This window comes from Hydrogenophaga sp. (genome assembly GCF_011772445.1).
In the GTDB taxonomy this organism is placed as follows: Bacteria; Pseudomonadota; Gammaproteobacteria; order Burkholderiales; family Burkholderiaceae_C; genus Hydrogenophaga.
The window spans coordinates 1-109,915 of record NZ_WVZN01000045.1; the positions used below are offsets into that span (position 1 = coordinate 1).

General features: G+C 67.9%; 112 protein-coding genes and 1 tRNA gene. 70 read left to right on the forward strand and 43 right to left on the reverse strand.

Annotation, left to right across the window (positions count from 1 at the left end; genetic code table 11):
• Positions 1–109 precede the first annotated feature (109 nt).
• From GTO19_RS18160 to GTO19_RS18175, 4 genes are all read left to right on the forward strand, one after another.
• Positions 110–1,897, forward strand: coding sequence for an acyl-CoA dehydrogenase (locus GTO19_RS18160; protein WP_291023291.1), 1,788 nt, complete (start codon positions 110–112; stop codon positions 1,895–1,897).
• A 19-nt stretch (positions 1,898–1,916) separates the two neighbouring features.
• Positions 1,917–2,897: a nitronate monooxygenase family protein gene (locus GTO19_RS18165; RefSeq protein WP_291023294.1), complete on the forward strand. Its 981-nt coding sequence runs from the start codon at positions 1,917–1,919 to the stop codon at positions 2,895–2,897.
• A 121-nt stretch (positions 2,898–3,018) separates the two neighbouring features.
• Positions 3,019–3,372 (forward strand): helix-turn-helix transcriptional regulator, encoded by a 354-nt coding sequence (locus GTO19_RS18170; protein ID WP_291023296.1) that lies wholly within the window; start codon positions 3,019–3,021, stop codon positions 3,370–3,372.
• Complete coding sequence (locus tag GTO19_RS18175; protein ID WP_291023298.1) at positions 3,369–3,902, forward strand: SRPBCC family protein; 534 nt, start codon at positions 3,369–3,371, stop codon at positions 3,900–3,902. The genes GTO19_RS18170 and GTO19_RS18175 overlap by 4 nt, the downstream gene beginning before the upstream one ends.
• A gap of 9 nt (positions 3,903–3,911) precedes the next feature.
• Here GTO19_RS18175 and GTO19_RS18180 read toward each other — a convergent pair whose 3' ends face one another.
• Complete coding sequence (locus GTO19_RS18180; protein ID WP_291023300.1) at positions 3,912–6,257, reverse strand: penicillin-binding protein 1A; 2,346 nt, start codon at positions 6,255–6,257, stop codon at positions 3,912–3,914.
• Positions 6,258–6,345: 88 nt separating this feature from the next.
• Positions 6,346–7,383 carry a LacI family DNA-binding transcriptional regulator gene (locus tag GTO19_RS18185; RefSeq protein WP_291023302.1) on the reverse strand — a complete coding sequence of 346 codons (1,038 nt, stop codon included), beginning with the start codon at positions 7,381–7,383 and terminating at the stop codon, positions 6,346–6,348.
• A gap of 182 nt (positions 7,384–7,565) precedes the next feature.
• Here GTO19_RS18185 and GTO19_RS18190 point away from each other — a divergent pair, with 182 nt between their 5' ends.
• The 11 genes from GTO19_RS18190 (at position 7,566) to GTO19_RS18240 (ending at position 15,756) form a co-directional block, all read left to right on the forward strand.
• Complete coding sequence (locus tag GTO19_RS18190; RefSeq protein WP_291023305.1) at positions 7,566–8,102, forward strand: gluconokinase; 537 nt, start codon at positions 7,566–7,568, stop codon at positions 8,100–8,102.
• On the forward strand, positions 8,099–8,572 hold the full coding sequence (locus GTO19_RS18195; RefSeq protein ID WP_291023307.1) for a TRAP transporter small permease: 474 nt from the start codon (positions 8,099–8,101) through the stop codon (positions 8,570–8,572). Before GTO19_RS18190 ends, GTO19_RS18195 begins: the two co-directional genes overlap by 4 nt.
• Positions 8,569–9,846, forward strand: coding sequence for a TRAP transporter large permease (locus GTO19_RS18200; protein ID WP_291023309.1), 1,278 nt, complete (start codon positions 8,569–8,571; stop codon positions 9,844–9,846). The genes GTO19_RS18195 and GTO19_RS18200 overlap by 4 nt, the downstream gene beginning before the upstream one ends.
• 67 nt (positions 9,847–9,913) lie before the next feature.
• Entirely contained in the window at positions 9,914–10,930 is a 1,017-nt protein-coding gene (locus GTO19_RS18205; RefSeq protein ID WP_291023312.1) for a TRAP transporter substrate-binding protein, read from the forward strand.
• Between the two features lie 109 nt (positions 10,931–11,039).
• Positions 11,040–11,627 (forward strand): nucleotidyltransferase domain-containing protein, encoded by a 588-nt coding sequence (locus GTO19_RS18210; RefSeq protein WP_291023314.1) that lies wholly within the window; start codon positions 11,040–11,042, stop codon positions 11,625–11,627.
• Positions 11,614–12,042 (forward strand): hypothetical protein, encoded by a 429-nt coding sequence (locus tag GTO19_RS18215; RefSeq protein WP_291023316.1) that lies wholly within the window; start codon positions 11,614–11,616, stop codon positions 12,040–12,042. The genes GTO19_RS18210 and GTO19_RS18215 overlap by 14 nt, the downstream gene beginning before the upstream one ends.
• 64 nt (positions 12,043–12,106) lie before the next feature.
• On the forward strand, positions 12,107–12,604 hold the full coding sequence (locus GTO19_RS18220; RefSeq protein ID WP_291023318.1) for a VOC family protein: 498 nt from the start codon (positions 12,107–12,109) through the stop codon (positions 12,602–12,604).
• Between the two features lie 36 nt (positions 12,605–12,640).
• Positions 12,641–13,507, forward strand: a complete 867-nt coding sequence (locus GTO19_RS18225; RefSeq protein WP_291023321.1) for an AraC family transcriptional regulator — start codon at positions 12,641–12,643, stop codon at positions 13,505–13,507.
• A gap of 37 nt (positions 13,508–13,544) precedes the next feature.
• Entirely contained in the window at positions 13,545–14,432 is an 888-nt protein-coding gene (locus GTO19_RS18230) for an SDR family oxidoreductase (protein ID WP_291023322.1), read from the forward strand.
• Positions 14,433–14,503: 71 nt separating this feature from the next.
• Complete coding sequence (locus tag GTO19_RS18235; RefSeq protein ID WP_291023323.1) at positions 14,504–15,082, forward strand: DUF4142 domain-containing protein; 579 nt, start codon at positions 14,504–14,506, stop codon at positions 15,080–15,082.
• Positions 15,083–15,159: 77 nt separating this feature from the next.
• Positions 15,160–15,756 (forward strand): DUF1294 domain-containing protein, encoded by a 597-nt coding sequence (locus GTO19_RS18240; protein ID WP_291023325.1) that lies wholly within the window; start codon positions 15,160–15,162, stop codon positions 15,754–15,756.
• A 165-nt stretch (positions 15,757–15,921) separates the two neighbouring features.
• Here the strand turns inward: GTO19_RS18240 and GTO19_RS18245 are convergent, their stop codons facing one another.
• Both GTO19_RS18245 and GTO19_RS18250 read right to left on the reverse strand, forming a co-directional pair.
• Positions 15,922–19,764: a hypothetical protein gene (locus GTO19_RS18245; RefSeq protein WP_291023327.1), complete on the reverse strand. Its 3,843-nt coding sequence runs from the start codon at positions 19,762–19,764 to the stop codon at positions 15,922–15,924.
• 226 nt (positions 19,765–19,990) lie between these two features.
• On the reverse strand, positions 19,991–20,536 hold the full coding sequence (locus GTO19_RS18250) for a helix-turn-helix domain-containing protein (RefSeq protein WP_291023329.1): 546 nt from the start codon (positions 20,534–20,536) through the stop codon (positions 19,991–19,993).
• Here GTO19_RS18250 and GTO19_RS18255 point away from each other — a divergent pair.
• Positions 20,529–20,978 (forward strand): hypothetical protein, encoded by a 450-nt coding sequence (locus tag GTO19_RS18255; RefSeq protein ID WP_291023332.1) that lies wholly within the window; start codon positions 20,529–20,531, stop codon positions 20,976–20,978. The genes GTO19_RS18250 and GTO19_RS18255 overlap by 8 nt on opposite strands.
• A 780-nt stretch (positions 20,979–21,758) precedes the next feature.
• Here the strand turns inward: GTO19_RS18255 and GTO19_RS18260 are convergent.
• The 7 genes from GTO19_RS18260 to GTO19_RS18290 form a co-directional block, all read right to left on the reverse strand.
• Complete coding sequence (locus tag GTO19_RS18260) at positions 21,759–22,238, reverse strand: hemerythrin domain-containing protein (protein WP_291023335.1); 480 nt, start codon at positions 22,236–22,238, stop codon at positions 21,759–21,761.
• Between the two features lie 84 nt (positions 22,239–22,322).
• A complete protein-coding gene (locus GTO19_RS18265) occupies positions 22,323–22,913 on the reverse strand; it encodes a cysteine hydrolase family protein (protein WP_291023337.1) in 591 nt (196 codons plus the stop codon).
• 43 nt (positions 22,914–22,956) lie between these two features.
• Positions 22,957–23,841, reverse strand: coding sequence for a 2-hydroxy-3-oxopropionate reductase (gene glxR, locus GTO19_RS18270; RefSeq protein WP_291023339.1), 885 nt, complete (start codon positions 23,839–23,841; stop codon positions 22,957–22,959).
• A 105-nt stretch (positions 23,842–23,946) separates the two neighbouring features.
• On the reverse strand, positions 23,947–24,717 hold the full coding sequence (locus GTO19_RS18275) for an aldolase/citrate lyase family protein (protein WP_291023341.1): 771 nt from the start codon (positions 24,715–24,717) through the stop codon (positions 23,947–23,949).
• Positions 24,718–24,770: 53 nt separating this feature from the next.
• Complete coding sequence (gene gudD / locus GTO19_RS18280) at positions 24,771–26,126, reverse strand: glucarate dehydratase (protein ID WP_291023344.1); 1,356 nt, start codon at positions 26,124–26,126, stop codon at positions 24,771–24,773.
• 7 nt (positions 26,127–26,133) lie between these two features.
• Entirely contained in the window at positions 26,134–27,084 is a 951-nt protein-coding gene (locus tag GTO19_RS18285; protein ID WP_291023347.1) for a tripartite tricarboxylate transporter substrate binding protein, read from the reverse strand.
• A 435-nt stretch (positions 27,085–27,519) separates the two neighbouring features.
• Positions 27,520–28,548 carry a LacI family DNA-binding transcriptional regulator gene (locus GTO19_RS18290; protein ID WP_291023350.1) on the reverse strand — a complete coding sequence of 343 codons (1,029 nt, stop codon included), beginning with the start codon at positions 28,546–28,548 and terminating at the stop codon, positions 27,520–27,522.
• Between the two features lie 97 nt (positions 28,549–28,645).
• Between GTO19_RS18290 and garD the strand changes: the two genes are divergently transcribed.
• A complete protein-coding gene (garD, locus tag GTO19_RS18295; protein WP_291023353.1) occupies positions 28,646–30,244 on the forward strand; it encodes a galactarate dehydratase in 1,599 nt (532 codons plus the stop codon).
• Between the two features lie 30 nt (positions 30,245–30,274).
• Here garD and GTO19_RS18300 read toward each other — a convergent pair whose 3' ends face one another.
• The 8 genes from GTO19_RS18300 to purE form a co-directional block, all read right to left on the reverse strand.
• Positions 30,275–30,877: a hypothetical protein gene (locus GTO19_RS18300; protein WP_291023356.1), complete on the reverse strand. Its 603-nt coding sequence runs from the start codon at positions 30,875–30,877 to the stop codon at positions 30,275–30,277.
• A gap of 226 nt (positions 30,878–31,103) precedes the next feature.
• The gene (pgi, locus tag GTO19_RS18305) at positions 31,104–32,672 is read right to left on the reverse strand and encodes a glucose-6-phosphate isomerase (RefSeq protein WP_291023358.1); all 1,569 of its coding nucleotides are present in this window, start codon (positions 32,670–32,672) and stop codon (positions 31,104–31,106) included.
• Between the two features lie 34 nt (positions 32,673–32,706).
• Positions 32,707–33,339 carry a bifunctional 4-hydroxy-2-oxoglutarate aldolase/2-dehydro-3-deoxy-phosphogluconate aldolase gene (gene eda, locus GTO19_RS18310; protein ID WP_291023361.1) on the reverse strand — a complete coding sequence of 211 codons (633 nt, stop codon included), beginning with the start codon at positions 33,337–33,339 and terminating at the stop codon, positions 32,707–32,709.
• Positions 33,340–33,357: 18 nt separating this feature from the next.
• The gene (edd, locus tag GTO19_RS18315; protein WP_291023363.1) at positions 33,358–35,187 is read right to left on the reverse strand and encodes a phosphogluconate dehydratase; all 1,830 of its coding nucleotides are present in this window, start codon (positions 35,185–35,187) and stop codon (positions 33,358–33,360) included.
• Positions 35,188–35,200: 13 nt separating this feature from the next.
• Positions 35,201–35,899, reverse strand: a complete 699-nt coding sequence (gene pgl, locus GTO19_RS18320; protein WP_291023366.1) for a 6-phosphogluconolactonase — start codon at positions 35,897–35,899, stop codon at positions 35,201–35,203.
• A 4-nt stretch (positions 35,900–35,903) separates the two neighbouring features.
• Positions 35,904–37,370: a glucose-6-phosphate dehydrogenase gene (gene zwf, locus GTO19_RS18325; RefSeq protein WP_291023368.1), complete on the reverse strand. Its 1,467-nt coding sequence runs from the start codon at positions 37,368–37,370 to the stop codon at positions 35,904–35,906.
• Between the two features lie 121 nt (positions 37,371–37,491).
• Positions 37,492–38,154 carry an ABC transporter ATP-binding protein gene (locus tag GTO19_RS18330; protein ID WP_291023370.1) on the reverse strand — a complete coding sequence of 221 codons (663 nt, stop codon included), beginning with the start codon at positions 38,152–38,154 and terminating at the stop codon, positions 37,492–37,494.
• An 82-nt stretch (positions 38,155–38,236) separates the two neighbouring features.
• Positions 38,237–38,731, reverse strand: coding sequence for a 5-(carboxyamino)imidazole ribonucleotide mutase (purE, locus tag GTO19_RS18335; protein WP_291023372.1), 495 nt, complete (start codon positions 38,729–38,731; stop codon positions 38,237–38,239).
• 78 nt (positions 38,732–38,809) lie between these two features.
• Between purE and trxA the strand changes: the two genes are divergently transcribed.
• A complete protein-coding gene (trxA, locus tag GTO19_RS18340; protein WP_291023374.1) occupies positions 38,810–39,718 on the forward strand; it encodes a thioredoxin in 909 nt (302 codons plus the stop codon).
• 9 nt (positions 39,719–39,727) lie between these two features.
• Here trxA and GTO19_RS18345 read toward each other — a convergent pair whose 3' ends face one another.
• The 3 genes from GTO19_RS18345 to GTO19_RS18355 all read right to left on the reverse strand — a co-directional run bounded on the left by GTO19_RS18345 (position 39,728) and on the right by GTO19_RS18355 (position 43,527).
• Entirely contained in the window at positions 39,728–40,636 is a 909-nt protein-coding gene (locus tag GTO19_RS18345; protein ID WP_291023377.1) for a phosphoribosylaminoimidazolesuccinocarboxamide synthase, read from the reverse strand.
• Positions 40,637–40,755: 119 nt separating this feature from the next.
• On the reverse strand, positions 40,756–41,754 hold the full coding sequence (locus GTO19_RS18350) for a tripartite tricarboxylate transporter substrate binding protein (protein ID WP_291023379.1): 999 nt from the start codon (positions 41,752–41,754) through the stop codon (positions 40,756–40,758).
• A 69-nt stretch (positions 41,755–41,823) separates the two neighbouring features.
• Entirely contained in the window at positions 41,824–43,527 is a 1,704-nt protein-coding gene (locus GTO19_RS18355) for a long-chain fatty acid--CoA ligase (RefSeq protein ID WP_291023381.1), read from the reverse strand.
• Positions 43,528–43,693: 166 nt separating this feature from the next.
• On the opposite strand from GTO19_RS18355, the gene GTO19_RS18360 reads away from it, so the two are divergent.
• Entirely contained in the window at positions 43,694–44,521 is an 828-nt protein-coding gene (locus GTO19_RS18360) for an IclR family transcriptional regulator (protein WP_291023384.1), read from the forward strand.
• A 64-nt stretch (positions 44,522–44,585) separates the two neighbouring features.
• Here GTO19_RS18360 and fba read toward each other — a convergent pair whose 3' ends face one another.
• A complete protein-coding gene (gene fba, locus GTO19_RS18365; RefSeq protein WP_291023386.1) occupies positions 44,586–45,650 on the reverse strand; it encodes a class II fructose-bisphosphate aldolase in 1,065 nt (354 codons plus the stop codon).
• Between the two features lie 202 nt (positions 45,651–45,852).
• Between fba and GTO19_RS18370 the strand changes: the two genes are divergently transcribed.
• Entirely contained in the window at positions 45,853–46,620 is a 768-nt protein-coding gene (locus GTO19_RS18370) for a DUF481 domain-containing protein (RefSeq protein WP_291023389.1), read from the forward strand.
• A 3-nt stretch (positions 46,621–46,623) separates the two neighbouring features.
• On the opposite strand, the gene pyk is transcribed toward GTO19_RS18370, so the two are convergent.
• Entirely contained in the window at positions 46,624–48,051 is a 1,428-nt protein-coding gene (gene pyk / locus GTO19_RS18375; protein ID WP_291023391.1) for a pyruvate kinase, read from the reverse strand.
• 237 nt (positions 48,052–48,288) lie between these two features.
• Here pyk and GTO19_RS18380 point away from each other — a divergent pair, with 237 nt between their 5' ends.
• The gene (locus GTO19_RS18380) at positions 48,289–48,459 is read left to right on the forward strand and encodes a hypothetical protein (protein WP_291023393.1); all 171 of its coding nucleotides are present in this window, start codon (positions 48,289–48,291) and stop codon (positions 48,457–48,459) included.
• Positions 48,460–48,468: 9 nt separating this feature from the next.
• Here GTO19_RS18380 and GTO19_RS18385 read toward each other — a convergent pair whose 3' ends face one another.
• From GTO19_RS18385 to GTO19_RS18410, 6 genes are all read right to left on the reverse strand, one after another.
• Positions 48,469–49,857 carry an ATP-binding protein gene (locus tag GTO19_RS18385; RefSeq protein WP_291023396.1) on the reverse strand — a complete coding sequence of 463 codons (1,389 nt, stop codon included), beginning with the start codon at positions 49,855–49,857 and terminating at the stop codon, positions 48,469–48,471.
• Positions 49,854–51,257 carry a CHASE3 domain-containing protein gene (locus tag GTO19_RS18390; RefSeq protein WP_291023398.1) on the reverse strand — a complete coding sequence of 468 codons (1,404 nt, stop codon included), beginning with the start codon at positions 51,255–51,257 and terminating at the stop codon, positions 49,854–49,856. Before GTO19_RS18390 ends, GTO19_RS18385 begins: the two co-directional genes overlap by 4 nt.
• 12 nt (positions 51,258–51,269) lie before the next feature.
• Positions 51,270–51,683, reverse strand: coding sequence for a response regulator (locus GTO19_RS18395; protein ID WP_291023400.1), 414 nt, complete (start codon positions 51,681–51,683; stop codon positions 51,270–51,272).
• Positions 51,684–51,833: 150 nt separating this feature from the next.
• Positions 51,834–52,103, reverse strand: a complete 270-nt coding sequence (locus GTO19_RS18400; protein WP_291023652.1) for a BON domain-containing protein — start codon at positions 52,101–52,103, stop codon at positions 51,834–51,836.
• Positions 52,104–52,185: 82 nt separating this feature from the next.
• Positions 52,186–52,659, reverse strand: coding sequence for a BON domain-containing protein (locus GTO19_RS18405; RefSeq protein WP_291023402.1), 474 nt, complete (start codon positions 52,657–52,659; stop codon positions 52,186–52,188).
• A gap of 65 nt (positions 52,660–52,724) precedes the next feature.
• On the reverse strand, positions 52,725–52,967 hold the full coding sequence (locus GTO19_RS18410) for a CsbD family protein (protein ID WP_291023404.1): 243 nt from the start codon (positions 52,965–52,967) through the stop codon (positions 52,725–52,727).
• 243 nt (positions 52,968–53,210) lie between these two features.
• Here GTO19_RS18410 and GTO19_RS18415 point away from each other — a divergent pair, with 243 nt between their 5' ends.
• Complete coding sequence (locus GTO19_RS18415; protein WP_291023407.1) at positions 53,211–53,843, forward strand: response regulator transcription factor; 633 nt, start codon at positions 53,211–53,213, stop codon at positions 53,841–53,843.
• Between the two features lie 9 nt (positions 53,844–53,852).
• On the opposite strand, the gene GTO19_RS18420 is transcribed toward GTO19_RS18415, so the two are convergent.
• Entirely contained in the window at positions 53,853–55,289 is a 1,437-nt protein-coding gene (locus GTO19_RS18420; RefSeq protein ID WP_291023409.1) for a phosphatidylserine/phosphatidylglycerophosphate/cardiolipin synthase family protein, read from the reverse strand.
• A 251-nt stretch (positions 55,290–55,540) separates the two neighbouring features.
• Here GTO19_RS18420 and GTO19_RS18425 point away from each other — a divergent pair, with 251 nt between their 5' ends.
• The 7 genes from GTO19_RS18425 (at position 55,541) to GTO19_RS18455 (ending at position 62,683) form a co-directional block, all read left to right on the forward strand.
• Entirely contained in the window at positions 55,541–55,705 is a 165-nt protein-coding gene (locus GTO19_RS18425) for a DUF1328 domain-containing protein (RefSeq protein ID WP_009515886.1), read from the forward strand.
• Positions 55,706–55,825: 120 nt separating this feature from the next.
• Positions 55,826–56,344 (forward strand): YiaA/YiaB family inner membrane protein, encoded by a 519-nt coding sequence (locus tag GTO19_RS18430; protein WP_291023414.1) that lies wholly within the window; start codon positions 55,826–55,828, stop codon positions 56,342–56,344.
• Positions 56,345–56,439: 95 nt separating this feature from the next.
• Positions 56,440–56,841: a hypothetical protein gene (locus GTO19_RS18435; protein ID WP_291023654.1), complete on the forward strand. Its 402-nt coding sequence runs from the start codon at positions 56,440–56,442 to the stop codon at positions 56,839–56,841.
• A 10-nt stretch (positions 56,842–56,851) separates the two neighbouring features.
• The gene (locus tag GTO19_RS18440; protein WP_291023417.1) at positions 56,852–57,643 is read left to right on the forward strand and encodes a DUF2145 domain-containing protein; all 792 of its coding nucleotides are present in this window, start codon (positions 56,852–56,854) and stop codon (positions 57,641–57,643) included.
• A 321-nt stretch (positions 57,644–57,964) separates the two neighbouring features.
• Entirely contained in the window at positions 57,965–59,737 is a 1,773-nt protein-coding gene (locus GTO19_RS18445; protein ID WP_291023419.1) for an N-acetylglutaminylglutamine amidotransferase, read from the forward strand.
• A 22-nt stretch (positions 59,738–59,759) separates the two neighbouring features.
• On the forward strand, positions 59,760–61,490 hold the full coding sequence (ngg, locus tag GTO19_RS18450; RefSeq protein ID WP_291023421.1) for an N-acetylglutaminylglutamine synthetase: 1,731 nt from the start codon (positions 59,760–59,762) through the stop codon (positions 61,488–61,490).
• On the forward strand, positions 61,487–62,683 hold the full coding sequence (locus GTO19_RS18455; protein WP_291023424.1) for an osmoprotectant NAGGN system M42 family peptidase: 1,197 nt from the start codon (positions 61,487–61,489) through the stop codon (positions 62,681–62,683). The genes ngg and GTO19_RS18455 overlap by 4 nt, the downstream gene beginning before the upstream one ends.
• On the opposite strand, the gene GTO19_RS18460 is transcribed toward GTO19_RS18455, so the two are convergent.
• On the reverse strand, positions 62,684–63,865 hold the full coding sequence (locus GTO19_RS18460) for a nitrate/nitrite transporter (protein ID WP_291023426.1): 1,182 nt from the start codon (positions 63,863–63,865) through the stop codon (positions 62,684–62,686).
• A 195-nt stretch (positions 63,866–64,060) separates the two neighbouring features.
• On the opposite strand from GTO19_RS18460, the gene GTO19_RS18465 reads away from it, so the two are divergent.
• The 4 genes from GTO19_RS18465 to GTO19_RS18480 all read left to right on the forward strand — a co-directional run bounded on the left by GTO19_RS18465 (position 64,061) and on the right by GTO19_RS18480 (position 70,240).
• On the forward strand, positions 64,061–64,645 hold the full coding sequence (locus GTO19_RS18465) for a hypothetical protein (protein WP_291023429.1): 585 nt from the start codon (positions 64,061–64,063) through the stop codon (positions 64,643–64,645).
• Between the two features lie 39 nt (positions 64,646–64,684).
• On the forward strand, positions 64,685–65,152 hold the full coding sequence (locus GTO19_RS18470) for a hypothetical protein (protein ID WP_291023432.1): 468 nt from the start codon (positions 64,685–64,687) through the stop codon (positions 65,150–65,152).
• A gap of 204 nt (positions 65,153–65,356) precedes the next feature.
• Positions 65,357–65,758, forward strand: a complete 402-nt coding sequence (locus GTO19_RS18475; protein WP_291023434.1) for a hypothetical protein — start codon at positions 65,357–65,359, stop codon at positions 65,756–65,758.
• 57 nt (positions 65,759–65,815) lie between these two features.
• Positions 65,816–70,240 carry a calcium-binding protein gene (locus tag GTO19_RS18480; protein WP_291025879.1) on the forward strand — a complete coding sequence of 1,475 codons (4,425 nt, stop codon included), beginning with the start codon at positions 65,816–65,818 and terminating at the stop codon, positions 70,238–70,240.
• Positions 70,241–70,243: 3 nt separating this feature from the next.
• On the opposite strand, the gene tgt is transcribed toward GTO19_RS18480, so the two are convergent.
• Both tgt and GTO19_RS18490 read right to left on the reverse strand, forming a co-directional pair.
• On the reverse strand, positions 70,244–71,416 hold the full coding sequence (gene tgt, locus GTO19_RS18485; protein WP_291023438.1) for a tRNA guanosine(34) transglycosylase Tgt: 1,173 nt from the start codon (positions 71,414–71,416) through the stop codon (positions 70,244–70,246).
• Between the two features lie 30 nt (positions 71,417–71,446).
• Positions 71,447–72,364 carry a LysR family transcriptional regulator gene (locus tag GTO19_RS18490; protein WP_291023440.1) on the reverse strand — a complete coding sequence of 306 codons (918 nt, stop codon included), beginning with the start codon at positions 72,362–72,364 and terminating at the stop codon, positions 71,447–71,449.
• Positions 72,365–72,469: 105 nt separating this feature from the next.
• Between GTO19_RS18490 and GTO19_RS18495 the strand changes: the two genes are divergently transcribed.
• The 3 genes from GTO19_RS18495 to GTO19_RS18505 are packed head-to-tail and all read left to right on the forward strand — an operon-like array spanning position 72,470 to position 74,570.
• Entirely contained in the window at positions 72,470–73,765 is a 1,296-nt protein-coding gene (locus GTO19_RS18495; protein WP_291023442.1) for an aromatic ring-hydroxylating dioxygenase subunit alpha, read from the forward strand.
• Positions 73,762–74,256, forward strand: coding sequence for an aromatic-ring-hydroxylating dioxygenase subunit beta (locus GTO19_RS18500; protein ID WP_291023444.1), 495 nt, complete (start codon positions 73,762–73,764; stop codon positions 74,254–74,256). Before GTO19_RS18495 ends, GTO19_RS18500 begins: the two co-directional genes overlap by 4 nt.
• Positions 74,253–74,570: a non-heme iron oxygenase ferredoxin subunit gene (locus tag GTO19_RS18505; protein WP_291023446.1), complete on the forward strand. Its 318-nt coding sequence runs from the start codon at positions 74,253–74,255 to the stop codon at positions 74,568–74,570. Before GTO19_RS18500 ends, GTO19_RS18505 begins: the two co-directional genes overlap by 4 nt.
• Here GTO19_RS18505 and queA read toward each other — a convergent pair.
• Complete coding sequence (queA, locus tag GTO19_RS18510) at positions 74,557–75,600, reverse strand: tRNA preQ1(34) S-adenosylmethionine ribosyltransferase-isomerase QueA (protein ID WP_291023449.1); 1,044 nt, start codon at positions 75,598–75,600, stop codon at positions 74,557–74,559. The two genes, GTO19_RS18505 and queA, sit on opposite strands and share 14 nt — an antisense overlap.
• A 72-nt stretch (positions 75,601–75,672) precedes the next feature.
• Between queA and recG the strand changes: the two genes are divergently transcribed.
• Positions 75,673–77,763, forward strand: a complete 2,091-nt coding sequence (gene recG / locus GTO19_RS18515) for an ATP-dependent DNA helicase RecG (RefSeq protein ID WP_291023451.1) — start codon at positions 75,673–75,675, stop codon at positions 77,761–77,763.
• A 23-nt stretch (positions 77,764–77,786) separates the two neighbouring features.
• Here the strand turns inward: recG and GTO19_RS18520 are convergent, their stop codons facing one another.
• Positions 77,787–78,476, reverse strand: a complete 690-nt coding sequence (locus tag GTO19_RS18520; protein ID WP_291023453.1) for a hypothetical protein — start codon at positions 78,474–78,476, stop codon at positions 77,787–77,789.
• 128 nt (positions 78,477–78,604) lie between these two features.
• Here GTO19_RS18520 and GTO19_RS18525 point away from each other — a divergent pair, with 128 nt between their 5' ends.
• Positions 78,605–79,564 (forward strand): hydrogen peroxide-inducible genes activator, encoded by a 960-nt coding sequence (locus GTO19_RS18525; RefSeq protein ID WP_291023455.1) that lies wholly within the window; start codon positions 78,605–78,607, stop codon positions 79,562–79,564.
• Between the two features lie 5 nt (positions 79,565–79,569).
• Positions 79,570–80,439, forward strand: coding sequence for a 4-hydroxybenzoate octaprenyltransferase (gene ubiA / locus GTO19_RS18530; RefSeq protein WP_291023656.1), 870 nt, complete (start codon positions 79,570–79,572; stop codon positions 80,437–80,439).
• Positions 80,440–80,499: 60 nt separating this feature from the next.
• On the opposite strand, the gene proC is transcribed toward ubiA, so the two are convergent.
• The 3 genes from proC to GTO19_RS18545 are packed head-to-tail and all read right to left on the reverse strand — an operon-like array spanning position 80,500 to position 83,645.
• The gene (gene proC, locus GTO19_RS18535) at positions 80,500–81,327 is read right to left on the reverse strand and encodes a pyrroline-5-carboxylate reductase (RefSeq protein WP_291023457.1); all 828 of its coding nucleotides are present in this window, start codon (positions 81,325–81,327) and stop codon (positions 80,500–80,502) included.
• A gap of 20 nt (positions 81,328–81,347) precedes the next feature.
• Positions 81,348–82,847, reverse strand: a complete 1,500-nt coding sequence (glpK, locus tag GTO19_RS18540) for a glycerol kinase GlpK (RefSeq protein WP_291023460.1) — start codon at positions 82,845–82,847, stop codon at positions 81,348–81,350.
• Positions 82,848–82,859: 12 nt separating this feature from the next.
• Positions 82,860–83,645, reverse strand: a complete 786-nt coding sequence (locus GTO19_RS18545; RefSeq protein WP_291023463.1) for a DeoR/GlpR family DNA-binding transcription regulator — start codon at positions 83,643–83,645, stop codon at positions 82,860–82,862.
• A 158-nt stretch (positions 83,646–83,803) separates the two neighbouring features.
• Between GTO19_RS18545 and GTO19_RS18550 the strand changes: the two genes are divergently transcribed.
• From GTO19_RS18550 to GTO19_RS18675, 26 genes are all read left to right on the forward strand, one after another.
• The gene (locus tag GTO19_RS18550; RefSeq protein WP_291023465.1) at positions 83,804–84,874 is read left to right on the forward strand and encodes an ABC transporter ATP-binding protein; all 1,071 of its coding nucleotides are present in this window, start codon (positions 83,804–83,806) and stop codon (positions 84,872–84,874) included.
• Positions 84,874–85,959 carry an ABC transporter ATP-binding protein gene (locus GTO19_RS18555; protein ID WP_291023467.1) on the forward strand — a complete coding sequence of 362 codons (1,086 nt, stop codon included), beginning with the start codon at positions 84,874–84,876 and terminating at the stop codon, positions 85,957–85,959. Before GTO19_RS18550 ends, GTO19_RS18555 begins: the two co-directional genes overlap by 1 nt.
• Positions 85,956–86,846 (forward strand): carbohydrate ABC transporter permease, encoded by an 891-nt coding sequence (locus GTO19_RS18560; RefSeq protein ID WP_291023470.1) that lies wholly within the window; start codon positions 85,956–85,958, stop codon positions 86,844–86,846. The genes GTO19_RS18555 and GTO19_RS18560 overlap by 4 nt, the downstream gene beginning before the upstream one ends.
• On the forward strand, positions 86,839–87,651 hold the full coding sequence (locus GTO19_RS18565; RefSeq protein WP_291023472.1) for a carbohydrate ABC transporter permease: 813 nt from the start codon (positions 86,839–86,841) through the stop codon (positions 87,649–87,651). Before GTO19_RS18560 ends, GTO19_RS18565 begins: the two co-directional genes overlap by 8 nt.
• Positions 87,651–87,959: a DUF2160 domain-containing protein gene (locus tag GTO19_RS18570; protein ID WP_009514942.1), complete on the forward strand. Its 309-nt coding sequence runs from the start codon at positions 87,651–87,653 to the stop codon at positions 87,957–87,959. The genes GTO19_RS18565 and GTO19_RS18570 overlap by 1 nt, the downstream gene beginning before the upstream one ends.
• A gap of 89 nt (positions 87,960–88,048) precedes the next feature.
• Positions 88,049–89,779, forward strand: a complete 1,731-nt coding sequence (locus tag GTO19_RS18575) for an ABC transporter substrate-binding protein (protein WP_291023476.1) — start codon at positions 88,049–88,051, stop codon at positions 89,777–89,779.
• Between the two features lie 63 nt (positions 89,780–89,842).
• On the forward strand, positions 89,843–91,384 hold the full coding sequence (locus GTO19_RS18580) for a glycerol-3-phosphate dehydrogenase/oxidase (RefSeq protein WP_291023478.1): 1,542 nt from the start codon (positions 89,843–89,845) through the stop codon (positions 91,382–91,384).
• A 199-nt stretch (positions 91,385–91,583) separates the two neighbouring features.
• Positions 91,584–91,952 carry a 50S ribosomal protein L14 gene (gene rplN, locus GTO19_RS18585; RefSeq protein WP_009514936.1) on the forward strand — a complete coding sequence of 123 codons (369 nt, stop codon included), beginning with the start codon at positions 91,584–91,586 and terminating at the stop codon, positions 91,950–91,952.
• A 10-nt stretch (positions 91,953–91,962) separates the two neighbouring features.
• Entirely contained in the window at positions 91,963–92,280 is a 318-nt protein-coding gene (gene rplX, locus GTO19_RS18590; RefSeq protein WP_291023481.1) for a 50S ribosomal protein L24, read from the forward strand.
• Between the two features lie 2 nt (positions 92,281–92,282).
• Positions 92,283–92,822 carry a 50S ribosomal protein L5 gene (rplE, locus tag GTO19_RS18595; protein ID WP_009514933.1) on the forward strand — a complete coding sequence of 180 codons (540 nt, stop codon included), beginning with the start codon at positions 92,283–92,285 and terminating at the stop codon, positions 92,820–92,822.
• An 8-nt stretch (positions 92,823–92,830) separates the two neighbouring features.
• A complete protein-coding gene (rpsN, locus tag GTO19_RS18600; RefSeq protein ID WP_009514932.1) occupies positions 92,831–93,136 on the forward strand; it encodes a 30S ribosomal protein S14 in 306 nt (101 codons plus the stop codon).
• An 18-nt stretch (positions 93,137–93,154) separates the two neighbouring features.
• Complete coding sequence (gene rpsH / locus GTO19_RS18605; RefSeq protein WP_291023484.1) at positions 93,155–93,550, forward strand: 30S ribosomal protein S8; 396 nt, start codon at positions 93,155–93,157, stop codon at positions 93,548–93,550.
• Between the two features lie 23 nt (positions 93,551–93,573).
• Positions 93,574–94,107 carry a 50S ribosomal protein L6 gene (rplF, locus tag GTO19_RS18610; protein ID WP_291023487.1) on the forward strand — a complete coding sequence of 178 codons (534 nt, stop codon included), beginning with the start codon at positions 93,574–93,576 and terminating at the stop codon, positions 94,105–94,107.
• Between the two features lie 11 nt (positions 94,108–94,118).
• Positions 94,119–94,484, forward strand: a complete 366-nt coding sequence (gene rplR / locus GTO19_RS18615) for a 50S ribosomal protein L18 (RefSeq protein WP_291023489.1) — start codon at positions 94,119–94,121, stop codon at positions 94,482–94,484.
• Between the two features lie 18 nt (positions 94,485–94,502).
• A complete protein-coding gene (gene rpsE, locus GTO19_RS18620) occupies positions 94,503–95,021 on the forward strand; it encodes a 30S ribosomal protein S5 (protein WP_070399521.1) in 519 nt (172 codons plus the stop codon).
• A gap of 11 nt (positions 95,022–95,032) precedes the next feature.
• A complete protein-coding gene (gene rpmD, locus GTO19_RS18625) occupies positions 95,033–95,215 on the forward strand; it encodes a 50S ribosomal protein L30 (RefSeq protein WP_009514924.1) in 183 nt (60 codons plus the stop codon).
• Positions 95,216–95,229: 14 nt separating this feature from the next.
• Positions 95,230–95,667, forward strand: a complete 438-nt coding sequence (gene rplO / locus GTO19_RS18630) for a 50S ribosomal protein L15 (protein WP_291023492.1) — start codon at positions 95,230–95,232, stop codon at positions 95,665–95,667.
• Positions 95,668–95,690: 23 nt separating this feature from the next.
• Positions 95,691–97,010 carry a preprotein translocase subunit SecY gene (secY, locus tag GTO19_RS18635; protein WP_291023494.1) on the forward strand — a complete coding sequence of 440 codons (1,320 nt, stop codon included), beginning with the start codon at positions 95,691–95,693 and terminating at the stop codon, positions 97,008–97,010.
• A 3-nt stretch (positions 97,011–97,013) separates the two neighbouring features.
• Positions 97,014–97,232 (forward strand): translation initiation factor IF-1, encoded by a 219-nt coding sequence (infA, locus tag GTO19_RS18640; protein WP_009514918.1) that lies wholly within the window; start codon positions 97,014–97,016, stop codon positions 97,230–97,232.
• A gap of 42 nt (positions 97,233–97,274) precedes the next feature.
• Positions 97,275–97,388 (forward strand): 50S ribosomal protein L36, encoded by a 114-nt coding sequence (gene rpmJ, locus GTO19_RS18645; protein ID WP_009514917.1) that lies wholly within the window; start codon positions 97,275–97,277, stop codon positions 97,386–97,388.
• Positions 97,389–97,410: 22 nt separating this feature from the next.
• Positions 97,411–97,776 (forward strand): 30S ribosomal protein S13, encoded by a 366-nt coding sequence (gene rpsM, locus GTO19_RS18650; protein WP_291023500.1) that lies wholly within the window; start codon positions 97,411–97,413, stop codon positions 97,774–97,776.
• Between the two features lie 18 nt (positions 97,777–97,794).
• Positions 97,795–98,199 carry a 30S ribosomal protein S11 gene (rpsK, locus tag GTO19_RS18655; protein ID WP_009514913.1) on the forward strand — a complete coding sequence of 135 codons (405 nt, stop codon included), beginning with the start codon at positions 97,795–97,797 and terminating at the stop codon, positions 98,197–98,199.
• 169 nt (positions 98,200–98,368) lie between these two features.
• Entirely contained in the window at positions 98,369–98,992 is a 624-nt protein-coding gene (gene rpsD / locus GTO19_RS18660; protein WP_291023503.1) for a 30S ribosomal protein S4, read from the forward strand.
• Positions 98,993–99,095: 103 nt separating this feature from the next.
• A complete protein-coding gene (gene rpoA, locus GTO19_RS18665; protein WP_291023505.1) occupies positions 99,096–100,079 on the forward strand; it encodes a DNA-directed RNA polymerase subunit alpha in 984 nt (327 codons plus the stop codon).
• Positions 100,080–100,169: 90 nt separating this feature from the next.
• Positions 100,170–100,565 carry a 50S ribosomal protein L17 gene (gene rplQ / locus GTO19_RS18670; RefSeq protein ID WP_070399527.1) on the forward strand — a complete coding sequence of 132 codons (396 nt, stop codon included), beginning with the start codon at positions 100,170–100,172 and terminating at the stop codon, positions 100,563–100,565.
• A 17-nt stretch (positions 100,566–100,582) separates the two neighbouring features.
• Positions 100,583–100,659: transfer RNA gene (locus GTO19_RS18675), tRNA-Met, on the forward strand.
• Between the two features lie 114 nt (positions 100,660–100,773).
• On the opposite strand, the gene GTO19_RS18680 is transcribed toward GTO19_RS18675, so the two are convergent.
• Complete coding sequence (locus GTO19_RS18680) at positions 100,774–102,372, reverse strand: MFS transporter (protein WP_291026349.1); 1,599 nt, start codon at positions 102,370–102,372, stop codon at positions 100,774–100,776.
• 369 nt (positions 102,373–102,741) lie between these two features.
• Here GTO19_RS18680 and GTO19_RS18685 point away from each other — a divergent pair, with 369 nt between their 5' ends.
• Genes GTO19_RS18685 through GTO19_RS18700 form a run of 4 tightly spaced genes read left to right on the forward strand, consistent with a single transcriptional unit; the run spans position 102,742 to position 105,726 of the window.
• A complete protein-coding gene (locus GTO19_RS18685) occupies positions 102,742–103,143 on the forward strand; it encodes a GreA/GreB family elongation factor (protein WP_291023510.1) in 402 nt (133 codons plus the stop codon).
• A 44-nt stretch (positions 103,144–103,187) separates the two neighbouring features.
• The gene (locus GTO19_RS18690) at positions 103,188–104,147 is read left to right on the forward strand and encodes a hypothetical protein (RefSeq protein ID WP_291023513.1); all 960 of its coding nucleotides are present in this window, start codon (positions 103,188–103,190) and stop codon (positions 104,145–104,147) included.
• A 5-nt stretch (positions 104,148–104,152) separates the two neighbouring features.
• Entirely contained in the window at positions 104,153–105,022 is an 870-nt protein-coding gene (locus GTO19_RS18695) for a hypothetical protein (protein ID WP_291023515.1), read from the forward strand.
• 59 nt (positions 105,023–105,081) lie between these two features.
• The gene (locus GTO19_RS18700) at positions 105,082–105,726 is read left to right on the forward strand and encodes an N-acetyltransferase (protein ID WP_291023518.1); all 645 of its coding nucleotides are present in this window, start codon (positions 105,082–105,084) and stop codon (positions 105,724–105,726) included.
• On the opposite strand, the gene GTO19_RS18705 is transcribed toward GTO19_RS18700, so the two are convergent.
• Together GTO19_RS18705 and GTO19_RS18710 are read right to left on the reverse strand one after the other, a co-directional pair.
• Positions 105,657–106,934 (reverse strand): cytochrome c, encoded by a 1,278-nt coding sequence (locus GTO19_RS18705; protein WP_291023520.1) that lies wholly within the window; start codon positions 106,932–106,934, stop codon positions 105,657–105,659. The genes GTO19_RS18700 and GTO19_RS18705 overlap by 70 nt on opposite strands.
• Entirely contained in the window at positions 106,931–107,653 is a 723-nt protein-coding gene (locus GTO19_RS18710; protein WP_291023659.1) for a c-type cytochrome, read from the reverse strand. Before GTO19_RS18710 ends, GTO19_RS18705 begins: the two co-directional genes overlap by 4 nt.
• Before the next feature lie 87 nt (positions 107,654–107,740).
• On the opposite strand from GTO19_RS18710, the gene GTO19_RS18715 reads away from it, so the two are divergent.
• A complete protein-coding gene (locus GTO19_RS18715) occupies positions 107,741–109,144 on the forward strand; it encodes a PLP-dependent aminotransferase family protein (RefSeq protein WP_291023523.1) in 1,404 nt (467 codons plus the stop codon).
• Between the two features lie 303 nt (positions 109,145–109,447).
• Here the strand turns inward: GTO19_RS18715 and GTO19_RS18720 are convergent, their stop codons facing one another.
• On the reverse strand, positions 109,448–109,783 hold the full coding sequence (locus GTO19_RS18720) for a hypothetical protein (protein WP_291023525.1): 336 nt from the start codon (positions 109,781–109,783) through the stop codon (positions 109,448–109,450).
• Positions 109,784–109,915 lie beyond the last annotated feature (132 nt).

The window sequence follows — 109,915 nt, forward strand, 5'->3', positions numbered from 1 at the left end:
GAGGCCGTGCCCGAGCTGGTCAAGGCGCTCTGAACCGAAGAGCACCCCCAAGGGCATCGCGCGCGATGCCCTTTTTTCTGCATTCGCGCACCCCAGGAGACACCCCACCATGAGCTACACCGCCCCCCTCAAGGACATGCTGTTCAACATCGAGCACCTGGCGCGCATCGACCAGGTGGCCCAACTGCCCGGTTTCGAGGACGCGGGCCTGGAAACCGCGCAGGCCGTGCTCGAGGAGTGCGCCAAGCTCAACGAAGGCGTGGTGGCACCGCTCAACCGCGAGGGCGACCTCAAGCCCTCGTCCATCAAGGACGGTGTCGTCACCACCACGCCGGGCTTCAAGGACGCCTACCGCCAGTACACCGAAGGCGGCTGGCAAGGCCTGCAGCACCCGGTGGATTTCGGCGGCCAGGGCCTGCCCAAGACCATCGGCTCGGCCTGCGGCGAAATGCTCAACAGCGCCAACCTCAGCTTCGCGCTGTGCCCGCTGCTCACCGACGGCGCCATCGAAGCCCTGCTCACCGCCGGCAGCGACGAGCAGAAGGCCACCTACCTGCCCAAGCTCATCAGCGGCGAGTGGACCGGCACCATGAACCTGACCGAGCCGCAGGCCGGCTCGGACCTGGCCGCCGTGCGCTCGCGCGCCGAGCCGCAGCCCGACGGCACGTACAAGATCTTCGGCACCAAGATCTTCATCACCTACGGCGAGCACGACATGGCCGAGAACATCGTGCACCTGGTGCTGGCGCGCGTGACTGGCGCGCCAGAAGGCGTCAAGGGCATCAGCCTGTTCACCGTGCCCAAGTTCCTGGTCAACCAGGATGGCTCGCTCGGCCAGCGCAACGACGTGCACTGCGTGAGCATCGAACACAAGCTGGGCATCAAGGCCAGCCCGACCGCGGTGCTTCAGTACGGCGACCACGGTGGCGCGATCGGTCAGCTCGTGGGTGAAGAGAACCGCGGCCTCGAGTACATGTTCATCATGATGAACGCCGCGCGCTACGCGGTGGGCGTGCAGGGCATCGCCATCAGCGAACGCGCCTACCAGCAGGCCGTGCAGTACGCGCGCGATCGCGTGCAGAGCCGCCCGGTGGACGGCAGCATGAACAGCGCCGCGCCCATCATCCACCACCCCGACGTGAAGCGCATGCTGATGACCATGCGCGCCGCCACCGAAGGTTGCCGCGCCATGGCCAGCGTGGCCGCCGCCGCCTACGACGCCGCGCACCACCACACCGATGCCGACGTGCGCAAGCAGAACCAGGCCTTCTACGAATTCCTGGTGCCGCTGGTGAAGGGCTACAGCACCGAGATGAGCCTGGAAGTGACCAGCCTGGGCGTGCAGGTGCACGGCGGCATGGGCTTCATCGAAGAGACCGGCGCGGCCCAGCACTACCGCGACGCCAAGATCCTCACCATCTACGAAGGCACCACCGCCATCCAGGCCAACGACCTCGTCGGGCGCAAGACCGCGCGCGACGGCGGCACGGTGGCCAAGGCCATCGCCGCGCAGATCCGCCAGACCGAGGCCGAACTGGCCAAGGGCAGCACGAATGCGAAGGCGGTGGCGAAGCGCCTCACGGCCGCGCGCGAGGCTTTCGAACAGGCGGTGGACTTCATCGCCGCCAACACCAAGGGCAACCCCAACGCCGCCTTCGCGGGCAGCGTGCCTTACCTCATGCTGGCGGGCAACCTGATGGCGGGCTGGCAGCTCGCGCGCGCCCTGCTGGTGGCCGAAGACCTGTCGGCCAAGGGACAGGACAAGGCCTTCATGGACGCGAAGATCACCACCGCGCGCTTCTACGCCGATCACATCCTGAGCCGCGCGCCCGGCGTGGCGGCCTCCATCGTCGACGGCGCCGAAGGCGTGACGGCGATGGCCCTCGAAGCGTTCTGATCCACCACACGGAGACAACATGCCCGCACCCGAGCGCACCCTGCCCCCGGTCCTCAAGAACCTCAAGTTCCCGGTGATCGGCTCGCCGCTGTTCATCATCAGCAACCCCAAGCTCGTGCTGGCGCAGTGCAAGGCCGGCGTGGTGGGCTCCATGCCCGCGCTCAACGCGCGCCCGGCCTCGCAGCTCGACGAGTGGCTGGCCGAGATCACCGAAGGCCTGGCCGCTCACAACAAGGCCAACCCCGACAACCCGGCCGCGCCCTTCGCCATCAACCAGATCGTGCACAAGAGCAACGACCGGCTCGAACACGACATGCAGCTGTGCGCCAAGTACCAGGTGCCCATCGTCATCACCAGCCTCGGCGCGCGCGAGGACGTGAACCAGGCCGTGCACGCCTGGGGCGGCATCGTGATGCACGACGTCATCAACAACGTCTTCGCGCACAAGGCGATCGAGAAGGGCGCCGACGGCCTGATTCCGGTGGCCGCGGGCGCGGGCGGCCACGCCAGCGTCAAGAGTCCCTTCGCCATGATCCAGGAGATCCGCGAGTGGTTCGGCGGCCCGGTCGCGCTGTCGGGCGCCATCTCCTCGGGCGGCGCCATCCTGGCCGCGCAGGCCATGGGCGCGGACCTGGCCTACATCGGCTCGGCCTTCATCGCCACGCACGAGGCGCGCGCCGTCGATGGGTACAAGCAGATGATCGTCGAGAGCAACTCCGATGACATCGTCTACAGCAATTTCTACACCGGCATCCACGGCAACTACCTCAAGGGCTCCATCCGCAACGCCGGCATGGACCCGGAGAACCTGCCCCAGAGCGACCCGAGCAAGATGAACTTCGCCACGGGCGAGGGCAGCAACGCGGCCAAGGCCTGGCGCGACATCTGGGGCTGCGGCCAGGGCATCGGCGCGATCCGCGAGGTGATGGGCGCGGGCGACCTGGTGGCGCGCTTCAAGCGCGAGTACGCGGAAGCGAAGGCGCGGCTCTGCGCGGCCTGAGCGCGCGGCGCCTGATGACGAAGCCGGCCTTGTGCCGGCTTTTTTCATGGCCGCGACCGTCCGTCAGAAAGCTAAACCATGTAGTTGAATATCTGGCGGGTGCCTGGATATATTCAACTTCATGGTTGAGCAACATTCCCCCGATCTCGACGCCGTCTTCAAGGCCCTCGCCGACCCCACGCGCCGCGACATGCTGCAGCGCCTGGCCCGCGAGGAACTGTCGGTGAGCGAGCTGGCCGCGCCGCTGGACATGTCGCTGGCGGCGGCCTCCAAGCACATCCAGGTGCTGGAGCGCGCCGGCCTGGTGCGGCGCACGGTGCAGGGCCGCACGCACACCTGCAGCCTGGACGCCCAGCCGCTGCACGCGGGCATGGAGTGGTTGCGCCATTACGAGCGGTTCTGGACCGAGCGCGTCGATGCCCTCGAACGCCTGGTGCGCGCCGCGCATTCCCCAACCAAGCGGAGAAAACCATGACGACGAACCACCCCTACGGCGAGCGTGTGTCGAACGACACCGTGCGCATCGAACGCCAACTGCCGGGCACGCTGCAGGACATCTGGGCCTGGATCACCGAGAACGACAAGCGCGAGCAATGGATGGCGCGCGGCACGCTGGAGCAGCGCGTGGGCGGCCAGGTGCGCCTGGAATTCCGCCACAAGGAACTGACCTACGCCGACGACCCCGCGCCGCCGAAGTACGCGGACATGGCCGAGAGCGCCCAGCTGCAGGGCGTGGTGACGGCCTGCGAGCCACCGCGCCTCCTGGCCCACACCTGGGGCGGGCAGGGCGAGGTGCGCTACGAGCTGAGCGAGTCACACGGCGGCGTGCTCCTGGTCATCACCCACCAGCGCCTGGCCGGCATGGAGGACATGCTCAGCGTCTCGGCCGGCTGGCACGCGCACCTGGACCTGCTGGTCACGCGGGTGAGGGGAGAGGCCCGCCCCCGCTACTGGGAGCACCACACGCGACTGGAAGCGGAGTACGCGCGGCGGCTGGCGGGTTGAGCCGCCGGCTCAATCCGTCGGCGGCGTCGGCTGGCTGGCGGGCGTGCCGCTGCGCAACCAGTTGCCGATGGAATCGAACAGCTTGCCGATTTCGTTGCCGAGGGTGGTCTTGTATTGCACGCCCGCGGTGTCCGAGATCTGCGAGACCCAGCCGCCGTCGCGCCACTCGGCGTAGAGCCAGTCCTCGCCCTCGCGCACCAGGCCATCGGGCGGTGCGGCCGGCGGCACCACCGGCTGGCCCTTGAGCGCCGCGGCCATGTAGTCGATCCAGATCGGCAGCGCGACGCGCCCGCCCGATTCGCTGCCGCCCAGGCTGCGCGGCTGGTCGTAGCCCACCCACACCGTGGCGGCCAGCGTGGGCTGGTAGCCGGCGAACCAGGCGTCGACCGCGTCGTTGGTGGTGCCCGTCTTGCCATACACGTCGCTGCGCTTGAGCACGGCCTGGGCGCGTGCGGCGGTGCCGCTGCGCGTCACCTCGTTGAGCAGGCTGCCCATCACGTAGGCGTTGCGCGCGGGAATGGCGCGCGTGTCCTCGCTCAGCTCGGCCGGTGGCGGCGCCTCGAACAGCACCTTGCCCTGTGCATCGGTGATCTTCTCGATCACCACCGGCGACACGCGCCAGCCGCCGTTGGCCAGGGTGGCATAGGCCTGCGCCATCTGCAGCGGTGTGGCGCTGCCGGTGCCCAGGGCCAGCGTCAGGTCGTCGGGCTGGCGCGCCGGGTCCAGGCCGAATCGGCCGAGCCACTCGCGCGCGTTCGCGGTGCCGGTGTGCTGCAGCACGCGCACGCTGGCCAGGTTGCTGGATCGCGCCAGCGCCTCGCGCACGCTGATCGGGCCCTGCGTCTGGCCGTTGCTGTTGGTCGGGCTCCAGCCGTTGGCCGCCGTGAAGGGCAGGTCGTCCACCACGGTGGCCGGCATCACGCGCGACTCCAGCGCGGCCGAATACAGCAGCGGCTTGATCGCCGAGCCCGGCTGGCGCCAGCCCTGTGTCACGTGGTTGAACGGCTGGCGCGTGAAGTCGAAGCCGCCCACCAGCGCGCGGATGCGGCCGGTGCGCGGGTCCATGGCCACCAGCGCGGCCTCGGCCTCCGGCCATTGCGAGATGGCCCAGATGTCGCTCTTCCTGTCCTTGGTCTTGCCCGTGCTCACCACGCGCACGATGGCGCCACGCTCGATCTTCAGCGGCGCCTTGGCCTTGGGGCTCAGCGCGCGCTGCGCCCAGCGCAGGCCCTCGCCCTGAACGGTGATGCGATCGCCGCTGGCGAGCTGCACCTGCAGGGCCTTGGGACTGGCCTCCAGCACGATGCCCACGCGCAGGGTCTCGTCGTCGCGGTGGTCCTTCAGCGCCTCGGCGGCGGCGCGCTCCAGTTCGGCGCCGTTGCCCGCGGGCAGTGATTCGGTGTCCTCCGGCCCGCGCCAGGCGCCGCGCCGGTCGAAGGCCAGCACGCCGCGCTGCACGGCCGCGTGCGCCGCGCGCTGATCGGCCGCCAGTAGCGAGGTGGTCACGCGCAGGCCCTTGGAATAGGCCTGTTCCCCGAAGCGCTCGACCACCGCCTGGCGCGCCATCTCGGCCACGTGCGCGGCGTGCACGCTGCGCTGGCCCGGTGTGCGCAGCCTGAGCTTCTCGGCCTTGGCCTGCGCGAGCTGCTCTTCGGTGATCGCCTCGGTGGCGCGCATGCGCTCCAGCACCACGCGCTGGCGTTGCGTGGCGCGCTGGAAGTTGGCCACCGGGTTGGCGTAGTACGGGTTCTGCGGCAGCCCGGCCAGCATGGCGTTCTCGGCCAGCGTGAGCTTGTCCAGCGGCTTGCCGAAGTAGGTCTGCGCGGCGGCGGCGAAGCCGTAGGCGCGCTGGCCCAGGAAGATCTCGTTCATGTAGATCTCCAGGATGCGGTCCTTGGAAATCTCGTTCTCCAGCTTGAGCGCGAGCCAGATCTCCTTGGCCTTGCGCTCGGCCGAGAACTGGCGCGTCAGCAGCATGGTGCGCACCAGTTGCTGCGTGATGGTGGAAGCCCCCTGCTTGCGCCCGCCGGTGATGGCGGCCACCAGCGCGCGCGCCATGCCCTTGGGGTCAACCCCCGAGTGCTCGCGAAAGCGCGCGTCCTCCACCGCCAGCACGGCCTGCTGCAGCTGCAGCGGGATCTGCTTGAGCGGCACGTACTCGCGCCGCTCGGCGCCGAACTGCGCGATCTCCTCGCCATCGGCGGTGAGCACCTGCAGCGGCAGCTTGGGCTGGTAGTGGACGATGGGGTCGAGCGAGGGGAGCTCGAAGGCGGAGGCGGTGGCGGGCAGCGCGGCGGCGACGACCACGGCACAGGCCAGGGCGAGCGTCGCCCGGCGGGGGAGGAGCGAAAGCATGGGCGGGGATTGTCCAATGTCCGCGTGAAGCCCGCGTAAGCCGGCTGGCGGCACTGGTAGCGAGCTGTAACAACGCCGGCTCGGCGCCTCAGCTGCTGCCGCGCACCACCAGCTCGAACCCCAGGTCGTCGCAGCGCGAGGCCGGCGTCTCCCCCCGCAGCAGCGACAGCAGCATGCGCGCCCCCGCCTCGCCGATCGCGCGGCGTGGCGTGCGCACCGTGGTCAGTGGCGGCAGCATCTGTTCGCTGCCCGACAGGTCGTTGAAGCCCGCCACCGCCAGCCGGTCGGGCACGGCCACGCCCAGGCGCAGGGCCGTGAGCAGGCCGCCCTGTGCCAGGTCGTCGTTGCAGAAGAACACCGCGTCCACCTCGGGCCGGCTGCGCAGCAGGTCCTCCAGCAGCTCGCCGCCCAGGCGCATGGACGAGGGCTGGGGGCTCAACAGCTCCAGCCGCGCGTCGTACAGGCCGGCCGCGCGCAGGCAGCGGCGGTAGCCCTCGGCGCGCTGCAGCACGCGCGGGTCCAGCTGCGCGGCCACGAAGGCGATGCGCCGTCGCCCCCTGTCCAGCAGGTGCTGCGTGATCGCGTGGCCCGCGTCCTGCTGCGAGAAGCCCACGCAGTGCACGCCCGGTGCGTCGGTCAGCTCCATCAGGTACACGCAGGGCATGCCGCTGGCCGCCACCATCTGGCGCGCGGCCTCGGTGCGGTCGAAGCCGGTGAGCAACACGCCCGCCGGGCGCTGCGCCAGGTAGGCGCGCAGCAGTTGTTCTTCTTCCATCGGGTCGTAGTGCGTCACCCCGATGAGCGGCTGGTAGCCGTGCGGCAGCAGCACCCGGTGCACGGCCTCGATCACGTCCACGAACAGCGCGTTCGACAACAGCGGCACCAGCACCGGCACCTGCGTCCCGCGGGCCGAGGCCAGGGCGCGCGCGGCCGGGTCGGGCACGTAGCCCAGGCGCTCGGCGGCGGTCTTCACGCGCGCCACCAGCTCGGCGGCCACGCCGCGTTCGCCGCGCAGCGCGCGCGAGGCGGTGATGGGGCTCACCTCGGCCTCGCGGGCCACGTCCTGCAGGGTGATGCGCCCGCTGGGGCGGCGGCGTCGTTCGGGGCTGACGGGCGTGGAGGGCAAGGGTTTTCCCTGTCGATGGGTGGTGCGGATCGGCAATAGGATAGCGCTACCATAGCGGACTTCGCATCCGGATTCGCCCTGATCATCACACACTCGGGCGTCGATCCGCAGCAAAAGCGAAGCCTGCAAACGGTCCTGACCCCAGGGCCGTTTCTTTCGGATTCATTGGACAGCGCTACCAAATGACCTTGACCCCCGTTCCCACCCGCCTCGTCGTCATGGGCGTGGCCGGTTGCGGCAAATCCAGCCTCGGCCAGCAGAGCGCGGCCGCCCTGGGCCTGCCGCTGCTGGAGGGTGACGACTTCCACCCGGCCGCCAACGTGGCCAAGATGCGCGGCGGCATGGCGCTCAGCGACGAGGACCGCGCCGCCTGGCTCGACACCCTGGCCGCGCAACTGGCCACGCGCACCGATGGCGTGGTGCTCACCTGCTCCTCGCTCAAGCGCCGCTATCGCGACCGCCTGCGCGCCGCCGCGCCGGGCCTGCGCTTCGTCTTCCTGCAACTCAGCCGCGAGCAGGCGCGCGAGCGCGTGGCCGCGCGCCCCGGCCACCTGTTCCCGGTGAGCCTGGTGGACAGCCAGTTCGAGGCGCTCGAAGACCCGAGCACCGAAGCCGGCGTGCTGGCGCTGGACGCCACACGCCCCCTGCCTGAACTCGTGGACGCCGTGGCGCAGTGGGTGCGCGCCGTGCCCGCGCCGGGCGAGGAGGCGCGCGCATGAAGGCCCTGAACGCGATCAAGCACCTGGCCGAGGGCCTGCTGGCCCTGTGCCTGCTGGGCATGGTGGTGGCGGTGTTCGGCAACGTGGTGCTGCGCTACGTGTGGGGCACGGGCTGGGTGGTGTCGGAAGAACTCTCGCGCCTGCTGTTCGTGTGGCTGGTCTCCATCGCCGCCACGCTCACCTTCGCCGAAGGCAAGCACCTCGGCTTCGACCTGGTCACCGCGCGCCTGAGCGGCAAGCCCGCGGCGGCCCTGCGCTGGCTCACGCGCGCCCTCATCGGCCTGGCGCTGTACTACCTCATCTCCGGCGCCTGGACGCAAGTGCTGGTGGGCATGAACAGCCACAGCCCGGTGATGAACTACCCGCTGTCGCTGGCGGCGGGTGCCATCTTCGTCATGGGCATCTGCATGGCGCTGCTGCTGGTGCTGCAGGCCGTGGCCGAACTGCGCGGTGCGGAGGTGCAGCCATGACCATCGCGCTCTTCCTGCTGGTGCTCTTTGCCGCCATGACGGTGGGCGTGCCCATCGCCTTCGCGCTCATGCTGACCGCGCTGGCGCTGATGGTGCAGCTCGACTTCTTCGACGCCCAACTGCTCGCGCAGAACGTGCAGGCCGGCTTCGACAGCTTCCCCCTGCTGGCGGTGCCCTTCTTCATCCTGGCCGGCGAGCTGATGAACGCCGGCGGCCTCAGCCGCCGCATCATCGACCTGGCGCGCGCCTTCGTGGGCCACATCCCCGGCGGTCTGGGCTACGTGGCCATCGCGGCCTCGGTCATGCTCGCGTCCATGAGCGGCTCGGCCATCGCCGACACCGCCGCGCTGGCCACGCTGCTGCTGCCCATGATGCGCCAGCAGCGCTACCCCGAAGGCACCAGCGCCGGCCTCATCGCCTCCGGCGGCATCATCGCGCCCATCATCCCGCCGTCCATGCCCATGGTCATCTACGGCGTCACCACCAACACGTCCATCAGCAAGCTGTTCCTCGCGGGCATCGTGCCCGGGCTCCTGATGGCCGTGAGCCTGGTGCTGGTGTGGCGCCGCATCGCGGGCAAGGAGCAACTGCCCGTGGCCGAGAAGACCAGCTGGCCGCAGCGCCGCGCGGTGCTGGCCTCCAGCATCTGGGCGCTGTTCATGCCCGTCATCATCATCGGCGGCCTGCGGCTGGGCATCTTCACGCCCACCGAGGCCGCCGTGGTGGCGGCGGTGTACGCCCTGGTCGTGGCCATGTTCGTCTACCGCGAACTCACCGTGGCCGGCCTGTACCGCGTCTTCGTGGACGCGGGCCGCACCACCGGCGTGGTGATGTTCCTGTGCGGCGCGGCCACCGCGGCCAGCTACATGATCACCCTGGCCGACCTGCCCAACGAACTGGCCGGCGTGATGGGCCCGCTGCTGCAGAACCCCATGCTGTTCATGGCCGTGGTGGCGGTGTTCCTGCTGGCCGTGGGCATGGTCATGGACCTCACGCCCACCATCCTCATCCTGGCGCCGGTGCTCGCGCCGCTGGCCGCCAAGGCCGGCATCGACCCGGTGTACTTCGGCTTCGTCTTCATCTTCGTCGGCTGCCTGGGCCTGCTCACGCCGCCCGTGGGCACCGTGCTGAACGTGGTGGCCGGCGTGGGCGGGCTGCGCATGGAGTCGGTGATCCGCGGCGTCACGCCCTTCCTGCTGGTCTACCTCGCCATGCTGGTCCTGCTGATCCTGTTCCCCGCGATCGTGCTGCAGCCGCTCAAGTGGATGTTCTGAGACCCCTTCCGATTTCACCCGGCGGCCACACTTTCCGGATCGGCCGCCAACAACCCAGGAGATGACCATGAAACTCAAGCAACTCGCCATCACGCTGTCGGTGGCCCTGGCCACCGTGGCCGCCGGCCTCGCGCACGCGCAGGACATCAAGCCGCGCCTCATCCGCTTCGGCTACGGCCTCAACGAAGAGTCCAACCAGGGCCGCGCGGTCAAGCTGTTCGCGCAAGAGGTGGAGAAGGCCTCCGGCGGCAAGATGAAGGTGCGCGCCATCGGCGCCGCCGCGCTCGGCTCCGACGTGCAGATGCAGCAGGCCCTCATCGGCGGCGCGCAGGAAATGATGGTGGGCTCCACCGCCACCCTCGTCGGCATCACCAAAGAGATGGCCATCTGGGACACGCCCTTCCTCTTCAACAACGCGCAGGAAGCCGACGTGGTGCTCGACGGCCCCGTGGGCCAGAAGGTGATGGACAAGCTGCAGGACAAGGGCCTGGTCGGTCTCGTCTATTGGGAGAACGGCTTTCGCAACCTCACCAACAACAAGCGCGCCGTGGCCAAGCTCGAAGACCTGGACGGCATCAAGCTGCGCGTGATGCAGAACAACGTCTTCATCGACAGCTTCAAGACCCTGGGCGCCAACGCCGTGCCGCTGCCGTTCTCCGAGCTGTTCACCGCGCTCGAGACCAAGACCGTCGACGGCCAGGAGAACCCCTACAACACCATCCTCTCCAGCAAGTTCTACGAGGTGCAGAAATACCTGACGGTGACCAACCACGTCTACAGCCCGTGGATCGTCACCGTGAGCAAGAAGTGGTGGGACCAGCTCAGCAAGGACGAGCAGAAGGTGCTGATGGACGCCGCCGTGAAGAGCCGCGACTTCGAGCGCAAGGACACCCGCGCCGAAGCCGACAAGGCGCTGGCCGACCTCAAGGGCAAGGGCATGCAGATCAACCAGCTGAGCCCCGCCGAAGCCAACCGCATGCGTGAGAAGCTCACCAGCGTGAACGCCGGCATCGCCGCCAACGTGGGCGAAGACCTGTGGAAGGAAACGCAGGCCGCGGTGGCCAAGGCGCGCGGCGGGAAATAAGCGCGCCGTCGTGCGCAAGAACGGGGACAGGCCGGCGGCCTGTCCCCGTTGTCTATTGCACATCATTTGATGTTGTTAATACATCAAATGATGTGTAATATACATCGCGATGAACACGGTGCTCATGAGCGAACTTCTGGGCGGTGCGTCGCGCTACCAGGCGCTGCGTCGCTTGTACGAGAACCCCGAGCGGCGCTTTCGTGTGCGCGAGCTGGCGAGCGAAGCGGGGGTGGACCCTGGCAACGCATCCCGTTGGTTGCGTCGCTGGGCCGAGGTTGGCTTGCTCGACGCAAGCACCGAGCGCGGGCAAACCATCTACAGCGCCTCCAGCGACCCGGCGCTCCAATCGCTGCGCACCCTGTTGCAGCAGGACAGCGAAACGGCGCGCCTCGTGCGCGAAGCCCTGGAGCGATTCGAGGATCCCGTTGCCGCTGCCGCGATCTTCGGGTCGACCGCGCGTGGCGAAGCGAGTGCCTCGAGCGATGTTGATCTTTTGATGATCGCTGATGGCACGTCCCGATTGAAAGCTCAGGCGCACTTCAAGAATGTCGGTCGCCAGCTGGCGCGACCGGTCAACGTTCTGCTCTACACCCCGAACGAATGGCGAAAAGCGCGCGAGGCAGGCGACACACTGGTTCGCGACATCCTGTCGCAAGACCTGATCGCTCTGAAGGGAGACATTCATGCCCTTGCGTAAGCCCGAGGCCTTCTTGCGGGCTGGCAGCAAAGTGTTCGTCAAGGCACCCACCAACCGTGAATCCATTGCGGGCTGGTGCAACATTGCTCAAGGAAAGATCGCCGACGCGCAGCGCGAAGCGAACTCCCGCAGCACGCGCTTGGGTGCCGCCTATGACGCCGTGCTGAATCTGAGCTTTGCCGTGCTCCTGCACAAGGGGTGGCGCTGTACCTCGGCGAATGGGCATCACGCGGAGGCCCTGGAGGCGGCTGCCGCCTACGTGGGTGTCACCGAATCCGTCTTCGATCGGGTGGACGCCATCCGAGACCTGCGCAACAACCAGTACCAGGGCGTCGAACCGTCGAAGGCCGACGTCGTTGCGGCGCTGGCAGCCATGGAACGTATGGTGCCGGAACTGCTGATGCACCTGAAATGAGCGCGCCGGAACGCCGATTGCCCGGACAATGGTCTGGTCCATCGACCCACCCAGGAGAGCCCCCATGGTCAGCAAGAACACCATCTGCCTCTGGTACGACAACGACGCGCTCGACGCCGCGCGCTTCTACGCCCAGACCTTCCCCGACAGCGCCGTGGGCCGCGTGATGCACGCGCCCGGCGACTACCCTGCGGGCAAGGAAGGCAACGTCCTCACCGTCGAATTCACCGTCCTGGGCATTCCCTGCCTCGGCCTCAATGGCGGCACCGCCTTCAAGCAGTCCGAGGCCTTCTCCTTCCAGGTGGCGACCGACGACCAGGCCGAGACCGACCGCCTGTGGAACGCCATCGTCAACAACGGCGGCCAGGAAAGCGAATGCGGCTGGTGCAAGGACAAGTGGGGCGTGTCGTGGCAGATCACGCCGCGCGTGCTGACCGAGGCCGTCAACGACCCCGACCGCGCCGCCGCCAAGCGCGCCTTCGACGCGATGATGACCATGCGCAAGATCGACGTGGCCACCATCGAGAAGGCCTGGCGCGGCGACAGCCGCCCGGCGCGCTGAGGCCCGGCGCTTGCCGTTCGCCCGTCCCATCCCCGGATGCCCGAACGCCTTTTCATCCGACTGCCGGAAGACCCGTCGTGCGCGCCCGAGACCACCGTTCCGGCCAACACCCTGACGGCGTTCGCCGTGCCGGCCCGCCTGCGATCGGCCGTCGCCCACGTGATGGCCTACGAGGAGCGCTTTGCGCCGGGCCATGAAGCCGTCGAGCGTGTGCTGCCCGACGGGGCGTCTCGCCTCCTCATCGCGCTGCACCGCGACTCGGCGACCGTTCACGTCGCCGGCGCCAGGGCCGACGCCGTCCTGCTCGCCATGGGTGGGCATGTGCACGGGCTCTCCGTCACGCTGAAACCCGGGGCGCTGCCGGCGCTCTTCGGCGTGCCGGCCAAGGAACTGGCGGGCCTCACCGTGCCTTGGGAAGACCTCGTGCCCAGCGCGCATCGCCACCTGGGCGAGCAACTGGCCGCCTCGGACGACGACGCGGCGCGCGTGCAGCACCTGTTGGCGTCGCTGCAGGCCTTGCAGCGCCCCGCGGATCCCTCGCGCCATCTGGTGGAGCACGCGGCGAGACGACTGAGCGACACGATGGGCGGCCTCTCCGTGCGCGAACTGGCGGCCGAGTTGCACATCGGTGAACGGCGGGTGCAGCAGTTGTTCGCCGCCAACATCGGCCTGGCACCCGGTGTCTGGCGCCGCCTGCAACGCCTGCACGGCACGCTGCGCCTGTTGCGAACGACCCGAACGGCCGAGACGCCCCGCTGGGCCGAGATGGCGCTGGACGCCGGGTACTGCGACCAGTCGCACCTGATCAACGAATTCCGCTCCTTCTGCGGCCTGACGCCGCAGCAGCTTCTGCAGCGCGCCGTTTCGGGTTCTTCCAATACGGGCGCCGGTCGCTTCACCTAAGGTCGTGGGCCATCAGCACCCACTCCCCCTGCACACCATGAAGCCACTTGCCCATTGCATCGCCGTCGTCACTGGCGCCAGCCGAGGCGCTGGCCGCGGATGCGCCACAGAACTGGGCGCGGCCGGCGCCACCGTCTACGTCACCGGGCGCAGCCGGCGCGACCAAGCCGCACCGGGCTACGAGCAGATCACCGCCTTGTCGAACCTCGACCGCGTGCCGGGCAGCATCGACGAAACGGCCGACGAAGTGACGCGCGCCGGCGGGCGCGGCATCGCCGTCGCCTGCGACCACGCCGATGAAGCGCAGGTCAAGGCCCTCTTCGAGCGCGTGCAGCGCGAACAGGGCCGCCTGGACCTGCTCGTCAACAACGCCTGGGGCGGGCACGAGGCCTTCGATGGCGTGTTTCAGGCGCCGTTCTGGGAACGCCCGATGGTGCAATGGGACGCGATGTTCGATCGCGGCGTTCGCCACCACGTCCTCTCCAGCCGGCTGGCCGCGCCGATGCTGGTGCGCCAGGGCCGCGGGCTGATCGTGACCACAACCTTCTGGGACCGCGACCGCTACATGCACGGCAACCTGTTCTACGACCTGGCCAAGGCATCCATGACGCGCCTGGCCTTCGGCATGGCGCAAGAGCTGAAGCCCCATGGGGTCGCCTCGCTGGCCGTGTCGCCGGGCTGGATGCGCACCGAGTTCGTGCTGGCCGGCCACCAGACCGACGAGGCGCACTGGCGCGAGCGCCCGGCCCTGGCCCGCACGGAGTCGCCCCGCTACCTGGGGCGCGCCGTGGTGGCCCTGGCCAGCGACCCTCAGGTGCTGGAACGCAGCGGACAGGTGCTGCGCGTGGGCGACCTGGCGCGGACCTATGGTTTCACCGACATCGATGGCCGCGTGGTGCCGCCCTTCGAGATGGAGGCGCCCTGAGCACCCGCCGCGCGTTGCCAAGGCATGCCACTTGCCCCCGGGGCGTTCCTTCTTTTCCATTGGAGAACGCCATGAGATTTCTGAACATCCGATCCGCCCCCTTCGTCCTCGCTGTCTGCATGGCCGCGGGCGCCGCGTGGGCGCAGTCCACCGCCGGCGGCATGGCCAAGCCCGCCAGTGCCGACGTGGCCTTCATGAAGCAGGCGGCCGAGAACGGGCACGCCGAAGTGGAAAGCAGCCGCATGGCGCTGCAGAAAAGCCCCGACCCCCAGGTGAAGCGCTTCGCGCAGACCATGGTGGACGACCACCAGAAGGCCGGCGCCGAGCTCAAGCAGCTCGCCTCCTCGAAAGGCGTGGAGGTGCCCGCCGAGCCCTCCCTCATTCAGCGCGCCAAGCTCAAGCTGCTGTCCGCCTCCGACGGCGCGGAGTTCTCGCGCAATTACATGGAAAGCATGGGCGTGGAGGCGCACAAGGAAACCATCGAGCTCTTCCAGAAGGCCGCCACGGGCGCCCAGGACGCCGACGTGAAGGCCTTTGCCACCAAGACCTTGCCCACGCTCAAGAAGCACCTGTCCATGGCGCAGGAACTGCACGGCTCCCTGCAGGGCACGGCAGGCAGCGGGCAAAAAGCCCCGTCCACCACGCGCTGACCGCGGCCACCCGCTGCGCCGCGCCGGTACAGTCGCAGCGCCGGCCCCATCCGGGGCCTTTTTTGCGTTTGAACCGCATGCGCTTCGACGGCACCCTCGTCACCTGGAACGACGACCGCGGCTTCGGCTACATCGAACCCACGCAGGGCGGTGAGCGCGTGTTCGTGCACGTATCCGCCTGGCCCAAGGGGGCAGGGCGGCCGCAGGTGAACCAGACCCTGAGCTTTGCGGTGGAACAGGGCCCCAAGGGCAAGCGCGCCACCCAGGTGCAGTTGCGGCCCCTGCGCGCGGTGCGCCAGGCGCCCCGGCGACGTGAGCGGCCCGGCTCAGCGACCTGGGGCCTGGCCACGCGGCTGGCCATTCCCGTTTTTCTGCTGGTGTGCGCCACCGTGGCCTGGCTGTGGCGGCCGCCGCTGTGGGTGGCGGGCTGGTACGTGGCGGCCAGCGCGGTGGCCTTCATGGCCTATGCGATGGACAAATCGGCTGCGGTGGGCGGCGGCTGGCGCATCCGTGAGAGCCGCCTGCATCTGCTGGCGCTGGTGGGTGGATGGCCGGGGGCGCTGCTGGCGCAACAGGTGCTGCGGCACAAGACCAGCAAGGCGGAGTTTCGGGGGGTGTTCTGGGGGACGGTGGTGGGGAATGTGGTGGGGTTGGTGGTGTGGGCTTCGCCTTAGGGGGAGGGGGTGATTGGGGGGCGAAGTTCTATGGCCTTCAGTCAGGTGCTTCAGTCTGGGAGCGCGGTCTATCTTGCCAAGAGGTTGCAGTCGCTCCACAGATGATCTTGGAAATCAGGCAATACCTCTACAACCCACTGCGGTGCACTCGGGCCCAAAGGGACGTCACTCGAATCGGTCACGTTCTTCATTAACCTCTTCTCGTTGAATTTCCCTGTCGATTCCTTCTATCTCAAGTTCAATCCATTGAGCTACCTCGGAGGTGAATCCAGCGGTGAGCCACCGTCGCAGAGTGTCTCGCTTGCGCTTTAGGTATTGACTCGCGGGGCCAGTCCATGACCCTGTACGGAACGAAGCACTGATTCCTGAACGAACGCCTTCGATGTACCCATATCGTGTCAACAACTGCCGCGTCAGGCCTCCGCCGCGATCGTCGTCGAGCGTGGGTGGCGTGGCATGAGCGATAAGCGCAGCTCGTTTGCCCGGATCCGACTCGATCCATTCCAATATTCTCTCCTCCGGCAGCTCCGCGATAGGGCCTCGCTGTGTTCCCCCGCCAAACGAGAGAAGTCCTCCCTTAAGCCAGCCGTACAAGTCACTTCTCCATTTCGGTAAAGTGGTCTCAAATTGCCTTGCGACGACCTGCCAAGCGTTTTCGGGATCGACGCAGATCAAGCTCATGCTCACCTCCCCGATGTTGTGGTCATAGCTCAGTTCGTATGCCTCGCCCATCGCAGTCAGGATCGCGTCGAGCAGGGGGGCGGCGAGAGCCATATCTGACTTCACCAGTCTTGAGCAAACTCGCTTCCAATGGAATGCGGAGCATTGCCACGACTGTTGGGATTTGGGAATCGTCCTTGTCACGACAGCGAACACAAAGTCGGTACCACAAGGGAATGGCTGATCAGGATCAGAAGAATCGAACAGGCTGATTAGCAGCCCCATCGCCTCCGGTGTTGCTCGCTCATGAATCAGTCGTAGTAGCCGCTCTACTTGTACCGTCGGGGCGGAAGCCAACCCCTTGCCATACTGCAACATCCTAAACAAAGTAGGTTTAACCCATCCCGCCTCAAGGGCGTCGAGACATCGGTTGAAAGTTTCTTCGCAAAAGGGGAATCGAAGGGCCATGTCTACCCCGAGGCTTGCCGTCTCCTTGCTCGCCAATATATCCATCATCCACGAATTGAATTGCTCCAAGGATCTTGCTCTAACTCCTGCCAAATAGCCACACAGACAGGAGCCGTTTAGAGACTTCAGCGTGATGCTGGTAAGCAAAGGGAGCAGGGCGTTCTCCACGTCGCTTTCTGCCAATTTCTCACCAAAATGCCAAATCGCTGGCGTATCACCATCGAGAGCCAACAGATGCGAAATCTCGTCGAGGCCCGCAGGGTTCGAAGCTATACGCTTTGCGAGTGCTGTGACCAACGCCTTCGCATGGGAAGGCGGCTTGTTGTGTCGATCACGATACTCTTCCTCCCATTCAAAATAATCAACATCAAGTACGTATCTCTGAAATCGACTAGCAAGGTTGCGACACGCATATTGCCGAGCAATACGTTTGAGGCGGACCGTCAAATCACGGTGCTGCTCAACCTCGTGGTAGTTCCGAAAGTGCCCAAAAAATGCGTTCAGCTTACTGGGAGCCATAGGACTGTCGAAGGTCAGCTGTTCTAGCACCTGGAATGCATACTCAGTGCACGGCGGTGTGCAGATTTGATTTTTGACAGCATCGAGCAATGCTAAGCAGACGTCGGAGCGAAGTCCCAAGTGCCACGACTCGGTTTCTTTAATCAGCGTTCTGAAATACAAGAAGAGCGCCTGCCACCAGTCGCCGTAAGTTGCAGGAATCCACAGCTTCGCTCGCTCCTGTAGTCCTTGGTATTCCGGTCCCACAGTACGAAATCCAACACCGTTGCTGTCTAGTGCAAAGGCCAGCGCTTTCAGTCCCAGCAAGCGTTCTGCATCGGTGGTGCCTCTCAATAGCCGTGTTAATGCGGGCAGCCTTTGCTCTGGACTCGCCTCGGTCGCAGCGGCTTCGGGGCCGATGCGAAACAAGCTAACCAGCGTGCCCGTCGAATTGTTAGAAAAGTCGGCATTCTCATTGACGGCTAGTCGAGCTAGGACGTTCAAGGCCCGCACGAAGAGCGGTGGCCAGACGGCAATCTTCTCGAGTGCCCACACGATGTTCTGACGGTTACTCTTGAACTCCAATAGTTCGCTGTCTGACCATGTGCCGATCGTGCTCTCGAGAAGGCGCAAGACCGCGGCTGGATTTGCCTCAGCAAGGGTCGACAGAAATTGCGATCCGGTGGCCGAGGTCAGCATTTGGCGGCTTGAAAAGACGCCATTGGGTTTCAGAATATCTTCGACTACAAATGCCGTGTCCGTCCCGCTACCAAATCTGAACTTGTTCAAGAACCAAGCATGGAGAGATTGCGGCATGGTTTCGAAGGTCGAAACGAAGTCGAAGCCGCGTCCATATCGTGCCCAGAACTGTTTCCAGAGGTAGATGTGGAGGGCCTTGGGGACAAAGAAAAGAGTTCGGCTTCCCTGTAGAACGCGTCGAGCTCGGAGGCTCTGAACAATCTCTTGGAAGCGAGCCCAGCCAATCGTTGGATCAACCTTTTCGATCAACCGCGAGATGTAGCTGGCTTCGTGGGACACTGGATCTTCATATCCAAAACGGCTGAACAAGGCGAGGTGGTGAGCCACGCAGTCGACTTGGCGAGATACTGTGTCCTGCTGCGCGCCGTATCCATGCAAGAACCGAGTCCATAGCGGCACAGTCGCCGGCGGTCGTAGCAAATCAGCTGGATTTGCGTGAAGATTTTCGGCAACTGCGTGTGCGACTCGAGGCGAGCCCTCACAGATCCGGACCCAGCGATCGAGCTCCCGTGACTCCCCTACCTTGCACGCCAAGATGCTCTTGATGGTCTCATCGGGAAGGTGGGGAGCCCTGAGACGGAGAATATCGTCATCGTGACCTTCGTCATGACCGTGATCGAGGGTGACCAGCTTCATGGCCCCACAGCGCGTCTTCAAATGTCTCCAGACATCGGACATTTCCGGTTCTGCAAGGTCGTCAAGTACTAGGACGAGTGGCTTTGTCCAGCCTATCCGCAGTAGTTGCCTGAACAGTGCTGTCTCACCGAACTTGGAGCCGTGACAGAGGTAGAGGACGGAGGGAGCGATATGCGGCGCTCTTAGGGCCTCAAGGACCATACGTGTCTTACCTAGACCTGGTTCTCCGAGCACACGAATGTGCTTAGTGTCTCCTTCGATGCCCGCCCTAATCTGCGAGATGAGTTCGGCTTGTTCTGACGCTGGAACGAACGAATTCGACATGTGAGCATCGCGATCCCACTCCTCGAACACCCAAGCCTCGTGGATAGTTTCAAACGTTAGCAGTGCTGCAATACCGGGATAGCGCTCCGCATACATTGAGAGCTGGCTTGCACCCAGCACATCGACCAGACTGCTGTAGTCCGGTACGCCTGCGGATGCAAATACTCTGACAATGTGCTCGCAGGCATCATTTCGTTGCTGAGGGGTCAGGTCATGCCCAGTGCATACGACAACGTAGCGACCTCTTTTTTCGGTCAGTCGGGCCACCTCTGGAAACAGTTTCCCTGTGCTGCCGATCAGTTCGTCACGAATTGAGCTTGCGGTCCAGGGTTTGAAGGAAGAGCCAGATTTCAACTGAAATCCAGTCAGGCCTGGAGTGAGGAAGCAGTCTGCTGGGACGAGCGCGTCCAGCGGCGCGTCGACTTCGGCGTCAATGCCCCCATCCGCTACGGTCATGCGCGTAGAAATCGTCACTACTGCCGGACTGAGTTTGGCGTAGGCTGACTCAGCCATCAAGATGCGCCTCACGATCTCTACCGCTCTTTCAGGCGTTAGTTCGACTACAGATGAAATCGGGACACTGATTAAAGGGCTCATGTTGTTACGGGCGATGTGGCCAACTTTGGATTTCGCAAGCAGCTTGATAGCAATGGCTTGTTCCAACTTGGAAGATTAGGATCGCCTTATTCCTTTGGCTCCTGATGTGACGGGGTGTGACTTGCAAGCAATAGGCTGTGTCTTGCTCGTAGCAGAGTTCATGGCGGAGTATCGCGCTTAAGCGTCGGTCCAAGACTCTGATTTTTTTGAACTGTGCGCGCAGAGAGTCCGCTACCGCTGGAAATGAGACGTCCGGAACGGATCGGTAGCAGCAGGTCCGAGCCAGCCAAACCTACTGGCTCAACAGCGCTTCAATTGACAAGTCGAGCGCATCCGCAAGCCTCGCCAACGTCTGCAGCGACGGGTTGCGCGCTTGCCGCTCGATATGCGCGATGACGAACATGCTGACGCCCGACCGCTGACCCAGCGTGTCCTGGGTCAGCTTCAGCCCTTTCCTCGCCGAGACGAGGTTCCGCGCCAGAACCTCTTCGATCGGCGCGTCACCGTCTTGTCGGGCCACCGGCTTCGAGCCGACCAGCGAGCCCGTGGTGACGCCGAGTGCTCGGGCCAGCTTGTCCACCGTGTTCAAGGAGACGTTGACCTGCCCCTGTTCCACCAGCCGAATCATTCGGGGGTTCACACGCGCCTGTTCCGCCAGCGCCGCAATGCTCCAGTTCCCTTTCGCTCGCAGAGCAATCAGGTTCGCAGCCAGTGGAGCAAGGAAGGGGGGTGTATCAGGGGCAAGTGCAGACACCAAAAAAGTGTTGGCTTCGAAAGCTTTGGTGCAAATACTTTGAGGCAGAATGGCGACTCCCTTTGGGAGCCCATCCGTGTTCATCACCGCCCCCGGCCTCGTCCAGCACCTCCACCCCTCGCAGATCGCCCCGCACCAGACCCACTGGCCCGCCATCACGCTCGCGCTGGAGCGGCCCTGGTACCTGCTCGTCTACGAGGTCTCGTACAACGGGCAGAAGCAGTCGCAGACCTCGCTGGTGGCCTGGGACCACACGCTGCTGGACCTGCTGGCCCGCATTCCCGTGGCGGACCTCAGCGGCATCGCGCGCCTGGACCGGCGCTGCGAGGCAGGCCCGAGTTGGGCGCTGGCGTGGATCGGCGCGCTGTGGGCGCCAGCGCCGGGCGAGCCCGCCGCCCTGGGCCCCTTGCTGTTCAAGTTGGGCCAAGACCCGCAGATGCGCGACACCGACCTGCTGCCCGTGGGCGAGGCCCCAGGCCGGCGGCTGCTGTATGAGGCGCCTTCGGGAAGGCTTGGCGGAAGCTGAGCCGGCTGCGGCACTGAGCCTGCATCGAGCCATGCGGGCACACGGTTTGCCCGAAGCGGGATGGAAGGAGTGCCCATGACTCGCGATCACATCAAACACCTCAGAGGCGTGTACGCAAGCCCTCGACAACCGCAAGGCCACTTCGGTCGGGGCAAGGACTACGCTCAACCCGGCAGCAGTGACGACGTGAACCGACAGCTCAATGAGCGCGGTGCCTACCGTGACGCCGAGTCCCCGCAAGACCCCGCCACGGTTCCGAGACCTCGAACACCAGGCCGCCCTGCAACGACGGGCACCGAAGGGATTCCTCCGTCTGGCACCAAGGCAAAGCCTGGTGAAGCGGAACCGGCGCAGCGAGAGCAAGGACGCGCTGGGCAAGGCTCATGACGACCATGGCCGGTAGGAGGGCCGCTCCGCTAGCGCGGCTCCCTTCCGGATCGGCAAGCGTGTGACGCGCTCTACGCATCCCCCTCGCGTACCTTGCGGTCTACGTCAGCGATAGGCCTTTCCCCTGGCTTGGCATCTGCGGGGCGGGTTTGAGGTGCACGATCAGCTTGGGTGGGATTGGTACCAGATGATCGGCTGTCACCCGGCGGTGGCTGATGTACAGGCTTGCCGGGCGTTTGTCCAGGTTGGTTCGACATCATGTTTGTGCTCCTGTGCGTGTAAGACCCGCGATTCAGCAACACCGACCTGTTGCCCGTGGGTCAGGCCCCAGGCCGGCGTCTGCTCTATTAGGCGTCGTCTAGACGGCCTGGCGGTGCGGGCTGAACCGGCGGCTCAGACCTCCACGCCCATCAGCTCTTCCTTGCGGGCCAGCAACTCTTCGCGCATGGCCACCAGGTCGAGCCCGCGGACGGCCCGCGCCTTGGGGAAGATCTGGTTCCGCTCTTCCTTCACGTGGTGGTCGATGTACTCGCCCAGGACCTTGACCTTGGCGTCGAACATTTCGTCGGGCTCGTCCATGGCCTCGATCTGGGCGATGAGGTCCTTGGCCCCCGCGTGCTCGACCTCGGCTTCGGCGAGCGCCTCGGTCTCCTTCAGGGCTTCGCGCAGCGCGGGGTAGAAGATCTCTTCTTCGATGGTGGCGTGGACGGTGAGCTCGTGGCAGATCTCCCGGGCCAGTTGCAGTTTTTTCTGGCGGGCGTCGCGCGCGGTGGAGTGCGCGAGATCGTCGTAGGCCTTGAACAGTTTCTTCACCGCCTTGTGGTCGGTGTCCAGTAGCGTGCAGGCATCGGCTTCGTTGCGGCTGGAGGGCATGGAAATCTCCTGAATCGTGGGATTGAACGGTTGACAGTGCGAACCCCCTCGCCGGGGCGCAGGGGGCGCGTCATGCTGGGCAAGTCACGTGCCCGGCGTGCCCCGGTCGCGGTGCCAGCGCAGGCTTCTCCAGGGGCGCGTGTCGCACTTGAGGATGTCGCGCATGTAGGCCAGCGCGATCGCCTTCTTCTGCGGCGACTCGGCGGCCGTGCAGTCTTCGGGCACGTGCACCTTCAGGCCGCGCAGAAAGGCGTCGGCCGCGGTCAGCTGGATGCAGATGTCCGTGGCCAGGCCCGCCAGCACCACCGAGCGCGCGCCGGTCTGGTCGAGGATGATGTCCAGCGGGGTGCCGAAGAAGGCGGAGTGCATGGGCTTGAGCACGGTCAGGTCGCCGCGCCGGGGCCGCAGCAGCCGCACGATGGACGCGCTCACGTCGCGCCCCTGGCCCAGCCGCTTCACCATGGTCGGGAAGTCGGACTGCCAGCGGCCGAAGTTGTCGTTGGCGTAGATCACCGGAATGCCGCACGAGCGCGCGGCCTGGGCCAGGTGCCGGCTCGCCCGGGCGGCGGCCAGCGCGGGCTCGGCGAGCGCGCCCGCTTCCGGAAAGTCCAGCGGATTGATGAAGTCGATCAGCAGCAGCGCGCGTCGACTTTTGACCAGATCGGCTTCGCCCATCGGTGCCCCTTTCCTGGGGACCGATGGCAAAGCCCGTGCCCGCTCAGCCCTTGGCGACGAGGTGCTCGGCCATGATCTCCAGCGCCTGCACCAGCGCGGAGTGGTCCAGCTCGCCCAGGCCGTGCGCGGCGCAGGCCTGCATCAGTTGCGCGGCGTTGGCCGTTTGCGGCAGGGCCACGCCGAGCTCGCGCGCGCCCTGCAGCGCCAAGCCCAGGTCCTTCTGGTGCAGCTTGATGCGGAACCCGGGGTTGAAGGTGCGCTTGATCATGCGTTCGCCATGCACCTCGAGGATGCGGCTGGCCGCGAAGCCGCCCATGAGGGCCTCGCGCACCTTGGCCGGGTCGGCGCCGGCCTTGGTGGCGAAGACCAGGGCCTCGCTCACGGCCTCGATGTTGAGCGCCACGATGATCTGGTTGGCCACCTTGGTGGTCTGGCCGTCGCCGTTGCCGCCGACCAGGGTGATGTTCTTGCCCATGCATTCCAGCAGGGGCTTCACGCGCTCGAACACGGCCGGATCGCCGCCGCACATGATGGTGAGCGAGCCGGCCTTGGCACCGACCTCGCCGCCCGAAACCGGCGCGTCGATGTAGTCGGCGCCGAGTTCGTTGATGCGCTTGGCGAAGGCCTTGGTGGCCATGGGCGAGATGGAGCTCATGTCGACCACGACCTTGCCCTTGCCGATACCTTCGGCCACACCGTTCTTGCCGAACAGCACGGCCTCCACGTCGGGCGTGTCGGGCACCATGGTGAAGATGACCTCGGCCTCGCGCGCCACGGCAGCGGCGCTGTCCACGCGCACCCCACCGGCGGCGGTGACGGCCTCGGGCACCTGGCTGCGTGTGTGCACGAACAGCTGGTGGCCCTTGTTGACGAGGTGCAGGGCCATGGGCGTGCCCATGATGCCCAGGCCGATGAATCCAACCTTCATTGAGAATCCTTGAAACACCCCCGCCGCGCTGCGCGCGACCCCCTCAAGGGGGCGACACCCACGGCCCGGCAAAGCCGGTTCCGTGGTGTCCCTGGGGTTGGGTTGTCACGCGCGAACGCCCGCGCGCATGGCCTGCACCACCTGCTGCGCACCCGCGGCCATGAGGCGCGCGTCGGAGCTGACGGTGACGAACTGGAAGCCCATGGCGATGCGCTTGAGCGCGGCCTCGGGCGAACCGTTGTGGATGCCGGCCACCACCTTGTGCGCCTTGGCGCGCGCCAGGATGTGCTGCACCGCGTCGGCGGCCTTGGGGTCGAGCTCGTCGAAGGTGGGCTTGCAGCCCAGCGCGAGCGACAGGTCCGAGGGGCCGATGTAGACCGCGTCCAGGCCTGGGGTGGAGAGGATGTCGTCGAGGTTCTCCAGCGCCTGCGCGGTCTCGATCATGGCGAAGGCGACGATGGTGTCGTTGGCGTGCGTGGGGTAGTCGGCACCGCCGTAGAGCAGGGCGCGCACGGGGCCGAAGCTGCGCGTGCCGCGCGGCGCGTAGTGGGTGTAGGCCACCAGCTTCTCGGCGTCGGCGCGGGTGTTCACCATGGGGCAGATGACGCCGTAGGCGCCGGCGTCCAGCGCCTTCATCAGGATGCCGGGCTCCAGCCAGGGCACGCGCACCACGGGCACGGTGGGCGTGGTGCTCACGGCCTGCAGCATGGGAACCAGGTGGCTGTAGTCGATGACGCCGTGCTGCAGGTCGATGGTGAGCGAGTCCCAGCCCTGGTGGGCCATGGTCTCGGCGGAGAAGCTGTTGGGGATGGCGAGCCAGCCGTTGACGGCGGCGCCGCCTTGGGCCCAGATCTCGCGCAGTCGGTTCGGTCGCATGCGGTGGCCTTGTTGTTGTCGGTCGGAAGGGCGATCCTATGCCGGGATCGGCCTCAACGGTCCATGCAGGGGCGCTTGGGGTCGAAGCGCCAGTTGGGGATGAGGTACTGCATGGCGGTGGCGTCGTCGCGCGCGCCCAGGCCGTGCTGGCGGTAGAGCTGGTGGGCCTTCTCCACCTCGGCCATGTCCAGCTCCACGCCCAGGCCGGGCTTCTGGGGCACCGCCACGTGGCCGTTCACGATCTTCAGCGGCTCCTTGGTGAGGCGCTGGCCGTCCTGCCAGATCCAGTGCGTGTCGATGGCCGTGACCTTGCCCGGCGCGGCCGCGCCCACGTGCGTGAACATGGCCAGGGACACGTCGAAGTGGTTGTTGGAGTGCGAGCCCCAGGTGAGGCCCCAGTCGCGGCAGGTCTGGGCCACGCGCACGCTGCCGGCCATGGTCCAGAAGTGCGGGTCGGCGAGCGGGATGTCCACGCTCTGCAGCGAGAGCGCGTGCGTGAGCTGGCGCCAGTCGGTGGCGACCATGTTGGTGGCCGTGGGCAGGCCGGTGGCGCGGCGGAACTCGGCCATCACCTCGCGACCGGAGAAGCCGTCCTCGGCGCCGCAGGGGTCCTCGGCGTAGGCCACCACGCCGCGCATGCGCTGGCCCAGGCGGATGGCGTCCTTGAGCAGCCAGCCGCCGTTGGGGTCGAGCGTGACGCGCGCGTCGGGGAAGCGCTCGTGCAGGGCGGTGACGGCGTCCACCTCTTCGTCGCCGCGCAGCACGCCGCCCTTGAGCTTGAAGTCGTTGAAGCCATAGCGTTCGCGCGCGGCCTCGGCCAGGCGCACCACCGCTTCGGGCGTCATGGCCTTCTCGTGGCGCAGGCGGCACCAGGCGTCGGCGTGGTCGGGCTCGCTGGCCGGATCGACATAGGGAAGGTCGGTCTTCGTGCGGTCGCCCACGAAGAACAGGTAACCCAGCATCTCCACCGACTCGCGCTGCTGGCCTTCGCCGAGCAGCGCGGCCACGGGCACCTCCAGGTGCTGGCCCAGCAGGTCGAGCAGGGCGGATTCAACGGCCGTCACCGCGTGGATGGCGGTGCGCAGGTCGAAGGTCTGCAGGCCGCGTCCGCCGCTGTCGCGGTCGGCGAAGCGCTGCTGCATGTCGCGCAGCACGCGCTGGTGGTCGCCGATGGAGCGGCCCACCACCAGCTCGCGCGCGTCCTCCAGGGTCTGGCGGATCTTCTCGCCCCCGGGCACCTCGCCCACGCCGGTGCGGCCCGCGCTGTCGCGCAGGATCAGCAGGTTGCGCGTGAAGAAGGGCGCGTGCGCCCCGCTGAGGTTGAGCAGCATGCCGTCGCGGCCCGCGACGGGAATGGCGATGAGCTCGGTGATGCGCGGTGTGGTGCCGACGGGGACGGGGTTCAACATGAAACGATCAATCGGCTTTGATGTTGCGCGCGGTGATGAGCTTTTGCCAGCGCGCGAACTCGGCGGCCTGGAACTTGGTGAACTCCTCGGGGGAGTTGGCCACGATCTCGAAGCCCAGGTCCAGCAGCTTGGGTTTGATGGACGGGTCGTTGAGCGCGTCCTTGATGGCGGCCTGCAGCTTGTTCTTCAGATCGGCCGGGATGCCCTTGGGCGCGGCCACGGCCTGCCAGGAGTAGACGTTGGCGTCCTTGATGCCGAGTTCGTCGAGCGTGGGCACGTCGGGCAGCAGGGCGGAGCGCTGCGCGCTGGTGATGGACAGCGCGCGCAGCTTGCCGGCCTTGATCTGCGGCATGGCGGTGTTGATGTTCATGAAGGAGGAATCGACCTGGTTGCCCAGCAGGTCGGTCATCACGGGGCCGCCGCCTTTGTAGGGCACGTGCACGCCGCTGGTGCCGGTCTGCTGCCAGTAGAGCTCGGCGGTGAGGTGGTCGCTGCTGCCGTTGCCGGAGGAGGCGAAGGTCATCTTGCCGGGGTTGGCCTTCTGGAAGGCCATCACGTCGGCCATGCTCTTGTGCGGCGAGGCGGCGGGCACGACGAGCACGTTGGGCGCCTGCACGGCGACGGTGATGTAGTCGAAGTCCTTGGTGGCGTCGTACGTCACCTTGGTGAGGTGGGGCGCGATGACGTAGGGGCCGAGGGAGGAGACGAAGAGGGTGTGGCCGTCGGGCGCGGCGCGGGTGACGAGGGTGGCGCCGATGGTGCCGGTGGCGCCGGGCTTGTTGTCGATGACGAAGGTGCCGCCGAATTTTTCCTGCAGCTTGGGCTGCAGGGTGCGGGCGATCATGTCGGTGGAGCCGCCGGGCGGGAAGGGGACCACGATGGTGACGGTCTTGTCGGGCCAGGCCATGGCCGTGGTGAGGGTCATGGTCGCGCCCAGCGCGAACAGCATCTTTTTCATGTGGCTTGTCTCCTGTGGGGTGGGAATGGGGTCTTCATCTGGTACCGGTACCAAGTGAATCCGGTGGGCATGGTACCGGTACCAAATTTCTTCGTCAATGCTGCTTGTCTGGGTCGTCATGCCTGCACCTCTTCGAGGCTCGCGGCCACTGAGTGCCCTGCTCCGCGAATGTCCCCCGCCAAGGGCTGCGCCCTTGGCTCCTCCTTTATTTCGCTACGCAGGGCACCCAGCGTCCGCGAGCCGAAGGCATGGTTCGAGTGCCAACCGACCGAGTGCCAACGAGGTCGTCGGTGATTGGGTGTCCGGCGTAGCGAAATAAAGGAGGAGGAGCGGAGCGCGCCAGCGATCCGTTCCGGGGGACATTCGCGGAGCCGGACACCCAAGCGCCGATGACCGGGTCAGCCGGAGAAAGTGAAGCCGCCGGAGAAGAAGGCCTCAGGAAGTCTCCCGCTCCACGATAGAGAACCCGAGGTCGAACACAGAAGGCGACACCTCCCGCCCCTCCGCCCGATCGATCAGGCAGCGCGCCGCCAGCCGCCCCATCTCGGCGCCGTTGATGCGCACCGTGCTCAAGGCCGGCGCCATGTCCGCCGCGAAGGACACGTCGCCGAAGCCCACCAGCGCCAGATCGTCGGGGACGTTGATGCCGCGCACCCGCGCCTCCGTCGCCACCCCCAGCGCCAACAGGTCGGAACTGCAGAAGATCGCGTCAGCGTCCGGCGCCTGCTCCAGCAGACGGCCCAGCGCCTCGCGTCCACTGCGCAGTGAACGCGAAGCGCCCACGTTCACCGTCGCCACCTCGCCCAGCCCGGCGCGCCGCACCACCTCTGCGAAGGCGATCGCGCGCCGCTCGGCGCGCTCGTCCGCCGCCCGGATCAGCGCCAGCTTGCGCCGCCCCTTGCCGATCAGAAAACGCGCCACCTCGGCCCCGATGTCCGCGTGCGAAAACCCCACCAGCATGTCGATCGGCGTGGGCGTGAGGTCCCAGGTCTCCACCACCGGAATGCCCGAGGCCAGCAGCCGCGTGCGGCCCTGGCTGGGACGCAGGATGCCGGTGAGGAAGATGCCGTCGGGCCGCCGGCCCACGATGGCCTCGAGCAGCGCCTCCTCGCGCTCGGCCGAGTAGTCGGACTGGCCCAGCATCAACTGGTAGCCGGCGTCGAACAGGGTTTCGTTCAGCGCCTCGATGGTGGGCATGAACACCGACATCACCGTGCTCGGCACCACCGCCGCCACCAGCCGGCTGCGCGAGGACGCCAGCCCGCCGGCCATGCGGTTGGGCACGTAGCCCGTCTTCTGGATCACCTCCAGCACCTTCTGCCGCACGTCGGGCGAGACCTGCGCGGGCGTGTTCAGCACGCGCGAGACGGTGATGGGCGCGACGCCCGCCAGGCGGGCCACGTCGCGCACGGTGATGGCCCCGCTGCCGCGTCGGGATCGCCGGGAGTTGTCGGATTCTTTCATGTGCGGCGTAGAATGGTACCGGTACCAAGCGCTGCGCGCCAAGCCTCCGGCACCGGGTCCGGATCGTCGCGAGCGCGTCGAATCATAGGAGACGCCCATGCCTGAGACCCTGGCGACGCAGGTGGCCGTGGCGCCGCCGGCCGCCCCGCTGACCATTCGCATGCACGCCGAGGACAACGTGGCCATCGTGGCCAACGACGGCGGCCTGCCCGCGGGCACTTCCGTGCCAGGCGGCCCGGTGCTGCGCGAGAAGGTGCCGCAGGGCCACAAGCTGGCGCTGGTGGACCTGCCCGAAGGCGCGGCCGTGCTGCGCTATGGGGTGCCCATCGGCTACGCGCTCCATCCCATCCCCGCCGGCAGCTGGGTGCACGAGCGCCTGCTGAAGATGCCCGAGGCGCGCGGCCTGGACGACCTGCCCATGGCCACGCGCGGCGCGGCCCCTCTGCCGCCGCTGGAGGGCTTCACCTTCGAGGGCTACCGCAACCCCGATGGCTCGGTCGGCACGCGCAACATCCTGGCCATCACGCAGACCGTGCAGTGCGTGGCCGGCGTCACCGACTTCGCGGTGCAGCGCATCAAGAGCGAGCTGCTGCCCAAGTACCCGAACGTGGACGACGTGGTGGCGCTGGAGCACGGCTACGGCTGCGGCGTGGCCATCGACGCGCCCGACGCGGTGATCCCCATCCGCACGCTGCGCCACATCAGCCAGAACCCCAACTTCGGGGGCGAGGTGATGGTGGTGAGCCTGGGCTGCGAGAAGCTGCAGCCGGAGCGGCTGCTGCCGCCAGGCAGCATCCCGATCAGCGACGCGCGCGGTGCCGATGAAGAAGAAGGCCTGGACGTGGTCTGTCTTCAGGATGAGGCCCACATCGGCTTCATGTCGATGGTCGATTCCATCCTGCGCCAAGCCGACGCCCACCTGCAGCGCCTGAACGCACGCCGTCGCGAGACCGTGCCGGCGAGTGAACTGGTGGTGGGCGTGCAGTGCGGCGGCAGCGACGCGTTCAGCGGCGTCACCGCCAACCCGGCCGTGGGCTTCTGCACCGACCTGCTGGTGCGCGCCGGCGCGAGCGTGATGTTCTCCGAGACCACGGAGGTGCGCGACGGCATCGCGCAACTGACGGCGCGCGCCACCACGCCCGAGGTGGCGCAGGCCATGGTGCGCGAGATGGCTTGGTACGACGAGTACCTGAAGCGCGGCAGCGTGGACCGCAGCGCCAACACCACGCCGGGCAACAAGAAGGGCGGGCTGTCCAACATCGTCGAAAAGGCCATGGGCTCGATCGTGAAGTCGGGCAGTGCGCCGATCGCCAACGTGCTGTCACCGGGCGAGAAGCTGCGCGCCAAAGGCCTGACCTACGCGGCCACGCCCGCGAGCGATTTCATCTGCGGCACGCTGCAACTGGCCGCGGGCATGAACCTGCACGTGTTCACCACCGGGCGTGGCACGCCCTATGGCCTGGCGGCCGTGCCGGTGATCAAGGTGGCCACGCGCAGCGAGCTGGCGCGGCGCTGGTACGACCTGATGGACATCAACGCCGGCACCATCGCCGACGGGCAGGCCTCGATCGAGGACGTGGGCTGGGAGCTGTTCCGCTTCATGCTCGACGTGGCCAGCGGCCGCCAGAAGACCTGGGCCGAGCGCTGGAAGCTGCACAACCAGCTGGTGCTGTTCAATCCCGCGCCGGTGACCTGAGGCGTTCGCCGACGCGGGGCGCCAGGGCACTCAACCGGCCGGCCGCATCGGCGCCGTGGGTGGCTGCACCGGGGTCGGGGACGGCATGGGGCTTGGCGGCGTGGTGATGGGCGGCACCGGCGTGGGGGGCGGCACCGGCGTGGGCTGCATGGTGGGCGGCGGCGCCATGGGGGGCGGCGAGCTCACGGGCGGCGGCGCGCTCACGGGCGGCACCGTGGCCGGTGGCGCCGGGGGCGGCGCCGGCGGAAACACGGTGGTTTCGATCGAGCGGATCTGGCCGCCGCCGCGGACCGAGCCCGAGACCTCGCCCTCGCCGCGCACCATGCGTTCACAGATGGCGCGGTCCTCGGCGATGGTGTGCACCTGGCAGCGTTGCAGGGCGTTGCGTTGCAGTTCGGCTGGCGAGACCGGCTCGCGCGGGTTGCGCCGGGCCTGCTGGCGTGCGGCGGCGATGTCGCGCAGGCAGTTGGTGCGCGCGGCCGGGTCGCTCATGGCTGCGCAGGCGGCGCGTTCCTGCTGGTAGCGGCTGTCGGTCGACGTCTTGCCCGTGCCCTGCGCCCACGCGGGCAGCGTCAGGGCGATGGCCGCGGCGGCGAGGCAGTGGCGCGTGAAGGATGTGGTGGAAAGGCTCATGGGTGGTTCTCCTGTGCGCAGCCGGGCCAGGCCCGGGTGCGTTCACCCATGCTAGGAAGGCCTCGGCCCGGTGTTTGTAGGAGGGGTCCGACCCGTGCGCCGGACAAGGCCCGTCACCGATCGTGAGGGGCGGGTCGGTGGGACGATCCGCCGCCGGGCCGCCCCAAGGCGGATCAGCCCCCTCGGGGGGCAGCGACCCGCGCAGCGGCGGAGCGTGGGGGTTCGATCACCCGCCTGCGCGTTCCAGTGCCTTCGCCATCGTCTTGCCCAGCTCCACGCCCCATTGGTCGAAGGCGTTGATGCCCCAGATGGCGCCCTGGCAGAACACCTTGTGCTCGTACAGCGCGATCAGCGCGCCCAGGCGCTCGGGGTCGAGCCGGTCGAGCCAGAGGATGTGGCTGGGGATGTCGCCGGGGAACTGGCGGTGCGGCGCCAGGGCGTGCGCGGTCTCGGCGTCGGCGCCGTCCTGCAGCAACTGCGCCTCGGTTTCCTGCAGGGTGCGGCCCAGGGCCATGGCCTGGGCCTGGGCGCGCAGGTTCAGGTTCACCACGGCGTGGTGCGCGCCGGCCAGCGGCAGGGGCGTGTCCTCGCTCTGCACGCCGATGAAATCGACCGGCAGCGCATGGCGCCCCTGGTGCACGAGCTGGAAGTAGGCGTGCTGGCCGTCGATGCCCAGGCCGCCCCAGACGATGGGGCCGGTGTCCACCGACGCGTCGGTGCCGTCCAGGTGCGTGCGCTTGCCGTTGGACTCCATGTCCATCTGCTGCACGAAGGGCACGAAGCGCACCAGGCGCGAGGCGTAGCTCACGATGAGCTGCGTGGGCATGCGCAGGAAGTTGCGGTTCCACACGCCGTGCAGCGCCAGGCGCACGGGCAGGTTGTCATGCAGTGGCGTGTGCAGAAAGTGCTCGTCCATGGCGCGGCCACCCGCGAGCAGTCGCCGGAAGGCCGCCGCGCCGATGCCGATGGCCAGCGGCAGGCCGAGCGAGGACCACAGCGAGTAGCGCCCGCCCACCCAATCCCAGAACAGGAAGGTGCGCTCAGGGTCGTAGCCGAGCTCGGCCGACTTGGCCGGCGTGGCGGTGATGGCCACCAGGTGCCTGGCGATGGCGTCGGCCGGCACGCCGTTGTCGGCCAGCCAGTGGCGCGCGCTGGCGGCGTTGGTGAGCGTCTCCTGCGTGGTGAAGGTCTTGCTGGAGACGATGAACAGGGTGCGCTTGGCGTCGAGTCCGCGCAGCACGCTCCACAGGGCCCAGGCGTCGGGGTTGGAGACGTAGTGCACGCGCACCGCGTCGCTGGCCAGGTGGGCGAGCGCGTCGGCCGCCATGCGCGGGCCCAGGTCGGAGCCGCCGATGCCGATGTTCACCACGTCGGTGAAGGCGTCGTTGGCGTGGCCGCGCACGCTGCCGGCGCGCACCTCCTCGGCGAAGCGGCAGACGCGGTCGAGCTCGCGCTGCACCTGGGCGTGGATCGCGTTGCCCCAGGGGCCACCCGCCTCGCCGCCGCGCAGCGCCACGTGCAGCACGGGGCGGTCTTCGGTGGTGTTGATGGCGTCGCCGCGGAACATGGCTTCCCGGCGCTCGGCGATGCCGCTTTGCGCGGCGAGTTCAAGCAGGGCTTGTTCGATGGCGGGGGTCAGGCGCTGGCGGCTCGCGTCCAGCGTGAGGCCCGCCACGGACCAGCTCATGCGTTCGGCGCGGCCGGGCTCGGCGAGCAGGTCGCGCAGGTGAGGCTGGGCTTGGGTGGCGAGTCGCTCGAGGCTGTGCCAGGCGGGCAGGTTGGTGGGCTGGGTCATGGCGTTGGGCGCTTCTCCGTTGGCTGAACCGGCTTCATTGCGCGAGCGTGGTCGCCTCGCGTGCCAGCTTCGTGACACGCGCCCAGTCGCCGTCGCGCAGCGCGTCGGCCGGGGTGAGCCAGGAGCCGCCGGCCATGGCGACGTTGGGCAGGGCGAGGAAGTCGCGCAGGTTCTCCGGGCTCACACCGCCGGTGGGGCAGAAGCGCACGTCGGGAATGGGCGCACCCAGGGCCTTGAGCATGCCGATGCCGCCGGCCTGCTGCGCGGGGAACAGCTTCATCAGCGTGAAGCCCTGGTCGCGCGCGCGCATCACCTCGCCCGGCGTCATCACGCCCGGGATGAAGGGCAGGCCGGTGGCGCGCATGGCGTCCACCAGGGCGTCGGTGCAGCCGGGCGAGAGCGCGAAGCGCGCGCCCGCGTCGATCACGCGCGGCACGTCGCTGGCGCGGGTGACGGTGCCGGCGCCCAGGTGCATCTGCGGCACGGCCTTGGCCACGGCCTCGATGGCGTCGAGCGCGACGTCCGAGCGCAGGGTGATCTCCATGACGTCGATGCCGCCTTCGAGCAGGGCGTGCGCGAGCGGCACGGCCTGCTTCGCGTCCGACAGCACGATGACGGGCACGACGCGCGAGGTGAAGCTGGGGTGGGTGAGGTGTTGGTCCGGCATGGCGTCGATGTGAAAGGGTCAGGCAAACAGCGGTGAGGCGCCCTGCTCGGCGCCGCTGACGTTGGCGCGGAACAGGCCGAAGAGTTCGCGCCCCGTGCCGTGGGTGTTGTGGGACAGGTCGGGCTCGGGCAGGGCGCGCGCGGCCAGTGTGGCCTCGTCCACGTCCACCTTGAGCAGGCCGCGCTCGGCGTCGAGCGTGATCATGTCGCCGTCGCGCACGCGAGCAATCGGGCCGCCGGCGAGGGCCTCGGGCGTGAGGTGGATGGCCGCGGGCACCTTGCCCGAGGCGCCGGACATGCGGCCGTCGGTGACGAGCGCGACCTTGAAGCCCTTGTCCTGCAGCACGGCCAGCGGCGGCGTGAGCTTGTGCAGCTCGGGCATGCCGTTGGCCTGCGGGCCCTGGTAGCGCACCACGGCGACGAAGTCCTTCTCCAGCTCGCCGGCCTTGAACTTGGCGAGCAGCTCCTGCTGGTCGTGCACCACCACGGCGGGGGCGCGCACCACGCGGTGTTCCGGCTTCACGGCCGACACCTTGATCACGCTGCGGCCCAGGTTGCCGGTGAGCAGGCGCAGGCCGCCATCGGCGCTGAAGGGCTCGCTGGCGGGGCGCAGCACGTTGAGGTCGGCGCTGCGCTCGGGCACGGGGCGCCAGGCCAGGCGCTCGCCGTCGAGCCAGGGCTCCAGGCCGTAGGCGTCCAGGCCCGGGCCCATCACGGTGTGCACGTCTTCGTGCAGCAGGCCGGCGCCGCGCAGCTCGCGCATGAGCACACCCAGGCCGCCAGCGGCGTGGAAGTGGTTCACGTCGGCGCTGCCATTGGGGTACACGCGCGCGAGCAGCGGCACCACGGCCGAGAGTTCGGCGAAGTCGTCCCAGTCGATGAGGATGCCGGCCGCGCGCGCCATGGCCACCAGGTGCAGGGTGTGGTTGGTGGAGCCGCCGGTGGCCAGCAGGCCCACCACGCCGTTGACGATGGCCTTCTCGTCCACGATCTGCCACAGCGGCAGGTAGGGCTGGCCGGTGCGTCCGCTGTTGGCCACGGCGCGTTCCACGGCGGCCTTGGTGAGCGCCTCGCGCAGCGGCGTGCCCGGGTTGACGAAGGAGCTGCCCGGCAGGTGCAGGCCCATGATCTCCATCAGCATCTGGTTGCTGTTGGCGGTGCCGTAGAAGGTGCAGGTGCCAGGGCTGTGGTACGCGCGTGCTTCCGATTCGAGCAGGGCCTCACGCCCCACCAGGCCCTGCGCGTACTGCTGGCGCACCTTGGCCTTCTCCTCGTTCGACAGGCCGGATGTCATGGGACCGGCCGGCACGAACACGGTGGCCAGGTGGCCGAACTGCAGCGCGCCCATGAACAGGCCGGGCACGATCTTGTCGCACACGCCCAGCATGAGCGCGGCGTCGAACACGTTGTGCGAGAGCGCCACGGCGGTGGCCAGCGCGATGGTGTCGCGCGAGAACAGCGAGAGCTCCATGCCCGCTTCGCCCTGGGTGATGCCGTCGCACATGGCGGGCACGCCGCCGGCCACCTGGGCCGTGGCGCCCACCTGCTGCGCGTGCCAGCGAATGAGGCTGGGGTAGGCCTCGAAGGGCTGGTGCGCGGACAGCATGTCGTTGTAGGACGTGACGATGCCGACGTGCGGCGCGCGCTCGGCGTGGATGCGCAGCTTGTCTTCGGCGGGCAGCGCGGCCGTGGTGTGGGCCATGTTGGCGCAGCCCAGGCCGGCGCGCTGCGTGCCGCGCGTGCGCTGCGCGGCCATGTGTTCCAGGTAGGCGGTGCGCGTGGGCGCGCTGCGTTCGGTGATGCGGCGCGTGACGCGAGCGAGGATGGGGTTCGGTGGGGTCTTGTTCATGGTCGTGGGGCGATCAGGCCAGCCACACCTGCACCGGTGTCTGGTGCTGGTGCAGGACGAGCGAGATCGGCAGCGTGTCGTCTTCGGACAGCCGGGCCTGCTGGTACACGCGCAGCTTGGCCGGGCCGATGAGGGGCAAGACCAGTTCCCGCGTGGCGAGCAGCGCGGGCAGGGTCAGGGTGAGGCGCGCATGCGGCGCGTTCAATGGTCGCGTCCAGGCCACGGGTCCGCTGGCGTGCAGGGCCTGTTGGAGACCGGGCGCATGAGGAAAGAGCGAGGCGGTGTGGCCGTCCTCGCCCATGCCGAGGATGGCGAGGTCCCATGGCCAGGGCTCGCGGGCCAGGCGGTGGCTGGCGCCGTCGGCCAAGGTCTTGAGGGCCTTGTCATCCAGCGTGTCGGGCAACCCGTCGAACCAGGGCACGAAGCTGGCCGCCGCCGCGTTCTGTTGCAGCAGGTGCGCGCGCACCAGGGCGGTGTTGCTGTCGGCGTGGTCGTGCGGCACGCAGCGCTCGTCCACCAGGGTGATGCTCACGCGCGACCACTCCAGCGGCTGCGTGCGCAAGGCCTCGAACAGCGGCACCGGCGACTTGCCGCCCGAGACCGCCAGCACCGCATGGCCTCGCTGCTCGATCGCCTGGTGCAGGCGCAGGCCGATCCACGCGGCCAGGCGCTGCGCCAGTTCGGCGGGCGTGTTGCACGGGTGCTGGTTCATGCGATCAGTTCTCTTCCGACCAGGACGAGCCCTCGCGCGCCATCAGCGCCGAGGACGCGGCGGGCCCCCAGCTGCCGGCCGCGTAGGCGCGCGGCTTCTCGCCCAGGGACTTCCAGCCGTCGATGATGGGCTCGACCCAGGTCCAGGCGGCCTCCAGCTCGTCGCGCCGCATGAAGTGCGTGAGCCGGCCCTTGATGACGTCGATGAGCAGGCGCTCGTAGGCCTCGGCGCGGCGGCCCGCCAGGGCGGACTGCAGGTCCAGGTCGAGCGCGACGGGGCGCAGCTTCATGCCGCTGCCGGGCTGCTTGGCCATCATCTGCAACTGCACGTGTTCTTCGGGCTGCAGGCGGATCAGCAGGCGGTTGACCGGCTGGCGCGGCGCGTCGGGGAACAGCGAGTAGGGCAGGGGCGCGAACTCGACGACGATTTCGCTGCGCCGCTCGGCCAGGCGTTTGCCGGTGCGCAGGAAGATGGGCACGTTGGCCCAGCGCCAGTTGTTGATGTGCGCGCGCAGCGCGACGAAGGTTTCGGTTTCGCTGCCGGCGGGCACGTTGTCTTCCTGCAGGTAGCCGATGGCGCGTTCGCCGCCGACGTTGCCGCTGGTGTACTGGCCGCGCACGGTGTCGCGCGCCACGTCGGCCACCGTCATGGGCCGCAGCGAGCGCAGCACCTTGAGTTTCTCGTCCCGAACGGCATCGGGGTCGAGCGAGACGGGCGGCTCCATGGCCACGAGGCACAGCAGCTGCAGCAGGTGGTTCTGCACCATGTCGCGCAGCGCGCCGGTGCCGTCGTAGAAACCCGCGCGGCTGCCCACGCCCACCGATTCGGCCACCGTGATCTGCACGCTCTTGATGCTGGGGCTGCGCCACAGCGGCTCGAAGATGGCGTTGGCGAAGCGCAGCACCATGAGGTTCTGCACCGTCTCCTTGCCCAGGTAGTGGTCGATGCGGAAGATCTGCGATTCGGCGAAGTACTTCGCCACCTCGTCGTTGATGGCGCGCGCGGAGGCCAGGTCGTGGCCCAGGGGTTTTTCCAGCACCACGCGTGAGCGCGCATCGACCAGCCCGGCGCCGTGCAGGTGGGCGCAGATGGTGGTGAACAGCGTGGGCGCGGTGGCGAGGTAGTAGACGCGGTCCACGCCAGGGCGCAGGGCCTGGCCCAGGGCCGCGAAGTCCTCGGTGCGCGTGGCGTCGAGCGAGACATAGACCAGGCGCTGCACGAAGCCCTGCCAGGACAGCGCGTCGAGCGCGTCGCTGGCGATGAAGCCGCGCACCTTGTCGTCGATGAAGGCCGTGAAGGCCGCGCGGTCCCAGGCGTGGCGGCCGAGCGCGACGATGCGCGTGTCGTCGGGCAGGGTCTTGTGCAGGTGCGCCATGTACAGCGCGGGCAGCAGCTTGCGCAGGGAGAGATCGCCCGCGCCGCCGAAGATGACGAGGTCCAGGGGCGCGTCGGGTGGGGTGCTGGTCTCCATCGTTCTTTCTCGGGGCTTCATGAGTTACGAAGTGGTCCGATGATAGTGAAATAAAGTTACCAACGGGTTACCTTCGGTTCGCGGCTCAAGGGTGCGACCGTGTCGCACCGCGCGGGTTCCGTCAAGTCGGGGCGGGATCGGCCCGCAGGCCATCGGCCGTGAGCCGCAGCACGCGGTCGGCCCGGCGCGCGGCGGCCTCGGCGTGCGTCACCAGCACCAGCGAGGCGCCGTGCTCGCGCGTCTGCGCGAGCAAGAGGTCCATCACGCGCGTGGCGGTGGTGGGGTCGAGATTGCCGGTGGGCTCGTCGGCCAGCACGATGGCGGGCCGGTGCACCAGGGCGCGCGCGATGGCCACGCGCTGCAGCTGCCCGCCCGAGAGCTGCGCGGGCAGGCGCGCGCCCAGGCCTTGCAGGCCCACGGCGTCCATCAGGGCCTGCACGCGCGCGGGCTCGGGGCGCTTGAGCAGCAGCAGGGGCAGGCCGATGTTCTGCGCCACGTCGAGGTGCGGCAGCACGTGGAAGGCCTGGAACACGAAGCCCAGGTTCGCGCGGCGCCAGTGGGCGCGCTGCGCTTCGTCGAGGGTGGCCAGGTCGGTGCCGTTGTGCAGCACGCGGCCTTCGCTCCAGTCGTCCAGCGCGGCCAGGCAGTTGAGCAGGGTGGACTTGCCGACACCGGACTCGCCGACGATGGCGATGAACTCGCCGGGCTCGACGCGCAGGTCGACGTGGCGGAACACGGGCGTGTCGCCGTAGAGCTTGCCGAGCTTTTCGGTGACGAGGCTCATGCGCGATCCGGCGCCGGGCCGCCCCAAGCCGGATCAGCCCCCTCGGGGGGCAGCGACCCGCGCAGCGGTGGAGCGTGGGGGCTCATGTATTCGGAGGAAGCGTCATTGACCGCGCCGCCTCGGTCTGCTCGGCGCGGAAGGCCTGCAGCTTCGCGCGCAGCGCCTCGTCGTGGCTGGCCAGCATTGCCACCGCGAACAGCGCCGCGTTGGCCGCGCCGGCCGGGCCGATGGCGAAGGTGGCCACGGGCACGCCCTTGGGCATCTGCACGATGCTGTGCAGCGAATCCACGCCGCTGAGGTGCTTGCTGGCCACTGGCACGCCCAACACCGGCACCACCGTCTTGGCGGCCAGCATGCCGGGCAGGTGCGCGGCGCCCCCCGCGCCCGCGATGATGGCCTTGAGCCCGCGCGCGGCGGCGGCTTCGGCGTAGGCGAACATGTCGTCGGGCATGCGGTGGGCCGAGACCACGCGCGCCTCGTGCGCGACGCCGAATTGCTGGAGGATCTGCACGGCGTGCTGCATGGTGTCCCAGTCGCTGCTGGAACCCATGACCACGCCCACGGGGATGGGGTTCATGGAATCGGCTTTCGGCCCGCGGGGCCTCCGGTAAAGTGGCGATTTTACGTTTCGACCCCACCTACCCCGAGCGCAGCCATGATCGACGTCACCATCGCCAACTTCGAAGCCGAGGTCATCGAAGCCTCGATGCAGACCCCCGTGCTGGTGGACTTCTGGGCCCCCTGGTGCGGCCCCTGCAAGGTCATCGGCCCCCTCCTGGAAAAGCTCGAGATCGACTACGCGGGCCGCTTCAAGCTCGTGAAGATCGACTCCGACCAGGAGCAGCAGCTGGCCGCCGCCTTCGGCGTGCGCAGCATCCCCACCTGCGTGCTGCTGATGAATGGCCAGCCGGTGGACGGTTTCATGGGCGCCTTGCCCGAGGGCCAGTTGCGCGCCTTCCTCGACAAGCACCTGCCCGGCGAGGGCGAGCTGGTGGCCGAGGCCGAAGGCGCCGCCGCGCAGGAGGCCCTGGCCGATGGCGACACCGAGACCGCCCTGGAGCGCCTGCGCCAGGCGGTGCAGGCCGACCCCGACAACGACGACGCGCGATTCGACCTGGTGAAGCTGCTGCTGGAGCTGGGCGAGGACGATGAGGCCAAGGTGGCCTTCGCGCCTGTCATCGCCAAGGCCGATGCGGTGCGCCGGCTGGATTCGCTCAAGCGCTGGATGGCCGCGCGCGACGCCCAGGCCGACGTGGCCGAGCCCGAGGCCCGCATGACGGCGCTGGACACGGCGATCGCCGCCAACAAGCGCGACTTCGACGCGCGCTTCGCCCGCGCGCAGTTGCTGATGGCCTACGGCCAGTGGACGGCCGCGATGGACGAGCTGCTGGAGATCCTGATGCGCGACAAGGCCTGGAACGAGGACCTTGCGCGCAAGACCTACATCGCCATCCTCGACGTCATCGAGCCGCCCAAGCCCAAGGTGGCGGAAGGCCAGGTGCCGCCGGAGGACCCGACGGTGGCGACATACCGGCGTCGGCTGTCGTCCGTCGTTCTGAGCTGAGGGCCTCCCTCAGCCCACCAGGCGCGTGAGCGCCTCGCGGTACTTCTCCGCCGTCTTCTCGATCACCTCGCGCGGCAGACGCGGCGCGGGCGGGGTCTTGTCCCAGGGCTTGCCCTTCACCTTCGCGCCTTCGAGCCAGTCGCGCAGGTACTGCTTGTCGTAGCTGGGCGGGTTGCTGCCCACAGCGTAGCTCTCGGCCGGCCAGTAGCGCGAGCTGTCGGGCGTGAGCACCTCGTCCATCAGCACCACGCGGCCCGCGGCGTCCAGGCCGAACTCGAACTTGGTGTCCGCGATGATGATGCCCTTGTCCAGCGCGATGGCCGCTGCGGCCTGGTACAGCTTGATCGCGATGTCGCGGATCTGCGCGGCCACATCGGCGCCCACCATCTCCACCGTGCGCTCGAAGGTGATGTTCTCGTCGTGCTCGCCCATCGCGGCCTTGGCGGCCGGCGTGTAGATGGGCTCGGGCAGCTTGGAGGCGTTCTGCAGGCCCTCGGGCAACGGCACGCCGCAGACCGAGCGGCTTTCCTGGTACTCCTTCCAGCCGCTGCCGGCCAGGTAGCCGCGCACCACGGCTTCCACGGGGATGGGTTTGAGGCGCTGCACCAGCATGGAGCGGCCCGCCACCTGCGCGCGCTCGGCGGGCGCGACCACGCCCGCGGGGTCCTCGCCCGTCAGATGGATGGGGCAGACGTTCAAGCCATTGGGGCCCAGGCGGTCGAACCAGAACAGCGAGAGTTTCGTCAGCAGTTCGCCCTTGCCGGGGATGGGCTCGCCCATGATCACGTCGAAGGCGCTGATGCGGTCGGACGCGACCATGAGGATGCGGTCGTCGCCAACGGCGTAGTTGTCGCGCACCTTGCCGCGCGCGAGCAGCGGCAGCGACGTGAGATTGGAGGTGTGCAGGGCGGAGGTCATGGCGCGGGTGGGATCGTAGGGGCAAGAAAAAGGCCCGTTGAACGCTCAACGGGCCTTGCGCAGTTCGGCGGGATTATCGCAAGTTGGCGCGCCGGCCGGGGCAATGCCCGACCGGGCCCTCACTTGGCCGCCAGTCCCAGGCGCTCGATCAGGGCCTTGTCCTTGGCGAAGGTCTCGCTCGCCCACTTCTTGTAGTCCTCGCCGTTGCGGTACCACACGGCCTGGTTGAGCTGGCCGAGCACCTCCATGTGCTTGGGGTCGTCCATGGCCTTCTTGAAGGCGTCGTGCAGGGTCTTCACCACGGCCGGGTCCATGCCCTTGGGGCCCGCCAGGCCGTAAGGCGAGGTGGAGACCACGCCGTAGCCCAGCTCCTGCGCGGTGGGCACTTCGGGCCAGCGCTGGGTGCGCTGTTCCCCGAAGGTGACGAGCAGGCGCATCTGGCCCGCGTCGACGTACTTGTCCCAGCCGCTGGCGTCGCTCTGGGCCATCACGTGGCCGCCCAGCAGCGCGGCCTGCAAGTCGGCGTTGCCCTTGAAGGGCACGTGCACGAGCTTGACCTTGGCGTTGCCGGCCAGCTCTTCCATCAGCAGGTGCGGGCTGCTGCCGGTGCCGGTGGAGCCGTAGTTGATCTCGCCGGGCTTCTGGCGCGCGGCCTCGATGTAGTCCTTGAAGGTCTTGTAGGGCGAGTCGGACTTGACGGTAAGGCCGAAGGTGTAGCCCGAGACGCCGATGATGTAGGTGAAGTCGTTCAGCGGGTCCCAGTTGGTTTTCTGCATGTGCGGCATGCGCAGCAGCCCCAAGGGGAACTGGGCGATGGTGTAGCCGTCGGGCTTGGCGGTCTGCGCCATGGTGCTGGGGCCCAGGGTGCCGCCCGCGCCGGGGCGGTTCTCCACGGTGATGGGCTGTCCCATGTGCTTGCTGGCGAGCTCGGCCAGGGTGCGCAGGTGGCGGTCGGTGGAGCCGCCGGCGGGCCAGGGCACGATCAGGGTGATGGGGCGGCTGGGGTAGGCCTGGGCCTGGGCCGACACCCAGGGGGCGGCGCCGGCGCTTGCGGCCACGCCGGCCAGCAGCAGGCTGCGGCGGCGGATCCTCGGTGCATGTTCGGTCGGGCGGGTCATCGTCTTGTCTCCTTGCGGGGGGTGGTGCCGGGTGGCGATGGGTGCCGCGCAGCGCACGGCGCGGGGGAATCAGGAAGGCGAAGGGTGGGTGGCGGCGTCGCGCGCGGCCTGCTGCGCCTGCAACTCGCGCCACATCACCTTGCCGCTGCCCGAGCGGGGCAGCGAGGCCACGAACTCCACGATGCGCGGGCTCTTGTAGGCGGCCATCTGGCCGTGCGCCCAGTCGATGAGGTCCTGCTCGCTCACCTGGCCGCGCTGCTCGGGCCGCAGCACCACCAGGGCCTTCACCGTCTCACCGCGTCGCGCATCGCGCGCGCCGATGACGCAGGCCTCCTGGATGGCGGGGTGGCGGTACATCAGCGCCTCCACCTCGGCGGGCCAGACCTTGTAGCCGCTGGCGTTGATCATCCGCTTGAGGCGGTCGGTCATGAAGAAGTAGCCCTCGCCGTCGACGTGGCCGAGGTCGCCGGTGCGCAGGAAACGCTGGCCGTCGAGTTCGATGAAGGCCTCCGCCGTGGCCTGCGGGTTGCGCCAGTAGCCCTGCATCACCTGCGGGCCGTGCACCACGATCTCGCCGGTCTCGCCCACGGGCCGCTCGGCCAGGGTGTCGGGGTCGATCACGCGCGCGTCGACCTCGAACACCGGCAGGCCCAGGCACTGGCGCTTGGGCCGGTGCAGCGGGTTGATGTGGGTGGCGGCCATGGTCTCGGTCATGCCATAGCCCTCGATGTAGTCGCGGCCGGTGAGGGCCTTCAGGCGCGCGGCCAGGGCGTCGGGCATGGCCGCGCCGCCGCCGCGCACGCAGCGCAGGCGCGAGAGGTCGTAGCGGTCGAGGTCCGGCAAGGCGAGGAAGTCGATCACCATGGTGGAGATGGCCTGCCACACCGTGACGCCGTAGCGTTCCATGCAGATCGCGGCGGCCTCGCGGTCCCAGCGCGACAGCACGACGAGGGTGGCGCCGGCGTACAGCGGCCCGTTCAGGCTGCCCGACAGGCCGGTGACGTGGAAGAAGGGCAGCACCGAGAGGCAGACCGCGTCCTGCGTGGTGCCGAACCAGCGCACGCCGCCCACCAGCGTGGCCATCACGCTGCGGTGGGTGTGCATGCAGCCCTTGGGCAGGCCGGTGGTGCCCGAGGTGTAGGGCATGGCGCACAGGTCGTCGGGGCCGGCGGTGAGCGGGCCGGGAGAGAGGTCGGCCGCCAGCGCGTCCGCCCAGGCGGTGAGGGCGGGGTGGTCGGTTGTCTCGCGCGGCGCGCGCACGAAGTCCGGCACGCGCAGCCCCGTGGGTTCACGCAGGTGGTCGCTGTAGGTGGCGACGATCGCGTGCTTCAGGCCCGTGCCGTTGTCGTCGCCCGCGGCCAGCAGTGGCCGCACGAAGGGCAGCAGGTCCTGCGCGACGACGGCCACGCGCGCGCCACTGTCGTCGATGCAGTGGCGCAGCTCCTCCTCGCGGTTCATGGGGTTCACCGGCACCACCACCGCGTTGGCGCGCAGGATGCCGTAGAAGGCCAGCGCCCACTGCGGGCTGTTCTGCAGGCACAGCAGCACCCGGTCGCCCGCCTGCACGCCGCAGCGCTGCTGCAGAAAGGCGGCGATGCGCTCGGCCTCGCGCAGGGCCTGTGCGTAGCTCAGCGGGGTGTCGTAGTAGACGGTGAAAGGCTTGTCCGGGTGGCGCGCGGCCGACGCGGCGAGGTTGTGGAACACGTTCACCGGCGGCAGCGCGAGCGCGCGGGGCAGACCGGGTGGCCAGTGGGCTGAGGGGATCGGTGTCATGTGCTGGCCGCCAAATATTCCGCTCATCGGAAAATCACCTGGCGTGCGTTCAATATGCGACGCAGCGTCTGGCATCGTCAATGCCGCTCAGGGAAATCGAGCATGGCCCGTAGGCACCTTGGCGACTTAAATTCCGTTCAGCGGAATATCTGAACACCCCGGTTCCATGGGACGTCAACGCCAGCTTGCTTCACCCACCCCCGACGAGGCCGACCCGGCGCAGGACCGCCGCTTCGTGACCGCGCTCGCGCGCGGCCTGGCGCTGCTGCGCTGCTTCGGCCCCACCGACCGCTGGCTCGCGCACCAGGAGCTCGCGCGCCGCAGCGGCCTGCCGCAGGCCACGGTGTCGCGGCTCACGTTCACGCTCACCAGCCTGGGCTACCTGCGCCACCGCGCCGGCACGGGCGAGTACGCGCTGAGCCCGGCGGTGCTCTCGCTGGGCTTCAGCGTGCTGTCCAATTTCGAGGTCGGGCGCCTGGCGCGGCCTTTCATGGAGACCCTGGCCGAGCACACGCAGGCCGCCATCTCGCTGGGCGTGCGGCACGGCACGTCGATGGTCTACGTGGCGCACTGCCGCAGCACGGCGCGCCTCATCCTGGGGCTGGACGTGGGCACGCGCCTGCCCTTCGCCGAAACGGCGATGGGGCGCGCGATGTGGTGTGCCTCGACGCCGGGCATGCGCGCGTTGATCGCGCGCCGGCTGCAGGCCGAGGACCCGACCCGCTGGCCCGAGCGCGAGGCCGGGCTGCGGCGCGCAGAAGCGGACCACGCGGCGCAGGGCTACGTCGTGTCGGCCTCGGAATGGGAGCAGGACATCGCCGCCATCGGCGTCGGTCTGGACCTGGGCGATGGCCGCGAGCCGCTCTCGCTCACCGTGGGCGGGCCGGCGGCGCGGCTCAAGGGTGCCTTGCTGCACGAGGACTTCGCGCCCGCGCTGGTGCGCACGGGCCGTCAGATCGTGGCGGCGATACAGGCCGGGGGCTGGGAGGACTGAGGCCGCAAAAAAGGACGCCACCGCCGGCGGACCGGTGCGGTGGCGTCGTGTGGGGCGCGAAGGCTCAGTTCACCACTTGCGCCAGCTCGCCCTTGGCGTACTTGCCGGCGACGACCTGCAGGCTCTCGCCCTTGATCTTGCCGGCCTGGCCTTCGCAGCCGAACTCGATGTAACGCTGCTTGCAGATCTGCTTGGCGGCCTCGCGCGCGGGCTTGAGCCACTCGCGGGCGTCGAACTTGTCGGGGTTCTCGGCCAGGAACTTGCGCACCGCGCCCGTCATGGCCAGGCGGATGTCGGTGTCGATGTTGATCTTGCGCACGCCGTACTTGATGGCCTTCTGGATCTCCTCGACGGGCACGCCGTAGGTCTCCTTCATCTTGCCGCCGTACTGGTTGATCTGCGCCAGCAGCTCCTGCGGCACGCTGGACGAGCCGTGCATGACGAGGTGCGTGTTGGGCAGGCGGCGGTGGATCTCGGCGATGCGCTCGATGGCCAGGATGTCGCCCGTGGGCTTGCGGGTGAACTTGTAGGCGCCGTGGCTGGTGCCGATGGCGATGGCCAGCGCGTCGAGTTGCGTCTTCTTGACGAAGTCGGCGGCCTGCTCGGGGTCGGTCAGAAGTTGCTCGCGCGTCATGGTGGCGTCGGTGCCGTGGCCGTCTTCCTTGTCGCCCTTCATGGTCTCCAGACTGCCCAGGCAGCCCAGTTCGCCCTCGACGGTGACGCCCAGTTTGTGCGCCATGTCGACGACCTGTTTCGTCACGTCCACGTTGTAGTCGTAGCTGGCAATGGTCTTGCCGTCGGCCTCCAGGCTGCCGTCCATCATCACGGAGGAGAAGCCCAGGTTGATCGCGCCCTTGCACACGTCGGGGCTCTGGCCGTGGTCCTGGTGCATGACCAGGGGGATGTGCGGGTACATCTCGATGGCGGCCTGGATCAGGTGCTTGATGAAGGGCTCGCCCGCGTATTTGCGCGCGCCGGCGCTGGCCTGCAGGATGACGGGGGCTCCCACCTCATCGGCCGCGGCCATGACGGCCTGCACCTGTTCGAGGTTGTTCACGTTGAACGCCGGGATGCCGTAGGTATTGGCGGCGGCGTGGTCGAGCAGTTCGCGCATGGAGACGAGTGCCATGGGATTCCTCTTTGAGTCGTTGGTAACCGTGGTGTAACCCGGGATTTTAACTTTCGACCTGCGCGCGCCGTCTCCCATGCCCCCCTGGCCTTACGTGTGCTTTCACACCCCGGTCATGTCACCAATCGTCACAACCCCACGGGGAACTGTGGAGCCGCAAAGGCACACGGTCAGGCTTTGGCACAAGAAGAAAGGACACGCCATGGCCCGCCTCCCCCTGAAGACGCTGACCCTGGGCGCCGCCGCCCTGCTGCTGCCGGCGCTGTCCTCGGCCCAGGTCACGCTCAAACCCGATGGGCAATGGAGGTACCTGCTGACAGCGGGCGCCAACTTTTCCTCTGGCAACAACGACGCCGCCACGCTGAACCTCTCGGCCGAGGGCGCGCGCCAGACCGCCATCGACAAGTGGACCTGGGGCGCCAAGGCCGACCGCGCCCGCAGCAATGACGTGGACACGGTGGAGCGCTACGGCCTTCGCACCCAGTACAACCGCGACTTCTCGATCGACTGGTTCGGTTTCGGTTCGGGTGAATGGCAGCGGGACCGGCTGGCCAATATCGCGGCGCGTTACTCGGTCGCCACCGGTGTGGGCCGCCACATCTGGAGCGACGACAGCGGCTTCTTCGACGTGTCCGGCGGTATCGGCTACACGCATGACCGCTACATCACCCCCACCGACATCGCGGGCGAAACGCGCGAGCGTTATGGCCGCATGGAACTGGTGCTGTCGGAGGAGTCCAGCCACAAGCTCACCGACTCCACCAGCCTGCGCCAGAAGTTCTCGCTGTTTCCCGACCTGCGCGAGTCGGGCAAGTACCGCGCGGTGCTGGACGTGGGCCTGACGGTGGCGATGACGCAGACCGTGAACCTGACGGCGGGCCTGAACTACCGCTACGACAGCGACCCGGGCACCAACCTCAAGAAGACCGATGCGATGTTCGTGACCGGTGTATCGATGCGATTCGACTGACGTTCAGGCCGCGCGGCAGATCTTGAGGGTGTTCGTGCCGCCGGGCTGCCCCATAGGCTCGCCCACGGTGATGGCATAGACATCGCCGGCCTGCACGATGCCGCGCTTCTTGAGGTGCGACTCGGCGTCCACCAGGGCGTTGTCGCGGTCGGCGTTGTTGTCCATCAGCAGCGGGCGCACGTTGCGGTAGAGCGTCATGCGACGCTGCGTGGCCAGGTTGGGCGTCATCGCGTAGATGGGAATGCGCACGATGTGCCGGCTCATCCACAGCGCGGTCGAGCCCGAGTCGGTGAGCGCGACGATGGCCTTGGCGCCCAGGTGGTGCGCGGTGAACAGCGCGCCCATGGCGATGCTGTGGTCGATGCGGGTGAAGGTCTTGCCCTGGAAGTCCGCGCCCAGCTCGTGCCGGTCGGCCTTCTCGGCCTCCAGGCAGATCGCGGCCATTTCCTTCACGGTTTCCAGCGGGTACTTGCCGGCGGCGGTCTCGGCGGAGAGCATCACCGCGTCGGTGCCGTCGAGCACGGCGTTGGCCACGTCGCTCACCTCGGCGCGGGTGGGCACGGGGTTGACGATCATGCTCTCCATCATCTGCGTGGCGGTGATGACGACCTTGTCCATCTCGCGCGCGAGCCGGATCATGTGCTTCTGCAGCGCCGGCACGGCCGCGTTGCCCACCTCCACCGCCAGGTCGCCGCGCGCGACCATGATGCCGTCGGAGGCCTTGAGGATGTTGGCGAGTTCGGGGATCGCTTCGGCGCGTTCGATCTTGGCGATCAGGCCCGGCTTGTGGCCGCCGCCGGCCACGGCGCAGAGCTGGCGGGCCAGCTCCATGTCGGTGGCGTTCTTGGGAAAACTCACCGCCACGTAGTCGGCCTTCAGGCCCATGGCGGTCTTGATGTCGTCCATGTCCTTGGCGGTGAGCGCGGGCGCCGTGAGGCCGCCGCCCTGCTTGTTGATGCCCTTGTTGTTGGACAGTTCGCCGCCGAGCTTGACGGTGGTGTGCACGGCCGGGCCCTGCACGAAGTCCACGGTGAGCACGATCAGGCCGTCGTTGAGCAGCAGGGTGTCGCCGGGCTTCACGTCGCGCGGCAGCTCCTTGTAGTCCAGGCCCACGCCGTCCTGGTCGCCGGGCTCGGCGCGCGCGGCGTCGAGCACGAACTTCTCGCCGGGCACCAGCTGGATCTTGCCCTGCGCGAATTTGCCGACGCGGATCTTGGGGCCCTGCAGGTCGGCCATGATGCCGACCTCGCGGCCGGCGCGCTGCGCGGCCTCGCGCACGAGGCGGGCGCGGTCGATGTGGTCCTGCGCGGTGCCGTGCGAGAAGTTCAGCCGCACCACGTTGACGCCCGCGCGGATCATGGCTTCGAGCAGGTCCGGCTCGCTGGAGGCGGGACCGAGGGTGGCGACGATCTTGGTGGCGCGCGTGAGCATGGACGCAGTCTCCTGAGGGGCCGGAATGCCGGCGGGCATGTAATTTGGTTTCAATTATCCATGAAGCGATTTCGGGGTGGTTACACGTGCGGAACGGCGCCGCCGGCGCGTCTGTAGGACGGGTCCGACCCGGCGAGGCGCGCTTGTCCGGCCCGGGTGGGCAAGGGCCCTGCCTACAGTGGCTTGCTGCCGGGCACGCCGCGTGCCCCGCACCCGGCCCGCTCACGGAGGACTCCCATGCACAGCGCCCTGTTCAGCGCCCTTACCGCCATCGTGGCCTATCTGGCGACCTTGTTGATCGCGGTGGTGGCGGCGGTGTCGCACCCGGGCGCCGAGCCCGAGCGCCACTTTCTGCAGGCCGTGGCCGAATTGAGCGCAACGGCCTCGGACCTGTTGCCCTGGCCCTGAAGGGCTCGCTCAGGCGCCGTCCGACGGGCCGTCGGCCGGTTCGGCGGGGCGCGCAGGCAATTCGGCTTCCACATGCGTGCCCTGGCCCGGCGCGCTGGTGATGTTCAGGCGCCCCGCGTGCGCTTCCACGCGCACCCGCATGCCCAGCAGCCCGTGGTGGCCAGCGCCCACCCCGTCCACATCGAAGCCCCGGCCGTCGTCGCGCACCGAGATGCGCACCGTGTCACCGGCCTGTTCCAGCGTCACCCGGACCTCGCGCGCCTGGGCGTACTTGCTCACGTTGGTCAGCGATTCCTGCACCAGCCGGTAGACCGTCAGTTCGGCGTCCTTGCAGAGCGAGGCCGGTGAGAGCTGCGTGTGCACCGGGATGCCCAGCCGCCCGGCCGCTTCCTGGCACAGCATGTCCAGCGCCGGAATCAGGCCGAGCTGGTCGAGCGACGACGGGCGCAGGTGCTCGATGATGCGGCGCTTCACCGCGATGCCTTCGTTGACGCGCTGGTCGAGCCCGGCCAGCCGTTCCAGGGCGGCGGGGGGCAAGTCCGGCACGCGGCGCAGGCGCGCCAGCTCCAGCTTCATCGCGGTGAGCAGGCCCCCCATTTCGTCGTGCAGTTCGCGCGCCACGCGGCCGCGTTCGTCCTCGCGCGCGTTCACGTGGTGGCCCGCCAGGTTGCGCAGCGCGGTGGTGCGCAGGGCCACCTGCTGGGCCAGGCGCTCGTTCTCCTCGGCCTTGCGCGCGGCGTCCTGCGCCTTGCGTTCGTCGGACTCGCGGATCTGGCGCATGAACAGGCCCAGCGCGAGCAGCGAGATCAGCACCAGGCCATGCAAGGCCACGCGGTTGATGAGGATGGCGTCGCGCAGCGAGGTGCGGGCCTTGCTCTGGATGGCGCTGGCGCGCTCCAGCACGCCGTCGAATTCCTGGCGCAGGTCGGCGTAGAGCTGGCGCCCATGTTCGCCGCTGGCGAGCACCTGGGCCTGCGTGTTCTGGCCCTTCTCTGTCATCTCCACCCACAGCGCCAGCATGGCGTTGCGCTCCACCACGCGCTGGCGCACGGTGTCGATGGAGGCCTTGCGCTGCGGGTCGAGCGCCACCAGCCACTCGAAGGCGCCGGGGCGCACGATGGCCATGTCGCGCACGGCCGCGCGGTAGTTGGCCAGGTCGCCCGGGTTGCCGCTGGCGATGAAGGCGCGCGCCGCCGTCTCGGCGTCGGTCAGGGCCTGCAGCGTGCGCGCGGCCTGGATGCGCGCATCGGTGAGTGCGATGCCTTGCTTGAGCGAGGTGTTCGAGTGCCGGTAGCTGCTCTCGTTGATGGCCATGACCACGATCGCCAGGGCCACGATCAGGGGCATCACCCAGCGGGTGCGGGCGGCGCGTTCCAGCGACGACTTGATCAGGCTCATGCGCGCGGGTCCTTCGTCGGTGCCGCTGCGGCGGCGTGGGCGTGGCGTTCGGGCAGGCGCACCTCGATGCGGGTGCCAGCGTCTGGCGCGCTGATCACGGTGAAGGTGCCGCCCAGCGATTCGATGCGGTGGCGCAGGAGCTTGAGGCCCTGCGCCGGGTTCGAGACGCCGGCGTCGACAAAGCCGCGGCCATTGTCGGCCACCGCCAGCGTCACGGTGCCGTTCTCGCCGCTCAGCCGAAGCGATACGCGGCTGGCGCCGGCGTGGCGCTCCACGTTGGACAGCGCGCCCTGGGCAACGGCGAAGAGCGCCTGCCGCGTCGAGGCGTCGAGTTCGAGCGGCTGAAGGTCGAGCTCGACCGCCACGCCGATGCGCTCATGCAGTTCATCGGCACGCTGCTCCAGCGCCGCCTGCAGGCCCAGGTTCTGCAGGGTGGAGGGCATCAGGCCTTCCATCAACCGGCGCTTGGTGGCAATGCCCTGGTCCAGCGTGGCGTTCAGGTGCTGCAGGCGTGCGCTCACGTCGGCGCTGGGGGCGGGCAGGGCGTGGCGCAGCCGCGTGAGGTCGAGCTTGGCGGTGGTGAGCAGGGCGCCCAGGTCGTCGTGCAGGGCGCGCGCCAGGCCGCCGCGTTCGCCCTCTCGCATTTCCTGCAGGCCCAGATTGAGCAGGTTCAGCTCCTCGGTGCGCTGGCGCACCTGCTGCTCCAGGTTGTCGCGCTCCGCGCGCAACTGCCGCGCGTGCGCCGCCTGGCTGGCCTGCAGTTCGGCGTTGCTGCGCAGGAAGAACACGTAGGCCAGCAGGCTCAGCAGCGCCAGGCCGTGCACGCCCAGGCGGCCCACCTCCAGCGTGCGGTAGATGGCGGCGCGCTCGCGCGCGATGCGGCGCTCCTCGTTGCCCAGCAGCACGTCGGCCATGCGGCGCACCGCCTCCATCTTCTCGCGCCCGATGTCGGTCAGCATCAGGCCGCGCCAGGCATCGTGCGAACCGGCGTCGTAGAGGGAGATGGTCTCGGCGGCTTCCGACACCTTCTGCAAGGCCTTCTCCTCCAGCGACTCCACCAGACGCTTGAGTTCGGGGTCGTCGCGGTAGTGCTCGTGCAGGCGGCCGATGGCGTTGATGAGATCGCCCCGCGCGGCCTGGTAGGGCGCCAGGTACTGCACCCGGCCGGTGAGCAGGTAGCCGCGCTGCGCGGTCTCGATGTCGAGCAGGCGGCGCATGACGGTGTGCAGCGCGTTGCGAGCGGTGTCGCGCCCGCCCAGGTTCACCAGCGATTCCAGCGCGCGCTGGTAGGTCCACTCGGCGCCGATGAACACGCCCATGGCCAGCAGCGCCGCCAGGCCCACGGCCAATGGCGTGCGCCAGAGGGCCTGGCGCCAGGGGCTGTGGGCGGGCGTCGGCATGGCTGCCGCGCCTTACTGCAGGTCGCCAGGGGCGGTGGCCGAACCGTCGGAGATGCGTTCGCAGTAGCTGATCAGGTCCTCGAGTTCGCAGGACTTGTCGAACACGCGGTCGGCGCCGAGCTGGGCGCAGCGCTTGCGGATGTCGGGGGTGGCGTAATTGGTCAGCACCACCCGGCGCCCTGGCAGGTGGGCGTCCTGTGCGGCCTTGAGCACGCCCAGCCCCGAACCGGTGAGAAGGAAGATGTCCACGATCATGAGGTCGAATCGGGCCTCGTCGGCGTCGACCTTGCTGAGCCAGTTCACCGCTTCCGTCTCGTTGCGGGCGTGGCCGACGACTTCGACATTGGCCAGCTCCTGGAGCGTGGACACCAGGTTGTCGTAGATGACCTTGTTGTCCTCGACGATGAAAGTGCGGAGCGGAGACACGGAGACGATCGGGGCGTTGGCGGGCAAGGGTCCGGCGGGTAAAGCGCGAACACGGCCATCATGCCGTGTTCGCGTGCCCGCCGGGGCCTCCTGTCCGCTGATTGTGTTGTAGGACGCGTCCTACTGGAACGGGGAAGCCCCGGGGCGGGGTCAGCGAACGACGATGTCGTTCTTCACCGACTTCACGCCCGGGGTGTTCGACGCCAGGCGACCGGCGGCGTTGCGTTCGGCTTCCGACTTGGCGAAGCCCGACAGTTGCACCGTGCCGTTGAGCGTCTCGACGTTGAGCGACAGGGCGCTCACCGCCGGGTCTTCGGCGAAGCGGGCTTTCACCCGGGTGGTGATGGTCGCGTCGTCGATGTAGGCGCCCACGGACTGCTGATCGCGTGCGACGGCGCAGCCGGTGACCTGGACCACCATCAGCGCGGCCGAGGCGGCCAGGACGGCGTGAGTCAGTTTGCTGGAAATCATGGACATCTCCTGTTGTTGCCCGGGGGCAGGGTTAGCTCGAACTCTCGACGGTGAGGCGGTTGTCGACCTTCACCACGCCTTCGACGGCGGAGGCGAGGGTGGTGGCGCGGTCCTTGGCGGCGGCGGTCGGGGCGGTGCCCTTGAGTTCGACCTGGCCGTTGGAGGTGTCCACGTCGATGGCCAGCGCGCTCAGTTGCGTGTCGGCGGCCAGTGCGGCGTTGACTTTGGCGGTGATGGACGCGTCGGCCGCGTCGCGGGCGATGGTGTCGGCCGCGTCCTTGCCCGCGGCCTGCATGTCCTGGCCCGCCTGGCGGGCGTCTTCGCGCATCTCGTTGCCGGCCTGTCGGGCGTCTTCACGCATCTCGTTGCTGGCCTGCTGGGCCTCTTGAACGGCGCCGTCCAGGCGTTCGCCCACAGTGGCGTCTTCGCGCTCACCACAGGCCACGACGAGCGTGGACGCAAGGATGGCGGCGGCAAGGGTGGTGTATCGGGTGCTCGGTTTCATGGTGGGTTCCTCTCATGGGGACCGGCGCACTGGCCGGTCCGAAAGTGATGGGGGGTGGGCGGCGCTCAGAGCGGGCGGCGCGGGCTGCCCGGGGGGTCGAACCAGTCGTCGCTCACGGTGCGTTCCCACGCGGCGACCTGCTTCTCGGCCTCGTCCTTGGCGATGCCGTAGCGCTCCTGGATCTTTCCGGCGAGCTGATCGCGGCGGCCGGCCACGACGTCGAGGTCGTCGTCCGTGAGCTTGCCCCACTGCTCGGTCATCTTGCCTTTGACCTGCTTCCAGTTGCCTTCGATGCGATCCCAGTTCATGTGTTGGCTCCTTCAAGTTTGGCGGTTGGCGTTACGCCGATCCGGTGGATGGCGTCGGCTGTCGCGCTGTGCGTCGAGCCGTGAAGCCACTGTAGGAATTCGGGGGCGCGCAGGATGTCGGGCGGCTCGCCGAGCGTGTGTAGGACTGCGCCGATGCCCGGGCGCTGGCTGTAGGAGCTGTCCGACCCCCACGGCGCGAGAGGCCTGCCACAATGCTCCGCGTCGCTTCATCCATGAGACACCATGATCAAAGTAGGCATCGTCGACGACCACGCCATCGTTCGTTCCGGTCTGCGCCAGTTCCTCAGCGAGCACGTGGACCTGAAGGTGACCGGCGAGGCGAACAACGGCCGCGAGGCACTTGAACTGGTGCGCGGCGGCGAGGTGGACGTGTTGCTGATGGACATCTCCATGCCCGACCACAGCGGCGTGGACGCGCTGCAGGCCATCAAGGCGCGCTTCCCCGACCTGCCCGTGCTCATCCTCAGCGGTTTCCCCGAGGCGCAGTACGCGACCACGCTGCTGCGCTATGGCGCCAGTGGCTACCTGAACAAGGAATGCGAGCCCGAGGAGATCGTCAACGCCATCCGCCTGGTGGCGCGTGGCCGGCGCTACATCAGCCCGTCGGTGGCCGAGCTGCTGGCCGACAACGCCGTGGGCGACGCCGAGCGGCCCCCGCATGAGCAACTGTCCGAGCGCGAGCTGCAGGTGTTCCTGCGCCTGGCCAAGGGCGAAACCGTGGGCGCCATGGCCGAGGCCATGTTCCTGAGCGTGAAGACGGTGAGCACGTACCGCACGCGCGTGCTGGAAAAGCTCAAGCTCACCAGCAACAGCGAACTGACGTACTACGCGCTGAAGAACGGCCTCATTCAGTGAGGCGCAGGGCTAGAGCCAACGCTCCAGCATGCGCCCCACGCCCTCCATCAGCCGCCCGCCCAGGCCTCGCCGCTCCCACGCCTCCAGCGTCACCGCGCGCGAGTCCTTGCGGTCGCGCTCGAAGAGCGCGTTCATCTCCCCGCCGAATTCCTCGCCGAGCACGATCACGTTGAGTTCGTTGTTGGCGACGAAGCTGATCCAGTCCAGGTTGCTCGAACCCACGGTGGAGAACACGCCGTCGATCACCGCCGTCTTGGCGTGCATCACGGCCAGGTCCATTTCGTGGATCTTCACGCCCGCCTGCAGCAGCTGCGTGTAGTACGAACGCCCCGCGTGCAGCACCAGCGAGGAATCGCTGCGCCCCGGCAGCACCAGTTCCACCGAGACCCCGCGGCGCGCCGCGTCGCACAGCGCCTGCACGAACACCTGGCCCGGCGCGAAGTAGGCCATCGAGATGTGCACCTCCACCTGCGCCGCGTCGATCGCCGCGATCAGCGCGGTGTAGATGCGGTTGGTCTCGTCGCGCGGATCGCTCGCCAGGATCTTCACCACGCGATCGCCCGGTTCGGCCGCGAGCGGCTTGTCGGGGGTGGCGCCCAGCCCGCCCTTGCAACCCTGCTCGCGCCAGGTGGCTTCGAACACCTGCGCCAGCGCGGGGACCACCGGCCCGCGCATCTCGATCTGCGTGTCGCGCCAGCCGTCGTCGATCGGCGCGCCGCCCGAGGTTCGTGCCGATCGGCGCCACGACGCGGAGCCCGAACCGTAGACGCGGCTGATGTTGATGCCGCCCGTGAACGCCACCTGCTGGTCCACCACCAGCAGCTTGCGGTGGTCGCGGTGGGTAATGCCCCAGTAGCCAGGCCGCCGCACCGGGTTGATGGGGTTGAACTCGCACACCGCGACGCCGCCGTCCGTGAGGCGCTTGAAAAACTCGGCCGGCGTGGTGATGGAGCCCACCGCGTCGTAGATGACGGCCACGGCCACGCCTTCGGCCGCGCGGCTCAGCAGCAGCTCGGCGATCTCGGCGGCCACGCCCTGGTCCTCGAAGATGTAGCTCTCCAGCAGGATGCGCGAGCGCGCCTTCGCGATGGCCGCCTTCATGGCGGCGAAGGTGGCCGGTCCGTCCACCAGCAGCTTCGTGCGGTTGCCGCGGTAGAGGTCGGCGTCGCCGGTCTGCGTGAGGGTGCGCAGGTGGTGGCGCAGCAGTTCGTGCCGGCCCTCGTTGCCCAGCTGCTGCAGGGTCTGGCGCTTCTGTGCGCCGGCCACCACGCCGTCGGCACCGCGCACCGTCACCAGGCCCGGCGCGGCGCTGTCCTGCGGCTCGCGCGGTGGCAGGCTGCTGCAGCCCACCAGCGCCAGCAGCGTCAGCGCGCTCAACCAGGCCAGAGCGAACCACCAGCGGGCGGGGGGCAATGGCTGCGGGCGATCGGGGGCATCGGGGCGCATGGGTGGTGGTGGGGAGTGGGGTCGCCAGCAGTGTGCGGCGGCGGGCCTCGCGGCGCCTGTCGGCGCGCGAGCCAGGCCCGCGTCGGACGGCGCCGACACGGTGCCCGTTCGTCGGTGCGGTCCTACAGGGTGATGCGGTGCGCGCTTGCAGCATGGCGCCGCCGGGCTTCCTACAGTGAAGCCATCACAACGGTGGTCGTTGTGAACGCAACGCGGAGGTCGCCGCCAACGGCCTCGCAGAGGAGTCCGACATGCTGCATTACGCCGTGGTTTTCTTCGTCATCGCCCTGATCGCTGCCGTGCTGGGCTTTGGCGGCATCGCCGCCAGCGCGGCCGGCATCGCCAAGATCCTCTTCGTCATCTTTCTGGTGCTGGCGCTCGGCTCGATGCTGCTGGGCCTGTTCCGAGGGCGATAGAAGAGTAGCGATTTTCGATACCGATTGTCTCCATCCATTGAACCGGTTCAAGAAGCCGGTTCTTTTTTGCCTGACCCGCTCCGACCATGGGGGCCTGTTCAACCACCCCACAGGTGATTCATGGTCGCGTCAGATCTTGCTTCCTCCGCCAACGACACCCGCACCGGGCCCGCGCCGCACGCGCCGTCCGCGCCCCTTGCACCGCGCCCCGTGCGGGTGCTGCGCGACACCCGCGCCTGGCAACTGCAGGTCTGGGTGTCCTTCGCGATCGCGGTGGGCTTGTGCGCCGTGGGCCTGGCCTGGCTGCCCGGCCTGGCGCTGGACCGGGCGTTCATGGTGATGGGCTACGTGTTCTGCCTCAGCAGCGTGTTCGTGCTGGCCAAGGCCATCCGCGACGGCGAGCAGGCCAAGCGCGAACGCCGTCCCGAGACGCCGTTCTGGCGCCTGGTGGTGTGGGGCGGCTTCGGCGTGGCCATGGGGCTCACCGCCTGGGGCCTGCTGCGCATGGACATCAACCCCACCTACCGCGCCTACCTGGGCGTGAGCTGGCTGTACCTCGTCACCACCGCGTTCACGCTGGCCAAGACCCTGCGCGACCGTTTCGAGGCGGACCTGGCCGAACGCGGCCCGAGCCATTGAGCCCACGCCACGTCATGCCCAGGAGAACCGACATGAACCCCTTTGTCTTTCTGCGTCGTGGTGCCCTGTTGGCGGGCGTGTCCCTCACGCTGCTGATGGCCGCGCCGGCGCGCGCCCAGAGTGAGGCTTCCGCCGCGCTGTCTCTCTTGCCCGTGGCCTCGGTGGTCGCCTCCGGCGTGGCCGCCTCGGGCGCGGCCGCCGCGGTGAGCGCGCTGCCCGTCGCCTTGTCGGCGGGTGGCGCCGTGCTCACCGTCAAGGCCGTGGAGGCCAGCGCCACCGGCACGGTCTACCTGCTCGAGCGAGCCTCCGACGGTGCCCGCGTGAGCGTGGAGGTCTCGGGCCGCGCGGCCTCTTCCACTGCCATCGGCGTCGGCACGCTGGTCACGGTCAGCGTCATCGGTGCCGGCGTCGTGCTGTCCACCGTCGGCGAGGTGCTGGCCTTCATTCCCAACGAACTCGGCCGTGCGCTGCTGCACAACGAGCGCATGACCTACTGAGGGCTGGCCCATGAAGAAGACTTTCATCGCCCTCGCCCTGCTGGCCGCCTTGCTGCCCGCCGCCCACGCCGGGCGCTCCTGCGAGGCCCGCCCCCTCACCGCCGCCACGCTCGAGCGCGGCCTGACCCTGGCGCAACGCACCGCCGAGGCACTGGACGCCGAGCACGCCCGCAGCGGCGCGCGCGTGGTGGTGCTGGCGCGCGCCGGACAGGACCTGAGCAAGTACCACCTGCGCTACTCCCACCTGGGCTGGGCCTACAAGACGCCCGAAGGCCCCTGGCGCGTGGTGCACAAGCTCAACCAGTGCGGCACGGCGGTGGGCGCGCTCTACCGCCAGGGCCTGGGCGAGTTCTTTCTGGACGACCTCTGGCGCCACGAGGCGGGCTGGCTGGTGCCCGCGCCCGCGCTGCAGGCGCCGCTGCTGGAGGCGCTGAACGACCCGCAGCGCCCACGCGCCCTGCACACGCGCGCCTACAACATGCTGAGCCACCCCTGGAGCACGCGCTACCAGCAGAGCAACCAGTGGGGCATCGAACTGCTGGCCGCCGCGGTCGAGCCCGGCGTGCGCTCGCGCGAGCAGGCCCAGGCCTGGCTGCGCTTCAAGGGCTACCAGCCCACCACGCTGCGGCTGGGCGCTTTCACGCGCCTGGGCGCGCGTGTGGGCACGGCGCACATCGCCTTCGACGACCACCCGAACGACCAACGCTTCGCCGACCGCATCGACACGGTCACGGTCGATTCGGTGTGGGCGTGGATGCCGGCGGCCGGGTTGTCGGGGCCTCCGCAGCGCCTGGCGCTTTGAGCATTCGTAATATGAAAAATCAACAATGAATTTTGACTTTCATTCGAAAATTCATATAATGAGCGGCTCTACCCCATCATCAACCCGCGTGCACGCCGCGTCAGGGGGTGAGGGGAGCCCCGGCGGCGCCGGGCGCCCTCGGGCGAATCGCTTCCCGTCTGGCCCGCCATCGGCTGGCCACCCGCCTCGGACGTGCACCGGCCGATCGACGTCTTCTCCCCGCTGTTTCCTGGTTCTGTCCGGCGCTGACCGGTCGGGCCGCCGTTTCCGAAGCACCGCCTTGGCGCCGATCGGCCATCCGAACAGGAGGGCAGCACCGCCATGTGTGGACTAGCAGGAGAAATTCGTTTTGACGGCCGCGCCGTCGACCCCGGCGTGATCGCGCGCATGAACGAGCGGCAGAGCGCCCGTGGCCCCGATGGCCAGGGCCTGCTGCTGTTCGACCGGATGGGCGTGGGCCACCGCCGCCTGAAGATCATGGACCTGTCGGACGCCGCGCAGCAGCCCATGGTGGACCCGATGCTGGGCCTGGGCGTGGTCTTCAACGGCGCCATCTACAACCACCACGAGTTGCGCGAGGACCTCGTCGCGCGCGGCTACAAGTTCCACTCCAGCGGCGACACCGAGGTGCTCATCAAGGCGTACCACGCCTGGGGGCCCAACTTCGTGCGGCGCCTGCAGGGCATGTTCGCCTTCGCGATCTGGGAGCGCGACAGCGGCAAGGTGCTGCTGGGTCGCGACCGCCTGGGCATCAAGCCGCTGTACCTGGCGCCGGTGCCGGGTGGGCTGCGCTTCGCCTCCACCTTGCCGGCGCTGCTGGCGTCGGGCGATCTGGACAGCGGCATCGACGCCATCGGCCTGCACCACTACCTGTCGCTGCACGCCATCGTGCCGCCGCCGCACACGCTGCTGCGTGGCGTGCGCAAGCTGGCACCCGGCACGCTGCTGCACGTGGAACCGGACGGGCAGCAACGCGAGGAGCGCTACTGGTCGCTGTCGTTCGATCGCGACGACACCGACGAGCAGCGCTCCTTCGAGGACTGGCAGGAGCTGCTGCTCGACGGCCTGCGCCTGGCGGTCAAGCGCCGCCTGGTGGCCGACGTGCCGGTCGGCGCGCTGCTCTCGGGCGGCGTCGACTCCAGCCTGATCGTGGGCCTGATGGCCGAGCAGGGCGTGAGCGACCTGCGCACCTACAACGTGGGCTTCGAGGACGTCGGCGGCGAGGTCGGCAACGAGTTCCAGTACGCCGACCTCGTGGCGCGCCACTTCGGCACCGCGCACGAGCGCCTGTTCGTGCCCGAGGCCGAGTTGCTGGAGCGCCTGCCGGCGGCCATCGAGGCCATGAGCGAGCCCATGGTCAGCCACGACTGCATCGGCTTCTACCTGCTCAGCGAGGCCGTGGCGCGCCACAGCAAGGTGGTGCAGAGCGGACAGGGCGCCGACGAGGTGTTCGGTGGCTACCACTGGTACCCCAAGCTGGCCGGCAGCCAGCGCGTGGTGGACGACTACGCCGCCGCCTTCCTCGACCGCGACCAGACCGAGATGCGCGCCGTGCTGCAGGACACCTGGCTGGGCGAGGACCACACGCGCGCCTTCATCAGCGAACACCTGCACGCCCCGGGCGCCCGCGACCCGGTGGACCAGGCCCTGCGCCTGGACACCACCGTGATGCTGGTGGACGACCCGGTGAAGCGCGTGGACAACATGACCATGGCCTTCGGCCTGGAGGCGCGCGTGCCCTTCCTGGACCACGAACTCGTCGAACTCGCCGCGCGCATCCCGTCGCGCCACAAGCTCGCCGATGGGGGCAAGGGCGTGCTCAAGGCCGTCGCGCGGCGCATCGTGCCGCGCGAGGTGATCGACCGGCCCAAGGGCTACTTCCCCGTGCCCGCGCTCAAGCACCTGCAGGGCCGCGTGCTGGAGATGGTGCAGGACGCGCTGCACAGCCGCGCCGCGCGCGAGCGCGGCCTCTTTCGCGAGGGCTACGTGAAGGCCCTGCTGGCCGCGCCGGGCGAGCACATCACGCCGCTGCGCGGCTCCAAGCTCTGGCAGCTGGGCCTGCTGGAGCTGTGGCTGCAGACCCACCTGCGTTGACATCAGAGAGGAGACACCCGAGATGAGCACCGTTCGCCAGCACGCTCCCCGCGCCCTGCGCCTGGAGCGCTCCGCCATCCCGCACCAGGCCACCGAACAGCGCAACGCCATCGTGCACTGCGGCTGGGGCCGCCTCATCGGTGGCCACACCTTCGACGACCCGGCCGCCATCGCCCAGGCCCTGCTGCAGGAAACGGCGGGCGAGCGCGACATCGCGTTCTACCTGGACAAGCCGCACGTGGTGGTCTCCCACGCGCCGCAGCAGCTCTTCGTCGATCCGTCCGAAACCTTCCGGCTCGCGCTCAACGCCTACGCGCCGCAACGCGCGCGCCGCCAGGGTTTCACCATCCGGCGCCTGCGCTCGCGCGCCGACGTCGCCGCCATCAACGCCATCTACCGCGCGCGGCGCATGGTCCCGGTGGACCCGGCACGCGTGTGGGGCGACCGTGGCGACCGCACCAGCGTCTATGTGCTGGCCGAAGACCGCCAGAGCGGTGAGGTGCTGGGCGTGGCCATGGGCCTGGACCACGCCGGCGCCTTCGGCGACGGCAACGGCGGCAGCAGCCTTTGGGCCCTGGCCGTGGCGCCGCAGGCCAGCCACCCAGGCATCGGCGAAGCGCTCACGCGTTACCTGGCCGAGCTGTTCATCGCGCGCGGCCGGGCCTTCATGGACCTGTCGGTGCTGCACGACAACACGCAGGCCATCGCGCTCTACAAGAAGCTGGGTTTCCAGAACATCCCAGTGTTCGCGGTGAAGCGGCGCAACGCCATCAACGAGCCCCTGTTCACCGAAGGCGCCGACCGCGACGGCCTCAACCCCTACGCCCGCATCATCGTGGACGAGGCGCAGCGGCGCGGCATCCGCGTCGAGGTGATCGACGCCGAGCACGGCTACTTCCGCCTCACGCACGGCGGGCGCGGGGTGACCTGCCGCGAATCGCTCAGCGAGCTCACCAGCGCCGTGGCCATGAGCCGCTGCGCCGACAAGCGCGTGACCGCCCGCCTGCTGCAACGCGCGGGCCTGGCCGTGCCCGCGCAGGTCACGGCGGGCGAACGCGAGGCCAACGAGGCCTTTCTTCGCCAGCACGGGGCCATCGTCGTCAAGCCGGTGGACAGCGAGCAAGGCAAGGGCATCGCGGTGAACCTCACCGCGATCGACGAGGTGGAGACCGCGATCGAACACGCGGCGCAGTTCGGCGGCGGCGTGTTGCTCGAGCAATTCTGCGAAGGGCAGGACCTGCGCATCGTCGTCATCAACCACCAGGTGGTGGCCGCCGCAGTTCGCCAGCCCGCCACCGTGGTGGGCGACGGCCAGTCCACCATCGCGGAACTCATCGACAAACAGAGCCGCCGCCGCGCCGCGGCCACGGGCGGCGAATCGCGCATCCCGGTGGATGGCGAGACGAAGCGCTGCCTGGCCGGCCAGGGCCGCAAGCTGAGCGACGTGCTGCCCTTCGGCGAATCGCTGCCGGTGCGGCGCACCGCCAACCTGCACACCGGCGGCACCATCCACGACGTGACCGATCGCCTGCACCCCGCGCTCAAAGCCGCGGCGGAACAGGCCAGCCGCGTGCTGGACATTCCGGTCACCGGGCTGGACTTCCTCGTGCCCTCGGTGGAGGGACCCGACTACGTGATCATCGAAGCCAACGAGCGGCCGGGCCTGGCCAACCACGAGCCCCAGCCCACCGCGCAGCGCTTCGTCGATCTGCTGTTCCCAGGTACCGCACAAACGGAGGTCGCTGCCCTATGAAAGACGACGCACCCGCCCCCCTGCCGCCACTCGACGAGGCCTACCTCGAAGAGACCTTGCTGCAACTGCTCGCCATCCCGAGCCCCGTGGGCCTGACCGATGCCGTGGTGCGCTACGTCGCGGGCCGGCTCGACGGCCTCGGCATTCCCTACGAGATCACGCGACGCGGCGCCATCCGCGCCACGCTCAGGGGACGCGAGCGGCACCCCGCGCGCGCCATCGTGGCCCACCTGGACACGCTGGGTGCCATGGTGCGCGAGCTCAAACCCAACGGCCGCGTGGGCGTCGTGCCCATCGGCACCTGGTCCTCGCGCTTCGCGGAGGGCGGACGGCTGACGCTGTTCACCGACACGCAGCAGATCCGTGGCACCTGCCTGCCGCTGATGACCTCGGGCCACGCCTTCGGCGACGCCATCAACACCCAGCCCAACACCTGGGACAACGTCGAGGTGCGGCTGGACCTGCCGCTGTTCAACGAGGTCGATCTGGCCGACGCGGGCGTCCACGTGGGCGACTGGATCGCCTTCGACCCCCAGCCCGAGGTGCAGCCGGGCGGCTACATCAACGCGCGCTACCTCGACGACAAAGCGGCGGTGGCGGTGCTGCTCACCGCCTGCAAGGCGCTCAAGGACAGCGGCCGCACGCCACCGGTGGACGTGCACCCGCTGTTCACCATCACCGAGGAGGTGGGTTCGGGTGCCTCCGCCGCGTTGCACGGCGACATCGCTGAAATGGTGAGCCTGGACATCGCCATCGCCGCACCGGGCCAGACGACGGACGAGCGCGCCGTCACCATCTGCCTGCAGGACCTGTCGGGGCCCTTCGACTACCACCTCTCGCACAAGCTCATCAAGCTGGCGCAGGCGCATGGCATCGCGCACCGGCGCGACGTCTTCAAGTTCTACCGCAGCGACTCGGCCGCCGCGGTGGAGGCGGGCAACGACATCCGCACCGCGCTCATCGGCTTCGGGGCAGACGCCTCGCATGCGCAGGAGCGCACGCACGTCGATTCGCTGCGCGCGCTGGGGCAGTTGTCGGTGGCCTATCTGTTGTCCGACCCGGTGGCGCGGCGCGACCGCCAGAGCATGGGCTCCATCGAAGGCTTCACCGAACAGCTCAAGCCCGAGGAGATGCAGGTCAACACCACGCCGCTGCCAGACCCGCAGGAATTTCTGGAAGCCAAGGACGGCTGATCAGGCGCGGGCGCGTTCCTCGGCCAGCAGCGGGCGCAGCGCCCACAGCCCCAGCGCGGGGCCGATGGCCAGCCAGGGCAGCAGCGCGCCCAGCGGCACCGACTCGGCCAGCCACACGAACAGCAGGATGCTGGCGATGCTGATGCCGAAACCGATGCTGTTGGTGAGCGTGAGCACGCTGCCCACCGCCTGCGGCGGCGCGTTGCGCGCGGTCAGCGTGCTGAACTGCGGCGAATCGCCCGACACGGTGATGCCCCAGAGCAACAGCCAGGCATAGAAGGCCGCGTCGGATCCGTTCAAGAGCAGTGGCGCGGCCAGGCAGCAGGCACCGCTGACCGCGAGCTGCGTGCCCGCCACGCGCGCGCTGCCCCAGCGCTGCGCCACCCAGCCACCCCCGGCGCAGCCGATGGCGCCTGCGCCCAGCACCCAGAAGGCGGCCCACGACAGCTCGGTGCCCGACAGCCGCGTGGCCAGGATCAGCGGCACCATCACCCACATGGTGTAGAGCTCCCACATGTGGCCGAAGTAGCCCAGCACCGAGGAGCGCACGCGCGCGTCCGTCCACACCGTGCCGAGCGCGCGCCACTGCAACTGGCTCACGCGCGCCGCTGCACCGGGTGGGTCGCCGATGCCCAGGTACAGCAGCACACCGCCGAACGCCGCCAGCGCGGCCACGCCCAGCATCAGTGTGGGCCAGGGCAGGGCGTCGCCGAGGGCGCGCAGCGCGTGCGCGCTGGCCGAGCCCACCACCAGCGCGGCGATCAACAGACCCAACGCACCCCCGAGGCCCTTGCTGTACCACTGCGCGGCGATCTTCATGCCCACGGGGTAGATGCCGGCCAGGAAGAATCCGGTGGCGAAGCGCCACAGCAGCAAAGCGGTGTACTCGCGCACCGTCCACCAGGCGCCCACGGTGCAGGCCGCGCCCGCCAACGCGCAGACCAGGAACACCAGGCGGGGCGGGAAGCGGTCGGCGATGGCCAGCAGCGCGAACACCAGCGTGCCCGCGATGAAGCCGAACTGCAGCGCCGAGGTGAGCGTGCCCACGGCGCTGGTCGCCCAGCCGAGTTCGCGCTGCAGGTCGGGCATGACCGCGTTCACCGCGAACCAGAGCGAGGTGCCGGCGAACTGGGCGAAGACGAGGACGGGGAGGACGTGGCGGGGGATGGGGGCTGCGGTCATGGGAGCGGAGGCGATGGCGTGCGGCCGGAATCATGACCGGCCCTGAGCGGGCAGGGCGTCGCCTGGGCGCATGCGCTGCCTCAGGGATGTGGTGAATTTAGTACTTTGGCGGTATTCCTAGGCATGTTGGCCGATGCGACAAACAGGGCTCATTTTCAGCAGGTTTTCTGCACCGATGTCTTTCTTGGAATTCACATGACGCTCTTTCGATTGCTTTCTTTGGCAATTCTGATCAGTCCCATGGTAGATGCGATGTCTGATGAGTTGCAACCGAATTTTCAAATGTCATCAATCGGCGAGGTGCGCACTGCGCCGGATGATGGCATTAGTGGGCGGTATCAGTTGAGTTCTGAGCAAGCCGGCGACAGTTCCGAGATGACGCTGGAGTGCGCTGATGAGAATGCGTGCACCTTGAGCACAACGCTTCACAGCCAAGGGCATTTGAGCGTTGATGTTCGTCGATTGCACATGTCGCTGGTCCAGGATTTGGGAACGGCCAAGCAAGCGCTTCAATACGTTCTCGCCTGGAAAGATCGGACGCTGCGCAGCGCACACAACGCTGCCAAGATGATATTGTTGTTACCAATGCTCAATTCCAATCCCAAAATATCTCGATGTTGGGATGCCAACTACCACGGACCCGGTTTTTTGCTGGTTTGCAAAATCCGAAATTCGGCGGACAACTACGAGGGTGTCTATCTGTTTGGAACGTTGTTGATCAATTCTTGTGGAGAGGCGTTTTGTCGGTATGTCATTGAACCAATGCGGTCCGTGAAATGATTTGTGAGCGAAGCTGAAAGCACATAGATGAGGGTTTGAATGAATATCTTGTGTCGTTTTGTATGGACCATGCTGCTCGCGCTTTGTGGGTGCGGCGTCACGGTTCCAAAAGTCGAGCACGGATTTGAATTTGACATGGGGCGAAATAGTCCGGATTTTGAGATTTTGCAGTTTCGCTACGGAGATGGGCGTCAGGAGGGCACTTCAAGCGAGGTTGGCTGGAAAAAATTTGGAAAAAGCCCTCAATCTGTTCAGGTGTTGAATCTGATGCCGGTAGGCGGCCAGCTGTCTGTCAAATGGAAGAGTCGGCGGTCTGGAAAAGTATTTGAGCGAGAAATCGATTTGACGTTGCTGTTGCCCCCGGACATGAAGGGAAGGCGGATCCGAATGGATGTGCGAGAAGGTGAGCTGTTGATCTATTTGAAATCACCATCAAAGGCGTCCAAGGCGTTGCCAGGTGCGCTGGTTGAGCCAATTTTCGATAAAGCACTGCTATTTCGAGGGTGAGCAATGAACGGGTGTGCGCAGGTCTGGTGGGTGGTGGAATTGCGCGTAAAGGCGCGCTGGGTGGCCAACGACGGTGCACGAAGAGCCTCAGTGAACGCCAGTTCCATCCTCGCGCAACGGCCGCACTGGCTTCGATGGGGGTGCCTAACTTTACTACTGGGCCTAGCCGCTGCGCTGGGCGCTTGCGCCTCGGGGCCGAAGCTGGTGAACCACGCATTCGGATTCAACGTCGAGCAAGACAGCCCGGGACATGAAGTGCTGGCCTATCGCTATGGCTCGGGCGCGATGCACACGACGTCCAGTGATACCTCGATTCGGCAATTTGGTCGAAGCCGGCAAGGCACCAATGTCAATGGCCCAATGCCCTTGGGCGATAGCTTGTACGTGAAGTGGCGCCAAGAGCCTAGCGGACAGGTTTATGAAGATACGGTCGACCTGCGTTCCTTGTTGCCTCGTGACATGGCTCGTCAGCGCATTCACTTTGTGGTCAATGGCTCGCAGTTATATGTCTATCTGATTGACCCAGTTCCGCGCCCCCCTGATTGGCCAGCAGTAGGACCGCGGAAGTTTCAGCACGAAAAAACTCGTCAGATTTATCCCCGTTGATCCCGCAGTTCCAAACTTTCAAGGAGTTTCAACTTGCCTGCTAGCACATCTGCACCATTGACGGGCGCCGAAATTGAAGCCGCTCAGCAAAAGGCTGATGCCATCTCCAAAGTCGGTACCCGGAGCCTTCAGGACGGGCAATTCGTGTTCTTTGCTGCCTTCGACGGCACAAACAACTTCAAGAACGATCCCTCATATTCCAAGGACCGGCAATCAACAAGCGTGGGGCAACTGTTTGATCAATACGGAACGACACGTCCGGGTGGCTACTACCCCGGCCCAGGTACCCCCGGAACACTCCCCGGCTCGTCTTTCAATCCCCAACAAGTCACAGAGCAAATTCGCCTCACTGTAGAGACGGCATACGCCGACTTCGAACGCGAAGCCCGTGCTTGGCTCGCCGCCGACCCCACCCGCTCCCCCGACGACATCCGCGCTATGACCATGGGCTTCAGCCGCGGCGGCGCCGCCGCCGTCGTCTTCACGCAGGAACTCGCGGCGCGCGGGCTTACCGCCGCCGACGGCAGAGTGCTGATCCCTCCGCTGGATCCGGTCACCGGTGGCGGTGGCGTAAAAGTGGCTGGTCTGCTGGGCATCGACAACGTCTCCACTGGCTACATGGGCAGCCTGGCCATCGGCGCCAATGTCGATCCCGACAACATCGTCATGCTGCGTGCGGGGAACGAATACCGCATCCTGTTCCGGGCAGACGACTACAGCAACGACCCGCGCGTCCAGATTTTCTGGCTCGTGGGCAACCACGGCGACTTGGTCGGCGTCTACGACAACGGCCTGGGTGCCCTGTCCCTGGAGGCGCAGACCAAGCTTCTGCAACGCATGGGCCTGCCGCTGGCCGACGTGCCGCCGGAGCGTCGGTTCGACGACACCGCACCAGTGGTGATCCACAACGAAGCCGTGGACAGCTTCGGCAACCGGATCTGGGACGAATCCAGCCACTCGGCCCCTCGACTGACCAACCCCGTCGAAGGCCCCGCGTTGAGCGACGCGTTCTACGGCGCCTCCGTGAAGAGCATCACCCGCACCGACAACCACGATGGAACGATCACCAGGACCATCGTCCTGGACACGGGTGATCTCTACAAGCAACTGGTGGACGCGGCCAACCGCCCGTTCCTCACGGCCCAGCCCGGCGACAACCTGGTCGGCGGCAGCAACGGCATCTACGCGGTCTTCAACGCCAATGGCGAAGAGCGATCCACCTACGACGTTCATACGCAGGACTACACCCAGTACGCCGAAAGCGGCGTCGCCATCACCGGTAACCGCGCCACGGGCGAGTACGAGATGCGCGTGCCCAAGGGCGACGGCGGTGAACTGATCTACAGCCGCTGGGCGCAGCCGGACGGAGACGGTGCTTACGTGGTGCGCCAGGCCGAAGTCGATGCGAACGGCCGCGTTGTGCACGAGTACCTGGGCCAGCAGGCTTCGCTGTCGGCCGACCTGCAGACGGTGTCGGTCACGCAGGTGAGCGATGGCGGTCGACGTTCAGAGATCTACAGCGGCGATGCGCTGGTGGGCCAGGCCTTGGTCCAGGAGCCAGGCGCCCGGGCCACCTTGGACGACATGGCCATATGGGTGACGAGCCTGCGCGATCTGATGGGCTCGCACGACGGTGAGTTGGCGCTGGCCACCGAGTGGCGGGCCCTGAGCGGCAGTGCCGCCGAGGGCGAGGACTGGGGCGGCCAGGTGCTGCTGGCGGCCAGCGACAGCGCGCTCGGTGACTACTGGCGCTTCAACCAGAACAGTCAGGCGCAGGGTGTGTCGTTGAGCCTGGACGACGCGGGTGTGCAGGGACTGGGCCTGCTGGATGCCTATGAGTGGTCGGATGGTTCGGTGGTGGTGGACGCGAGCGGGTCCGGCGCGCACGACCCCATCTGGTACCAGGGGCCCGGCACCGGCTACGTGGACTGGGGCTATATGCCGGGCAGCATCGACTACGGCCCTGGTCTGCCGAGCGACCTGTACGGCGGCGGATACGACTTCGGCTATTCCGACATCGGCTGGGGCTCCGGCGACTACGACCCTTTCATCAACGACCCGTACGGCTACAACTTCGGGGACTGGGCGATCGATCACTACCCCGGTCCTTCGTCTGGTGGACACTGGGGCCTGTGGTGGCCGGTGGGCCTGGACCTCGACGGCGACGGCATCGAGCTGGTGGACCAGCAGCACAGCCAGGCCTGGTTCGACGTGGCGGGCGATGGCCTGCGCCGCAACGTCGGATGGATCGCGCCGGACGATGGCTTTCTCGCCGTCGACGCCAACCACGACGGCCGTATCGACGGGGCGCGCGAACTGTCCTTCGCGCTCTGGACGGACGAGGCCGATGACACCGACATGGAAGCCCTGGCCTCGGTGTTCGACAGCAACGCGGACGGCCGTCTTGATGCGCAGGACGCGCGCTTCGCCGAGTTCCGTGTCTGGCAGGACGCGAATGGCAATGGTGTCAGCGACGACGGGGAGTTGAAGACGCTGGCCCAAGCCGGCATCAACAGCGTGAGCCTCACGACGGCCCGCACCGATTGGCGTGGCGGTGGCAACCGCATCTCGGGCTTCACCACGTTCGAGCGCGCCGACGGCACGCGTGGCTGGGTCGCCGACATCGGCCTGGGCTACGACACGCAGGGGTGGTCAGCGGGCGTGGAAGCCGGCCTGGTGCGCATGACCGAAAGCGGGGGACTGGTGTATGGCCTGGCACGCGGCAGCGCCTTGAGCCTTGACCTGGGTGTGGCCGGACTGGATGGCGTGGTCGGCAGCGCCTTGGCCGATACGCTCAACGCGGGCCAGCGCAAGGCCGTGCTGCTGGAAGGTGGCGCGGGCAACGATCGCCTGGTGGGTAGCGGTGGAGACGATTGGTTGTCGGGCGGGGCGGGCGCCGACACCTTGACCGGCGGCGATGGGGACGACACCTTGCTGATCGACGCGCAGGACACCCAGTCCGGGTTGTTGATCGGTGGACAGGTGAACATCAGCGGTGGCGCGGGCTTCGACATTGCCGTGGTCACTGGCACGCAAGGTGTGACCCTCAACCTTGCGCAGGCGCAACTGGAGGCGGCCATCGGTGGCAGTGGGAACGACCAGTTGTCCACGCTGGGCAGTGGACGCGTGTTGTTGGCTGGTGGCGCAGGCAACGACGTGCTCAGTGGTGGCTTGGCAGGCGACATCCTGATGGGTGGCGCTGGCTCCGATGTGTTGAACGGCTCGGGTGGCGACGACATCTATGTGTTCCAACGCGGCGATGGAGTGGAAGAAATCCGCGATCAGGCGACCGTTTCCGTGGCCAAGCCCAAGCCGGTATTGGCTGGCCCGGTGGTGGGCAACGCGCAGTACCAGCGTTACCTCGATCAAGGCATCGCGTTCCTGGCCAGCAAGGGCGAGCCCGTCGGAAGCGCAATGTATGGTCAGATCCTGACCCAGTTCGTGGGAGACGCCCGTGCCTGGCGTTACGACACGGTCTACGAGCAGGTGGCCCTCAACGCCGGAGCGGATGTGCTTCGGTTTGGGGCCGGCATCCACTTCGAGGACCTGGTGATTCGTCACGGTGACACCTCGAAGGACCGGGTCATCGACATTCGCCAGAACGGCATCGTGACAGCGGATCGGGTGATTCTCAGGAACTGGACCGACGCCAATCAGCGTGTGGAGCGCATGGAATTTGCCGACGGCAGCAGCGTTTCCATCGACTCAGTCGCTTCGCCGCCCGGCGACAACGTGGACCGGCAGAGTCCATATTTCTGGTTCGGTGGTACGAACAACAACGTGATGCTCGCCGGGGCAGGGCCCGACCACATGGAAGGAGGGCATGGGGACGACATCTATCTGGTGGCTGACGCGACCGATGTGATTGTCGAGTTGCCTGGTGCCGGCAACGATACGGTGCGTGCCAGCGTGAGCCACCAGCTTGTGGCGAATGTCGAGAATCTGGTGCTGGTGGGTGCCAACGCCATCGATGGCAGCGGCAATGCGCTGGCCAACGTGCTGAGGGGCAATGCCGGCGACAACGTACTGAAAGGCGCCGGCGGCAACGACACCATCCGGGGAGGCCAGGGGCGCGACGTGCTGCAAGGCGGAGCGGGCGACGATCGCTACCAGTTCGCTCGCGGCGACGGTGTGGATCACATCGACCAATCCGACGCGCTGGAAGCAGACTGGGACACGGTGGAGTTCGCGCCGGGCATCGCCTGCGATCAGCTGTGGTTCCGCCAGACCGGGTTGAACCTGGAGGTCAGCGTGATGAACACCAGCGACCGCCTCGTCCTGGACGACTGGTTCGATCCAGCCTCATCGCGTGTGGGCGCCTTCGAAGTGGGCGAGGGACAAAGCCTGTTCGACCAGCAGGTGGACGCACTGGTGCAGGCCATGGCCGCGTTCAATCCCCCTGCGCCAGGTCAAACGAACTGGACAACGGACCAACAGGCCGCTTTCGCGCCCGTGCTGGCGGCCAGTCCGCTGATGTTCTGAGGATCAAACCCCGCGCGCGCGCTCCGCGTGGAAGCGCTGCCTGAACTCCCCGTATGTCCCCGCGTCCAGCGCATCCCGAACCTCCTGCATGAGGTTCAGGTAGTAGTGAAGGTTGTGAATGCTGGTGAGCATGGGGCTGAGCATCTCGCCGCAACGGTCCAGGTGGTGCAGGTAGGCGCGGCTGAAGCCTTCGCGGCCACCGTCGGCCCAGCTCAGGCCGCTCTGGCCCGCGCAGGCGTAGCAGGTGCAGGTTTCGTCCAGCGGGCGGTGGTCGGTCTTGTGCCTGGCGTTGCGGATCTTCAGGTCCCCGAAGCGCGTGAACAGCGTGCCGTTGCGCGCGTTGCGCGTGGGCATGACGCAGTCGAACATGTCCACGCCGCAGGCCACGCCTTCCACCAGGTCCTCGGGCGTGCCCACGCCCATCAGGTAGCGCGGCTTGTGCGCCGGCAGGCGGTGCGGGGTGTGCGCCATGATGCGGCGCATCTCGTCCTTGGGCTCGCCCACGCTCACGCCGCCGATGGCGTAGCCGGGAAAGTCCATGGCCACCAGTGCGTCCAGCGATTCCTGGCGCAGGTGCTCGAACATGCCGCCCTGCACGATGCCGAACAGGGCGTTGGGGTTCTCCAGGCGTTCGAACTCGGCCCTGGAGCGCTGCGCCCAGCGCAGGCTCATCTCCATGCTCTTGCGCGCCTCGGCCTCGGTGGTGATGTGGCCCTTGGTCTCGTACGGCGTGCACTCGTCGAGCTGCATCACGATGTCGCTGTTGAGCCCGGTCTGGATCTGCATGCTCACCTCGGGCGACATGAAGAGCTTGTCGCCGTTGACGGGGCTGGCGAAGTGCACGCCCTGTTCGGTGATCTTGCGCATCTCGCCCAGCGACCAGACCTGGAAGCCGCCCGAGTCGGTGAGGATGGGCTTGTTCCAGCGCTCGAAGGCGTGCAGGCCGCCGAAGCTCTTCATCACGTCCTGGCCCGGGCGCATCCACAGGTGGAAGGTGTTGCCCAGGATGATCTGCGCGCCCATGGCCTCCAGGCTGGCAGGCGTGACGCCCTTGACCGTGCCGTAGGTGCCCACGGGCATGAAGATGGGCGTCTGCACCACGCCGTGGTTGAGCGTGAGCGTGGCGCGGCGCGCGTGGCTGGTGGGGTCGGTGGTCAGAACCTCGAACGTCAGCATGGGAAATCTCTTGAAACGGTGGGGTGATCGTCAGGCGGGCAGATCGCCGAACAGGCGCGCCACCAGCCCGCGCAGCCACAGGTGGCCGGGGTCGCGGTGCAGGTGGGCGTGCCAGAGCTGGTGGATGGTGTTGGTGGGCAGGCGCAGTGTCAGTGGGCGCATGACCAGATGGAACGGGCCCAGCGCGCGCTGGGCGAAGCGCTCGGGCACGGTGGCGATGAGGTCGGTGTCGGCCAGCACGTGGCCCAGGGCCACGTAGTGCGGCACCGTGAGGTGCACCTGGCGCGACACGCCCAGGCGCTCCAGCGCGGTGTCGACCTGGCCATGGCTGGTGCCGGCCGCCACCACGCGCACATGCGCGGCCTGGCGGTACTGCGCCGCGCCCAGGGGCTTGCGGCTGGCCGCCAGGGGGTGGCCCGCGCGCATCAGTGCCACGTAGGGCTGGCGAAACAGCGCCTGCTGGAAGAAGCCCGATTGAAGCTGCGGCAGCGAGCCCAGGGCCAGATCGACGTGGCCGCTGGCCATCTCCTCGCGCAAGGCGTCGTGCGCCACGGGCACGCAGCGCAGGGTGACGCCGGGCGCTTCGGCGGCGAGCGCGTCCATCAGCACCGGCAGGAAGTAGATCTCGCCCACATCGGTGAGCGCGAGGGTGAAGCAGCGCTGGCCGCGCGCGGGGTCGAAGGAGGCGCGCACGTTGAGCGCCTCGCGCAGGGTGCCCAGGGCCTGTGCCACGGGTTCGGCCAGTTGCTGGGCGTAGGGCGTGGGCTCCATGCCGTGCGGTTTGCGCAGGAAGAGCTCGTCGCCCAGGCAGGCGCGCAGGCGGCGCAGGGCGTTGCTCACCGCCGGCTGGCTCTGGCCCAGGCTGGCCGCCACGCGCGAGACGTTGCGCTCGCGCAGCAGTTGGTGCAGCACCACCAGCAGGTTCAGGTCGATCTCGGACAGCTCCATCGCGGTCGGTATTCTATTTGTGAATATCTTGTATCACCCGGATTCCGTTGCCGGATGACGCGCCGCGCGCCACCATAGCCCCTCGCCCCACCGAGGAGACAAGACATGGACCTCACGCCCGCCCTTGGCGCGTGCCCCGCTGACGCGCCCGACGCCCTGCGCTGGGAAGCCGGCGACACCAGCCGCATTCCTTTCGCCGTCTACACCGACCCGGCGCGCCACCAGCGCGAGCTGGAGCGCTTCTTCTACCGCGGCCACTGGTGCTACGTGGGCCTGGAGGCCGAGATCCCGAACCCCGGCGACTACCGCCGCTCCGTGGTGGGCGAGCGCTCGGTGATCATGGTGCGCGCCGAGGACGGCGCGGTGCACGTGGTGGAGAACGTGTGCGCCCACCGGGGCATGCGCTTCTGCCGCGAACGCCATGGCAACAAGAAGGAATTCGTCTGCCCCTACCACCAGTGGAGTTACGCCCTGGACGGCAGCCTGCAGGGCGTGCCGCTGCGCCGCGGCGTGCGCCAGGACGGCAAGGTGCAGGGCGGCATGCCGGCGGACTTCGATCCGAAACAGCACCACCTCACGCGGCTGAAGGTGGCGGTGCGCGGCGGCGTGGTGTTCGCGTCCTTCGACCATGAAGTCGAGTCGCTGGAGGACTACATGGGCCCCACCATCCTGCGCTACTTCGACCGCCTGTTCGACGGCCGCAAGCTCAACATCCTGGGCTACAACCGCCAGCGCATCCCGGGCAACTGGAAGCTGATGCAGGAGAACATCAAGGACCCCTACCACCCGGGCCTGCTGCACACCTGGTTCGTCACCTTCGGGCTCTGGCGCGCGGACAACAAGTCGGAACTGCGCATGGACGCGCACCATCGACACGCGGCCATGATCTCCACGCGCGGCAGCGCCGGCCAGGCCACGGGCAATGCCGCGCAGGTGACGCAGGTCGCCAGCTTCAAATCGAGCATGCAACTGGAGGACCCGCGCTTCCTCGACATCGTGCCCGAGCCCTGGTGGGGTGGGCCCACGGCGGTGATGACCACGCTGTTTCCCAGCGTGATCTTCCAGCAGCAGGTCAACAGCGTGTCCACGCGGCACATCCAGCCCGATGGCCATGGCGCTTTCGATTTCGTCTGGACGCACTTCGGCTTCGAGGACGACACGCCCGAGATGACCCAGCGCCGCCTGCGCCAGGCCAACCTGTTCGGCCCGGGGGGCTTCGTCAGCGCCGACGACGGCGAGGTGATCGAGTTCTCGCAGCAGGCCTTCGACAGCAAGCCCGGGCACCGCGCGCTGGCCGAGCTCGGCGGGCGCGAGGTGGGCGAGACCGATCACATGGTCACCGAAACCCTGATCCGCGGCATGTACGCCTATTGGCGCCAGGTGATGGAGGCCCCGCAATGAACCGCGACGCCGCCACGCTCGACCTGGGCCTGTACCACGAGCTGCAGGCCTTGTACGCCGACTACGCCTCGGCCGTGGACAGCGGCCACTGGGACCTGTGGCCCGGCTTCTTCACCGAGGACTGCGTCTACAAGCTGCAGCCGCGCGAAAACCACGAACGCGGCTTTCCGTTGGCCACGCTGTCCTTCGAGAGCCAGGCCATGCTGCGCGACCGCGTCTACGGCATCAAGGAGACCCTGTTCCACGACCCGTACTACCAGCGCCATGTGGTGGGCGCGCCGCTGGTGCGCCGCGTGGACGAACACGGTGCCCTGCACTGCGAGGCCAACTACGCGGTGTTCCGCACCAAGCTCGACGGGCCGAGCACCGTGTTCAACGTGGGCCGCTACCTCGACGTGGTGGTGCGCACGCCGCAGGGCCTGAAGTTCGCGCAGCGCCTGTGCGTGTACGACAGCGAAATGATCCCCAACGCCATCATTTACCCGATATGAGCACCACGCAATGGACCGACGTGGCCGCCGAGGCCGACCTGTTCGAGGGCGCGGGCATCCCCGTGGCGCCCGAAGGGCACGACATCGCGCTGTTCGCGATCGACGGCGAGGTATTCGCCACCGACAACCTGTGCACGCATGGCCACGCCAAGCTGTGCGATGGCTTCCTGGAAGGCCATGAGATCGAATGCCCGTTCCACCAGGGCCGCTTCGACGTGCGCAGCGGCGCGCCGACCTGCGCGCCCGCCACCGAGCCGGTGCGGACCTGGCCGGTGAAGGTGGAGGGCGGGCGGGTCTACCTCAATCTCGGCTGAGCAGCATCGCGTCGCCGTAGCTGAAGAAGCGGTAGCGCTGCTCGATGGCGTGGGCGTAGAGCGCCATCACGCGCTCGTAACCCGCGAAGGCGCTCACCAGCATCATCAGCGTGCTCTTGGGCAGGTGGAAGTTGGTGATGAGCCGATCCACCACCTGGTAGCGGAAGCCGGGCGTGATGAAAATCTGCGTGTCGCCTTCGGTGCGGCCAAAGGCGGCCCAGCTCTCCAGCGTGCGCACGGTGGTGGTGCCCACCGCCACCACGCGCCCGCCGCGCGCACGACAGGCCTCGATGGCGGCGATGGTCGACTCGGGAACGCGGTACCACTCGGCGTGCATGGTGTGCTCGGCGATGTTCTCGGTCTTCACCGGCTGGAAGGTGCCGGCGCCCACGTGCAGCGTGACCTCGGCCGTGTGCACGCCGCGCGCGCGCAGCGTGTCCAGCAAGGCCTCGTCGAAGTGCAGGGCGGCGGTGGGGGCGGCCACGGCGCCGGGGTGTCTGGCGAACACGGTCTGGTAGCGGCGCTCGTCCTCGGCGGTGTCGCCGTGTTCGATATAGGGCGGCAGCGGCACGTGGCCGTGCGCGGCCATGAGGGCGTGCGGCTCGCCGCTGAAGCGGAAGCGGAAAAGCGCGCCGTCGTCCTCGGGCCAGCGGCCCAGCAGTTCGGCGGTGAAGCCGCCGTCCATGTCCATCACCGCGCCCGCCAGGGGCTTCTTGCTCACCTTCATGTGCGCCACCACCTCGTGGCCCGGCAGCACGCGCTCCACCAGCAGTTCCAGCGCGCCGCCCGTGGCCTTGCGGCCGAACAGACGGGCCTTGATGACCTGGGTGTCGTTGAAGACCAGCAGGTCGCCGGGGGCCAGCAGATCGGGCAGGTCGCGGAACACGCGGTCCACGGGTGCGGCGGCGCGGCCGTCGAGCAGGCGCGAGCCGCTGCGTTCGGGCGCGGGGTGCTGGGCAATGAGCTCGGGGGGCAGAGCGAAGTCGAAGTCGCTCAGGGTGAAGGCGCGTTGGCCTGATGAAACTGTCATGTCGCTTGAGGGCCGGACGGACCCGTTCCAAGGAAGAGGAGAAAGGGCGAAAGGGGAAGGCAGAATTGTCCCATGGCCGAACCCGTCGCCACCGCCGCTCCCGCCAAAGCCCTGTCCGCACCCCAGAAGGCCATGCACAAGCTGGGCCTGCGGCGCGACATCGACCTGGCGCTGCACCTGCCGCTGCGCTACGAGGATGAGACCCGCATCGTGGCCCTGCGCGACGCGCGCGACGGCACGGTGGTGCAGATCGAGGGCACGGTGACGCACAGCGAGGTGCAGTTTCGCGGCCGGCGCCAGCTGCTGGTGACGCTGGACGACGGCAGCGACACGTGCACGCTGCGTTTCTTCAGCTTCTACCCCTCGCACCAGAAGACGCTGGCGGTGGGTGCGCGCATCCGCGCGCGCGGCGAACTCAAAGGCGGCTTCGCGGGGTACAGCATGCTGCACCCCTCGTTCAAGGCGGCGGGTGGCGAACTGCCGAACGCGCTCACCCCGATCTACCCCACCAGCGCGCAACTGCCTCAGGCCTACCTGCGCAAGGCCGTGGTGGGGGCGCTGGCGCGCGCCGACCTGCGCGACACCCTGCCGCCCGAGTTGCTGGCCGCGTTGCAGCGCACGGCGCGCGTGAGCCCCACGCTGCGCGAGTGCCTGCAGCAGTTGCACCACCCGGCGCCCAACGTGTCCCTGGCCGCGCTGGAGGACGGCAGCCACCCCGCGTGGCAGCGCCTCAAGGCCGAGGAGCTGCTGGCGCAGCAGCTCTCACAGGCCATGTCCAAGCGCGAGCGCGACGCCCTGCGCGCCCCCGCGCTGCCGCTGCGCCGCGAGGGCCTGCACGAACAACTGCTGGCGGCGCTGCCCTTTGCGCTGACGGCCGCGCAGCGCCGTGTGGGCGAAGAGATCGCGCTGGACCTGGGGCGCCAGGTGCCCATGCACCGCCTGCTGCAGGGCGATGTGGGGTCCGGCAAGACGGTGGTGGCGGCCCTTGCGGCGGCCATCGCCATCGACGCCGGCTGGCAGTGCGCGCTGATGGCACCCACCGAGATCCTGGCCGAGCAGCACTTTCGCAAGCTCATCGGCTGGCTCGAGCCGCTGCTGGAGCCCCTGGGCAAGCGCGTCGCCTGGCTCACTGGCAGCCAGAAGAAAAAACAACGCACGGAGATGCTCGAACTCATCGCCAGCGGCGAGGCCGCGCTGGTGGTGGGGACGCACGCGGTGATCCAGGAGCAGGTGCAATTCCAGCGCCTGGCGCTGGCGCTCATCGACGAGCAGCACCGCTTCGGCGTGGCGCAGCGCCTCGCCCTGCGCGGCAAGACGACGCAGGGGCTGGAGCCGCACCTGCTGATGATGACGGCCACGCCCATTCCGCGCACACTGGCCATGAGCTACTACGCCGATCTCGATGTATCCACCATCGACGAGCTGCCGCCCGGGCGCACGCCCATCGTGACCAAGGTGGTGAGCGACACGCGCCGCGCCGAGGTGGTGGCGCGCATCCGCGGCCAGATCGGCGAGGGGCGGCAGATCTATTGGGTCTGCCCCTTGATCGAGGAGAGCGAGGCGCTGGACCTGAGCAACGCCACCGCCACGCATGCGGAGCTCTCGCAGGCCCTGCCGGGCGTGCTGGTGGGCCTGCTGCATTCGCGCATGTCGCCAGCCGAGAAGAAGGCGGTGATGTCGCTGTTCGAGCAGGGGCAGATGGGCGTGCTGGTGTCCACCACGGTGATCGAGGTCGGCGTGGACGTGCCCAACGCCACGCTCATGGTGATCGAGCACGCCGAGCGCTTCGGCCTGGCGCAGCTGCACCAGCTGCGCGGCCGCGTGGGGCGCGGCGCGGCGGCTTCAGCCTGCGTGCTGATGTACTCGCCGCCGGAAGGCGGGCGTCTGGGGGAGACCGCGCGCGAGCGCCTGCGCGCGATGGTCGAGACCAACGATGGCTTCGAGATTGCGCGGCGCGACCTGGAGATCCGGGGCCCGGGCGAATTCCTGGGCGCCCGCCAGTCGGGCGCACCGCTGCTGCGCTTTGCCGACCTGGCCACCGACGGCCACCTGCTGCACTGGGCGCGCGAGGCCGCGCAGGCCATGCTGGACGACCACCCGCGCGAGGCCGAACAGCACCTGGCGCGCTGGCTGGGCAGCAAGGCCGAGTACCTCAAGGCCTGACAGCGGGCAGCCGTGACCGCCGCTCAAGGGGCAGCGGGCTGGCGCTCAAGGGACGGGTCGCGCTTCATCGTGAACGGGTATCCCTCTGAATCGCTGCCGAAACTGAAGTCGCCTTCATAGAGGCGATCGTCCTCGACCCGCATCAACTGAAGCCGTGTGCCATTGGCGTCCCGGATCTCGAACTTGTTGGTGTCCCGGCCGTCGACGAATTTGGTGCCCGCGAACGCCGCTTCCGAGATGGTGGACTGCTGTATCTCTTCAGGTGCGCCGTTGCAGGTGGGGGTGCCGTAGACACGTTTCGTGCTGGTCATCGACAGCACACCGGGACGTACCGGCAAGACGTCCACACCGGTGCGGTCCGAGCGTCCGCTGGACACCCATTGAGAGACGACGGTGTCCGGCTCCTGCACCATCACCTCGCCGATCCAGTGGATCTGTCCCGGGATCGTGATGAAGGTCTCGGTAAGGATCTCGGTGCACGGCCCCGCCCATTGACCCAGGTAGACCGACAAGGGGTCGTCGATGGGCGGCGACGTGGGAGACCCTGGAGACGGGGACGAGGTGGAAGGCGTGCCGATCGGGGCGGCTGTCGTCGGGTCTTCTTCGATGCAGTCCCCGCCGCCGCCGCAGGCTGTCAGCCCGAGGACAAGCGGCAAGAGAAAGACCAGGACGTGGCGCGATGTCGCGCGCAGGGCAGAGACGGCGTGTGGCATGGGGAACGTTCGGTGAACAGGGCGTCGCCCGATACTGACGATTCCCGCCGTGCAAGCCATTCCGCCAATGCATGAATTTGCCCTGGCCAGTTGACCGATGGCGCGGGCCCTGTCGCACAATAGCCCGCATGACGCTCACCGAACTCAAGTACATCGTCGCCGTGGCGCGCGAGAAGCACTTCGGCAAGGCGGCCGAGGCCTGCTTCGTCTCGCAGCCCACGCTGTCGGTGGCGATCAAGAAGCTCGAGGAGGAACTCGAACTCAAGATCTTCGAGCGCAACGCCAGCGAGATCGCCGTCACGCCCCTGGGCGAAGACATCGTGCGCCAGGCCCAGACGGTGCTGGAGCAGGCGGCCGCCATCAAGGAGATCGCCAAGCGCGGCAAGGACCCGCTGGCCGGTCCGCTCAAGCTGGGCGTCATCTACACCATCGGCCCGTATTTGCTGCCCGAGCTGGTGCGCCAGGTGATCGAGCGCACCCCGCAGATGCCGCTGGTGCTGCAGGAGAACTTCACCACCAAGCTGCTGGAGCAACTGCGCCTGGGCGAGATCGACTGCGCCATCCTGGCCGAGCCGTTTCCCGACACCAACCTGGCCATCGCCCCGCTGTACGACGAGCCCTTCATGGCCGCGGTGCCGCACACGCACGCGCTCGCGAACCAAGGGCACATCACGGCCGAGGAGCTCAAGCGCGAGACCATGCTGCTGCTGGGCACCGGCCATTGCTTCCGCGACCACGTGCTGGAGGTTTGTCCCGAGTTCGCGCGTTTCTCCAACGACACCGAGGGCATCCGGAAAAGCTTCGAAGGTTCCTCGTTGGAGACCATCAAGCACATGGTGGCCGCGGGCATGGGTGTGACGCTGGTGCCGCGCCTGTCGGTGCCGCGTTCGGCGTTCAACGGATCGGCGGCCGTGCGAGAGGACCTGGGCGATTCGCCCTACGTACGCTACTTGCCTTTCGAAGGCGAGGCGCCCACGCGCCGCGTGGTGCTGGCCTGGCGGCGCAGCTTCACGCGCTACGAGGCCATCGCCGAGCTGCGAAACGCCATCTACGCCTGCGAGCTGCCAGGCGTGAAGAGGTTGTCGTGAGCACGATGGCACCGGCGCCGCACGCGCCCTCGCGTCTCTCGCTCTGGCTGGATCTGATCCGCTGGAACCGGCCCGCTGGCTGGCTGCTGTTGCTGTGGCCCACCCTGTCCGCGCTGTGGGTGGCGGCTGGCGGGTTCCCGGGCTGGCATCTGCTGCTGGTCTTCACGCTGGGCACCATCCTCATGCGCAGCGCAGGCTGCTGCGTGAACGACGTGGCCGACCGCGACTTCGACCGCCACGTCAAGCGCACGGCGCAGCGGCCCGTCACTTCAGGCAAGGTATCGGTGAAGGAGGCGCTGGCCGTGGGCGCCGTGCTGGCGCTGGCGGCGTTCGCGCTGGTGATCACCACCAATGCGTTGACCATCGCGCTGTCGTTCGCGGCGCTGGCGATCACCCTGGCCTACCCCTTCGCCAAGCGCGTGGTGTCCATGCCGCAGGCGGTGCTCGGCGTGGCCTTCAGCTTCGGCATCCCCATGGCCTTCGCCGCGGTGCAGGGCGAGGTGCCCACGCTGGCCTGGGTGCTGCTGCTGGGCAACCTGTTCTGGGTGCTGGCCTACGACACCGAGTACGCCATGGTCGATCGCGACGACGACCTGCGCATCGGCATGAAGACCTCGGCGATCACCCTGGGCCGGGCAGACGTGGCGGCGGTGACGGGCTTCTACCTGCTGCACCTGGCGATCTGGACCCTGGCGCTGTGGCCGCAGCTGCGGCCCGTGGTGTGGCTGGCCACGCTGGCCGTGGCGCTGGGGCAGGTGGTGTGGCACTTCACGCTGATCCGCACGCGCTCGCGCGAGGGGTGCTTCGCGGCGTTCCGCGCGAATCACTGGCTCGGGTTTACGGTGTTCGTGGGGGTGGCGCTCGGTTCGATGTGAGTCCGCAGACACGATGGACTCTGCTCCTCGAGCAGCGCGAGGTGCTTCGCAGACAGGGCCCTATTTACCGAACTCGCGCCCCAGTGCTTCAGCGCGTTGTTGTGCGGCCTTCAAAGCCGATTCGAACGAGGCCTTCATCCCCGCTGCCTCCATCGCCGTCAGCGCCGCATACGTGGTGCCGCCTTTCGACGTGACGCGCTCGCGCAGCACCTGCGGCGGCTCATTCGAGCGTTGCGCCAGGGTGGATGCGCCGACGAAGGTGCCGATGGCGAGTTGCAGCGCGGTCTCTGCCGGCAGCCCCATGCGTGCGCCCGCGTCGCGCATGGCTTCGAGGAAATAGAACACGTAGGCCGGGCCGGAGCCGGAGATCGCGGTGACGGCGTCGAGGTCGCGCTCGGTGGCCACCCACACCAGCTCGCCCGTGGTGCGCACCACGCGCTCGACCAGCGCGCGGTCCTCGGCCGAGACGCCCTCGCGCGCGAACAGGCCGGTCATGCCCAGGCCCACCAGGGCGGGCGTGTTGGGCATGGCGCGAACGATGCGTTGGGTGCCCAGCCAGGCGGCCATGCTCTCGCTGGTGATGCCCGCCGCCACGCTCAGGTGCAAGGCGCCGCCCAGGTGCGGGCCGGCGGCGAGTGCGGCGTCCTTGAAGGTTTGCGGCTTCACGGCCCAGACCACGAGGTCCGAGGGTTTGAGATCGGCGCCCGCCGCGGCGAACACCGCCACACCCGGGAACTGCTGCGCCAGGCGGGTGCGCTGTTCGTCCCAGGGCTCGACGATCTGGATGGCACCGGCCGCGTGGCCCTGGCGCAGCAGGCCGCCGACGATGGCGCTGGCCATGTTGCCGCCGCCGATGAAGGTGGTGAGGGGGGAGGAGGGCGTGTTCATGCGAGCGATTGTCGCCCGGCTCATTGCGCCGTCGTCTGGCGAACCGCATGCTCCCAGGCGGCCATCTTCTCGGCCGCTTGTTCGCGCGAGAGCTTCGGCTCGAAGCGGCGTTCGGCATGCCACTGCGCGCTCAGTTCGTCCGTGCCCTGGTACACGCCGGCGTGCAGGCCCGCCAGATAGGCCGCTCCCAACGCCGTGGTCTCCACCACCTCGGGCCGCACCACGGGAATGCCCAGCAGGTCGGCCTGGATCTGCATCAGCAGGTCGTTGACGCTGGCGCCGCCGTCCACGCGCAGCTCGCTCACGGGCACGCCGCCCGCGGCCACGGCGTCGCGGCTCATGGCCTGCAGCAGGGCCGCGCTCTGGAAGGCGATGCTCTCCAGCGCCGCCCGCGCGATGTGGGCCATGGTGGTGCCGCGCGTGAGGCCGGTGATGCTGCCGCGCACGTCGGGCCGCCAATAGGGCGCGCCCAAGCCGGTGAAGGCCGGCACCACCACCACGCCATCGGCGTCGGGCACGCTTTCGGCCAGGGCCTGCACCTCGCTGCTCGACTCGATCGCGCGCAGGCCGTCGCGCAGCCACTGCACCACCGCGCCGGCGATGAAGACACTGCCTTCCAGCGCGTACTGCGCCGGGCCGGCCGCCTGCGCGCAGGACGTCGTGATCAGGCCGTTCTGGCTGGTCTGGAAACGCTCGCCCGTGTGCATGAGCATGAAGCAGCCGGTACCGTAGGTGTTCTTGGCCATGCCGGCGCTGAAGCAGGCCTGGCCGAACAGCGCGCTTTGCTGGTCGCCCGCCACACCGCCGATGGGCAGGGCAGTGCCGAGCCAGTCGGCGTGGGCCTCGCCGAAGTCGGCGCTGGAGGGCAGGGTTTCAGGCAGCAGGCTGCGCGGGATGCGCAGCAGGTCGAGCAGTTCGTCGTCCCAGTCGTGGGTGCTGACGTTGAAGAGCATGGTGCGCGCGGCGTTGCTGTGGTCGGTGACGTGGCGCGCGCCTCGCGTGAGGTGCCAGATCAGCCAGCTGTCCACGGTGCCGAAGGCCAGTTCACCGCGCTCGGCCAGCGAGCGCACACCTTTCACGTTGTCCAGGATCCACTGCAGCTTGGTGCCGGAGAAATAGGCGTCGATGCGCAGTCCGGTCTTGCGCTGCACCAGGGCCTCGTGGCCCTGCTCGCGCAGCCTTGCGCAGGCCTCCTCGGCGCGGCGGTCCTGCCAGACGATGGCGTTGTAGACGGGCTCGCCGGTGCGGCGGTCCCAGACCAGCGTGGTCTCGCGCTGGTTGGTGATGCCAATGGCGCGCACACCATCTGCCCCAAGGCCCGCCTTGCCCAGCACCTCGCGCGCGGTGGCCAGCTGCGTGTCCCACAAGGCGCGCGGGTCGTGCTCCACCCAGCCCGGTTGCGGGTAGATCTGCGGGAATTCGCGCTGGGCCATGGCCACCACACGGCCCTGGCGGTCGAAGACGATGCTGCGCGAGCTGGAGGTGCCCTGGTCGAGGGCGAGCAGGTGGGTAGAGGTCATCGGCAGGGGCTTTCAGGAGGCGAGGGCCTCGGGCTCGGCGGTCACCACGCATTCCACGTGGCTTTGCTCGATCAGCGCGTTGAAGGGTTCGGGCGGGGGCTTGTCGGTGAAGAGCACGTCGAGATCGTCCAGCCGCGCAAGTTCAACCATGGCGGGCCGGTTGAACTTGCTGTGGTCGGCCGCAAGCCAGACCTGGCGCGATTGCGCCACGATGGCGCGCGCCACCTTGACTTCGCGGTAGTCGAAGTCGCGCAGCGTGCCGTCGGCCTCGATGCCGCTGATGCCGATCAGGCCGATGTCGACCTTGAACTGGTGCATGAAGTCCACCGTGGCCTCGCCCACGATGCCCTGGTCGGCCGCGCGCACCTGACCGCCGGCGACGATGACCTCGCAGTCCGGGTTGGTGCTCATGAGCGAGGCGATGTGCAGGTTGTTGGTGATGACGCGCAGGCCGCGGTGGCGCTGCAGCTCGCGCGCGATGGCCTCGATCGTGGTGCCGATGTTCATGATCAGCGAGCAGCCGTTGGGCACGCGCGCGGCCACGGCGCGCGCGATGCGCTGCTTGGCCTCGGCCTGCAGGGCCTGGCGCTGGCGGTAGGCGATGTTCTCGGTGGTGGAACCCGGCAGGCGCACGCCGCCATGAAAGCGCGCCAGCAGCCCGGCCTCGGCCAGGCGCTGCACGTCGCGTCGCACGGTCTGCAGAGTGACGCCGAAGCGCTCGGCCAGGGCTTCGATGGTCTGCGGCCCGTGGGCACGGACCTCGTCGAGCAAGTGGGTGTGGCGGGGATTCAGGTTCATGAAGGGTCGCGCGGCGGTCTCGTTTCGAACATATCGGAAAACGCTGATGGACTTCTAAGGGTATGTACCGAACATGAAAAGAAAAAAAACGAACAAAAATTCGCCGAAACGAAAGCGCTGACCCGGCCCGGTGCGGGCGCGCGCACATCACACCTCCTATGCAGTTGTCACTGGAAGCGATCACCAAGACCGTGGGTCCGTCGGTCCACCTGTACCCGATGAGCCTGTCGCCCGTGCCGGGCGCGGTCACGGTGTTGCTGGGCGCCACCCAGGCGGGCAAGACCAGCCTCATGCGTGTCATGGCGGGATTGGACACGGCCAGTTCCGGGCGCGTGCTGGTGGATGGGCAGGACGTGACGCGCCAGTCGGTGCGTGAGCGCAATGTGGCCATGGTCTACCAGCAGTTCGTCAACTACCCGTCGATGACGGTGGCGCAGAACATCGCCTCGCCGCTGCGCCTGCGCGGCGAACGCGGCGTCGAGGACCGCGTGCGCGCGCTGGCCGCGCGGCTGCACATCGAGCCCTTCCTGGACCGCCTGCCGGCCGAACTCTCGGGCGGTCAGCAGCAGCGCGTGGCGCTGGCGCGCGCCCTGGCCAAGCAGGCGCCGCTGATGCTGCTCGACGAGCCCCTGGTGAACCTGGACTACAAGTTGCGCGAGGAGTTGCGCGAGGAGCTGACCCAGCTCTTCGCCAGCGGCGATTCCACCGTGGTCTACGCCACCACCGAGCCCGGCGAGGCCCTCCTGCTGGGCGGGCACACCGCCGTCATGGACGCCGGCGAACTGCTGCAGTACGGTCCCACGGCCGAGGTCTTCCACCGCCCGCAGAGCCTGCGCGTGGCGCGCGCCTTCAGCGATCCGCCCATGAACCTGATGGCCGCGCGCCGCAACGCCCACGGTGGCGTGCGTGTGGCCGACACGGTGGACTGGCCGCTGGAACTGCCCGCGCAGGCCGACGATGGCTTCGTGCTCGGCATCCGCGCGGGCGGCCTGCGGGCGCGTTCGCAGCCCGGCGACGTGTCCATCGCCTCGCGCGTCGAGCTGGCGGAGATCGCAGGCTCCGACACCTTCGTGCACGTGAGCAGCGACGTGGGCGAACTGGTGGCCCAGCTCGTGGGCGTGCACAAGTTCGAGCTCGGCGCGCGCATCACGCTGCACCTCAACCCCGACCACCTGTTCGTGTTCGACGCGCGCGGCCCGCTGGTGCGCGCGCCGCAAGGAGTGCGCTGATGGCCCTGATCGAACTCGACCTGGCGCACGCCTACGGACCGAACCCGCGCTCGGACGACGACTACGCGCTGCTGCCGCTGAAGATGGCCTTTCGCGACGGCGGCGCCTACGCCTTGCTCGGGCCGTCGGGCTGCGGCAAGACAACCATGCTCAACATCATCTCGGGTCTGCTCGTGCCGTCGCAGGGCACGGTGCGCTTCGACGGGCGCGACGTGACGCGCGACTCGCCGCAGCAGCGCAACATCGCCCAGGTGTTCCAGTTCCCGGTCATCTACGACACCATGACCGTGGCGCAGAACCTGGCCTTCCCGCTGCGCAACCGCCGTGTGCCGGAGGCGGAGATCCGCCAGCGCGTGGGCCGCATCGCCGAGATGCTGGAGCTCAGCGGCCAGCTCGACCACCGCGCCGCCGGCCTGAGCGCCGATCAGAAGCAGAAGATCTCGCTCGGGCGCGGCCTGGTGCGATCGGACGTGTCGGCCGTGCTGTTCGACGAGCCGCTCACGGTGATCGACCCGCACCTGAAGTGGCAGTTGCGGCGCAAGCTCAAGCAGATCCACCACGAGCTCAAGCTCACGCTGATCTATGTCACGCACGACCAGGTGGAGGCCCTGACCTTCGCCGATGAGGTGGTGGTGATGTCGCGGGGCCGCGCGATGCAGAAGGGGGCGGCCGAGGACCTGTTCGAGCGCCCCGCGCACACCTTCGTGGGGCATTTCATCGGCTCGCCGGGCATGAACTTCCTGCCCGCGCAGGCGGTGCGCGGCGGGGTGCTGGTGAATGACCAGCCCCTGGCCTTCCAGGAGGACCGCAAACTGCCCGAGGGGCCGGTCAAGCTGGGCATCCGCCCCGAGTACCTGCGCCTGGGCCAGGCCGGCGACGGCCGCTCGCTGCCCGCGCGCGTGAGCCGGGTGCAGGACATTGGCACCTACTTCCTGCTGACCTGCGAAGTCGGCGGGCACACGCTCAAGAGCCGGCTGGGCGCCGAGGCGTCGCCGCCGGCCGTGGGCGACACCGTGCACCTGCGCCTGCTGGACGCGCACACCTGCTTCTACCGCGACGAACAACTGGTGGAGGCCACCGCATGACCAACCACAAGCCCGTGAACCAGAAGGCCTGGTGGCTGGTGCTGCCGGTCATCCTGTGCGTGGCCTTCTCGGCCGTACTGCCGCTGATGACGGTGGTGAACTACTCGGTGCAGGACATCATCTCGCCGCAGCGGCGCGTGTTCGTCGGCACCGAATGGTTCGTCATGGTGATGCGCGACAGCGACCTGCACCTGGCGCTGTGGCGGCAGATCCAGTTCTCGCTCGCGGTGCTGCTGATCGAGATTCCACTGGGCATCGCGCTGGCGCTGTCCATGCCGGCCGCGGGCTGGCGGGCCTCGGTGGTGCTGGTGATCGTGGCGCTGTCGCTGCTGATTCCGTGGAACGTGGTCGGCACCATCTGGCAGATCTTCGGGCGAAGCGACATCGGGCTGCTGGGCCACACGCTGTTGAAGCTGGGCGTGGACTACAGCTACACCGGCAACCCGGATCACGCCTGGTGGACGGTGCTCATCATGGACGTGTGGCACTGGACGCCGCTGGTGGCCCTGCTGGCTTACGCCGGCCTGCGCAGCATCCCCGACGCGTACTACCAGGCGGCCCGCATCGACGGCGCCAGCCAATGGGCCGTGTTCCGCTACATCCAGCTTCCCAAGATGCGCGGCGTGCTCATGATCGCCGTGCTGCTGCGTTTCATGGACAGCTTCATGATCTACACGGAGCCCTTCGTGCTCACCGGCGGTGGGCCGGGCAACGCCACCACCTTCCTGTCGCAGTACCTCACCACCAAGGCGGTGGGCCAGTTCGACCTCGGGCCCGCGGCGGCCTTCTCGCTCATCTACTTCTTCATCATCCTGCTGTTCTGCTTCGTGCTCTACAACTGGATGCAGAGCCTCGGCACGTCGGAAAAGGAGCAGGGCCATGCATGACAGCAAGTTCAAGGCGCGCTGGCTGTTCCTCATCGCCTACCTGGCGTTCGCGCTGCTGCCCATCTACTGGATGGTGAACATGAGCTTCAAGACGAACGGGGAGATCCTGTCCTCGTTCTCGCTCTGGCCCGAGACCTTCACCTGGGACAACTACAAGACCATCTTCACCGACCCCTCGTGGTACTCGGGCTACATCAACAGCCTGATCTACGTCGGCATCAACACGCTCATCTCGCTCACCGTGGCGCTGCCCGCGGCCTATGCGTTCTCGCGCTACCGCTTCCTCGGCGACAAGCACGTGTTCTTCTGGTTGTTGACGAACCGCATGACGCCGCCCGCGGTGTTCCTGCTGCCCTTCTTCCAGCTCTACACCACGCTCGGCCTGATGGACACGCACATCGCCGTGGCGCTGGCGCACCTCTTGTTCAACGTGCCGCTGGCGGTGTGGATCCTCGAAGGCTTCATGTGCGGCGTCCCGCGCGAGATCGACGAGACCGCCTACATCGACGGCTACAGCTTCCCGCGCTTCTTCTTCACCATCTTCCTGCCGCTGATCAAGGCCGGCGTGGGCGTGGCGGCGTTCTTCTGTTTCATGTTCAGCTGGGTGGAGCTGCTGCTGGCGCGCACGCTCACCAGCGTCAATGCCAAGCCCATCGTGGCGACGATGACGCGAACCGTGAGCGCCTCGGGCATGGACTGGGCCACGCTGGCGGCGGCCGGCGTGCTCACCATCGTGCCCGGCGCCATCGTCATCTGGTTCGTGCGGCACTACATCGCCAAGGGCTTCGCCATGGGGAGGGTGTGATGTTCGCCTGGATGGTCTGGACCTTGCCGGTGGCGGTCTTCTTCACCGTCATCGTGCTCATGCTCATCGGCATGACGGTGTGGGAGATCCGCTCGCCCACGATCGAACGCAAGGGCTTTCTGCCCATGAAGACCACGCGTGGCGACCGGCTCTTCGTCGGCCTGCTCGGCGCGGCCTACATCAACCTCGCCTTCGTGGGCCTGGCCGGATGGATCGCCGAGCGGCTCGGCCTGGCGCAGGAGCCGTCGGTGTGGATCGGCTTCGTGATCTCGGTGTTCTGGCTCGCCTTGGTGATGCGCAAAGGCTGAGCCCCCAAATTTCCAACGACCGGACCGCCGCTTCCCCGGTGCCGTGTCGATTCGCTGGCGGGGAGGCACATCATCATCAAGGAGACAACATGAAACTGCGACACACGGCGCTCGCTGCGCTGATCGCGACCGGGGCCGCGCTGCCGGCCTGGGCGGACGAGGCCGCCGCCAAGCGATGGATCGACAGCGAGTTCCAGCCGTCCACCCTGAGCAAGGCGCAGCAGACGGCCGAGCTCAAGTGGTTCATCGACGCTGCGGCCAAGCTCAAGGCCAAGGGCGTGCGCGATATCTCGGTGGTCTCGGAGACCATCACCACGCACGAGTACGAATCCAAAACCCTCGCCAGGGCCTTCAGCGAGATCACCGGCATCAACGTCAAGCACGACCTGATCCAGGAGGGTGACGTGGTCGAGAAGCTGCAGACCTCGATGCAATCCGGCAAGTCCATCTACGACGGCTGGATCAGCGACTCCGACCTCATCGGCACGCACTACCGCTACGGCCAGATCCTCAACCTGACCGACTACATGGCCGGCCCGGGCAAGGAGTTCACCAACCCGGGCCTCGACCTCAAGGACTTCATCGGCACGAAGTTCACCACCGGGCCCGACGGCAAGCTCTACCAGCTGCCCGACCAGCAGTTCGCCAACCTCTACTGGTTCCGCGCCGACTGGTTCGCGCGCCAGGACCTGAAGGACAAGTTCAAGGCCAAGTACGGCTACGACCTGGGCGTGCCGCTGAACTGGAGCGCCTATGAGGACATCGCCGAGTTCTTCACCAACGACGTGAAGACCATCGACGGCAAGCCCATTTACGGGCACATGGACTACGGCAAGAAGGACCCGTCGCTGGGCTGGCGCTTCACCGACGCCTGGCTGTCGATGGCGGGTACCGCCGACATCGGCAACCCCAATGGCCTGCCCATCGACGAGTGGGGCATCCGCGTGGCCGACGACAAGTGCACGCCGGTGGGCGCAAGCGTGGCGCGTGGCGGTGCGGCCAACTCCCCGGCGGCCGTCTATGCGCTGACCAAGTACGTCGACTGGATGAAGAAGTACGCGCCCAAGGAGGCCACCGGCATGACCTTCGGCGAGGCCGGTCCGGTGCCCGCGCAGGGCCAGATCGCGCAGCAGATCTTCTGGTACACCGCCTTCACCGCCGACATGACCAAGCCCGGCCTGCCCGTGGTCAACGCCGACGGCACGCCCAAGTGGCGCATGGCGCCCGGCCCCAACGGCCCCTACTGGAAGCAGGGCATGCAGAACGGCTACCAGGACGTGGGCTCGTGGACCTTCTTCAAGAACCACGACGCCAACAGAACCGCGGCGGCCTGGCTCTACGCGCAGTTCATCACCGCCAAGACCACCTCGCTGAAGAAGACCATCGTGGGGCTCACGCCGATCCGCGAGAGCGACATCCAGAGCAAGGCCATGACCGACATGGCGCCCAAGCTCGGCGGTCTGGTGGAGTTCTACCGCTCGCCCGCGCGCGTGGCCTGGACCCCCACCGGCACCAACGTGCCGGACTATCCCAAGCTCGCGCAGTTGTGGTGGCAGAACGTGGCCCAGGCCGTGACGGGCGAGAAGACCCCGCAGCAGGCCATGGACGGCCTGGCCGATCAGATGGACCAGGTGCTGGCTCGCCTGGAGCGCGCCGGCATGGAGCGCTGCGCGCCCAAGCTCAACGCCAAGGGCGACCCCAACAAGTGGCTGAGCGACAAGGCAGCGCCCTGGAAGAAGCTGGCCAACGAGAAGCCCAAGGGCGAGACCATCGCCTACGATCAGCTGCTCAATGCCTGGAAGGCGGGCAAGGTCCGCTGATTGAAGCCGCGCCGTTCGCTCCCCTGCTGCCGCTGGCATCAGGGGAGTTGATCACCCGCACACATGAACCGAGAACAACGCTTCGCCGCTCTCGCCGACACGGACCGCTTCGACCTCGTGGTCGTGGGTGGTGGTGCCACCGGCCTGGGCGTGGCGCTCGACGCCAGTCTGCGGGGCTTCACCGTCGCGCTGTTCGAGTCGCACGACTTCGCGGGTGGCACCTCCTCGCGCGCCACCAAGCTCCTGCATGGCGGCGTGCGCTACCTCGCCCAGGGCAACGTGGCGCTGGTGCGCGAAGCCTTGGCCGAGCGCACCACCATCATGACGATCGCGCCGCACCTGGCGCAGCCGCTGCCCTTCGTGATGCCCAGCCACCAGTGGTGGCAAACGCCGTTCTACGGCATCGGCCTCAAGCTGTACGACCTGCTGGCCGGGCGGGCCGGCCTGGGGCCGACGGAGTTCCTGGACCGCGCGCGGACCCTGTCTGCCCTGCCCGGCGTGAACCCGCAAGGCTTGCGCGGGGGTGTGCGCTATTGGGACGGCCAGTTCGACGACGCCCGGCTGGCCATTGCGCTGGCGCGCACGGCCGAAGCCGCAGGGGCGTTGGTGTTCAACCACGCCGAGGTCATCGCCGTCGCATCGGACGGCGATGGCCACCGGGTGACGGTGCGCGACCAGATGAGCGTTGGCGAGCACCAGGTGCGCGCGCGCTGCGTCGTCAACGCCACGGGTGTCTGGGTCGACGCCATGCGCGAGGCCGCCGGCACACCCTCGCACATGGTCAGCCCGAGCCAGGGCGTGCACGTGGTCGTCGACCGCGAATTCCTCGGTGGCGAACACGCCCTGCTGGTGCCGCGCACGCGAGACGGCCGTGTGCTGTTCGCTGTGCCCTGGCTGGGCAAGCTCATCCTGGGCACCACGGACACGCCTCGGCAGGATCTCGCGCGCGAGCCGCAGCCGTTCGCGCAGGAACTGGCGTTCATTCTTGACGAAGCCTCGCGCGTACTTAGCCGGCCGGTGCGGCACGCCGACATCCGCAGTGTCTGGGTCGGTCTGCGCCCGTTGGTGGCGGCTCCCAGCGATGGCACCGGAACCAAGGGCCTGTCTCGGGAGCACACCGTGGTGGTCGATCCGAACGGCCTGGTCACCGTCACCGGGGGCAAGTGGACGACCTACCGCGCCATGGCCGAGGACGTGCTCCAGCGGTGCTTCGACGCCGGTCGGCTCCCCGCGCGTCCAGGCGGGCAGAGCGCCCGCCACCGCCTGGTTGGCGCGCCGGGCAGCGCCTCGGTGCCGATCCACACCGCGCCGGGCTGGCACCTCTATGGCACAGAGGCACAGCGGATCCAGGCCCTGCCCGGCGCCGATCGGGCCCTGGGCATGGGCCTGTGCGCTGCCATGGTGCGGTTTGCCGTCAGAAGTGAGCACGCACTCACGGTGGAGGATGTGCTGGCGCGCCGATGGCGTGCGCTTTTTCTGGATGCGACCCAGGCCGGACACATGGCCGCCGACGTGGCGGCCATCCTGCGCGAAGAAGGTGTGACCGATCCGCGCACCGACGACTTCTTGGCCCTTGCCCGCTGTTACGCCGCCCCTGGCGTTTGACGCGCCTTCGATCTCATGCCATAATGCGCGGCTTCGCCCCTTTTGGGGGTGATGTATCTGGCGCAAGCCATCTGCCCACCGAAGGGTGGCATCCGCCGCGGCAGCAGCCGCTTGCAGTGGATGTCCCTCGACGACGGGCCCAAGACTGATCGCTGTTGGCCGCGGTGGCCTTCACGGTTCAAGTTGGGACTTAAATCAAATGATCCAAACGCAATCTCGACTCGATGTTGCTGACAACACGGGTGCCAAGTCCGTGATGTGCATCAAGGTGCTCGGCGGCTCCAAGCGCCGCTACGCCAGTGTGGGCGATGTCATCAAGGTCAGCATCAAGGAAGCAGCGCCGCGTGGCCGCGTCAAAAAGGGCGAGGTCTACAACGCCGTGGTGGTGCGCACCGCCAAGGGCATCCGCCGCCAGGATGGCGCGCTGATCAAGTTCGACGGCAACGCGGCAGTGTTGCTCAACGCCAAGCTGGAGCCCATCGGCACCCGCATCTTCGGCCCGGTGACGCGCGAGCTGCGCACCGAGAAGTTCATGAAGATCGTGTCGCTGGCCCCCGAGGTTCTCTGAGGAAGCCACCATGAACAAGATTCGTACAGGTGACGAAGTCATCGTGATCGCGGGGCGCGACAAGGGTAAGCGCGGCAAGGTGTTGTCGCGCGCCGGCGAGCAGCATGTCGTGGTCGAAGGCGTCAATATCGTCAAGAAGCACGCTAAACCCAACCCCATGAAGGGCGTTACCGGTGGCATCGTCGAAAAGACCATGCCCATCGACCAGTCCAATGTGGCGATCTTCAATCCCGCGACCGGTAAAGCCGATCGCGTGGGCGTGAAGGCTGTGGATGGTAAGAACGTGCGCGTCTTCAAGTCCAACGGCGAACAGATCAAGGTGGCATGACCATGGCACGACAGCAACAACACTACCGCGAGAAGGTCGTCCCCGAGCTGATCGCCAAGTTCGGCTACAAGTCGCCGATGGAGGTGCCGCGCATCACCAAGATTACGCTCAACATGGGTGTGAGCGAGGCCGTGGCGGACAAGAAGGTGATGGACAACGCCGTGGGCGACCTCACCAAGATCGCCGGCCAGAAGCCCGTCGTGACCAAGGCCAAGAAGGCCATCGCCGGCTTCAAGATCCGTGAACAGCAAGCCATCGGCTGCATGGTCACGCTGCGCGGCGCCCGCATGTACGAATTCCTGGACCGCTTTGTCACCGTGGCTCTGCCCCGCGTGCGCGACTTCCGTGGCATCTCCGGCCGTTCCTTCGATGGTCGCGGCAACTACAACGTTGGCGTCAAGGAACAGATCATCTTCCCCGAGATCGAGTACGACAAGGTCGATGCCCTGCGCGGCCTGAACATCAGCATCACGACGACCGCCAAGACCGACGACGAGTGCAAGGCACTGCTGGCTGGTTTCCGTTTCCCGTTCAAGAACTGAGGTGGCGCGTGGCTAAACAAGCACTACTCCAACGTGAACTCAAGCGCGAGAAACTCGCTGCCAAGTTCGCCAAGAAATACAACGAGCTGAAGTCCACCGCCGGCGACGCCAAGAAGTCGGACGAGGAGCGCGACGCGGCTCGCCTGGCCCTGCAGAAGCTGCCCCGCAACGCGAACCCGACCCGTCAGCGCAACCGCTGCGAGATCACGGGTCGCCCGCGCGGCACCTTCAACCACTTCGGCCTGGCTCGCGCCAAGGTCCGTGAAATGGCTTTTGCCGGTGAAATTCCCGGCATCACCAAAGCCAGCTGGTAAGCCTTAGGAGAACCCCACATGAGCATGAGTGATCCTATCGCCGACATGTTGACCCGTGTCCGCAACGCGCAGATGGTCGAAAAGGCCACGGTGGCGATGCCGGCGTCGAAGGTGAAGACGGCGATCGCCCAGGTCCTGAAGGACGAGGGCTATATCGACGACTTCAAGGTGGTCAATGAAGGCGGCAAGAGCGAGCTGGTCATTACCCTGAAGTACTACGCCGGCCGTCCCGTGATCGAGCGCATCGAGCGTGTGAGCCGCCCCGGCCTGCGTGTCTACCGTGGCCGCAACGCCATTCCCCAGGTGCAGAACGGCCTGGGCGTGGCGATCGTGACCACCCCGCGCGGTGTCATGACCGATCGCAAGGCGCGCGCCACCGGTGTCGGTGGTGAAGTGCTGTGCTACGTCGCCTGATGCTGGCATTGAGGAGAGACTGAATGTCACGTATTGGAAAACAGCCGATCACGGTGCCCACCGGGGTCGAGGTCGCCGTCAAGGACGGGCTGATCAACGTCAAGGGTGCGAATGGCACCCTTAGCCTGGCCGCCAACGCGCTGGTCAAGATCGAAATCAACGCCGGGAAGGTGAACTTCATTCCCGTCGATGAGTCGCGCGATGCGAACGCCATGTCCGGCACCATGCGTCAGCTGGTCAACAACATGGTCAATGGCGTCAGCAAGGGCTTCGAGAAAAAGCTCAGCCTGGTCGGTGTGGGTTTCAAGGCCCAGGCCCAAGGTGCCAAGCTCAACCTCACGGTGGGCTATTCGCACCCGGTGATCATGGACATGCCGGCAGGCATCAAGGTGGAGACGCCGTCGCCCACTGAAATCGTGATCAAGGGCGCCGACCGCCAACGCGTCGGCCAGGTCGCGTCGGAAGTGCGCGCGGTGCGTCCGCCTGAGCCCTACAAAGGCAAGGGCATCCGCTATGCGGATGAAAAGGTCGTGATCAAGGAAACCAAGAAGAAATAAGGAGTCCGATCATGCTGACCAAGAAAGAACAACGCCTGCGCCGCGCGCGCCAGACCCGTATCCGCATTGCCCAGCAAGGCGCGGTGCGTCTGACGGTGAACCGCACCAACCTGCACATCTACGCCAACGTCGTCTCCGCCGACGGTTCGCGCATCCTCGCCTCGGCCTCCACGGCCGAGAAGGAAGTGCGTGCCCAGCTGGGCGCCTCTGGCAAGGGTGGCAACGCCGCTGCTGCCGTGGTTATCGGCAAGCGAATTGCCGAGAAGGCCAAGGCCGCCGGCATCGAGAAAGTGGCGTTCGACCGTTCGGGCTTTGCCTACCACGGCCGCGTCAAGGCCCTTGCAGATGCCGCTCGTGAGGCCGGCCTGCAGTTCTGATGAAACGGGATCAACGACATGGCTAAGTTTCAGGCAAACATCAAGAACGAAGCGAACGAAGACGGTCTGCGCGAAAAGATGATCGCGATCAACCGCGTGACCAAAGTGGTCAAGGGCGGTCGTATCCTCGGTTTCGCTGCGCTCACCGTCGTCGGTGATGGCGATGGCCGCGTGGGCATGGGCAAGGGCAAGGCGCGTGAGGTGCCGGTGGCCGTGCAAAAGGCCATGGAGCAGGCACGCCGCAACATGATCAAGGTGTCGCTCAAGGACGGCTCGCTGCACCACGCGGTGCATGGTGAGCACGGCGCCTCCAACGTGATGATGCTCCCCGCCGTCAAGGGTACCGGCATCATCGCGGGCGGCCCGATGCGCGCCGTCTTCGAAGTGCTGGGCGTGACCGACGTCGTGGCCAAGAGCCACGGATCGAGCAACCCCTACAACCTGGTGCGCGCCACGCTGGACGCACTCGAGAAGTCCACCACCCCGGCCGAGGTCGCCGCCAAGCGCGGCAAGACGGTCGAGGAAATCCTGGGCTGAGAGGAATCACCATGAGCAACACGAATACCGTCAAGGTCCAGCTCGTGCGCAGCCTTATCGGCTGCAAAGAGGATCACCGCGCGACGGCGCGTGGTCTGGGTTTGCGCAAGCTCAACAGCACCAGCGAACTTCAGGACACGCCGGCCGTGCGCGGCATGATCAACAAGATCAGCTACCTGGTCAAAGTCCTCTGATCGGAGACGACGACATGGAACTCAACAACATCAAGCCGGCCGACGGCGCGAAGCACGTCAAGCGTCGCGTGGGCCGCGGGATCGGTTCAGGCCTGGGCAAAACCGCGGGTCGTGGCCACAAAGGTCAAAAATCGCGCGCCGGTGGTTACCACAAGGTCGGCTTCGAAGGCGGCCAGATGCCGCTGCAGCGGCGTCTGCCCAAGCGCGGCTTCAAGTCGGCGCAACTGCAGTTCAACGCCGAAGTGACGCTGGCCCAACTCAATGCGATCGACGCCACCGACATCGACGTGCTGACGCTCAAGCAGCTCGGCCTCGTGCCCCAGCTCACCAAACGCGTGAAGCTCATCAAGTCCGGTGAAATCACCCGTGCGGTGACCCTCAAGGACGTGGTGGCCACCGCCGGAGCGAAGGCCGCTGTCGAAGCCGCTGGCGGCCAAGTCGCCGGCGCCTGATCACGCCAGTTCGAAAGGACCTCGTGGCAACCGCTTCCCCGTCCCTGGCCAAGACCGGCAAATTCGGCGACCTGCGTCGCCGGCTGGTCTTTCTGCTGCTGGCGCTGGTGGTGTACCGCATCGGCGCGCACATTCCTGTGCCGGGCATCAACCCGGAGCAGCTCCAGCAGCTCTTCCAAGGGCAGCAGGGCGGCATCCTCAGCCTGTTCAACATGTTCTCGGGTGGCGCGTTGTCGCGCTTCACCGTGTTCGCGCTGGGCATCATGCCGTACATCTCGGCCTCCATCATCATGCAGCTCATGACGTACGTGATCCCCACGTTCGAGCAGCTGAAGAAGGAGGGCGAGGCCGGTCGCCGCAAGATCACCCAGTACACCCGCTACGGGACGCTGGGGCTTGCCGTCTTCCAGGCCATGGGCATTGCGCTGGCGCTGGAAGGACAGGCGGGACTTGTCATCGATCCCGGCATGGGCTTTCGCCTGACCGCGGTGGTGAGCCTGGTGGCGGGCACGATGTTCCTGATGTGGCTGGGCGAGCAGATCACCGAGCGTGGGCTGGGCAATGGCATCTCGCTGCTGATCTTCGCCGGCATCGTGGCCGGTTTGCCCAACGCCATTGGCGGCCTGCTGGAGTTGGTGCGCACCGGTGCCATGAACGTGCTTATCGCCTTGTTCATCATCGCCTTGGTGGTGCTCGTCACCTACTTCGTGGTGTTCGTTGAGCGTGGTCAGCGCAAGATCCTGGTGAACTACGCGCGCCGTCAGGTCGGCAACAAGGTTTACGGCGGCCAGTCGTCGCACCTGCCGCTCAAGCTGAACATGGCTGGCGTGATCCCCCCGATCTTTGCGTCGTCCATCATCCTGCTGCCCACCACGGTGGTGAGCTGGATCAGCACCGGTGATTCGACCCGTTGGCTGCGCGACCTGGCCTCCGCTCTATCCCCGGGGCAACCGATCTACGTGGCGCTGTACGCGGCGGCCATCATCTTCTTCTGCTTCTTCTACACCGCCCTGGTCTTCAACAGCCGGGAAACTGCGGACAACCTGAAGAAGAGTGGCGCATTCATCCCGGGCATCCGTCCCGGTGATCAGACGGCGCGCCACATCGACAAGATCCTGCTTCGGCTGACCTTTGCCGGCGCGATCTATATCACCGCGGTGTGCCTGCTGCCCGAATTCCTGATCCTGGAGTGCAACGTGCCGTTCTATTTCGGCGGCACCTCGCTGCTGATCATCGTGGTCGTGACCATGGATTTCATGGCCCAGGTACAGAATTACATGATGTCGCAGCAATACGAATCGCTGCTGAAGAAGGCGAATTTCAAGACTTCCCTCGGCAACTGAACCATGGCCAAGGACGACGTGATCGAAATGCAGGGAGAGGTGGTCGAAAACCTCCCCAATGCGACCTTCCGCGTCAAGCTCGAAAACGGGCACGTGGTCCTCGGTCATATCTCCGGCAAGATGCGCATGCACTACATCCGCATCCTGCCGGGCGACAAGGTCAAAGTGGAGCTCACGCCCTACGACCTCACGCGTGCTCGCATCGTGTTCCGCGCCAAGTGAAGCGCCTGTACTGAACGTTTACCGGATTTCTAGGAGAAAAAAATGAGAGTTTCGGCTTCGGTCAAGAAGATGTGCCGCAACTGCAAGATCATCAAGCGCCACGGCGTCGTGCGCGTGATCTGCACCGATCCCCGCCACAAGCAGCGTCAAGGCTGATCGATTCGTCAAGAGGATTCACATGGCCCGTATTGCAGGCATCAACATTCCACCGCACAAGCACGCAGAAATCGGCTTGACCGCGATCTTCGGCATTGGCCGCACCCGTGCTCGCCAGATCTGCGACGCGTGCGGCATTGCATACAGCAAGAAGATCAAGGATCTCTCCGACGCGGAGCTCGAGAAGGTGCGTGACCAGGTGGGCACGTTCACCATCGAGGGTGACCTGCGTCGCGAGACCACCATGAACATCAAGCGCCTGATGGACATCGGCTGCTACCGCGGCCTCCGCCATCGTCGCGGCCTGCCGGTGCGCGGCCAGCGCACGAAGACCAATGCGCGCACGCGCAAGGGTCCGCGCAAGGCCGCACAGTCGCTGAAGAAGTAATCGGTTCGAAGGAAAACCATGGCCAAGTCCCCCTCCAGCAGCGCCGCAGCCCGCGTTCGCAAGAAGGTCCGCAAGAATATTGCCGACGGCATTGCGCACGTGCACGCGTCGTTCAACAACACCATCATCACCATCACCGACCGCCAGGGCAACGCGCTGTCGTGGGCTTCATCGGGTGGCCAGGGCTTCAAGGGTTCGCGTAAGTCGACCCCGTTTGCGGCTCAGGTGGCCTCCGAAGTGGCTGGCCGCGCGGCCATGGAACAAGGCATCAAGAACCTCGACGTCGAGATCAAGGGTCCCGGCCCGGGTCGCGAGTCGTCGGTGCGCGCGTTGGGTGCCCTCGGTATCCGCATCACCTCGATTTCCGATGTGACGCCTGTGCCCCACAACGGCTGCCGCCCCCAGAAGCGCCGCCGCATCTGAACCTGCATTCACCCGGGTTCTGGCTTCGCGCTAGAATGCCGAGTTCTCCAAGCGCCACCGCAGTCATGCTGCGGTGGCATTTTTGCTAAGCCCACCGCCCCCGCCATCGCGGGATGGCTCCCGCAATCACAGTTTGCTGTGGGTTGCGGCAGACACAAAGGAAATCACCGTGGCACGTTACCTCGGCCCGAAGGCCAAGCTGTCCCGTCGCGAAGCCAGCGACCTGCTGCTCAAGAGCGCCCGCCGCTCGATCAGCGACAAGGCGAAATTCGACTCCAAACCCGGTCAGCACGGCCGCACCTCCGGTCAGCGTACGTCTGACTTCGGTGTGCAACTGCGCGAGAAGCAGAAGGTCAAGCGCATGTACGGCGTGCTGGAGCGCCAGTTCCGCCGCTACTTCGCCGAAGCAGACCGCCGCCGTGGCAACACGGGCGCCAACCTGCTGTTCCTGCTCGAGTCGCGACTGGACAACGTGGTGTTTCGCATGGGTTTTGCATCCACCCGTGCCGAAGCGCGCCAGATGGTGTCGCACAAGGCCATCACGGTGAATGGCCAAGCCGTCAATATTCCGTCGTTCCTGGTGAAGGCCGGCGATGTGGTCGCCGTGCGTGAGAAGTCCAAGAAGCAGGCCCGCGTGATCGAGGCACTCGAACTGGCCAAGCAGATCGGCTTCCCCGGCTGGGTCGAAGTGTCTGCCGACAAGGTGGAAGGTGTCTTCAAGAAGACGCCCGATCGCGACGAATTCGGCTCGGACATCAACGAGTCGCTCATCGTCGAACTCTATTCTCGTTAATCCCGTCCCCGGCAGGGCGCGGCTCTCGCTGCGCCTTCCGGGTCATTCCATGCTCCGTCTGCCTTATCGGTGTAACGAGCCGAGGGTACTGAAGGAAGTCTGAATGCTGAACAACCTGCTCAAGCCCAAATCCATCACCGTCGAGCAACTCTCGGCCAATCGCGCCAAGGTCACCCTGGAGCCCTTCGAGCGCGGCTACGGGCACACCCTCGGCAACGCGCTGCGCCGCGTGCTGCTGTCGTCCATGGTGGGGCATGCGCCCACCGAAGTGACCATTGCCGGCGTGGTGCACGAGTACTCCTCCATCGACGGTGTGCAGGAAGACGTGGTCAACCTGCTGCTCAACCTGAAGGGGGTGGTGTTCAAGCTCCACAACCGCGATGAGGTGACGCTGAGTCTGCGCAAGGATGGTGAAGGCGTCGTGACGGCTGCCGATATCCAGACGCCGCACGATGTCGAAATCGTCAACCCGGGTCACGTCATCGCCACACTGTCTGCGGGCGCCAAACTCGACATGCAGATCAAGGTCGAGAAGGGCCGCGGCTACGTGCCGGGCACCCTGCGCCGTGGTGATGAGGTGGCCCGCTCGATCGGCCGCATCGTGCTCGACGCCTCCTTCTCGCCGGTCAAACGCGTGAGCTACACCGTGGAAAGCGCGCGTGTCGAACAGCGCACCGACCTGGACAAGCTGGTGCTCGAAATCGAAACCAATGGTTCCATCGGCCCCGAAGAGGCTGTGCGTGCAGCGGCCAAGATCCTGGTCGAGCAGCTCGCCGTCTTCGCGCAGCTGGAGGGTGCCGACCTCTTCACCGAAGCACCGCAGCAACGCAGTTCGCAGCAGTTCGATCCGATCCTGCTGCGCCCGGTGGACGAGCTCGAACTCACCGTGCGTTCGGCCAACTGCCTGAAGGCCGAAAACATCTATTACATCGGTGACCTGATCCAGCGCACCGAGAACGAGCTGCTGAAGACGCCCAACCTGGGCCGCAAGTCGCTCAACGAGATCAAGGAAGTGCTGGCTTCGCGCGGGCTCACCCTGGGCATGAAGCTCGAGAACTGGCCGCCCGCCGGCCTCGACAAGCACTGATCGATTTTCAACCCCTGAGCCTTCGGGCCAGACCATGACGAACCGCCGGTACCTGATCCGGCCGGCGGCAAAAGACTGAAAGGAAACACCATGCGTCACGGACACGGACTTCGCAAACTCAACCGCACCAGCGAGCACCGCCTCGCCATGCTGCGCAACATGATGAATTCGCTGCTCACGCACGAAGCCATCAAAACCACGCTGCCCAAGGCCAAGGAACTTCGTCGCGTTGTCGAGCCGATGATCACCCTGGCCAAGGAGCCCACGGTGGCGAACCGCCGCCTGGCCTTCAACCGCCTGCGCGACCGCGATGTGGTGGTCAAGCTTTTCGACGAACTCGGCCCGCGCTTCAAGGCCCGTCCGGGCGGCTACACCCGCATTCTCAAGATGGGCTTCCGCGTGGGCGACAACGCGCCGATGGCGCTGGTGGAACTGGTTGATCGCGCTGAGCCGGCCGCCGACGCCGGTGAAGCAGACAAAGCGTGATATAATTTTTGGCTTGACGCGGAGTGGAGCAGCCTGGTAGCTCGTTGGGCTCATAACCCAAAGGTCGCAAGTTCAAATCTTGCCTCCGCAACCAACAAAACCAAGCACTTGCTTGTCATCAAGGCCCTCGGAAACGAGGGCCTTTTTGTTTTTGCCGCCGCTTGCGGCGCCATCGTGCCTCCCTTGATTCGCGCCGCACCCGCGTCGCTCAAGCGCCCCTTACCGTCGTCTCCATCAGGCTGCGCGTGACCTTCGGCGGTTCCAGGCCGATGTGAAAGGCCAGGCGGCGATCACGCAACGCGACATCGGACGCCGTGGCGCGGTCGAAGCGGCGCAAGTGGTCCGTCCACGATTCGTCGACGATGACTTCAACGAAACGACCGGGCTCGTTGATGTCGTGCAGCAGCTCCCACGACAGAGCGCCCTGGCGCAAGCGGCTGCGCCGGCTCTCGTTGAACATCAGCTCGCGGAATTCGCGGGCGCGCGCCGGCTCGATCAGGTACTCGATGGTCAGCATGATGTGCCCCTGTTTCGGTGGCGACTCGATCACCGGCGCCGTGATCACACGCTTGGGCGTCAGGTCGTCCTCCTGTCCGCTGTCGGGCATCCAGCGGTTGGCCGCCGCCATGGCGAGCCAGCCGCTCACCGCCGCGATGCCCAGGCTGATGGGCAGGCTGGTCCAGGTGGCGATCTGCCCCCACAGGGCGGCACCGCTTGCGCTGGCGCCCATGATGGCCATCTGGTAGATCGACATGCCGCGCGCGCGCACCCAGTCGGGCAGGCCCATCTGGATGGACACGCTCAGCGTGTTGGCGGTGGTGATCCAGGCCGCGCCACCGAAGAACATGGCGGGCACCGCGACCCACACCCGATCGGTCATGGCCATCACCGCCATGGCCACCGCCTGCAGGATCGCGCCGCGCAGCACCAGCGCGTCGCGCGCGTAGTGGCGGCGCAGGCGCGGCAGGAAAGCCGTGGAGACGATGGCCCCCGCCCCCATGGAGGCGAGCAGCAGCGTGAAGGTGCCGGCGCCGCCGCCTTGCATGCCGCGCGCCAGCAGCGCGAGCAGGGCCAGCAAGGCGGTGGAGTGGAAAAAGAAGATCCAGATGCGCAGCAGCACGCCCTTGAGCAGGTAGGACTGCGACACGTACTGCCAGCCGACGCGCATGGCGGTGCTCAGTCGTTCACGGCCCAGGGGGTTGGGCTTGTGCTCGCGGTGCCAGCGCGCGATGAGCGCGGCCGCTGCCAGGGACAGCACGGCATTGAGCAGGAAGACCCACGCGCTGCCCGCGCCGGCGATCAGCGCGCCAGCCACCAGCGGTCCGATGATGCGCGAGGCGTTCATCGACACGCCGTTGAGCGCCAGCGCCGCGGGCAGTTGTTCGCGCGGCACCAGCTCGGGCACGATGGCGGAGAACACCGGCCAGCGCATCGCCAGGCCGATGCCATTGAGAAAGACGAGTGCCAGCAGCAGCGCGGGCGAGATGACGCCGAAGAAGACGAAGCCGCTGAGGATGGTGGCCACGACCGCCACCCACAGTTGCGTGACGAGGTAGTAACGCTTGCGGTCGAGGTTGTCGGCCAGCGCGCCGCTCGGCAGACCGAGGAGGAAGACCGGCAGCGTGGAGGCCGTCTGTACCAGCGCCACCCAGATCGGCGTGGTGGTCAGCGAGGTCATCATCCACGCCGCCGCCACGTCGTTCATCCACATGCACAGGTTGGCCACGAGCCAGGTGCTCCACAACATGCGGAACACGGGTAGCCGCAGCGGGGCGATGGGAGAGAGGCTGTTGTCGGTGGGGGGCATGCGTGAAGCGGCGGGCATGCTCGGCCAGTGGTCGAGAGGCTGAGCCTACCGCAGTTCAACCCCGCGCTCACGTGCGACATTGCGTGCACCGGTTTGACGCTCCTGCAGCCCCTGCCTAGACTCCCGCCCATGCCCACTTGCCAGATGCACGCCCACTCGCTGCGCGCCGCCGCGCGCGTGTTCGCGTGCGTGCGTCAGGATCAGGGCCAGTCCACGGCCCTGCGCGGCCACCGTCTGCTGGCCGCACATTCCTCCGCCCGGCGATAACCCTTCCCCCTCGAACGCACACCTTCATCGCCGGGCCCACCCAACCGGTGCGAGCCATGCCGTGAGCCCGTTCGGCACGCGGCGACCCGAAGGAGTGTTTTCATGTCTTCCATCGTATGGGGTGAGTGTCTGCTCACCGAACTGGACCACGCGCGCCTGAGCAAGCTGCAGGACGCCGCGCGTGGCACGGCCCTGGCGGCCCTGCTGGCCGAAGCCGACATCGTGCCCTCGCAGCGCGTACCGGCCGATGTGGTCACGATGTACTCGCAGGTGCTCGTGCGCGACCGGACCTCGGCGGAGGTGAGCAAGCTCACGCTGTGCTACCCGGCCGATGCTGAACCCGACACGGGCTTCATCTCCGTGCTGTCGCCCATGGGCGCCGCGCTCATCGGGCGACGCGTGGGCGAGCGCGTGCGCAGCGCGCTGCCTGCCGGGCAGGAACGTGAACTGGTGATCGAGTCCATCCTGTTCCAGCCCGAGGCCAGCGGCGACTACACGAGCTGACGGGAAGCACCCTCGCCGCGCTTGGCGCGGATGGAGCATCTGCCATGAAATTTTCTTCCCTCATCGCGGGGGGCGGCGTGCCCCTGCGCGAGTCAATGAACTCGCCCGCCCACGTGCGCGCGCACGATGTCCCCGCACCGCCCTGGCTGCTGGTGCTGACCACGCTGTCGGCGCTTACCGGCGGCCACCTCGCCAAGGTCGCGCGCACGGCGGCGGCCATGGGCGCCGGGTTGCGCCTGGCGTACTACGCTGGCAGCCGCCCCACGGGGCTGGTCGATCCACTGGCGCGGCTGGCGCAGCGCGCGCGCTTCGTTCGGCGCCTGCACGGCATCGCGGTCGAGGTGGTCGAACACGAGGTGCGCAGCAGCTACCAGTTGCTTCGCCTGACGCGCAAGGCCAGCCTCACCTGTCTGCTCGACGCCAACGAGCGGCCCCGCCGATCGCGCCTCGCCCCGGACCTGCAGTCGCTGCTGTTGCGCGAAGGGCAGGGGCCGTTGTGGGTGGTGAACGCCGCGGACGAGCCCGATGGCGCCCTGCTGTCGTGCTTCGCCCGCACCGCACCGCCGGAGCGCGAGCTGATGCACTGGGCGCGCGTGTTCGCCCAGGGGCGCACGGTGCAACTGGTGCATGTCCTGTCGACGTCGGCGCCACCGCCCGATGCGCGCGACGCGGTGGAGATGACCGTGTTCGACCACGTGTTCCGCCAGTTGCGCGTGCAGGCCTTCCAGGCGCTCGACACGCTGTCGGCCCCCTTGCGCGCGGCTGGTTGCGAGACGGCGATCGCCGTGCTGACGGGCGACATGAACGAGCGCCTGCGCCAGCACGTGCAGGCCGTGCGGCCGGGGCTGGTGCTCATCGGCCATCGCTGGCGGCCCTGGTCGGTGGGGGCCGCGCGCGAGCGTGTGCGCGCCATCGCCGAGCTGGGCGCCGACGCGCTGGTGGTGCCGCTGCCGCGCGGGTCCTGGTGGTCGTGGATCGCGCGGGCGATCGGCTGGCGGGGGTGATGGGCATGGAACTCTCCAAGGGCTTCGTGAAAGCCAAGAACCCCTGCGCGGACGGTTTCCGCTGGTTCCTGCGCCACCACCCGCAGGGCAACGACTACCAGCCCGTGCTCGACGCGTTGGTGGCTGACGGCCGCGTGGAGGACGCCTGCTGGCTGCTCGCGCAGTTCGGCCCCACGCACGCCGTGCTGCGGCTCGACTCGCTCTCGTGCGAGGCCATCGTGTTTGCGGGCGCGATCGAGGTGCGCGGTGACATCGACGCCGGCACCTTGGTGCGCGCCGGCCGCGGCATCCGCGCGAATGGTGCCATCCGGGCTGGCCGCGACGTGGTGGCGGGCGAAGCCATCGTGGCCGGTGGTGCCATCGAGGCCGTGTCCATCGACGCCGGTGGCGATCTGCAGGCCGCGTCGGTGCTCGCGGACGGCGCGGTGCGCGTGGGTGGCCAGTTGCGCTGCGCGCGCGAGTTGGTGTGCCGCCGCGATCTGGACGTCGTCGCGCAGGCCAGCGTGGGCGGCGTGCTGGTGGTGGATGGCGAGGTGCGCGTGGGCCGCAGCCTGCGTGTGCGCGATACCTTGCGCACCGGCGCCAGCGTGCGCGCCGTTGACGGCGTGCTGGTGGACGGCGCGATCGATTGCGGCGCGCACCTCGACGCGGGCTGGGGCATCAAGGCCGGCGGGCCCATCACCACGCGCGGCGCGATCCGCGCCGGCGAAAGCCTGAGCGCCGGGGGCGAAATCACCGCTGGCGCCGGCTACGGCGTGTACGCCGGCCTGTGCGTACAGCGTGAGGACTGGGCCAGCAGCGCGCGCGTGAGCGCGTCGGCACGGCCCGTCGATCTCCTGAGCGGTTGCTGGGTCGAACCGGTCGTGGAGGCCTGAGCGTGTCTGCGCTCGTCGCTCCAACGGGCTCCCTGTGGCCGCCCTGGAATCGCACCCCGATGGAACTGCGCATCGACGTGGAGTTGCCCGCCGAAGCCGTGGACGCCGACCTGCGCCGCCTGCAGCGGCGGCTGCGCACACCGGGTGACGCCTTGCACCGCTGCGCGACGCTGCCCTCGGGCCTGCCCGGCCTGGTGCTGCGCCACCGCGAGGCCGATGGCGAGCACTACGTCTACGTGCAGGACACCACGCTGGACCGGCTGGCCGGCGTCACCGTGTTCAACCGCCTGATCGAACTCGACCGGCGCGCCGACCGCGTGTTGCGCGGCCCGCACTCGCGTTATGCGCCGGCCTACCGGCGGCGCGGTGTGGCCAGCGCGGTCTACGGCTGGGCGCTGGACGCGGGCCTGTGCCTCATCAGCGGGCCGCGCCAGTCGCCCGGCGCGCACGCGCTGTGGCGCGCGCTGGCGCGGCGCCACCCGCTGGGCTTCGTCGCGCTGCGCGACAAGGCCCTGCACTGGCTCGGCAACGAGGTCGACACCGCGACCCTGGAGGACTTCCACACCCGCATGGTGCTGCTGGGCGCGGGCTGGGACCTGCCGCGCTTCCTGCGCGAATCGCGCTGCGCCGGCGATCAGCGGATCCTCTGCACCTCCAGCGGCAATACGCGCGAGGCCCGGTTGCTCCAGGCGCCGCGCACGTAGCTGGCCAGCGCCGCGATCTCCGCGTCCGACAGCTCCTGTCCGAACGGCGGCATGCCGTAGGGCGCGGGGTTGCCCGGCGTGGTGGGCGGGAAACCGCCGCCGATGATCACGCGCAGCAGGTTGGCGCTGGACGCCATGGTCACCGTGCGGTGACCGTCCAGCGAAGGGAACTCGGGCTCGGTGCTGAGGCCGTTCTCTCCATGGCACAGGGCGCACTTGGCGGCGTACAGGCGCTGGCCCAGCGCCAGCACCTGCGGCTCGGCGGATTCGGCGTCGGGCGCGGGTGGCTCCACCACGGGCAGCGATTGCAGGTACAGGCCCATCGATCGCAGGTCGGCTTCGCGCAGGTGACTCGTGCTGCCGGCCACCACCTCGGCCATCGGGCCCATCGCCGCGCCGCGCGCGCCGTGGCCGTCGCGCAGCAGGCGCACCACCTCGTCCAGCGGCCAGTCCTGCACGCCGGCTTCCTTCGGTGAGGCCAGAGAGGGCGCGTACCAGCCCTGCATGGGGATCTGCCCGCCGCTGAAGTCGGGCTTGTTCGCGGTGGCACCCAGCGCGTTGCGCGGCGCGTGGCAGGCCATGCAATGGCCCAGGCCCAGCGTCAGGTACGCGCCGCGGTTCCACTCGGCGGGCTGCGTGGTGTCCGGGCGGAAAGGCTCGGGCGAGAAGAACAGGCTGCGCCAGGCCACCAGCGCGGCCTGCGTGTCGTACGGAAAGCGCAGCGTGTGCGTGCGGTTGGGCTCGCGCACGGGCGGCAGACTCAGCAGGAACGCATGCAGCGCGTCGCTGTCCTCGCGTGTCACGCGGGCGTAGTCGGGGTAGGGGAAGGCGGGGTAGAGCAGGCGCCCGTCGCGCGACTGGCCGTGGTGCAGCGCGCGCCAGAAGTCGTCCGCGCTCCAGCGGCCGATGCCGGTTTCGGCGTCGGGCGTCAGGTTGGAGGCGTACACGGTGCCGAAGGGCGTGGCGATGCCTTTGCCTCCGGCGTAGGCCGCGCCGCCGCGTTCGGTGTGGCAGGCCGCGCAGTTGCCCGCGCGCGCCAGGTAGGCCCCGCGCTCCACGAGCCCGGCCGTGTGCGGCACGCTCGGGCCGGGCTCCACCGGGATCAACCGGGTGGCCTGCCACACCCACAGGGCCCCGGCGATCACCAGGACCAGCAGCAGGGCGGCGATGAGGCGAATGCCGGCGAGGCCGCGCGGGGGGTGTTTCATTTCAGCACCTCCGCGCTGCCGCAGCGCATCGGCCAGGGATCGGGCGCGGCGCTGGCGGGCGCGGCCCCACCCGTGACAGGTTGCGACGACAGCCACACCGCCATCGCGCTCACGTCGTCCGGGCTCAGGCGGCGTGCGATCTCGCCCATGCAGTCGGGCGCGCTGGCCTTGCGCAGGCCGTTGCGCCAGGCGCCGAACTGGCCCAGCAGGTAGTCGCGCGGCAGGCCCAGCAGGCCGGGCATGGCGGGCTGGATGCCCGTCATCGCGGCGCCATGGCACGAGGCGCAGGCCGGCACGCCCAGGGCCGCGTCGCCCACCCGCACGAGCTGTTCGCCTCGCGCCAGCACGGCGGGTGGCGCACCCGTGGTCTGCGGCGCGGGGTAGGGCAGGTCCAGCCCCGCGAAGTAGCCGGCGATGTCGCGCAGATAAGCGTCGGACATGTGCTCGACCAGATGGGCCATGGTCGCATTGATGCGCCGGCCCTCGCGGAAGTGCAGGAGCTGGTTGTAGAGGTAGCCCGCGGGCTTGCCCGCGATGCGCGGAAAGTAGCCCTGGTTGGTGGCGCGGCCGTCCTGGCCGTGGCAGGCCACGCAGGCCAGCATGCGGCGGGCCATCGGGTCCGCGGGCAGGGGGTCGGCCGCCTGGGCGGCCAGTGCGGGCAGCGCCAGCGCGGCGGCCAGCAGCAGGTGGGGAAGTCGGGGGAATCTCACACCCGACACTGTGCGCCAGGCCGGGCGCCGGCGGTAGAGGCAGATTGCGTTCAAATCGACCGGATCAGCCGAATCAGCGGCCGTTTCCCCCGACCCGTGACCATCAAATACGAAGCGCTCGCCAACGACATCGAGGCACTTATCGCCAGCGGCACGCTGGCCATTGGCGACCGCCTGCCCTCGGTGCGCGACACCGTGGCCAGCCGCGGCCTCAGCCCGGCCACCGTGTTCGAGGCCTACTACCGGCTGGAGGCGCGCGGCCTGGTCGAGGCGCGCCCGCGCGCGGGCTACTTCGTGAAGGCCGTGCCCGCCCCACGGGAAGAACCGCGCGGCGCGGACCCGGTCCCGGGCTCGCAGGACGTCGCCGTGAACGACGTGGTGCAGGCCGTGCTCGGTTCGGTGCGCGACCGCCAGGTCGCGCCCCTGGGCTCGGCCTTTCCCTCGCCCGAGCTGTTCCCGCTCGAGCGACTGGCGCGCGGCATGGGCGCGGCCATGCGCCGGCTCGACCCGCGCCAATTGCTGGAAGACCTCACGCCCGGCAACGCCGAACTGCGGCGCCAGATCGCCCTGCGCGGCGTGGCGCAGGGCCTGAGCATCGGCGTGGACGAGGTGGTCATCACCAGCGGCGCCATGGAGGCGCTCACGCTCGGCCTGCAGGCCGTCACCCAGCCCGGCGACGTGGTGGCCATCGAATCGCCCGCGTTCTACGGCTGCCTGCAGACGCTGGAGCGCTTGCGGCTCAAGGCGGTGGAAGTGGCCACGCACCCGCGCACCGGCGTGCAGGTCGATTCGCTGGCCGAGGTGCTGCGGCGCCACCCGGTGAAGGCCTGCTGGTTCATGCCCAGCTTTCAGAACCCGCTGGGCGCGCTCATGCCCGAGAACGCCAAGCGGGCCATGGTGGAGCTGCTGGCGCGCCACGAGGTGCCGCTGATCGAGGACGACGTGTACGCCGAGCTGTACTTCGGCGCGCAGCGTCCGCTGCCGGCCAAGGCCTGGGACCGGCACGGCGGCGTGATGCACTGCAGTTCGTTCTCCAAGTCGCTGGCGCCGGGGTATCGGGTGGGCTGGGTGTCGGCGGGGCGTTTCGCGCCGCAGGTGAACCGGCTCAAGTTCATGAGCACGCTGGGTGTGTCGGTGCCGGCGCAACTGGCGGTGCTGCATTTTCTGCAGCACGGCGCGTTCGACAAGCACCTGCGCCAACTGCGCACGGCGTTGGCGGCGCGGCAGCAGCGCGCCTTGCTGGGCATCGAGAAGTACTTTCCCGAAGGCACGCGCGTCACGCGGCCGGAGGGTGGGTACTTCCTGTGGGTGGAGCTGCCGGAGGCGGTGGACGCCATGGCTTTGCAGCAGGCGGCGCTGGCGCGGCACATCAGCCTGGCGCCGGGGCCCTTGTTTTCGGCCGACCGGCGCTTCCGTCACCACGTGCGATTGAACGTGGGACATCCGAGGGTTGAGCAACTCGACGCGGCGCTGAAGACGCTGGGGCGGTTGGTGGGGTGAGGTTTGCTGGGCTGCCTGGTTGGTGGTGGCCCGAGGCCACTGGGTGCCCGACTCCGCGAATGTCCCCCGCCAAGGGCTGCGCCCTTGGCTCCTCCTTTATTTCGCTGCGTCGGCCACCCAGTGTCCTCGGGCAGCCAGGTGCAGGCACACCAACACCTGTTGGCGTGCCACGGTGTGGGGGGATCGGGTGACAGGGCGCTCTGTGTAGCGAAATAAAGGAGGAGGGCGGCGCAGCCGCCCGGGGGACATTCGCGGAACAGAGCGCCCTGGCGCCCGATCCTCGCGTGGTCTCCGCCCGCAGTCTCAAGGAGACAGGACAGCCTGAAGCGCCTCGGGTACCGCCCGTTCCGGCAGCCGATGCAACTGCCCCACCGCCGCCAGAAACCCCTCCCGGTCCGCCCGCACCGGCCCCAGGTAACGCAGCACCCCCGCCGGCCACAGGATCGCCACGCTCGGAAACGCGGTGATCTCCAGCTCGTCCGCGTCCAGCCCCTCGTCTTCGATGTCCACCCAGCGCAGCGCCTCGGCGGGCAGGCCGTCGGCCACCTCGCGGAAGGCGCGGCACTGCGTGCACCACTCGGCGCACAGCACCACGATCGACACGTCCGGGGGCAGGGAGGGTGTGTTGCTGAGGTTCATGGGCAGACCGCGAGTATCCGATCGACCCGATACCCGCACGGGCTTGGCCCTCATTCGACCTTGTTTGGGTCAAAGTTCGGACTTTTCGGGCCGAATTCGACCCACTAGCATGCACCGCAATGCCAGCCCGGG

Bases quoted from the DNA above. Each gene is read 5' to 3' on its own strand.
- GTO19_RS18160 (WP_291023291.1), top strand. From the start codon at position 110: ATGAGCTACACCGCCCCCCTCAAGGACATGCTGTTCAACATCGAGCAC.
- GTO19_RS18165 (WP_291023294.1), top strand. From the start codon at position 1,917: ATGCCCGCACCCGAGCGCACCCTGCCCCCGGTCCTCAAGAACCTCAAG.
- GTO19_RS18170 (WP_291023296.1), top strand. From the start codon at position 3,019: ATGGTTGAGCAACATTCCCCCGATCTCGACGCCGTCTTCAAGGCCCTC.
- GTO19_RS18175 (WP_291023298.1), top strand. From the start codon at position 3,369: ATGACGACGAACCACCCCTACGGCGAGCGTGTGTCGAACGACACCGTG.
- GTO19_RS18180 (WP_291023300.1), bottom strand. From the start codon at position 6,257: ATGCTTTCGCTCCTCCCCCGCCGGGCGACGCTCGCCCTGGCCTGTGCC.
- GTO19_RS18190 (WP_291023305.1), top strand. From the start codon at position 7,566: ATGACCTTGACCCCCGTTCCCACCCGCCTCGTCGTCATGGGCGTGGCC.
- GTO19_RS18195 (WP_291023307.1), top strand. From the start codon at position 8,099: ATGAAGGCCCTGAACGCGATCAAGCACCTGGCCGAGGGCCTGCTGGCC.
- GTO19_RS18200 (WP_291023309.1), top strand. From the start codon at position 8,569: ATGACCATCGCGCTCTTCCTGCTGGTGCTCTTTGCCGCCATGACGGTG.
- GTO19_RS18205 (WP_291023312.1), top strand. From the start codon at position 9,914: ATGAAACTCAAGCAACTCGCCATCACGCTGTCGGTGGCCCTGGCCACC.
- GTO19_RS18210 (WP_291023314.1), top strand. From the start codon at position 11,040: ATGAACACGGTGCTCATGAGCGAACTTCTGGGCGGTGCGTCGCGCTAC.
- GTO19_RS18215 (WP_291023316.1), top strand. From the start codon at position 11,614: ATGCCCTTGCGTAAGCCCGAGGCCTTCTTGCGGGCTGGCAGCAAAGTG.
- GTO19_RS18220 (WP_291023318.1), top strand. From the start codon at position 12,107: ATGGTCAGCAAGAACACCATCTGCCTCTGGTACGACAACGACGCGCTC.
- GTO19_RS18225 (WP_291023321.1), top strand. From the start codon at position 12,641: ATGCCCGAACGCCTTTTCATCCGACTGCCGGAAGACCCGTCGTGCGCG.
- GTO19_RS18230 (WP_291023322.1), top strand. From the start codon at position 13,545: ATGAAGCCACTTGCCCATTGCATCGCCGTCGTCACTGGCGCCAGCCGA.
- GTO19_RS18235 (WP_291023323.1), top strand. From the start codon at position 14,504: ATGAGATTTCTGAACATCCGATCCGCCCCCTTCGTCCTCGCTGTCTGC.
- GTO19_RS18240 (WP_291023325.1), top strand. From the start codon at position 15,160: ATGCGCTTCGACGGCACCCTCGTCACCTGGAACGACGACCGCGGCTTC.
- GTO19_RS18250 (WP_291023329.1), bottom strand. From the start codon at position 20,536: ATGAACACGGATGGGCTCCCAAAGGGAGTCGCCATTCTGCCTCAAAGT.
- GTO19_RS18260 (WP_291023335.1), bottom strand. From the start codon at position 22,238: ATGCCCTCCAGCCGCAACGAAGCCGATGCCTGCACGCTACTGGACACC.
- GTO19_RS18265 (WP_291023337.1), bottom strand. From the start codon at position 22,913: ATGGGCGAAGCCGATCTGGTCAAAAGTCGACGCGCGCTGCTGCTGATC.
- glxR (WP_291023339.1), bottom strand. From the start codon at position 23,841: ATGAAGGTTGGATTCATCGGCCTGGGCATCATGGGCACGCCCATGGCC.
- GTO19_RS18275 (WP_291023341.1), bottom strand. From the start codon at position 24,717: ATGCGACCGAACCGACTGCGCGAGATCTGGGCCCAAGGCGGCGCCGCC.
- gudD (WP_291023344.1), bottom strand. From the start codon at position 26,126: ATGTTGAACCCCGTCCCCGTCGGCACCACACCGCGCATCACCGAGCTC.
- GTO19_RS18285 (WP_291023347.1), bottom strand. From the start codon at position 27,084: ATGAAAAAGATGCTGTTCGCGCTGGGCGCGACCATGACCCTCACCACG.
- GTO19_RS18290 (WP_291023350.1), bottom strand. From the start codon at position 28,548: ATGAAAGAATCCGACAACTCCCGGCGATCCCGACGCGGCAGCGGGGCC.
- garD (WP_291023353.1), top strand. From the start codon at position 28,646: ATGCCTGAGACCCTGGCGACGCAGGTGGCCGTGGCGCCGCCGGCCGCC.
- GTO19_RS18300 (WP_291023356.1), bottom strand. From the start codon at position 30,877: ATGAGCCTTTCCACCACATCCTTCACGCGCCACTGCCTCGCCGCCGCG.
- pgi (WP_291023358.1), bottom strand. From the start codon at position 32,672: ATGACCCAGCCCACCAACCTGCCCGCCTGGCACAGCCTCGAGCGACTC.
- eda (WP_291023361.1), bottom strand. From the start codon at position 33,339: ATGCCGGACCAACACCTCACCCACCCCAGCTTCACCTCGCGCGTCGTG.
- edd (WP_291023363.1), bottom strand. From the start codon at position 35,187: ATGAACAAGACCCCACCGAACCCCATCCTCGCTCGCGTCACGCGCCGC.
- pgl (WP_291023366.1), bottom strand. From the start codon at position 35,899: ATGAACCAGCACCCGTGCAACACGCCCGCCGAACTGGCGCAGCGCCTG.
- zwf (WP_291023368.1), bottom strand. From the start codon at position 37,370: ATGGAGACCAGCACCCCACCCGACGCGCCCCTGGACCTCGTCATCTTC.
- GTO19_RS18330 (WP_291023370.1), bottom strand. From the start codon at position 38,154: ATGAGCCTCGTCACCGAAAAGCTCGGCAAGCTCTACGGCGACACGCCC.
- purE (WP_291023372.1), bottom strand. From the start codon at position 38,731: ATGAACCCCATCCCCGTGGGCGTGGTCATGGGTTCCAGCAGCGACTGG.
- trxA (WP_291023374.1), top strand. From the start codon at position 38,810: ATGATCGACGTCACCATCGCCAACTTCGAAGCCGAGGTCATCGAAGCC.
- GTO19_RS18345 (WP_291023377.1), bottom strand. From the start codon at position 40,636: ATGACCTCCGCCCTGCACACCTCCAATCTCACGTCGCTGCCGCTGCTC.
- GTO19_RS18350 (WP_291023379.1), bottom strand. From the start codon at position 41,754: ATGACCCGCCCGACCGAACATGCACCGAGGATCCGCCGCCGCAGCCTG.
- GTO19_RS18355 (WP_291023381.1), bottom strand. From the start codon at position 43,527: ATGACACCGATCCCCTCAGCCCACTGGCCACCCGGTCTGCCCCGCGCG.
- GTO19_RS18360 (WP_291023384.1), top strand. From the start codon at position 43,694: ATGGGACGTCAACGCCAGCTTGCTTCACCCACCCCCGACGAGGCCGAC.
- fba (WP_291023386.1), bottom strand. From the start codon at position 45,650: ATGGCACTCGTCTCCATGCGCGAACTGCTCGACCACGCCGCCGCCAAT.
- GTO19_RS18370 (WP_291023389.1), top strand. From the start codon at position 45,853: ATGGCCCGCCTCCCCCTGAAGACGCTGACCCTGGGCGCCGCCGCCCTG.
- pyk (WP_291023391.1), bottom strand. From the start codon at position 48,051: ATGCTCACGCGCGCCACCAAGATCGTCGCCACCCTCGGTCCCGCCTCC.
- GTO19_RS18380 (WP_291023393.1), top strand. From the start codon at position 48,289: ATGCACAGCGCCCTGTTCAGCGCCCTTACCGCCATCGTGGCCTATCTG.
- GTO19_RS18385 (WP_291023396.1), bottom strand. From the start codon at position 49,857: ATGAGCCTGATCAAGTCGTCGCTGGAACGCGCCGCCCGCACCCGCTGG.
- GTO19_RS18390 (WP_291023398.1), bottom strand. From the start codon at position 51,257: ATGCCGACGCCCGCCCACAGCCCCTGGCGCCAGGCCCTCTGGCGCACG.
- GTO19_RS18400 (WP_291023652.1), bottom strand. From the start codon at position 52,103: ATGGTGGTCCAGGTCACCGGCTGCGCCGTCGCACGCGATCAGCAGTCC.
- GTO19_RS18405 (WP_291023402.1), bottom strand. From the start codon at position 52,659: ATGAAACCGAGCACCCGATACACCACCCTTGCCGCCGCCATCCTTGCG.
- GTO19_RS18410 (WP_291023404.1), bottom strand. From the start codon at position 52,967: ATGAACTGGGATCGCATCGAAGGCAACTGGAAGCAGGTCAAAGGCAAG.
- GTO19_RS18415 (WP_291023407.1), top strand. From the start codon at position 53,211: ATGATCAAAGTAGGCATCGTCGACGACCACGCCATCGTTCGTTCCGGT.
- GTO19_RS18420 (WP_291023409.1), bottom strand. From the start codon at position 55,289: ATGCGCCCCGATGCCCCCGATCGCCCGCAGCCATTGCCCCCCGCCCGC.
- GTO19_RS18425 (WP_009515886.1), top strand. From the start codon at position 55,541: ATGCTGCATTACGCCGTGGTTTTCTTCGTCATCGCCCTGATCGCTGCC.
- GTO19_RS18430 (WP_291023414.1), top strand. From the start codon at position 55,826: ATGGTCGCGTCAGATCTTGCTTCCTCCGCCAACGACACCCGCACCGGG.
- GTO19_RS18435 (WP_291023654.1), top strand. From the start codon at position 56,440: ATGGCCGCGCCGGCGCGCGCCCAGAGTGAGGCTTCCGCCGCGCTGTCT.
- GTO19_RS18440 (WP_291023417.1), top strand. From the start codon at position 56,852: ATGAAGAAGACTTTCATCGCCCTCGCCCTGCTGGCCGCCTTGCTGCCC.
- GTO19_RS18445 (WP_291023419.1), top strand. From the start codon at position 57,965: ATGTGTGGACTAGCAGGAGAAATTCGTTTTGACGGCCGCGCCGTCGAC.
- ngg (WP_291023421.1), top strand. From the start codon at position 59,760: ATGAGCACCGTTCGCCAGCACGCTCCCCGCGCCCTGCGCCTGGAGCGC.
- GTO19_RS18455 (WP_291023424.1), top strand. From the start codon at position 61,487: ATGAAAGACGACGCACCCGCCCCCCTGCCGCCACTCGACGAGGCCTAC.
- GTO19_RS18460 (WP_291023426.1), bottom strand. From the start codon at position 63,865: ATGACCGCAGCCCCCATCCCCCGCCACGTCCTCCCCGTCCTCGTCTTC.
- GTO19_RS18465 (WP_291023429.1), top strand. From the start codon at position 64,061: ATGACGCTCTTTCGATTGCTTTCTTTGGCAATTCTGATCAGTCCCATG.
- GTO19_RS18470 (WP_291023432.1), top strand. From the start codon at position 64,685: ATGAATATCTTGTGTCGTTTTGTATGGACCATGCTGCTCGCGCTTTGT.
- tgt (WP_291023438.1), bottom strand. From the start codon at position 71,416: ATGCTGACGTTCGAGGTTCTGACCACCGACCCCACCAGCCACGCGCGC.
- GTO19_RS18490 (WP_291023440.1), bottom strand. From the start codon at position 72,364: ATGGAGCTGTCCGAGATCGACCTGAACCTGCTGGTGGTGCTGCACCAA.
- GTO19_RS18495 (WP_291023442.1), top strand. From the start codon at position 72,470: ATGGACCTCACGCCCGCCCTTGGCGCGTGCCCCGCTGACGCGCCCGAC.
- GTO19_RS18500 (WP_291023444.1), top strand. From the start codon at position 73,762: ATGAACCGCGACGCCGCCACGCTCGACCTGGGCCTGTACCACGAGCTG.
- GTO19_RS18505 (WP_291023446.1), top strand. From the start codon at position 74,253: ATGAGCACCACGCAATGGACCGACGTGGCCGCCGAGGCCGACCTGTTC.
- queA (WP_291023449.1), bottom strand. From the start codon at position 75,600: ATGACAGTTTCATCAGGCCAACGCGCCTTCACCCTGAGCGACTTCGAC.
- recG (WP_291023451.1), top strand. From the start codon at position 75,673: ATGGCCGAACCCGTCGCCACCGCCGCTCCCGCCAAAGCCCTGTCCGCA.
- GTO19_RS18520 (WP_291023453.1), bottom strand. From the start codon at position 78,476: ATGCCACACGCCGTCTCTGCCCTGCGCGCGACATCGCGCCACGTCCTG.
- GTO19_RS18525 (WP_291023455.1), top strand. From the start codon at position 78,605: ATGACGCTCACCGAACTCAAGTACATCGTCGCCGTGGCGCGCGAGAAG.
- ubiA (WP_291023656.1), top strand. From the start codon at position 79,570: ATGGCACCGGCGCCGCACGCGCCCTCGCGTCTCTCGCTCTGGCTGGAT.
- proC (WP_291023457.1), bottom strand. From the start codon at position 81,327: ATGAACACGCCCTCCTCCCCCCTCACCACCTTCATCGGCGGCGGCAAC.
- glpK (WP_291023460.1), bottom strand. From the start codon at position 82,847: ATGACCTCTACCCACCTGCTCGCCCTCGACCAGGGCACCTCCAGCTCG.
- GTO19_RS18545 (WP_291023463.1), bottom strand. From the start codon at position 83,645: ATGAACCTGAATCCCCGCCACACCCACTTGCTCGACGAGGTCCGTGCC.
- GTO19_RS18550 (WP_291023465.1), top strand. From the start codon at position 83,804: ATGCAGTTGTCACTGGAAGCGATCACCAAGACCGTGGGTCCGTCGGTC.
- GTO19_RS18555 (WP_291023467.1), top strand. From the start codon at position 84,874: ATGGCCCTGATCGAACTCGACCTGGCGCACGCCTACGGACCGAACCCG.
- GTO19_RS18560 (WP_291023470.1), top strand. From the start codon at position 85,956: ATGACCAACCACAAGCCCGTGAACCAGAAGGCCTGGTGGCTGGTGCTG.
- GTO19_RS18565 (WP_291023472.1), top strand. From the start codon at position 86,839: ATGCATGACAGCAAGTTCAAGGCGCGCTGGCTGTTCCTCATCGCCTAC.
- GTO19_RS18570 (WP_009514942.1), top strand. From the start codon at position 87,651: ATGTTCGCCTGGATGGTCTGGACCTTGCCGGTGGCGGTCTTCTTCACC.
- GTO19_RS18575 (WP_291023476.1), top strand. From the start codon at position 88,049: ATGAAACTGCGACACACGGCGCTCGCTGCGCTGATCGCGACCGGGGCC.
- GTO19_RS18580 (WP_291023478.1), top strand. From the start codon at position 89,843: ATGAACCGAGAACAACGCTTCGCCGCTCTCGCCGACACGGACCGCTTC.
- rplN (WP_009514936.1), top strand. From the start codon at position 91,584: ATGATCCAAACGCAATCTCGACTCGATGTTGCTGACAACACGGGTGCC.
- rplX (WP_291023481.1), top strand. From the start codon at position 91,963: ATGAACAAGATTCGTACAGGTGACGAAGTCATCGTGATCGCGGGGCGC.
- rplE (WP_009514933.1), top strand. From the start codon at position 92,283: ATGGCACGACAGCAACAACACTACCGCGAGAAGGTCGTCCCCGAGCTG.
- rpsH (WP_291023484.1), top strand. From the start codon at position 93,155: ATGAGCATGAGTGATCCTATCGCCGACATGTTGACCCGTGTCCGCAAC.
- rplF (WP_291023487.1), top strand. From the start codon at position 93,574: ATGTCACGTATTGGAAAACAGCCGATCACGGTGCCCACCGGGGTCGAG.
- rplR (WP_291023489.1), top strand. From the start codon at position 94,119: ATGCTGACCAAGAAAGAACAACGCCTGCGCCGCGCGCGCCAGACCCGT.
- rpsE (WP_070399521.1), top strand. From the start codon at position 94,503: ATGGCTAAGTTTCAGGCAAACATCAAGAACGAAGCGAACGAAGACGGT.
- rpmD (WP_009514924.1), top strand. From the start codon at position 95,033: ATGAGCAACACGAATACCGTCAAGGTCCAGCTCGTGCGCAGCCTTATC.
- rplO (WP_291023492.1), top strand. From the start codon at position 95,230: ATGGAACTCAACAACATCAAGCCGGCCGACGGCGCGAAGCACGTCAAG.
- infA (WP_009514918.1), top strand. From the start codon at position 97,014: ATGGCCAAGGACGACGTGATCGAAATGCAGGGAGAGGTGGTCGAAAAC.
- rpmJ (WP_009514917.1), top strand. From the start codon at position 97,275: ATGAGAGTTTCGGCTTCGGTCAAGAAGATGTGCCGCAACTGCAAGATC.
- rpsM (WP_291023500.1), top strand. From the start codon at position 97,411: ATGGCCCGTATTGCAGGCATCAACATTCCACCGCACAAGCACGCAGAA.
- rpsK (WP_009514913.1), top strand. From the start codon at position 97,795: ATGGCCAAGTCCCCCTCCAGCAGCGCCGCAGCCCGCGTTCGCAAGAAG.
- rpoA (WP_291023505.1), top strand. From the start codon at position 99,096: ATGCTGAACAACCTGCTCAAGCCCAAATCCATCACCGTCGAGCAACTC.
- rplQ (WP_070399527.1), top strand. From the start codon at position 100,170: ATGCGTCACGGACACGGACTTCGCAAACTCAACCGCACCAGCGAGCAC.
- GTO19_RS18680 (WP_291026349.1), bottom strand. From the start codon at position 102,372: ATGCCCCCCACCGACAACAGCCTCTCTCCCATCGCCCCGCTGCGGCTA.
- GTO19_RS18685 (WP_291023510.1), top strand. From the start codon at position 102,742: ATGTCTTCCATCGTATGGGGTGAGTGTCTGCTCACCGAACTGGACCAC.
- GTO19_RS18690 (WP_291023513.1), top strand. From the start codon at position 103,188: ATGAAATTTTCTTCCCTCATCGCGGGGGGCGGCGTGCCCCTGCGCGAG.
- GTO19_RS18695 (WP_291023515.1), top strand. From the start codon at position 104,153: ATGGAACTCTCCAAGGGCTTCGTGAAAGCCAAGAACCCCTGCGCGGAC.
- GTO19_RS18700 (WP_291023518.1), top strand. From the start codon at position 105,082: ATGGAACTGCGCATCGACGTGGAGTTGCCCGCCGAAGCCGTGGACGCC.
- GTO19_RS18705 (WP_291023520.1), bottom strand. From the start codon at position 106,934: ATGAAACACCCCCCGCGCGGCCTCGCCGGCATTCGCCTCATCGCCGCC.
- GTO19_RS18720 (WP_291023525.1), bottom strand. From the start codon at position 109,783: ATGAACCTCAGCAACACACCCTCCCTGCCCCCGGACGTGTCGATCGTG.